Annotated in this window: 109 protein-coding genes and 1 tRNA gene (1 of these 110 running past the window's edge); 55 read left to right on the top strand and 55 right to left on the bottom strand. The window is 62.5% G+C overall.

The features are described 5' to 3' along the window. The 3 genes from ACZ9EJ_RS15140 to ACZ9EJ_RS15130 all read left to right on the top strand — a co-directional run. Positions 1 to 283, top strand: partial view of a PTS sugar transporter subunit IIA gene (locus ACZ9EJ_RS15140; protein ID WP_046640951.1) — the 3' portion only. It extends 167 nt beyond the left edge of the window; the window shows 283 of its 450 coding nt (coding positions 168–450); the start codon falls outside the window, past its left edge; its stop codon occupies positions 281 to 283. Between the two features lie 112 nt (positions 284 to 395). Then, positions 396 to 2303, top strand: a complete 1908-nt coding sequence (locus ACZ9EJ_RS15135; RefSeq protein WP_046640952.1) for a diguanylate cyclase domain-containing protein — start codon at positions 396 to 398, stop codon at positions 2301 to 2303. Between the two features lie 165 nt (positions 2304 to 2468). Next, positions 2469 to 3929 (top strand): MDR family MFS transporter, encoded by a 1461-nt coding sequence (locus tag ACZ9EJ_RS15130; protein ID WP_046640953.1) that lies wholly within the window; start codon positions 2469 to 2471, stop codon positions 3927 to 3929. An 85-nt stretch (positions 3930 to 4014) separates the two neighbouring features. Here the strand turns inward: ACZ9EJ_RS15130 and msrA are convergent, their stop codons facing one another. The 5 genes from msrA to ACZ9EJ_RS15105 form a co-directional block, all read right to left on the bottom strand. Then, positions 4015 to 4743, bottom strand: a complete 729-nt coding sequence (msrA, locus tag ACZ9EJ_RS15125; protein ID WP_046640954.1) for a peptide-methionine (S)-S-oxide reductase MsrA — start codon at positions 4741 to 4743, stop codon at positions 4015 to 4017. Positions 4744 to 4786: 43 nt separating this feature from the next. Next, a complete protein-coding gene (msrB, locus tag ACZ9EJ_RS15120; protein WP_046640993.1) occupies positions 4787 to 5278 on the bottom strand; it encodes a peptide-methionine (R)-S-oxide reductase MsrB in 492 nt (163 codons plus the stop codon). 171 nt (positions 5279 to 5449) lie between these two features. Next, positions 5450 to 7843, bottom strand: a complete 2394-nt coding sequence (locus tag ACZ9EJ_RS15115; protein ID WP_046640955.1) for a phosphoketolase family protein — start codon at positions 7841 to 7843, stop codon at positions 5450 to 5452. 73 nt (positions 7844 to 7916) lie between these two features. After that, positions 7917 to 9116 (bottom strand): acetate/propionate family kinase, encoded by a 1200-nt coding sequence (locus tag ACZ9EJ_RS15110; RefSeq protein ID WP_046640956.1) that lies wholly within the window; start codon positions 9114 to 9116, stop codon positions 7917 to 7919. Continuing rightward, a complete protein-coding gene (locus tag ACZ9EJ_RS15105) occupies positions 9113 to 10159 on the bottom strand; it encodes a bifunctional enoyl-CoA hydratase/phosphate acetyltransferase (protein WP_080955760.1) in 1047 nt (348 codons plus the stop codon). Before ACZ9EJ_RS15105 ends, ACZ9EJ_RS15110 begins: the two co-directional genes overlap by 4 nt. 46 nt (positions 10160 to 10205) lie before the next feature. Between ACZ9EJ_RS15105 and ACZ9EJ_RS15100 the strand changes: the two genes are divergently transcribed. The 3 genes from ACZ9EJ_RS15100 to ACZ9EJ_RS15090 all read left to right on the top strand — a co-directional run bounded on the left by ACZ9EJ_RS15100 (position 10206) and on the right by ACZ9EJ_RS15090 (position 13954). Continuing rightward, positions 10206 to 11720 (top strand): pyruvate kinase, encoded by a 1515-nt coding sequence (locus tag ACZ9EJ_RS15100; RefSeq protein ID WP_046640957.1) that lies wholly within the window; start codon positions 10206 to 10208, stop codon positions 11718 to 11720. A gap of 102 nt (positions 11721 to 11822) precedes the next feature. Next, positions 11823 to 13340 (top strand): bifunctional aminoglycoside phosphotransferase/ATP-binding protein, encoded by a 1518-nt coding sequence (locus ACZ9EJ_RS15095; protein WP_046640958.1) that lies wholly within the window; start codon positions 11823 to 11825, stop codon positions 13338 to 13340. Positions 13341 to 13501: 161 nt separating this feature from the next. Then, the gene (locus tag ACZ9EJ_RS15090; RefSeq protein ID WP_052764629.1) at positions 13502 to 13954 is read left to right on the top strand and encodes a hypothetical protein; all 453 of its coding nucleotides are present in this window, start codon (positions 13502 to 13504) and stop codon (positions 13952 to 13954) included. Between the two features lie 39 nt (positions 13955 to 13993). Here ACZ9EJ_RS15090 and ACZ9EJ_RS15085 read toward each other — a convergent pair whose 3' ends face one another. The 10 genes from ACZ9EJ_RS15085 to ACZ9EJ_RS15040 all read right to left on the bottom strand — a co-directional run bounded on the left by ACZ9EJ_RS15085 (position 13994) and on the right by ACZ9EJ_RS15040 (position 19757). Continuing rightward, positions 13994 to 14257 carry a DUF1488 family protein gene (locus ACZ9EJ_RS15085; RefSeq protein WP_046628372.1) on the bottom strand — a complete coding sequence of 88 codons (264 nt, stop codon included), beginning with the start codon at positions 14255 to 14257 and terminating at the stop codon, positions 13994 to 13996. A gap of 77 nt (positions 14258 to 14334) precedes the next feature. Further along, on the bottom strand, positions 14335 to 14478 hold the full coding sequence (locus ACZ9EJ_RS15080; RefSeq protein WP_251089443.1) for a hypothetical protein: 144 nt from the start codon (positions 14476 to 14478) through the stop codon (positions 14335 to 14337). A gap of 194 nt (positions 14479 to 14672) precedes the next feature. Beyond that, positions 14673 to 15020: a hypothetical protein gene (locus ACZ9EJ_RS15075; RefSeq protein ID WP_251089442.1), complete on the bottom strand. Its 348-nt coding sequence runs from the start codon at positions 15018 to 15020 to the stop codon at positions 14673 to 14675. Positions 15021 to 15100: 80 nt separating this feature from the next. Beyond that, positions 15101 to 16141 (bottom strand): fatty acid desaturase, encoded by a 1041-nt coding sequence (locus tag ACZ9EJ_RS15070; protein WP_046640959.1) that lies wholly within the window; start codon positions 16139 to 16141, stop codon positions 15101 to 15103. 86 nt (positions 16142 to 16227) lie between these two features. Continuing rightward, a complete protein-coding gene (locus tag ACZ9EJ_RS15065) occupies positions 16228 to 16608 on the bottom strand; it encodes a DUF6481 family protein (protein ID WP_046628376.1) in 381 nt (126 codons plus the stop codon). A gap of 195 nt (positions 16609 to 16803) precedes the next feature. Beyond that, positions 16804 to 17013: a cold-shock protein gene (locus ACZ9EJ_RS15060; RefSeq protein ID WP_037085395.1), complete on the bottom strand. Its 210-nt coding sequence runs from the start codon at positions 17011 to 17013 to the stop codon at positions 16804 to 16806. Between the two features lie 285 nt (positions 17014 to 17298). Beyond that, positions 17299 to 18114, bottom strand: coding sequence for a transglutaminase-like domain-containing protein (locus ACZ9EJ_RS15055; protein ID WP_046628378.1), 816 nt, complete (start codon positions 18112 to 18114; stop codon positions 17299 to 17301). A gap of 75 nt (positions 18115 to 18189) precedes the next feature. Further along, positions 18190 to 19086, bottom strand: coding sequence for a transglutaminase family protein (locus ACZ9EJ_RS15050; protein WP_046628380.1), 897 nt, complete (start codon positions 19084 to 19086; stop codon positions 18190 to 18192). A 174-nt stretch (positions 19087 to 19260) separates the two neighbouring features. Further along, positions 19261 to 19506 carry a hypothetical protein gene (locus ACZ9EJ_RS15045; RefSeq protein WP_046628382.1) on the bottom strand — a complete coding sequence of 82 codons (246 nt, stop codon included), beginning with the start codon at positions 19504 to 19506 and terminating at the stop codon, positions 19261 to 19263. 68 nt (positions 19507 to 19574) lie between these two features. After that, positions 19575 to 19757, bottom strand: a complete 183-nt coding sequence (locus ACZ9EJ_RS15040) for a hypothetical protein (protein ID WP_046628384.1) — start codon at positions 19755 to 19757, stop codon at positions 19575 to 19577. A gap of 328 nt (positions 19758 to 20085) precedes the next feature. On the opposite strand from ACZ9EJ_RS15040, the gene ACZ9EJ_RS15035 reads away from it, so the two are divergent. After that, complete coding sequence (locus ACZ9EJ_RS15035) at positions 20086 to 20313, top strand: hypothetical protein (protein WP_046640960.1); 228 nt, start codon at positions 20086 to 20088, stop codon at positions 20311 to 20313. A 138-nt stretch (positions 20314 to 20451) separates the two neighbouring features. Here the strand turns inward: ACZ9EJ_RS15035 and ACZ9EJ_RS15030 are convergent, their stop codons facing one another. Continuing rightward, entirely contained in the window at positions 20452 to 20592 is a 141-nt protein-coding gene (locus ACZ9EJ_RS15030; protein ID WP_251089441.1) for a hypothetical protein, read from the bottom strand. 112 nt (positions 20593 to 20704) lie between these two features. Next, a complete protein-coding gene (locus ACZ9EJ_RS15025) occupies positions 20705 to 20959 on the bottom strand; it encodes a hypothetical protein (RefSeq protein WP_251089440.1) in 255 nt (84 codons plus the stop codon). Between the two features lie 294 nt (positions 20960 to 21253). On the opposite strand from ACZ9EJ_RS15025, the gene ACZ9EJ_RS15020 reads away from it, so the two are divergent. Beyond that, entirely contained in the window at positions 21254 to 21463 is a 210-nt protein-coding gene (locus tag ACZ9EJ_RS15020) for a cold-shock protein (protein ID WP_046628589.1), read from the top strand. Between the two features lie 109 nt (positions 21464 to 21572). Then, positions 21573 to 21743, top strand: coding sequence for a hypothetical protein (locus tag ACZ9EJ_RS15015; protein WP_233955270.1), 171 nt, complete (start codon positions 21573 to 21575; stop codon positions 21741 to 21743). Positions 21744 to 21869: 126 nt separating this feature from the next. Here ACZ9EJ_RS15015 and ACZ9EJ_RS15010 read toward each other — a convergent pair whose 3' ends face one another. Beyond that, the gene (locus ACZ9EJ_RS15010; protein ID WP_251089439.1) at positions 21870 to 22043 is read right to left on the bottom strand and encodes a hypothetical protein; all 174 of its coding nucleotides are present in this window, start codon (positions 22041 to 22043) and stop codon (positions 21870 to 21872) included. A gap of 276 nt (positions 22044 to 22319) precedes the next feature. Between ACZ9EJ_RS15010 and ACZ9EJ_RS15005 the strand changes: the two genes are divergently transcribed. Continuing rightward, the gene (locus ACZ9EJ_RS15005) at positions 22320 to 23150 is read left to right on the top strand and encodes a universal stress protein (RefSeq protein WP_046640961.1); all 831 of its coding nucleotides are present in this window, start codon (positions 22320 to 22322) and stop codon (positions 23148 to 23150) included. A 173-nt stretch (positions 23151 to 23323) separates the two neighbouring features. On the opposite strand, the gene ACZ9EJ_RS15000 is transcribed toward ACZ9EJ_RS15005, so the two are convergent. From ACZ9EJ_RS15000 to ACZ9EJ_RS14990, 3 genes are all read right to left on the bottom strand, one after another. Beyond that, a complete protein-coding gene (locus ACZ9EJ_RS15000; protein ID WP_046640962.1) occupies positions 23324 to 23986 on the bottom strand; it encodes a CBS domain-containing protein in 663 nt (220 codons plus the stop codon). A gap of 93 nt (positions 23987 to 24079) precedes the next feature. Further along, a complete protein-coding gene (locus ACZ9EJ_RS14995) occupies positions 24080 to 26707 on the bottom strand; it encodes a cation-translocating P-type ATPase (protein ID WP_251089489.1) in 2628 nt (875 codons plus the stop codon). 262 nt (positions 26708 to 26969) lie between these two features. After that, a tRNA-Gln gene (locus ACZ9EJ_RS14990) sits at positions 26970 to 27043 on the bottom strand. 279 nt (positions 27044 to 27322) lie between these two features. Between ACZ9EJ_RS14990 and ACZ9EJ_RS14985 the strand changes: the two genes are divergently transcribed. Both ACZ9EJ_RS14985 and ACZ9EJ_RS14980 read left to right on the top strand, forming a co-directional pair. Further along, the gene (locus tag ACZ9EJ_RS14985; protein WP_251089488.1) at positions 27323 to 28912 is read left to right on the top strand and encodes a Ppx/GppA phosphatase family protein; all 1590 of its coding nucleotides are present in this window, start codon (positions 27323 to 27325) and stop codon (positions 28910 to 28912) included. Further along, the gene (locus tag ACZ9EJ_RS14980) at positions 28909 to 29703 is read left to right on the top strand and encodes an RlmE family RNA methyltransferase (protein WP_046640964.1); all 795 of its coding nucleotides are present in this window, start codon (positions 28909 to 28911) and stop codon (positions 29701 to 29703) included. The genes ACZ9EJ_RS14985 and ACZ9EJ_RS14980 overlap by 4 nt, the downstream gene beginning before the upstream one ends. On the opposite strand, the gene ACZ9EJ_RS14975 is transcribed toward ACZ9EJ_RS14980, so the two are convergent. Then, positions 29704 to 31107, bottom strand: coding sequence for a DHA2 family efflux MFS transporter permease subunit (locus tag ACZ9EJ_RS14975; RefSeq protein WP_046640965.1), 1404 nt, complete (start codon positions 31105 to 31107; stop codon positions 29704 to 29706). 194 nt (positions 31108 to 31301) lie between these two features. Between ACZ9EJ_RS14975 and ACZ9EJ_RS14970 the strand changes: the two genes are divergently transcribed. The 4 genes from ACZ9EJ_RS14970 (at position 31302) to ACZ9EJ_RS14955 (ending at position 35748) form a co-directional block, all read left to right on the top strand. Further along, positions 31302 to 32291, top strand: coding sequence for an MBL fold metallo-hydrolase (locus ACZ9EJ_RS14970; protein WP_046640966.1), 990 nt, complete (start codon positions 31302 to 31304; stop codon positions 32289 to 32291). A 180-nt stretch (positions 32292 to 32471) separates the two neighbouring features. Beyond that, positions 32472 to 33974: an IMP dehydrogenase gene (gene guaB, locus ACZ9EJ_RS14965; RefSeq protein ID WP_046628430.1), complete on the top strand. Its 1503-nt coding sequence runs from the start codon at positions 32472 to 32474 to the stop codon at positions 33972 to 33974. Positions 33975 to 34201: 227 nt separating this feature from the next. Next, on the top strand, positions 34202 to 34621 hold the full coding sequence (locus ACZ9EJ_RS14960) for an MAPEG family protein (RefSeq protein WP_046628432.1): 420 nt from the start codon (positions 34202 to 34204) through the stop codon (positions 34619 to 34621). A gap of 242 nt (positions 34622 to 34863) precedes the next feature. After that, positions 34864 to 35748: a dienelactone hydrolase family protein gene (locus ACZ9EJ_RS14955; RefSeq protein ID WP_046640967.1), complete on the top strand. Its 885-nt coding sequence runs from the start codon at positions 34864 to 34866 to the stop codon at positions 35746 to 35748. A 103-nt stretch (positions 35749 to 35851) separates the two neighbouring features. Here ACZ9EJ_RS14955 and ACZ9EJ_RS14950 read toward each other — a convergent pair whose 3' ends face one another. After that, a complete protein-coding gene (locus tag ACZ9EJ_RS14950) occupies positions 35852 to 36802 on the bottom strand; it encodes a LysR substrate-binding domain-containing protein (protein ID WP_046640968.1) in 951 nt (316 codons plus the stop codon). A 195-nt stretch (positions 36803 to 36997) separates the two neighbouring features. Here ACZ9EJ_RS14950 and ACZ9EJ_RS14945 point away from each other — a divergent pair, with 195 nt between their 5' ends. Further along, positions 36998 to 37297: a YjiS-like domain-containing protein gene (locus ACZ9EJ_RS14945; protein WP_046628441.1), complete on the top strand. Its 300-nt coding sequence runs from the start codon at positions 36998 to 37000 to the stop codon at positions 37295 to 37297. An 80-nt stretch (positions 37298 to 37377) separates the two neighbouring features. Here the strand turns inward: ACZ9EJ_RS14945 and ACZ9EJ_RS14940 are convergent, their stop codons facing one another. From ACZ9EJ_RS14940 to ACZ9EJ_RS14915, 6 genes are all read right to left on the bottom strand, one after another. Further along, entirely contained in the window at positions 37378 to 38283 is a 906-nt protein-coding gene (locus ACZ9EJ_RS14940) for a DUF937 domain-containing protein (RefSeq protein ID WP_046640969.1), read from the bottom strand. 91 nt (positions 38284 to 38374) lie between these two features. Then, a complete protein-coding gene (locus tag ACZ9EJ_RS14935; RefSeq protein WP_046640970.1) occupies positions 38375 to 39748 on the bottom strand; it encodes a glutamate--cysteine ligase in 1374 nt (457 codons plus the stop codon). Positions 39749 to 39875: 127 nt separating this feature from the next. Next, positions 39876 to 40613 carry a 16S rRNA (uracil(1498)-N(3))-methyltransferase gene (locus ACZ9EJ_RS14930; RefSeq protein WP_046628447.1) on the bottom strand — a complete coding sequence of 246 codons (738 nt, stop codon included), beginning with the start codon at positions 40611 to 40613 and terminating at the stop codon, positions 39876 to 39878. A 116-nt stretch (positions 40614 to 40729) separates the two neighbouring features. Then, positions 40730 to 42235, bottom strand: coding sequence for an inorganic phosphate transporter (locus ACZ9EJ_RS14925; RefSeq protein WP_046640971.1), 1506 nt, complete (start codon positions 42233 to 42235; stop codon positions 40730 to 40732). 144 nt (positions 42236 to 42379) lie between these two features. Next, on the bottom strand, positions 42380 to 42886 hold the full coding sequence (locus ACZ9EJ_RS14920) for an NUDIX hydrolase (protein ID WP_251089438.1): 507 nt from the start codon (positions 42884 to 42886) through the stop codon (positions 42380 to 42382). Between the two features lie 214 nt (positions 42887 to 43100). Continuing rightward, a complete protein-coding gene (locus ACZ9EJ_RS14915) occupies positions 43101 to 43874 on the bottom strand; it encodes a FadR/GntR family transcriptional regulator (protein ID WP_046628451.1) in 774 nt (257 codons plus the stop codon). A 99-nt stretch (positions 43875 to 43973) separates the two neighbouring features. On the opposite strand from ACZ9EJ_RS14915, the gene ACZ9EJ_RS14910 reads away from it, so the two are divergent. From ACZ9EJ_RS14910 to glcF, 3 genes are all read left to right on the top strand, one after another. Next, entirely contained in the window at positions 43974 to 45413 is a 1440-nt protein-coding gene (locus tag ACZ9EJ_RS14910) for an FAD-linked oxidase C-terminal domain-containing protein (protein ID WP_046628453.1), read from the top strand. Further along, positions 45410 to 46606 (top strand): FAD-binding protein, encoded by a 1197-nt coding sequence (locus ACZ9EJ_RS14905; protein ID WP_046628455.1) that lies wholly within the window; start codon positions 45410 to 45412, stop codon positions 46604 to 46606. Before ACZ9EJ_RS14910 ends, ACZ9EJ_RS14905 begins: the two co-directional genes overlap by 4 nt. A gap of 239 nt (positions 46607 to 46845) precedes the next feature. Beyond that, positions 46846 to 48150, top strand: a complete 1305-nt coding sequence (gene glcF, locus ACZ9EJ_RS14900) for a glycolate oxidase subunit GlcF (RefSeq protein ID WP_046628457.1) — start codon at positions 46846 to 46848, stop codon at positions 48148 to 48150. Positions 48151 to 48209: 59 nt separating this feature from the next. Here glcF and ACZ9EJ_RS14895 read toward each other — a convergent pair whose 3' ends face one another. From ACZ9EJ_RS14895 to ACZ9EJ_RS14885, 3 genes are all read right to left on the bottom strand, one after another. After that, positions 48210 to 48929 (bottom strand): outer membrane protein, encoded by a 720-nt coding sequence (locus ACZ9EJ_RS14895; protein WP_255735981.1) that lies wholly within the window; start codon positions 48927 to 48929, stop codon positions 48210 to 48212. 183 nt (positions 48930 to 49112) lie between these two features. Beyond that, entirely contained in the window at positions 49113 to 49805 is a 693-nt protein-coding gene (locus ACZ9EJ_RS14890; protein ID WP_046628459.1) for a L,D-transpeptidase, read from the bottom strand. A 163-nt stretch (positions 49806 to 49968) separates the two neighbouring features. After that, on the bottom strand, positions 49969 to 50739 hold the full coding sequence (locus ACZ9EJ_RS14885; RefSeq protein ID WP_255736016.1) for a L,D-transpeptidase family protein: 771 nt from the start codon (positions 50737 to 50739) through the stop codon (positions 49969 to 49971). 248 nt (positions 50740 to 50987) lie between these two features. Here ACZ9EJ_RS14885 and ACZ9EJ_RS14880 point away from each other — a divergent pair, with 248 nt between their 5' ends. Further along, on the top strand, positions 50988 to 51617 hold the full coding sequence (locus tag ACZ9EJ_RS14880) for a DNA-3-methyladenine glycosylase I (RefSeq protein ID WP_046640972.1): 630 nt from the start codon (positions 50988 to 50990) through the stop codon (positions 51615 to 51617). Here ACZ9EJ_RS14880 and ACZ9EJ_RS14875 read toward each other — a convergent pair. From ACZ9EJ_RS14875 to relB, 5 genes are all read right to left on the bottom strand, one after another. Beyond that, entirely contained in the window at positions 51604 to 52308 is a 705-nt protein-coding gene (locus ACZ9EJ_RS14875; protein WP_046628462.1) for an HAD family hydrolase, read from the bottom strand. The two genes, ACZ9EJ_RS14880 and ACZ9EJ_RS14875, sit on opposite strands and share 14 nt — an antisense overlap. 88 nt (positions 52309 to 52396) lie before the next feature. Beyond that, the gene (gene copM, locus ACZ9EJ_RS14870; RefSeq protein WP_046640973.1) at positions 52397 to 52768 is read right to left on the bottom strand and encodes a CopM family metallochaperone; all 372 of its coding nucleotides are present in this window, start codon (positions 52766 to 52768) and stop codon (positions 52397 to 52399) included. Between the two features lie 139 nt (positions 52769 to 52907). Then, positions 52908 to 53660, bottom strand: a complete 753-nt coding sequence (locus tag ACZ9EJ_RS14865; protein WP_046640974.1) for a hypothetical protein — start codon at positions 53658 to 53660, stop codon at positions 52908 to 52910. Between the two features lie 3 nt (positions 53661 to 53663). Beyond that, positions 53664 to 53933: a type II toxin-antitoxin system RelE family toxin gene (locus ACZ9EJ_RS14860; RefSeq protein WP_046628472.1), complete on the bottom strand. Its 270-nt coding sequence runs from the start codon at positions 53931 to 53933 to the stop codon at positions 53664 to 53666. Then, on the bottom strand, positions 53917 to 54147 hold the full coding sequence (gene relB / locus ACZ9EJ_RS14855) for a type II toxin-antitoxin system RelB family antitoxin (RefSeq protein WP_052754031.1): 231 nt from the start codon (positions 54145 to 54147) through the stop codon (positions 53917 to 53919). Before relB ends, ACZ9EJ_RS14860 begins: the two co-directional genes overlap by 17 nt. 144 nt (positions 54148 to 54291) lie before the next feature. Between relB and hisS the strand changes: the two genes are divergently transcribed. The 4 genes from hisS to ACZ9EJ_RS14835 all read left to right on the top strand — a co-directional run bounded on the left by hisS (position 54292) and on the right by ACZ9EJ_RS14835 (position 58278). Beyond that, positions 54292 to 55830 carry a histidine--tRNA ligase gene (gene hisS, locus ACZ9EJ_RS14850; RefSeq protein WP_046640975.1) on the top strand — a complete coding sequence of 513 codons (1539 nt, stop codon included), beginning with the start codon at positions 54292 to 54294 and terminating at the stop codon, positions 55828 to 55830. A gap of 204 nt (positions 55831 to 56034) precedes the next feature. Further along, the gene (locus ACZ9EJ_RS14845; protein ID WP_046640976.1) at positions 56035 to 57156 is read left to right on the top strand and encodes an ATP phosphoribosyltransferase regulatory subunit; all 1122 of its coding nucleotides are present in this window, start codon (positions 56035 to 56037) and stop codon (positions 57154 to 57156) included. Further along, positions 57153 to 57851 carry an ATP phosphoribosyltransferase gene (hisG, locus tag ACZ9EJ_RS14840; RefSeq protein WP_046640977.1) on the top strand — a complete coding sequence of 233 codons (699 nt, stop codon included), beginning with the start codon at positions 57153 to 57155 and terminating at the stop codon, positions 57849 to 57851. The genes ACZ9EJ_RS14845 and hisG overlap by 4 nt, the downstream gene beginning before the upstream one ends. Positions 57852 to 57873: 22 nt before the next feature. Further along, entirely contained in the window at positions 57874 to 58278 is a 405-nt protein-coding gene (locus tag ACZ9EJ_RS14835) for a GFA family protein (RefSeq protein WP_046640978.1), read from the top strand. Positions 58279 to 58343: 65 nt separating this feature from the next. Here ACZ9EJ_RS14835 and ACZ9EJ_RS14830 read toward each other — a convergent pair whose 3' ends face one another. Continuing rightward, positions 58344 to 58793 (bottom strand): DoxX family protein, encoded by a 450-nt coding sequence (locus tag ACZ9EJ_RS14830; protein WP_046640979.1) that lies wholly within the window; start codon positions 58791 to 58793, stop codon positions 58344 to 58346. 272 nt (positions 58794 to 59065) lie between these two features. On the opposite strand from ACZ9EJ_RS14830, the gene ACZ9EJ_RS14825 reads away from it, so the two are divergent. Then, a complete protein-coding gene (locus tag ACZ9EJ_RS14825; RefSeq protein WP_052764631.1) occupies positions 59066 to 59380 on the top strand; it encodes a hypothetical protein in 315 nt (104 codons plus the stop codon). Positions 59381 to 59508: 128 nt separating this feature from the next. Here the strand turns inward: ACZ9EJ_RS14825 and ACZ9EJ_RS14820 are convergent, their stop codons facing one another. Next, positions 59509 to 61101, bottom strand: a complete 1593-nt coding sequence (locus tag ACZ9EJ_RS14820) for a cation:proton antiporter (RefSeq protein WP_251089437.1) — start codon at positions 61099 to 61101, stop codon at positions 59509 to 59511. Between the two features lie 222 nt (positions 61102 to 61323). On the opposite strand from ACZ9EJ_RS14820, the gene ACZ9EJ_RS14815 reads away from it, so the two are divergent. Then, complete coding sequence (locus ACZ9EJ_RS14815) at positions 61324 to 63261, top strand: elongation factor G (RefSeq protein WP_046640980.1); 1938 nt, start codon at positions 61324 to 61326, stop codon at positions 63259 to 63261. A gap of 111 nt (positions 63262 to 63372) precedes the next feature. On the opposite strand, the gene groL is transcribed toward ACZ9EJ_RS14815, so the two are convergent. Beyond that, positions 63373 to 65016: a chaperonin GroEL gene (gene groL, locus ACZ9EJ_RS14810; protein WP_046628488.1), complete on the bottom strand. Its 1644-nt coding sequence runs from the start codon at positions 65014 to 65016 to the stop codon at positions 63373 to 63375. Positions 65017 to 65074: 58 nt separating this feature from the next. After that, on the bottom strand, positions 65075 to 65371 hold the full coding sequence (gene groES / locus ACZ9EJ_RS14805) for a co-chaperone GroES (RefSeq protein ID WP_007752582.1): 297 nt from the start codon (positions 65369 to 65371) through the stop codon (positions 65075 to 65077). A gap of 436 nt (positions 65372 to 65807) precedes the next feature. Between groES and ACZ9EJ_RS14800 the strand changes: the two genes are divergently transcribed. Together ACZ9EJ_RS14800 and ACZ9EJ_RS14795 are read left to right on the top strand one after the other, a co-directional pair. Then, positions 65808 to 66656: a TIGR01459 family HAD-type hydrolase gene (locus ACZ9EJ_RS14800; RefSeq protein ID WP_046628491.1), complete on the top strand. Its 849-nt coding sequence runs from the start codon at positions 65808 to 65810 to the stop codon at positions 66654 to 66656. 40 nt (positions 66657 to 66696) lie between these two features. Next, the gene (locus tag ACZ9EJ_RS14795; protein WP_046640981.1) at positions 66697 to 67677 is read left to right on the top strand and encodes a bifunctional riboflavin kinase/FAD synthetase; all 981 of its coding nucleotides are present in this window, start codon (positions 66697 to 66699) and stop codon (positions 67675 to 67677) included. A gap of 4 nt (positions 67678 to 67681) precedes the next feature. Here the strand turns inward: ACZ9EJ_RS14795 and ACZ9EJ_RS14790 are convergent, their stop codons facing one another. Both ACZ9EJ_RS14790 and ACZ9EJ_RS14785 read right to left on the bottom strand, forming a co-directional pair. Then, positions 67682 to 68140 (bottom strand): type II toxin-antitoxin system VapC family toxin, encoded by a 459-nt coding sequence (locus ACZ9EJ_RS14790; protein WP_046640982.1) that lies wholly within the window; start codon positions 68138 to 68140, stop codon positions 67682 to 67684. After that, the gene (locus ACZ9EJ_RS14785) at positions 68137 to 68409 is read right to left on the bottom strand and encodes a type II toxin-antitoxin system Phd/YefM family antitoxin (protein WP_046640983.1); all 273 of its coding nucleotides are present in this window, start codon (positions 68407 to 68409) and stop codon (positions 68137 to 68139) included. The genes ACZ9EJ_RS14790 and ACZ9EJ_RS14785 overlap by 4 nt, the downstream gene beginning before the upstream one ends. A 280-nt stretch (positions 68410 to 68689) precedes the next feature. Here ACZ9EJ_RS14785 and ileS point away from each other — a divergent pair, with 280 nt between their 5' ends. Next, complete coding sequence (gene ileS / locus ACZ9EJ_RS14780; RefSeq protein ID WP_046640984.1) at positions 68690 to 71605, top strand: isoleucine--tRNA ligase; 2916 nt, start codon at positions 68690 to 68692, stop codon at positions 71603 to 71605. A 134-nt stretch (positions 71606 to 71739) separates the two neighbouring features. Then, positions 71740 to 72369 carry a hypothetical protein gene (locus ACZ9EJ_RS14775; RefSeq protein ID WP_046628499.1) on the top strand — a complete coding sequence of 210 codons (630 nt, stop codon included), beginning with the start codon at positions 71740 to 71742 and terminating at the stop codon, positions 72367 to 72369. Between the two features lie 7 nt (positions 72370 to 72376). Here ACZ9EJ_RS14775 and ACZ9EJ_RS14770 read toward each other — a convergent pair whose 3' ends face one another. Beyond that, positions 72377 to 72832: a nucleoside deaminase gene (locus tag ACZ9EJ_RS14770; RefSeq protein WP_046640985.1), complete on the bottom strand. Its 456-nt coding sequence runs from the start codon at positions 72830 to 72832 to the stop codon at positions 72377 to 72379. A gap of 147 nt (positions 72833 to 72979) precedes the next feature. Here ACZ9EJ_RS14770 and ACZ9EJ_RS14765 point away from each other — a divergent pair, with 147 nt between their 5' ends. Genes ACZ9EJ_RS14765 through ACZ9EJ_RS14755 form a run of 3 tightly spaced genes read left to right on the top strand, consistent with a single transcriptional unit; the run spans position 72980 to position 76616 of the window. Further along, positions 72980 to 75154, top strand: a complete 2175-nt coding sequence (locus tag ACZ9EJ_RS14765; protein WP_255742867.1) for a pseudouridine synthase — start codon at positions 72980 to 72982, stop codon at positions 75152 to 75154. Between the two features lie 6 nt (positions 75155 to 75160). Continuing rightward, positions 75161 to 75721 carry a 16S rRNA (guanine(966)-N(2))-methyltransferase RsmD gene (gene rsmD / locus ACZ9EJ_RS14760; RefSeq protein WP_046641118.1) on the top strand — a complete coding sequence of 187 codons (561 nt, stop codon included), beginning with the start codon at positions 75161 to 75163 and terminating at the stop codon, positions 75719 to 75721. A gap of 10 nt (positions 75722 to 75731) precedes the next feature. Beyond that, on the top strand, positions 75732 to 76616 hold the full coding sequence (locus ACZ9EJ_RS14755) for a patatin-like phospholipase family protein (protein ID WP_046641117.1): 885 nt from the start codon (positions 75732 to 75734) through the stop codon (positions 76614 to 76616). Here ACZ9EJ_RS14755 and ACZ9EJ_RS14750 read toward each other — a convergent pair. Beyond that, entirely contained in the window at positions 76613 to 78424 is a 1812-nt protein-coding gene (locus ACZ9EJ_RS14750) for a monovalent cation:proton antiporter-2 (CPA2) family protein (protein WP_046641116.1), read from the bottom strand. The two genes, ACZ9EJ_RS14755 and ACZ9EJ_RS14750, sit on opposite strands and share 4 nt — an antisense overlap. A gap of 104 nt (positions 78425 to 78528) precedes the next feature. Between ACZ9EJ_RS14750 and ACZ9EJ_RS14745 the strand changes: the two genes are divergently transcribed. The 6 genes from ACZ9EJ_RS14745 (at position 78529) to lpxK (ending at position 84339) form a co-directional block, all read left to right on the top strand. Further along, a complete protein-coding gene (locus tag ACZ9EJ_RS14745; RefSeq protein WP_046632969.1) occupies positions 78529 to 79875 on the top strand; it encodes a TldD/PmbA family protein in 1347 nt (448 codons plus the stop codon). Positions 79876 to 79880: 5 nt separating this feature from the next. Beyond that, positions 79881 to 80684 carry a 3'(2'),5'-bisphosphate nucleotidase CysQ gene (locus ACZ9EJ_RS14740; RefSeq protein ID WP_046632867.1) on the top strand — a complete coding sequence of 268 codons (804 nt, stop codon included), beginning with the start codon at positions 79881 to 79883 and terminating at the stop codon, positions 80682 to 80684. 61 nt (positions 80685 to 80745) lie between these two features. Then, entirely contained in the window at positions 80746 to 80988 is a 243-nt protein-coding gene (locus tag ACZ9EJ_RS14735) for a DUF4170 domain-containing protein (RefSeq protein ID WP_046630968.1), read from the top strand. A gap of 169 nt (positions 80989 to 81157) precedes the next feature. Continuing rightward, complete coding sequence (gene waaA, locus ACZ9EJ_RS14730; protein ID WP_046632967.1) at positions 81158 to 82477, top strand: lipid IV(A) 3-deoxy-D-manno-octulosonic acid transferase; 1320 nt, start codon at positions 81158 to 81160, stop codon at positions 82475 to 82477. Next, positions 82474 to 83202, top strand: a complete 729-nt coding sequence (locus tag ACZ9EJ_RS14725) for an HAD family hydrolase (protein WP_046632866.1) — start codon at positions 82474 to 82476, stop codon at positions 83200 to 83202. Before waaA ends, ACZ9EJ_RS14725 begins: the two co-directional genes overlap by 4 nt. Positions 83203 to 83292: 90 nt before the next feature. After that, entirely contained in the window at positions 83293 to 84339 is a 1047-nt protein-coding gene (lpxK, locus tag ACZ9EJ_RS14720) for a tetraacyldisaccharide 4'-kinase (protein WP_046632864.1), read from the top strand. Here the strand turns inward: lpxK and ACZ9EJ_RS14715 are convergent. Then, entirely contained in the window at positions 84336 to 84569 is a 234-nt protein-coding gene (locus ACZ9EJ_RS14715) for a DUF2093 domain-containing protein (protein WP_046630976.1), read from the bottom strand. The two genes, lpxK and ACZ9EJ_RS14715, sit on opposite strands and share 4 nt — an antisense overlap. Positions 84570 to 84635: 66 nt before the next feature. Beyond that, complete coding sequence (gene mutL, locus ACZ9EJ_RS14710) at positions 84636 to 86450, bottom strand: DNA mismatch repair endonuclease MutL (RefSeq protein WP_046641115.1); 1815 nt, start codon at positions 86448 to 86450, stop codon at positions 84636 to 84638. Positions 86451 to 86805: 355 nt separating this feature from the next. On the opposite strand from mutL, the gene ACZ9EJ_RS14705 reads away from it, so the two are divergent. After that, positions 86806 to 88479: a response regulator gene (locus ACZ9EJ_RS14705; RefSeq protein ID WP_046641114.1), complete on the top strand. Its 1674-nt coding sequence runs from the start codon at positions 86806 to 86808 to the stop codon at positions 88477 to 88479. Positions 88480 to 88579: 100 nt separating this feature from the next. Next, positions 88580 to 89935: a putative bifunctional diguanylate cyclase/phosphodiesterase gene (locus ACZ9EJ_RS14700; RefSeq protein WP_046641113.1), complete on the top strand. Its 1356-nt coding sequence runs from the start codon at positions 88580 to 88582 to the stop codon at positions 89933 to 89935. 232 nt (positions 89936 to 90167) lie between these two features. On the opposite strand, the gene ACZ9EJ_RS14695 is transcribed toward ACZ9EJ_RS14700, so the two are convergent. Then, entirely contained in the window at positions 90168 to 90785 is a 618-nt protein-coding gene (locus ACZ9EJ_RS14695) for a PRC-barrel domain-containing protein (RefSeq protein WP_046641112.1), read from the bottom strand. A 192-nt stretch (positions 90786 to 90977) separates the two neighbouring features. Further along, the gene (locus ACZ9EJ_RS14690; RefSeq protein ID WP_046641111.1) at positions 90978 to 91859 is read right to left on the bottom strand and encodes an SMP-30/gluconolactonase/LRE family protein; all 882 of its coding nucleotides are present in this window, start codon (positions 91857 to 91859) and stop codon (positions 90978 to 90980) included. A gap of 410 nt (positions 91860 to 92269) precedes the next feature. On the opposite strand from ACZ9EJ_RS14690, the gene ACZ9EJ_RS14685 reads away from it, so the two are divergent. From ACZ9EJ_RS14685 to ACZ9EJ_RS14635, 11 genes are all read left to right on the top strand, one after another. After that, positions 92270 to 93001, top strand: a complete 732-nt coding sequence (locus ACZ9EJ_RS14685; RefSeq protein WP_046641137.1) for a helix-turn-helix transcriptional regulator — start codon at positions 92270 to 92272, stop codon at positions 92999 to 93001. A 375-nt stretch (positions 93002 to 93376) separates the two neighbouring features. Beyond that, positions 93377 to 94567 (top strand): iron-sulfur cluster carrier protein ApbC, encoded by a 1191-nt coding sequence (gene apbC / locus ACZ9EJ_RS14680; RefSeq protein ID WP_046641110.1) that lies wholly within the window; start codon positions 93377 to 93379, stop codon positions 94565 to 94567. A gap of 308 nt (positions 94568 to 94875) precedes the next feature. Then, positions 94876 to 95847, top strand: a complete 972-nt coding sequence (locus tag ACZ9EJ_RS14675; RefSeq protein ID WP_052764637.1) for a magnesium transporter CorA family protein — start codon at positions 94876 to 94878, stop codon at positions 95845 to 95847. A 14-nt stretch (positions 95848 to 95861) separates the two neighbouring features. Then, positions 95862 to 97763: a potassium transporter Kup gene (locus ACZ9EJ_RS14670; protein WP_046641109.1), complete on the top strand. Its 1902-nt coding sequence runs from the start codon at positions 95862 to 95864 to the stop codon at positions 97761 to 97763. Positions 97764 to 97913: 150 nt separating this feature from the next. Beyond that, positions 97914 to 99086, top strand: coding sequence for a cell wall hydrolase (locus ACZ9EJ_RS14665; RefSeq protein WP_251089435.1), 1173 nt, complete (start codon positions 97914 to 97916; stop codon positions 99084 to 99086). Between the two features lie 266 nt (positions 99087 to 99352). Beyond that, positions 99353 to 99715, top strand: a complete 363-nt coding sequence (locus tag ACZ9EJ_RS14660) for an AtpZ/AtpI family protein (protein ID WP_046641108.1) — start codon at positions 99353 to 99355, stop codon at positions 99713 to 99715. A 61-nt stretch (positions 99716 to 99776) separates the two neighbouring features. Beyond that, the gene (locus tag ACZ9EJ_RS14655; RefSeq protein WP_046632846.1) at positions 99777 to 100529 is read left to right on the top strand and encodes a F0F1 ATP synthase subunit A; all 753 of its coding nucleotides are present in this window, start codon (positions 99777 to 99779) and stop codon (positions 100527 to 100529) included. A gap of 66 nt (positions 100530 to 100595) precedes the next feature. Then, positions 100596 to 100823, top strand: a complete 228-nt coding sequence (locus ACZ9EJ_RS14650; protein WP_037087706.1) for a F0F1 ATP synthase subunit C — start codon at positions 100596 to 100598, stop codon at positions 100821 to 100823. Between the two features lie 82 nt (positions 100824 to 100905). Beyond that, the gene (locus tag ACZ9EJ_RS14645; protein WP_080955776.1) at positions 100906 to 101514 is read left to right on the top strand and encodes a F0F1 ATP synthase subunit B; all 609 of its coding nucleotides are present in this window, start codon (positions 100906 to 100908) and stop codon (positions 101512 to 101514) included. Positions 101515 to 101518: 4 nt separating this feature from the next. Beyond that, a complete protein-coding gene (locus ACZ9EJ_RS14640) occupies positions 101519 to 102004 on the top strand; it encodes a F0F1 ATP synthase subunit B (RefSeq protein WP_046632842.1) in 486 nt (161 codons plus the stop codon). 75 nt (positions 102005 to 102079) lie between these two features. Next, a complete protein-coding gene (locus ACZ9EJ_RS14635) occupies positions 102080 to 102829 on the top strand; it encodes a nucleotidyltransferase domain-containing protein (RefSeq protein ID WP_046641106.1) in 750 nt (249 codons plus the stop codon). Positions 102830 to 102846: 17 nt separating this feature from the next. Here ACZ9EJ_RS14635 and ACZ9EJ_RS14630 read toward each other — a convergent pair whose 3' ends face one another. Together ACZ9EJ_RS14630 and ACZ9EJ_RS14625 are read right to left on the bottom strand one after the other, a co-directional pair. Then, positions 102847 to 103515, bottom strand: coding sequence for a ribonuclease HII (locus ACZ9EJ_RS14630; RefSeq protein ID WP_046641105.1), 669 nt, complete (start codon positions 103513 to 103515; stop codon positions 102847 to 102849). A 167-nt stretch (positions 103516 to 103682) separates the two neighbouring features. Further along, the gene (locus ACZ9EJ_RS14625) at positions 103683 to 104840 is read right to left on the bottom strand and encodes a PA0069 family radical SAM protein (protein ID WP_046641104.1); all 1158 of its coding nucleotides are present in this window, start codon (positions 104838 to 104840) and stop codon (positions 103683 to 103685) included. A gap of 133 nt (positions 104841 to 104973) precedes the next feature. On the opposite strand from ACZ9EJ_RS14625, the gene ACZ9EJ_RS14620 reads away from it, so the two are divergent. Further along, positions 104974 to 105492: a glycosyltransferase family 2 protein gene (locus ACZ9EJ_RS14620; protein WP_046641134.1), complete on the top strand. Its 519-nt coding sequence runs from the start codon at positions 104974 to 104976 to the stop codon at positions 105490 to 105492. A gap of 3 nt (positions 105493 to 105495) precedes the next feature. Here the strand turns inward: ACZ9EJ_RS14620 and moaB are convergent, their stop codons facing one another. The 4 genes from moaB to ACZ9EJ_RS14600 form a co-directional block, all read right to left on the bottom strand. Then, positions 105496 to 106044, bottom strand: coding sequence for a molybdenum cofactor biosynthesis protein B (gene moaB / locus ACZ9EJ_RS14615; RefSeq protein WP_046641103.1), 549 nt, complete (start codon positions 106042 to 106044; stop codon positions 105496 to 105498). Between the two features lie 10 nt (positions 106045 to 106054). Beyond that, complete coding sequence (locus tag ACZ9EJ_RS14610; RefSeq protein ID WP_046641102.1) at positions 106055 to 106969, bottom strand: 4-(cytidine 5'-diphospho)-2-C-methyl-D-erythritol kinase; 915 nt, start codon at positions 106967 to 106969, stop codon at positions 106055 to 106057. Positions 106970 to 106974: 5 nt separating this feature from the next. Beyond that, the gene (locus tag ACZ9EJ_RS14605) at positions 106975 to 108810 is read right to left on the bottom strand and encodes a tetratricopeptide repeat protein (RefSeq protein ID WP_046641133.1); all 1836 of its coding nucleotides are present in this window, start codon (positions 108808 to 108810) and stop codon (positions 106975 to 106977) included. A 163-nt stretch (positions 108811 to 108973) separates the two neighbouring features. After that, positions 108974 to 109990 (bottom strand): polyprenyl synthetase family protein, encoded by a 1017-nt coding sequence (locus tag ACZ9EJ_RS14600; protein WP_046632831.1) that lies wholly within the window; start codon positions 109988 to 109990, stop codon positions 108974 to 108976. A 107-nt stretch (positions 109991 to 110097) separates the two neighbouring features. Here ACZ9EJ_RS14600 and ACZ9EJ_RS14595 point away from each other — a divergent pair, with 107 nt between their 5' ends. Then, on the top strand, positions 110098 to 110319 hold the full coding sequence (locus ACZ9EJ_RS14595) for a putative signal transducing protein (protein WP_037087717.1): 222 nt from the start codon (positions 110098 to 110100) through the stop codon (positions 110317 to 110319). Positions 110320 to 110409 lie beyond the last annotated feature (90 nt).

The raw sequence follows: 110409 nt of genomic DNA, 5'->3' as shown, positions 1-110409 counted from the left end.
GGGGATCGGCGCCGGCATCGCCATTCCGCATGCGAATGTGAAGGGCCTCGATCGGCATTTCTGCCTTTTCGCACGGCTGGCGAAGCCGGTCGATTTCGAGGCGGTGGACGACGAGCCGGTCGATCTCGTATTCCTGCTCCTCAATCCGGAAAACCGCCCCGACCACCTGAATATCCTGTCCTGCATCGCGCGGCGCGTGCGCGAGGAGGAAACTGCTGCAGCCATACGTCGAGTGACGACACCGCAGGATGTCTATTCGAGGCTCTGCCCCTTAAATGCATGATTAAAATACGGGTATGTTGGTTTAGGCGAACGTAAACAACTTTTCCCTAACGTCCCTCACTGGCGGATCGCGACTCCTGAGCCGCCCTGTTGTGTCGGTTTGGGAGAGAGAGATGACTGGTGCAATCAAATACCTGCCGGCGAGGACGTTCGTTGCGGTCGTATTTGCCGTTTTCGGTTTCGTCGGACTGATCGTCTGGGGGGAATATTCCAGTTGGAGATCCCAGGTCGCCGGTATCGAGACGGGACTGGTCCAGACGGCCAAGGCGCTGGTGCAACATGCCGACGACACGGTCGATATGGCGAGGTTTCCGCTGGCTGCCCTGATCACCCGAATCGAGCAGGAACGCGACGTGGCAGACATGCCGGCAAAGATCACCCAGGTGATGAAACGCCAGGTCGATACCACCCCCTGGCTCGACGCCCTCGCCGTCTTGGATGCCGATGGCAGAATGGTCGCGACATCGTCTTCGATCGACGCCAGTGGCGTGAATTTCTCGGACAGGGAATATTTTGTCTTCCACCAGTCCTCCGACATGCTGGAGCCCGTATTGGGCAGGCCGTTGAAGAACAAGTTGAACGGTCAGTGGATATTGCCGGTCACCCAGAGGATCAGCAATCCGGACGGAAGTTTCGGCGGCGTTGCGCTCGCGGCATTCATCCTCACCGAATTGACCAGTTTCTTCCAGGGCTTCAGCCTGGGCAGCGAGGGCTCGTTCCTGTTGGTTCGCCGCGATGGCGTCGTGCTGGCGCGTGCGCCATTCCTCCAGACACAGCTGGGATCGAGCATTTCTTCCTACGATCTGTTCACGGACCATCTCCGCCAACGGCATTCCGGCTCCTATCACTACATCTCTCCGATTGATGGCCTGCAGCGTATAGGCGGCTTTTATCAGAGCGAGCGCAGCGGTCTGGTCGGGCTTGCTGCCGTATCCCAGTCCGAAGCGCTGGCGACGTGGATGAGGGGCGCGCGGATACGATGGATCGCCTGCCTTGTCCTGGTGGTGATCACCGGCTTCCTGGTTTGGCGTTGGCGGCGGCAGGTGATGTTGCGGCGGGCGAGCGAAGCGCTGCTGGTGGCGCGCGAAGCGGAATTCCGCCTGCTTGCGGAAGGTTCGGCCGACCTGATCCAGCGCTTCAACGGCCATGGGATCAGGGAATATGTGTCGCCATCCGTCCGGGAGATATTCGGCGTCGACGCCGAGGCGATGCTTGGCACCCACATCCTTGAGAACCTGCACGAGGATGACCACGATGCCGTCAACGAGGTCATGAACCGGTTGCGGGAAGGGTCGACCAGGGAAAACATGGTCGTCCGGCGCAAGCGGGCCGACGGCAAGCAGATCTGGCTAGAAACCACGCTGAACAGGCTGCCGGGCGGCACTGGCGGCATCGATATCCGCATCGTTGCCGTCACTCGCGACGTCACGCGCCAGAAGAACCTCCAGGAAGAACTGGACGCTCTCGCCAACACCGACGAGCTTACCCAACTCGCCAATCGCCGCTCGTTCAACATCCATTTCGAGGAATTGGTGCTGCAGGCCGCGCAGCAGCACACGCCGCTCTCCATTCTGATGATCGACGCGGACCGCTTCAAGTTCTTCAACGATACCTACGGCCACGCCGCCGGCGATGACTGTCTGCGTGCGGTCGCGAACGTCGTGCGGAATTCGATCCGCCGGTCGAAGGATCTTGCCGCCCGTTATGGCGGCGAGGAATTCGCCGTCCTCTTGCCGGATACGAATGGTGCCGGTGCATTGAAGGCCGCGGAAAACATTCGCCAGCGTGTCGCCGCGCTTCATTTGCCGCATGAGAAGAATCTTCCCTGGGGTCATGTGACGATCAGCATCGGTACCGCGACCTTCTATCCCGCAGCGGGCGTCAAGCTGACGACCGCGGAAGTATTCGAGCGCGCCGACCATGCGCTTTACCGGGCAAAGAACGGCGGTCGCAATCAGGTCGCGGCTGGCGGGGACGAAGCGACCAGGCCAACCACACAGCCGGAAATCCACCCAGTCTGATTTGCCTGCCGCGGTCACGGCCTCGTTACCTCCTTGATAATTGCCAGATTTCGCGCTTGACGCAGGCCCGTAGGGGAATACTAAGAAATATCCCGCACGACGGCCGTTTGACCGCCGAACATCCATCCCTATCGTGTTCGCCGCGCGGCGTTCCCAGGTGAACCCATGACCCATCCAAGCTCCAACCGGGCGCTCGTCATTGCGGCCGTCATGGCAAGCATGGCGATGATCGCAATCGAGGCGACGATCGTTTCGACGGCCATGCCGCAGATCGCCGCCCAGCTCGGCCAGTTGAACCTCTATAGCTGGGTCTTTTCGTCCTTCCTTCTCGCCCAGACGGCGACGACCGTGGTGTTCGGCAAACTCTCCGATATCTACGGCCGCAAGCCGATCATTCTGCTCGGCACGGCAATCTTCCTGATCGCCTCCATTCTTGCGGGCTTTGCCTGGTCGATGCCGTCGATGATCGCCTTCCGGCTCCTGCAGGGTATCGGTGCCGGCGCGATCCAGCCGGTCATCATGACCGTCGTCGGCGATCTTTATCCGGGGGCGCAGCGTGGCAAGGTGCAGGGATATCTCGCCAGCGTCTGGGCGCTTTCCGCGGTCGTCGGCCCGCTGCTCGGCAGCATCATCGTCCACAACCTCCCCTGGGCATGGGTGTTCTGGATCAATGTTCCGATCGGCATCATGTCGGCGGTGGCCTTCATTCTTTTCCTGCATGAAGAAAAACAGACCCGCACGGCGTCGATAGACTTCCTTGGGGCGGGGCTCTTTGCCGTGGCCATTTCCGCCCTGATGATCGCGCTCACCGAAACCGAAGGCGCCACCGCCTATATGTTCGTTTCGCTGGCGATCTTCCTTGTCAGCTTCGTGCTGTTCATCTGGCAGGAGCGGCGCGCCGAGGCCCCGATGGTTTCCCTCCAGCTCTGGCTGAAGCGGCCGATCGCGTTCGCCAATACGGCGGTCTTTCTCGCCAGCATGGCGATCATGGGCCTGACGACCTTCCTGCCGATGTACGTGCAGACAGTGCTTAACCGTTCGCCGCTGGTTGCCGGCTTCACGCTGACCATGCTGCTGGTCGGATGGCCGAGCGGCGGGACCTTCGCCTCGCGGATGTTCCCGCGCTTCGGACTGCGGCCTTTGATGATCGCCGGCAGCGTCTTCGTTCCTGTGGGGGCGTTTCTCCTGGTCCTGCTGACGCCGGAAAGCTCACCCGTTCAGGCAAGCGCCGGCTCGCTGCTGATGGGCTTCGGCATGGGCCTGCTCAATATTTCGGGCCTTGTGATCATCCAGGACAATGTCGGCTGGTCCGAACGCGGCAGTGCGACGGCCTCCAACGTCTTTTCCCGCAATCTCGGCAGCACGCTCGGCGCAGCGCTTCTGGGCGCCGTGCTGAGCTACGGCCTGGCCAATTCCGTCTCGGGACCGATTACCTCCGATGAATTGCGCGATCTCTTGCAGGGGGTCGGAGGTGGGCTTGCAGCCGACTCGCCGATCCGGTTTGCGCTTCAGCATGCGCTGCACATGACCTTCATCGCCATGTTCCTGATCACAGCCCTGATCGTCGTCGCCTGCCTCTGCGTGCCGAGCGTCGCGCGGCGCACCGAGGCCGTGCAGGAAAGCTGAGGCTCTCGATACGGCCGATATCGCCAGGCGGCGATATCGTTTGGCGGTGCCGCATGCCCCGACTGCGGAATTCTGCCCTCAAGTCTCAGTTGCCGATGCCGGCCTGCGCGACCAGGACCGGTTTGTCGCGGTAGTCGCTCGGGAACAGCTTCTTGAGGTTCTCGATCTTCGGCAGGTCGTTATAGACGATATAGGGGTAGGTCGGGTTCTGCGTCAGGAAGTCCTGATGGTAGGCTTCCGCCGGATAGAAGGCCTTGCCGGGCTCGATGGTGGTGGCAATCGCCGCATGGAAGACCTTGGCCTTGTTGAGCTGGTCGATATAGGCCTTGGCGACGCGGGCCTGGTCCTCGCTGGTCGGGAAGATCGTCGAGCGGTATTGCGTGCCGGTATCCGGTCCCTGGCGGTTGAGCTGGGTCGGGTCATGGGCGACCGAGAAATAGATCTGCAGCAGGTGACCGTAGGTGACCTTCTTGGGATCGAAGGTTACACGAACCGCTTCCGCATGGCCGGTCTTGCCGTAACCCACCGTCTCGTAGACGGCGGTTTCCTTGGCGCCGCCGGCATAACCGGAGACGGCGTTCTTGACGCCCTCGACGTGCTGGAACACGCCCTGGACACCCCAGAAGCAGCCGCCGGCAAAGATGGCGGTTTCGGTCGCGGCCGTGCTCGCCGCCTGATCGACTGTGGGGGCGGGGATGGCAATTCCCTCCTGGGCGGTGGCGCTCGTCGTCGCGCCGAACGTCAGGCCGGCCAGGACCAGCGCCGCACCGGCAAACACGGAGAGGCTATAGGATAGCTTTGTCTTGTTTTTCATGGCGGTCTCCTCAACCGAAGTGAATGAAGGAATGGGTGGCGGATCAGGCCGATACGGCACGGAATTTCATGACCGCGCCGTTCATGCAGTAGCGCAGGCCGGTAGGCTTCGGTCCGTCGTCGAAGACATGGCCGAGATGGCCGCCGCAGCGGGCGCAATTGACGGCGATGCGGACCATGCCGAGCGTCGTGTCGCGCACCGTATCGACGGCGTTGTCGAGCGGCGCCCAGAAACTCGGCCAGCCCGTGCCGCTCTCGAACTTGGTCTCCGAGGAGAAAAGCGCCTGATCACAGCCGACACAGGAGAATGTGCCCTTGCGGTGCTCGTTGAGGAGCGCGCTGCTGCCGGGATATTCGGTGCCTTCCTCGCGCAGGATATTGTACTGCTCCGGCGTCAGCAGCTTGCGCCATTCGCTTTCGGTATGGCTGACGGGGAAAGTGCCGGCGGTCGCAAGCGCCGGGCGAATGCCTGCTGCAAACTGGGCTGTCACGAGCGCCAGCGCGCTGCCGGCCAGGAATATGCGTCTGTTCATCATGGCGGAACCTCCCGGGTCCATAATCTGCTTCCTGCATGATTACGGAAGAGGCGTGGGATCGGTTACACACATCGACGCGAAACACCGAAACGTGATCTCGCGTCGACGCCAAGTTTCCTGAACGCGGTGAGGGCCCTGGCCCGGAAGCCCAGGACCTTCATGGATGCGATGTCAGCGTGCCGGCCATTTCCAGTCGCGGATTTCAGGCATGTCCTCGCCATGTTCGCGGACATAGCGGGTGTGTTCCGCAAGCTTTGCGTTGAGCATGTCGATCACACCAGCCGATTTTTGCTTCAGTCCGGGCACGCGCGCGATCGCTTCGATAGCAAGATGGAAACGGTCGAGTTCGTTCAGCACCGTCATATCGAAGGGCGTCGTCGTCGTGCCCTCCTCGATGAAGCCGCGCACGTGGATATTCTGGTGGTTGGTGCGTTTGTAGGTCAGCCGGTGGATGAGGTATGGATAACCGTGATAGGCGAAGATCACCGGCCGGTCGGTGGTGAACAGCCGGTCGAATTCCTCGTCGGGCAGGCCATGCGGATGCTGGTCGCGAGACTGCAGCGCGAGCAGGTCGACGACGTTGACGACCCGGATGCTGAGCTCCGGGATCGCCTCGCGCAGCAGGGAGACCGCTGCCAACGTTTCCAGGGTCGGCACGTCACCGGCGCAGGCCATCACCACGTCGGGTTCGACCGCACCGCTCTCGTTGCTTGCCCACTCCCAGATCCCGATACCGGCCTCGCAATGCTTGATCGCCTCGTCCATTGTCAGCCATTGCGGCTCCGGCTGCTTGCCGGCGACGATCACGTTGACGCGGTTCCAGGTCTTCAGGCAATGGTCGCCGATCCAGAGCAGCGTATTGGCATCCGGCGGCAGGTAGATGCGCACGATATCCGCCTTCTTGTTGGCGACGAGATCGACGAAGCCGGGGTCCTGGTGGGAGAAACCGTTATGGTCCTGCCGCCAGACATGCGAGGTGAGCAGGTAGTTGAGCGAGGAAACGGGCTTCCGCCACGGCAGCTCGCGCGACACTTTCAGCCACTTGGCGTGCTGGTTGAACATCGAATCGATGATGTGGATGAAGGCCTCGTAGCACGAGAAGAAGCCGTGCCGGCCGGTGAGCAGATAGCCTTCCAGCCAGCCTTGGCAAAGATGTTCGGAGAGCACCTCCATCACCCGCCCGTCGCGCGACAGATGCACGTCGTAGGGCTCGATCCTTTCCATCCAGACACGGTCGGTCACCTCGAAGACATTGCCGAGCCGGTTGGACTCGGTCTCGTCCGGACCGAAAATGCGGAAGTTGGAATTTTCATCGTTGAGCTTCAGCACGTCGCGCAGATATCTGCCGAGGATTTCCGTCGTCTGGACCATGTCGGCACCCCGTGTCTTCACGGGCACCGCATAGTCGCGGATGCTGGGCACGATGAGTTCCTTGCGCAGCAGGCCGCCATTGGCATGCGGGTTGGCACCCATGCGGCGCTCGCCACCCGGCGAAAGCGCCCGCAACTCCTCCTTCAGACGTCCGTTGGCGTCGAAGAGATCGTCCGGATTGTAGCTCCGCATCCAGTCCTCGAGGATCCTGCGGTGGCCGTCGTTCTCGCGGCAGCCGGAGACCGGCACCTGATGGGCGCGCCAGAAGTCCTCGACCTTCTTGCCATCGACTTCCTTTGGTCCGGTCCAGCCTTTCGGGCTGCGCAGCACGATCATCGGCCAGCGCGGGCACCCTTCGGGTGCCTTGCCCTCGCGAGCCTGGCCCTGGATCGCCCGGATGCGATCGAAAACCTTCTCAAAGGTCGCGGCCATCTGCCGGTGCATATCGGCCGGCTCATGGCCTTCCACGAAGAACGGCTCATAACCGTAACCGCGGAAAAGATGGTCGATATCCTCATCGGGCATGCGGCCGAGAACAGTCGGGCCGGCGATCTTGTAGCCGTTGAGATGCAGGATCGGCAGCACGGCGCCGTCGCGGGCGGGGTTCAGGAACTTGTTCGAGTGCCAGCTTGCGGCGAGCGGCCCGGTCTCGGCCTCGCCGTCACCGACGACGCAGGCGACGACGAGGTCGGGGTTGTCGAAGGCCGCTCCATAGGCATGCACCAGCGCATAGCCGAGTTCGCCGCCTTCGTGGACGGAGCCGGGTGTTTCCGGCGCCGCGTGGCTGGGAATGCCGCCCGGGAACGAAAACTGCCGGAACAGTTTCCGCATGCCGGCCGCGTCTTCGCTGATCTCCGGATAGATCTCGCTATAAGTGCCTTCGAGATAGGTGCTGGCAACCATGCCAGGACCGCCATGCCCCGGCCCACAGACATAGATCATGCTGAGATCGCGGTTGCGGATAATCCGGTTGAGATGCGCGTAGATGAAGTTGAGGCCGGGCGTGGTGCCCCAATGGCCGAGCAGCCGTGACTTGATATGCTCCGGCTTCAGCGGCTCCTTGAGCAGCGGATTGTCGAGCAGATAGATCTGCCCCACCGAAAGATAGTTCGCTGCCCGCCAGTATCGGTCGATGAGTGCCAGTTCCTCCGAACTGATCTCGGGCATAACGGGCATGGCTAAGTTTGACTGCATCTTCTTGCTCCTTCGGGAGGGCGAGTTGATCGGAAAAATCTGTCGTGAACTGAGAGTGTGTCCCCAGCGCTGATCACGAAGCGGCGGAGTGATCCTTCGCGTGCAGGACGGAAAGGCATTCCTCCGCAATCATTTGTTCTTCATCCGTGGGGATGACGTGGACGGCAATGCGGCTTGCGGCGGTACTGATCGTGAGCGCGCTCTCTTCATTGGCGGTCTCGTCCAGCTCTACGCCCAGCCAGCGAAGTTGTTCCGTGACACTTTTGCGTATCTGCGGTTGGTTCTCGCCAATGCCGGCGGTGAAGACCAAAGCATCGAGCCCGCCGAGCGTGGATGCAAGCCTCCCGACCTCCCCGGCGATCCTGAGCGTGAAGAGGTCGATCGCTTCCCGAGCTTGCCTGCCGTCGTCCTCGATGAGCTCGCGGGTATCGCCGCTGAGGCCCGAGACGCCGAGAAGACCGGATTTATGATAGAGCATGTCTTCCAGTTCCTCGACCGATTTCCCCAGCGGGCCGAGGAAATGCAGGAGAACGCCGGGATCGAGCCATCCCGGCCTCGTCGCCATGGGAATGCCGTCGAGCGTCGAGAAGCCCATGCTGGAATCCCGGCTGACACCGTTTTCAATGGCGCAGAGACTGGCGCCGCTGCCGAGATGGGCGATGACGACCTTGCCGCCAGCGACGTCCGGCGCCTTGGTGGCCAGTGCCCCGGCCACATATCGATAGGAAAGTCCGTGGAAGCCGTACCGTTTGATGCCCGCGTCGTGATAGGCGCGCGGAATGGCGAGACGCCGTACGAGATCGGATTGCGTCGCATGGAAAGTGGTGTCGAAGGAGCCGGTCTGGAAGAGATGCGGCCGCAGGTGCCTCACTGCCCTGATCATCCTCAGCGCCTGGGGCTGGTGGAGCGGCGCCAGGTCCGTCAGCGACCGGACCTTCGCGATCGTCTCGGTCGTCAGTTCCGCCGGACCGTCGAAGACGTCGCCGCCATGGACGATCCGATGGCCGGCGCAGGTGACGGCATCCAGATCGAAATGCGTGCCGAGTTCCCGGAACACTTCGTCCATCAGTTCGGCGAGATCGTCGCCGGCCTCACCCTTCAGCGGCAGCTCGAACTGCTCCGGGCCTTCCTTCAGATGCAAAGTCAGCGGATAGGTTCCGAAGTCGACGACTGCCTTGCCGATCCGCTCCGGCCTGCCGCCGTTCACCTTGAACATGCCGATCTTCACGGTCGAGGAACCGGCATTGAACGTCAGGAGAAGGTTGTCCGTCATAGAGGCATCCTTGCTTCAAGTCGTTTTGCAGCCGTCAGCCGGGCGAGGGCGGCGGATGCCGTTCGAACTTTGTCCGGGTCCGAGCGGCTTGTCAGTATGATAGGGACGCGGGCGCCAAGAACCAGCCCGGCGGCGTCCGCACCGGCGAAATAAATAAGTTGCTTGGCCAGCATGTTGCCGGCTTCGAGATCGGGAACCAGCAGGATATCCGCCTGGCCGGCGACCGGGGAGGCGATGCATTTCGCCTGCGCGGCCTCGATGCTGATCGCATTGTCGAAGGCGAGGGGACCGTCGACGATGGCGCCCTCGATCTGTCCGCGCGCCGCCATGACGGTCAAGGCCGCCGCGTCCAGCGTCGAGGGCATCTTGCTGTTGACGGTCTCGACGGCGGCGAGCACCGCCACGAGCGGCATTTTGATACCAAGAAGATGCATCAGGTCGACGGCATTCTGGCAGATATCGCGTTTCTGGTCGAGATCCGGCTGGATGTTGATCGCCGCGTCGGTGACGATCAGCAGCTTGTCATAGGCAGGGATGTCCATGACATAGACGTGGCTCATGCGCCGCGCGGTCTTCAGTCTCGATCCCGGCGCGATCACCGCCGAAAGCAGTTCGTCGCTGTGCAGGCTGCCTTTCATCAGGGCGGCAACCCTTCCGGTGGAGGCAAGTTCGACGCTACGCTCGGCGGCCGCATGGCTGTGTTCGACCGGTTCGATGTCGATATCGGCAAGCGACAGTTCGGCGGCGTCCGCGATCGCCCTGATCTTGTGTTCGGGCCCGACAAGGAGCGGATCGAGCAGGCCCTGTTCCTTGAGTTCCACGGCGGAACGCAGGGTTTCCGTCGAGCACGGATGGACGACCGCCGTTCGCATGGCGGGCAGCGAAATCGCCTGGCGGATGATGGCCTCGTAACGGCCGTGATGTCTGAGTGTCATCTCCACGGAATGCCTTTCCTCGTCGTGCCGGGTTGGCATCGCTTTTGGACCACAGCCGAAGGTGTCGCCTTGACACAACGCAATGCCCTGCAGGTCGTCATCAAGCATTCGTCTTTAGGGGAGAGGTTGAGGAAACGGCACATGGAGACACACGATGCTGAAGTCAGCCGAGAACGCCACCGAGATCGATACCGGATTGGCCGAGCTTTTCGAAGCGCTGCTTGCCTTGCGGCGAGAGATCGCCGCGCAGGCGGAGCCAAACCTCCACGCATTGACCGGCGGCGCTCTTCTGGCGGACGAACATCGGACTGCGCTTGAAAACCTCTGCCATTATCTCTCGCTCAGGCAGCGCGACCTCAGGCCATTGCAGCGCCGGCTGATGTGGCGAGGGCTCTCGTCGCTTGGGAGGCTCGAAAGCCGAGTCTTGCCGACGATCGATGCTGTTTTGGCGTCGCTGGCCATCACTCAGGGAATCGCGCCGCCGTTTGCGCCGCCGTCGGAGGACGAATTTTTCCGGGGGGAGGCGATGCTCACGACATCGACGGACGATCTTTTCGGCTCGCCGCCGGCCCATCGCCGCGGCCGTATCATGGTGACCTTGCCGGGCGAGGCGGCGGACCAGCCGGATTTCATACTCGATCTTGCCAGGCGCGGCATGGATATCGCCCGCATCAACTGCGCCCATGACGACGACAAGGCCTGGGCGGCGATGGCGAGGCATGTGCGGGCCGCCGGCGAAACCCTCGGGCGGCGGCTGACGGTGCTGATGGACATAGCCGGGCCGAAGATCCGCACCGAGAAGACGGCCGGTGACAAGAAGGCGAAACTGCAGACAGGCGATCGCCTGCGTCTCGTCGCCTCGGGCGAGCCCTATCTGACAGATGACGTGCCGTTCTGCTCCGCCGTTTCGTTGCCCGAGATCGTCACCCGGATCGCCGTCGGCAACCGCATCCGTTACGACGACGGCAAGCTGGAAGGCGTGATCGAGAGCGTCTCCGAAGGCGAGGCGATCGTGCGCGTCACCCACACCAAGACCGGCGGCGCCAAGCTGAAACCGGAGAAGGGCTTGAACCTGCCCGATACCGCCCTTGGTCTTTCGCCGCTGACGGCCAAGGACCATTCCGATCTCGCGACGATCATCGTCAATGCCGATATGCTCGGATATTCCTTCGTCAGCCTGCCGGACGATATCGACCTTCTCGAAGATGCACTCGCCGCTTTTCCGCCGCGCAAGCATCCGCTCGGCCTGATTGCCAAGATCGAGCAGCCGCAGGCCGTCACCAACCTGCCGGCGCTGATCGCGCGGGCGCGCTGCCGCAACCGGCCGTTCGGCGTGATGATCGCCCGCGGCGACCTTGCCGCCGAGATCGGTTTCGAACGCGTCGCGGAAATGCAGGAGGAGATTCTGTGGATCTGCGAGGCGGCGGCCGTGCCGACCGTCTGGGCGACGCAGGTTCTCGAAGACCTGGTCAAGGATGGGCTGCCGTCCCGCGGCGAGATGACCGACGCGGCGATGGCGGCGCGGGCGGAATGCGTGATGCTGAACAAGGGCCCGGCGGTCGGCGAGGCCGTGACGCTGCTCGACAGCCTGCTTGCGCGGATGGACGGCCATATCTTCAAGAAAACGCCGACGCTCCGGGCACTGAAATCGTGGCCGGGCGCAGCCTAAGGCGCAACCGGCTTCGTGCTCGCCCGTTGACCGATATCAAGGTCCGGGAGGCCGGCGAATGGCCTCTTGGTCGAAAGAGGCGGCCGAGCAGGGAGACGGGACATGGTGACTGAGGATCAAGGCGGTACGATCGCCTTCCTGGCGAGCCCGGCATCTTACGGGCTCGCCGGTCCGGTCGAACGGATGGAGACGCATATCTCCATGATCTTCCTCGTCGGCGACCGGGTCTACAAGCTCAAGAAGGCGCTGAAACTGCCCTATGTCGATTTCTCGACGGCCGCGATCCGAGAGGATGCCTGCCGCAAGGAGGTCGCGCTGAACAGCGAGACCGCCCCCGGCCTCTATGTCGGCGTGCGGCGGATCACCCGCTCCGACACCGGCACCCCGGAATTCGACGGCGACGGACCGCTCGTCGATGCCGTCGTCGAGATGAGCCGGTTCGAGCAGGGCCAGCTCTTTGATCGCATGGCGGCCGCGGGTCGGTTGACGCCGGACCTGATGACGCAGACTGCCCGCATGATCGCATTTTATCATCGCCGGGCGCCGGTGGTCTCCAAGGGAGGCGGGGCGGCCAATATCGCGTCCGTCCTCGACATCAACGACGCCGGATTTGCGACCAGCCATGTCTTCGGCGCGGCGGAGTTGGCCAAGCTCAGCGAGGCCTTCCGGTCCCGGTTGACGCGACACAGCGAACTTCTCGACCGGCGGGCGCTGGCGGGCAGGGTCCGCCGTTGCCATGGCGATCTTCATTTGCGCAACATCTGCCTGCTGGGCGGCAAGCCATGCCTGTTCGACTGCATCGAGTTCAATCTCGGGATCGCCACCGTCGATGTCCTCTACGACCTCGCTTTCCTGCTGATGGATCTCTGGCATCGCGGTTTTCCCGGCCTCGCCAATCTGGTAATGAACCGGTATTTCGATGAAACCGACGACGAGGACGGGTTCTGCCTCCTGCCGTTCCTGATGGCGATCAGGGCAGCGGTCCGCGCCCATGTGACGGCGACGCAGGCCGAAGAGCCCGGTCAGGACGCCGTCAGGCTGGCGCAGGAGGCAAGGTCCTATTTCGATCTCGCCCATGCTCTCTTGAGGGAGGTGCCGCCGCGCCTCATCGCGATCGGCGGCCTCAGCGGTTCCGGCAAGACGACGGTCGCGGACCATCTGGCGGCGGAGGTCGGTGCGCCTCCGGGCGCCAGGATCGTCGAGAGCGACCGAATCCGCAAAGCCCTGCATGGTGTTTCGGCCGAGACGAGGCTTCCGGTGTCCGCCTATCAGCCCGACGTCTCGGAAAAGGTCTATCGCGAAATGGCGAGGCATGCGGAGCTGATCCTTGCCCAGGGCGGATCGGTCGTCGCTGATGCCGTCTTCGACGGCCCGGTCAACCGGCGCCTTATCGAGGATGCTGCCGCGAGGGCCGGGGCAGGCTTCCGGGGCATCTGGCTCGAGGCTGATCCTCAACTGCTCTGGCAGCGGGTTCGCGAGCGGGCGCCAGGCCCCTCTGATGCCACCACCGACGTGCTCTCCGGCCAACTGGCCGCCCGCAAACCCGCCGATATAACCTGGCGGAAAATCGATGCATCGAAGACGCCCGATATGATTGCCGCCGCCATCCTGCGGGACTGAGAACCCGATGGCCTTCCTTGACCCGTTGCAAGCGACGACAGATGGGCTCGGCCCGCGCCCGTTGACGCGCGTCAATGTCACAGGCGGTGACTGCGCTAAAACGTGAGGTCTTAGGGAGCCGGCCCGATGTGACTTGACGGGCCTAGTGGCGGAGAGAAGATATGGAGATGGAGGATTACGACGTGGGTGTCTTGAACGCGGCGGATGTCTACCGCGCGTTCGCGGTCGTGCAGCTCGTGATGTCAGGCCTGGATCTGCAGACATGGAGACGGCTGACCGCCTCGGCCTCGCTGCGTCGCGACTGGCTGGCCGTTACCGACGCGAAAGGGTACATCCACGGCCTTTGCCACGTCTTTGCACGCGAACATCCGGTTTACGGGCGTCAGCTCGAAATACCGGTTTTTGCATCCATTGGCCTCGTCGATGACCAAGGTGTTGCGAAACGTCTTTTCGAATTCGCCAAACTGCGCGCAAAACTGGACGGGTGCGAAAAGGTCCATTTCTGGTCCTCCGCATCGCAGGATTGTTATAGTCTTGATATGCTCCGGGAAGCAGGCCCCTGGGACGATGGATTGATCTACGACCTGGGCACCGACCGCGGTACCGTTCACTGACGGGGAAGGGTGCCATAGGCGCCTTCGGCCCAACTCCGATCAGCCGAGGTCGGCCGCCGTCAGCGTGTAGGTAGTGCCCCGATTGGGACGATAGGCCTTCATTGCCGCGTCCTGGATGCTGGATCTGGCCGCATCGAAAGCCCTCAAGTAATCGGCCTCGGACATGCCCGTCGCAGTGTTTTGGGCGAGTGCCTTGGCTTCCACGAAAAACCTGACCTCGAACATGCCGTCATAGCCCAGGAAACGAACGACCTTGCGCGCTTCGTCGAAACTGCGGCTTCTATTCGGAAATATCAGGGTCATGATTGTTTCAGTTCAAGATGGAAGGCAATTTCCTTTGGAAACGGCATTCCGGGTTTCTGTTGATGCGTTTTCTGGTGTCAGAACAGATCGCGAAGCAGGATGTACAGAATGAATGCCATGGATATCCCTGGCACGGCCATGCGCAACAGGCCGCCGTAGCCTGCCCGATGTAATTGCGGGCCTGTTTGGGAAGAAGGTTGCATTCGCCTGACGGAAGACATGTCGTCCTCCTCGTTGGGGCCAGGGCTCCCGCCCTTGATCGCAGCGCCCGTTCTGAATCTGCTACCTACCCCAAATATGGGTCGAACGCGGATAAATACAAGGGGAAGTCTCTCCGCTCCTCACGAGTTGAGAGATCCGGCGCAGCCGTATTTCAAGTGATCCGGCTGCCCGCTATCGGGTGGCGTAGCGTGGGCTACTTGTTCTTCAGAAGCCACATCTTGCCGGCCATGGTGATCCCATGTGCGGATTCTTCCGCCGGGACGTCCTCGTTGAGGATGCGCAGAAGGCCGTATTCCCGCAGTTCATTCAAGGTCGTGGTCGTCAGGAACTTGATCTTCTGGGGCCGTTCCTTGAACCGGTCGTTCCGCGCATAGGTCACGGCCGCATTCAGATGGGTCCATTTCTTGGCTTCCTGCGGAAACAGGTCACCGTCCTTGGCGAGCTTCAGGCCCCTGATCTGGGTCGGCGTCAGCTCGACGGTCAACGCGTGCGCAGCAGGCGTCGGGGTGGCGGCTGTTTTGGTGTTCTCGGTCGTGGTCAATGTTCGGTCCTTGATGGGTACGGAGGTAGTCTTGTGCATTCGGTGGCAGGCGGCGGTCCCGGCCTGTCAGGTTGCATCGGTTAAGAAGGCCTTGTCGCCTTGGCAGCATCGCGAAACGACAGGAGCCTTTGGCTCTTTTCGTCCCAGAGTACGAGTTTGACGCATTGGATGCTTTGCCAAAGCGTTATGCGGCCGATGCCGGCAAGCTCGGGATGATCGCGCAGCACTTCGGGCAGCCGGTAATAGGGGATACGGCTCGACAGGTGATGGACGTGGTGGATGCCGATATTGCCGGTCAGCCAGCGCAGCGCCAGCGGCAGATCGTAGTGGGACGCGCCGTGAAGGGCGGCCTCCGGAAACTGCCATTCCTCGGTCTTCGACCAATGGGTTTCCTCGAACTGATGCTGGACATAGAAGAGCCACACGCCGGCGGCCCCTGCGATCAGCACGATCGGCAGATGGACAAGCAGGAAGGGCACGAGCCCGATCGCCCATATCATCAGGGCGGCCAGAACGGCGACCGCGAGATTGGTCGCCATCGTCGAAATCCAGGGCAGGGAGCCCGATTTCATCATTCCGAACGGCAGGCGCTGCTTGAAGAGGAAAAGCCAGGCGGGTCCGATGCCGAACATCACCAGCGGGTGGCGGTAAAGCCGGTAGGCGAGCCGGCGCGACCAGGGCAGGGACTGGTATTCGTCGATCGTCAGCGTCGTGATGTCTCCGATGCCGCGCTCGTCGAGATTGCCGGCCGAGGCGTGATGGGCGGCATGCGCCCGGCGCCAGTAGTCATAGGGCGTCAAGGTCAGCACCCCGAGCACTCGTCCGGTCCAATTGTCGAGGCGTCGGCGCGCGAAGAACGAGCCGTGGCCGCAGTCGTGCTGGATCATGAACAGCCGCAGCAGGAAGGCCGCGGCCGGAAGGACGAGGATCAGCCCGATCGGGTAACCCAGGAAAACGGAAACATAGGCTGCGGCCCAGAAGGCTGCAAACGGCAGCACCGTCACCAGCAGCTCGAAAGTGCTGCGCCCGAAACGCGGCTGCCGGTATTTCGAAAGTATCTTGAGCCAGGCGCCGATATCGTCTTCGGCAACGGGCGCAATCGCATGGGCTGTGGCGTTCATGGAAATCGATCCACCTTTTTTGCCTCGGCATGCGGCGCGCCCGAAGCGGGATGTGCCTGCACGTCCTCAGGCACATGCCTCAAATATCAGCCCTGACGGGCCTTGCGTGCAGCGTAACGACGATCGCGCTCCGCCTTGCGGGCGGCCTCATCGGCGATGACCCGGGCAACCCGGTCGTTGGTTTCCGCTTGCCGGGCCTCAGCCTCGGCCTTTTCGTCGGCTTCCGCAGCGGCGGCCAATGCGGCCGCTTCCTGGAGCTGGCGCTCGTTCTCGGCAGCCTTCTGGGCCTCGCGCTCGGCGCGGCGGGCTTCCCTCGCGGCCGCAATGGCCTCGCGCTCGGCGCGACGTTCCTGCATGGCGGGATCTGTCGGTTTAGGGGCGGTCGCAAACTTTGCCAAAAGCTCGCGCTTAGCATCCGCTGCGGTTTTGCGGCGCTCGGCAAAGCTGTTGTCGTTCGGGTGTCTCAATGTATCGTCCTTGTCAGATTTGAACTTGTCGGATTTGAAATCTTGCGGTCGAGGCGAATATCGCGCCGACCGGGAGGTCATGCAGATATTCGCGTCAGCCCGATGCCTCAACGGAAAAAGGCCAGACATACGCCTGGCCTTCACATACCTTTTGCCGCCATGCCAGTACGTCCGTGGTCATGGGAGGCTAAAGTTTTAGGCAGCCTGGAGCTGGCCTGCGGACATCTTGCCCGACTTGCGGTCACGCTCGAGTTCAAAGCCAAGCTTCTGGCCTTCAACGATCGAGCTCATGCCAGCGCGTTCGACGGCAGAGATGTGAACGAAGACGTCGGCGCTGCCGTCGTCAGGCTGAATGAAGCCGAAGCCCTTGGTGGCATTGAACCATTTAACTGTGCCAGTGGCCATAACGAACCCTTTCATAGCAACATTGATAAACCGCCGGGCGGCGCACGGCGGGTGTTTCGACTTTTGAGAGGGAAAGTTCGTCAAGAAGCGCAAAGCGCAGCAAAAACAAAGATCGGCAAACAAAGTATCGAGGCTCTTTACCTATCGTATCAGGATTGAAGTGTCAACTTCTTGTTTTGAAATTTGCGAAATACGCAACCAGGAGTAGATTTTCTGGCGGGCAAACGAATATCAGCGGTACCCGCATCAAGGTCTCTCATCTCGGCGGGCCGGCAGCCTGAAGATCTAGGTGGAGGCCGGTATTTCTTCGGTCGTCACTTCGAAAGAAGACAGGATTGCCGGGCCGAAGGCGGTCGAAAGCGCCACGTCCGTGGCATCCCGCCCCGTTGCCATCAGGATCCGCCCGATACGCGGTTTGTTGTGGCGGGCATCGACCGTATTCCAGCGACCGCCAAGATAGACCTGGAACCAGGCGCTGAAATCCATCGGATTGACATCCACCGGGACGCCGATATCGCCGAGATAGCCGGTGCAGTAACGCGCCGGGATGTTCATGCAGCGGCAAAGCGCGATGGCGAGATGCGCGAAGTCGCGGCAGACGCCGGTGCGATCGGTAAATCCTCCGAAAGCGGTCCGAAGCGGATCCGCGTTCTGATAGTTGAAGGCGATGTGGTTGTGGGTGAAGTCGAGGATTGCCTGCACCCGCGGCCAGCCGAGCGGGGTCGAGGAGAATGTCTTCCAGGCAAAATCCGCCAGGCGGTCGGTGTCGCAGTAGCGGCTGCCGAGCAGGAAGACCAGCACGTCGTCCGGCAGGTCCTTGATGTCGTGCTGGAAGGCATCCTGCGGTACCGGGTCGGGCATCCCGTCGTCGTAGATCTCGAATTCGGTCGAGATCGTGGTCAGTCCCGGCGGTGCCACGATCCGGCTGCAGGCGTTTCCGAAGCTGTCGAGATAGCTCCAGGCCTCGATCGGCCGGTCGAAGCTCAGCACCTGGTCGCTCAAAAGGTCCGCCCGACGCGAGGGATGGATATTGAGCACCAGCAGCATCGCCGTATCGTGCTGGCATTCATACCCTATACGAAACCCTGCGCGTATCTTCATGATCTTATCCCTATGGAAAAACTCTCGCCGGAATGGCGTTTCAGCGGCAACGCCCAAGCATCCCGGCTGTTCCGGTCACCCATGCAGTTTCACGCTATGGTCGTCGGTCGTCACGTTAACCTGCACGGACATGCTGTCGAAATCGGTCTCGTCGCCATCGTAGCTTCCCGATAGCGGGACGGCCTGCCGCGGGTCCCGGGCGACGCCCACGCGTATCAGGTCGCGATTGCCGACGATGCCGTTGGTGGGATCGAATTCCACCCAACCGGCGCCAGGAAGATAGACCTGGCACCAGGCATGGGTCGACCCGCCGCCGAGCGTTATCGATCCGTCGCGGTCGGGCACGTAGATGTAGCCGGTGACGAAACGTGCCGCCAGGCCGAGCGCGCGCGCCGCCTCCATCATCAGCAGCGCGAAATCGCGGCAGGTGCCGCGGCGAAGCTGCAGGGTTTCGAGCGGCGGTTGCGTCCCGTGTTCCGAGCGCCGGGCGTAGATGAAACCCTCGTGGAGCGCAAAACACATGGTCATCAGCAGGTGGCCGGTTTCCGTGGGGTGCCCGACCTTGATGAACTGCCGTGCCCATTTGCCGACCCGGTCCTCTGGATCGGGATAGTGGCGCTGGATCGTCCGCTCCAGATCAAAGATTTCTTCGGGATCGTATGCGAAAGGATAGGTGAGGGCCTCTTCGTCGATCTGGAAGTCAATCGCCGCCTGAGGGGTGTGATCGAGGCGGATGATCGTTTCGAACCGCAGTTCGGATGAGGGTTTGGATATCCCGACGAGCGCGACGCAATTGCCGAAGACATCGTGGATCCACCGGACGTAGTCGGGCTTTGGAAAAACGTTGAGCTGGGAACTCAGCAAGGTCTGGTCAAAACTGTCCCGCGGCCTGAACATAAGCCTGTGTTCGCCGAACTCCACCGGCCTCGTATACCGATAGGAGGTGACATGCCGGACGGAAAATATCGTCATCCAATCACCGCTAAAGCATTGAGGGCGGCACGCGCTGGCGCGGGGCGCCTTATCGAACCATGCATGGATCACCGCTATAGCAGGCGCCATGCGACGGCGACAGGAAAAACCGGCTGCAGCCGGTAAAATACGACAACCCCGAACGCGGCGTCGGAACGCCGGATTGGCGCCGTCTCACTGGTCCCGGCGCTGCAGAGGGTAATCGCCGGCGTCGTAGAGTCTCTGTATCTGCGTGCTGTCGAACCGGGCTTCTTCGACCTCGAGAATGGATCCGCGCAAAAGTGATGCAGGCATCACCTCGATTGCGAAGCGCAGGGCCTCGGCCACGGTTTCGAACCTCTTGTAGCCAAGCCTGCTCGTTCTCTTCCAGTTCTTGCACGGGTAGAGCCCCGCGCCGGCATTGTAGTTGAAGTCGGCCATGGTCGTGTCCTTGTGGTCGAGGATATGCGCGAGGGGAGGTCCGAACGGGCCGCCCCGTCGGAACCGTGTCAGGCCGGCTGCAATTGCGACGCGCGCCTCTGGAGACGTTCCTGCTTCTGGGCGAGCTTGATCTCGCGGCTTCTCAGGGCCTGCCTCTGACGGAATTCCTGTAGCTTGGCGGCATTGGAGCCCTCTTCTGCATCGGGTTTGCGAAACAGATTCTGGGCAGCATTGCGGACAGTATCGATCATTGATGTAACCTTAAAGGGTAGACTGCGGGACGTGACAACGGCCAACGCAAGAGTTCTCCAGCCAACAGGGCGGAGTTCGACGTTCGCAAAATCAAGGGTGTCGCCAAGCAACCGGCAGGGCCGGCAGGATCAGGTAGCCGAAAAGGCTGAAAACGTGAATCATATATGGCGATATAATGCGTCACTTTCAAGACTTGTCTCAAATATGGATAGGCGGCGCTTGCCATCGGCGGGAATGAGGCCCATCGTGGCTGGTCGGCTGCAACTGGTAAGGGCGCAGCCGCCTGAGGGACTCGAGCCCTAGCCCCGACGAAAAAGGAGGGGCGCGATGTCTTCACGATCCTCGCATCCGAATTTCCAGCTTTATTTCCAGACCATGCTGACCGACAGCCAGCCGGAGGCGGAGCAACCCGCAGAACCCTGTCCGGACCGCCCGGTCCTGCATGCCGTCTTCCGGGACATGCTGATCCGGGGGCTACCGCTGACGGGTTCGGAAATTTGGCTTGGCGGCATCCGTGCCGCGCGCGCTCCGAAAAAGCGCTCCGGCTCCAACTAGAACGGCTTCGCTCCTCATTGGAAAGACAGCCCTGCATGCGTCGCCGCGAGAATGCAGGCGATGCGGATCTTCCGCAAGGATAAGGACAAAGACTGATCAGGAGGCGCCGCGCTACGGTGCCTCCTGCGCGACGAAGCACTACTTCGGCTTCTTGCCCAAGGTGAGGCCGCTGCCGGCGAGCTTGACCTGTGCGCCTGCGGGCGCGACCGTCACTGCTGCGGTCTTGTCTTTCTTCGGTTTGCGAGTTTCGCGATTACTTCGTACCTGGCCTTTAGCCATTTTGTCCTCCTTGGGCGGCGATGGATCGTGGAAAGTGAAATCATGTTCGGCTGACAGGCATGCAACGCGTGAAATGACGGATTTGCAAAACCTGCCTTTGCCAGCCGAAGCATCAAAGCTGCGGTAGTACGGTATCTCTGTGTTTGCTCAACGAAGCTGATATTGCGGCTCCGAAGCTCTTCTCGGGACGGTCCCCAAAACGGGCAAGCATGATGGCTGCTCCCGTTGTGCCGGCCCGGCCGCTGACAAGCGTTCCGCTTGGCTGCGTAGGTTCACGGAATGCATGACGTTCGATATTTTCCCGGTATCCGGGGCCGCTGACGCGGACCAGGTTGCGGGAGATGGTCTGAGAGAATTCGGAAGACATGGCGTCCTCCTTTCATTGGGGCCAGGGCGTGAGAATCCTGAAGCAGCAGCGCCCTTTATATGGCTGCTGAAGTCGCCATCATGCGCCGGACTTGCGCCAAACGCAATGTGCGGGTTGTGAGAAATGCCTTGCTCAAGACATAGTTGACCGGTAGGGGTAGCCATCGAAATTGGTTGTCGAGCTTCGTTTTCACGCCTTTTGCGTTCGAGCTGATCTTTCCCTTCAAAATCGATCTCTTTTGTCGCCGGCATTTTGCCGGACGGCGACCTGTGCTCGATCGGAAGGATCATCTCCATGAACAGCGGAATCGTAAAATTTTTCAACACCGCCAAGGGCTTCGGCTTCATCCAGCCCGCTGACGGGTCGACGGACGTGTTCGTCCATATCTCGGCCGTCGAGCGTTCGGGAATGACCTATCTGGCTGAAGGCCAGAAGGTGAGCTTCGATGTCGTGCGGGACAACCGCACTGGCAAGAATGCAGCTGAAAATCTGCAGATCGCCTAAAGCCAAAACCAACTTCGGCCCTGACCACGGATGTACTGGCACGGACCGCAAGCGGTCGGGAGGTACAGTTCCTCTCGGGCTTTTGTTATTCAATAATGAAAGAATTTCCATGAAAAAGACGGATGCAGAACAGCAAGTGAAAAGGGCCCAGCGCCAGGTCGCCAATACCAGCGGTGGCGGCCATCTCGGCGGCACCAATCACGGCCAGGGCTATGACGCCAAGACCTCCTCCGCCAAGGGCAAGGCCGACAAGGGCCGCAAGACCGGCGGCAAGAGCTAACTAATCCGATGATGCGGGCCGAGGGGCACTTCGGCCCGTTCCCCCGGATCGGACTTTCCTTTCCGAGTAAGCCTGGCTCTTCCAGTTCCATGACAGCGACCTCGCCATGGGCGCACGGAAACTGGATCACTTGCGCTTGGGAACAGGCGGCCTTTTCTCCGGTTTCTGGGGATGACCCGGCGCGATGGGATCGCTTGCCGGAAATGTTTCTTCGAGCGACTCCTCCAGGTAGTCGTCCTGCTCCTTGGCAATGTCTTTGGCGGACTTTCCGGGTGACGGCGCCTCTTTTCTCGTTCCCATTCTCGATCTCCCTGATTGGTCGAAGCCGACAATCCTACTCTCGTTTCTGCGAATGCAGAAGGCACGATGGCCTTCTCATGGTTGCCGCGTTTCGGCATGACAAAAGCCTTCCCCATGACAACGGACGGCAGTTTCGATTTGGGCTGGTCGGCGCAGCGGCGCGCTGCAGTTTCGAATTATACGCCTGGGTTGACGAAGATCATGGCTCGGGCAGGTGCCGGTCCTAGACTTTCCTCCATCGGGCCCGATCAGGGCCTTGTGCAGAGGAGACAGACAATGTCGTTCAAGACAGTGCTCGCAATGATCGGGAATATGGAACCCGCCGCTGATCTCGCCCGTGCCATGGAGATCGCGACCGAACTCGAAGCACATCTTTCCGTGGTGGTCGCCGGCCTCGCGGTTCCGGCAACCATGGGAGATTTTCCGGCCGGTACCGTATGGCTCGACCAGCGTGACGAGGACCTGAGATTGCTCGATGGCATCCAGAAACAGGCAGCCGGCGCCTGCGAGGCGAACGGCCTCTCGTTCGATGTCGACGTCCTCTATGCGGATAGCGGTTTCGTCAGCGAGGAAATTCATCGCCGCGCGCTTTATGCCGATGTGCTGGTGATCGGAGACGGCGTGCGCAGCGACAGCGCGCTGACCCGGCGGATCGTCGATGGCGGTGTGTTCGACGCGCGCCGACCCCTCCTTCTGATGCCGAAGGATCGCAGCACGACCCTGAAACCGCGTCGGATACTGCTTGCCTGGAATTCCCGCGCCGAGGCCGCCCAGGCCGCGCGCGAGGCTCTTGAGATGATGACCTGGGCGGAAGAGGTGCATGTCGTGCTCGTGGATCCGGACACCTCCTATTGGGTCAGCGGCGGCGAACCCGGCGCCGACGTCGCGGCCTATCTCGCCCGCCACGGGATCAACGTCGTCGTCGAGCAGTTGCTAAGCGGCGGCCGGCTTGTGGAGGACGTGCTCGAAAGACATGCGCTGGAAATCAACGCCGAGCTCGTCGTCATGGGCGCCTATGGACATTCGCGGCTGCGCGAGCGGGTTTTTGGCGGTGTGACGGCCTCGATGCTCGTGGAAAGCAAGTTCCCGGTCCTGATCGCCCGGTAAAATCGGGAGGCGATTGTACCCTGTTTCCCGTCAGCTGGCGGGAGACAGGGTTTTTCGTGCCCGCATCTTCGGCAATCGGGAAGAGACCGGACCGGTCCGCCCCGCAGGCCGGCACAAAATCCGCCCCAGGGGAGTGGACCCGGAGGGCGGATCGGAAACGGTCTGATTACATGTTATTGAGCGGGCTGCTGCGAGGGCTTTTGCGTGACGACGCCGCCGACGCCGGCAATGCTGGCCGTCAGGATGCGGATCGCCTCCTGCTCCACATCGGACCCGATCTCGCCGATGATCTCCACCACCGAGTCCCGCACCTTGACCTCGACCCTGTCCTTCCCCAGCCCGAGTTCCGTGAGCAGCCGGGTCGCAACGGCAAGCCGCAGCGCTTCGTCACCGCGGGCAACCACGTCCGGCGTGGCGATCTCGATCTTGAGGATATCGCGACGGCTGACGATCCCCGCGAGCACGCCATTGTCGAGCACGGGAATGCGCTTGACGGCGTGGAGGCGCATCAGCGCGACGATCTCGGCGACACTGGCTCCGGGCGCCACACTGACGACCTTGCGGCTCATGCAGTCCTCGACCTTCAACCCGTGCGCCTTGACGTAGTTTTCGAAGAAGGCCGGATCATGGGTGTCGGGAGCAGCTTTTGGCGCGAGGTTGAATTCATGCCGTTTCAGAATGTCTCCCTCGGTGATCATCCCGCACAGCGCCCTCTGATCGTCGATCACGGGCAGGCCGCTGATGTCGTTGTCGATCAGCATCCGGATCGCGTGTTTGAGGCTGGCCCCGGGGCTGACGTGAACCACCCTGGTGGTCATCAAATCTTTGGCAAGCATCCGCTGCTCCTGTGGTTCGCGATCATCCGTCGCTGGCCCCAAGCTTCCCGCATCGCGTCCACGCCGGCCTTGACCTAGCGCAACCGCGGGCCGTCAGGCCGAGGGCGTTCGACGGACACGCCATTTGTCCAGTTCGGTGACGACCAGGAGCGAGGAGGCCGTAAGCAGCATGAGAGCCCATTCGGCAAACGAGATCGGCGCGAGGTCCAGGGTCTCGCGAAACCAGGGGATATACATCGCCGAGATATGGATGGCCTGCGCCGCAATGACGGTGAGGATCAGCAGCGGGTTGCCGAAGAAGTTCAGCGAAAAGATCGATCGGCGCTCGGAGCGGCTGGTGAAGGTCTGGACGTTTTCGAACAGCACGAAGAGCAGCAGCAGCATGTTGCGCGCCTGCGAGATCTCGTAGCCCTGAAACAGCAGATAGGAAAAGATCGCGAAGCCGCCGCCGCCGATGACGAGCGTCGACTGGACGATCCGCCGGATCATCAACCGGTCGAAGATCGGCTCCTTCGGACGGCGCGGCGGCCGCGCGAGTTCGTCTCCCTCCGGCTTTTCACTCGCCAGCGCGACATCCTGGATGCCGTTGGTAACCAGATTGAGCCAGAGAAGCTGCACCGGCAGCAGCGGCATCGGCAGCCCGAGCGGGATGGCCAGCAGGAACAGCAGCATTTCGGCCGCACCCGTTGCGGTGAGCATCAGGATAACCTTGCGGATATTGGAATAGGCGGTGCGGCCCTCGCGGATGCCGCTGACGATCGACGCGAAATTGTCGTCGGTGACGACGATGTCGGCGCTCTCCTTGGCGACTTCCGTCCCCTTGCGGCCCATGGCCACGCCCACATGGGCGTGTTTGAGCGCCGGAGCGTCGTTGATCCCGTCGCCGGTCACGGCCACGAAATGGCCGTTTCGGGCGAGCGACAGCACGATCGCGAGTTTCTGCGCCGGCGCCACCCGGGCGTAGATCCTGGCCCGTCCGGTCAGTTCGTCAAGCCTGTCCGTCCCAGCCTTCTCCGCTTCGCTGACCTCATCTCCGGTTACGACCTGGTCGGGTTGGAACTTCAGCCCCGCCTGCGCGGCGATGGCGGCAGCCGTCTTCGGGTCGTCTCCGGTCACCATGACCACGGTTACACCGGCCGCGTAACAATCGCGGATGGCCTGCGGAACTTCCGGCCGGATCGGATCCTTCATGCCGGCAAGGCCGAGGAAAACCAGATCGACCAGATGATGGTATCCGAAGCTCTCGTCCGAACCGCCGCGAATTTCGCCTTCCGCGAATGCGAGCACCCTGAGGCCGCGCTCGGCCATTTCCTCCTTCTGCCGGAGAAGCGCCTCGCGATCGATCGCCACGACGCCATTGCCGGCATCCATACGGTCCGCCATGTCGATCAGCGTTTCCGCCGATCCCTTGACGAAGATGCGTACTCGCTCGCCCCGACGGTGGAAGGACGCGGCATATTTCAGGTCCGGTTCATAAGGTATGCGCGCGATCAGCGGATAGTCGTCCCTCATCGCCTCCTGTTCGAGGCCGCCCTTGCGGGCCGCCGCCAGCAGCGCGATGTCGACGGTATCGCCGACGCCTTTCCATCCGTCCGAATGCCGCGTGAGCGAACCCTCGTTGGGCAGCACGGCCGCCTTCAGCAGCTTCTCCGCACGATCGCGCGCATCCGTCTGGCTGAGGTTCGACCCCCGGATTTCGCAGGTATCGAGATCCAAGCCGGCATCCAGCACCAGTTCGCTGCCGTCGGGCAGGCGGATATCGGTGACCGTCAGCTCGTTGAGGGTCAGTGTCCCGGTCTTGTCGGTGGCGATCATCGTGCAGGAGCCGAGCGACTCGACCGCCGGCATGCGGCGGACGATGACATTGCGGCTGGCCATGCGGCGCATGCTGATCGCCAGCGCGATCGAGATGGCGATCGGCAGGCCTTCCGGAATGGCGCTGACCGCCAGCCCGACGGACATCATGAACAGGTCGTTCCAGGCAAGCCCGCGAACCAGGCCGACGGCGATGAGGATGATTGAGGCGATCCCGACGCTCCAGGCGATCATGTTCGAAAAATGCTTCAGCCGGATCATCAGCGGCGGCTGGGTGACCGAGGCTTTGTCGATCTCGGCGGCGATCCTGCCGATCTCGGTCGAAAGGCCGGTCGCAACCACCAGACCCGTGCCACGGCCGCGTGTGACAAGGCTGCCCGCAAACGCAAGGCCGGATTTCCGGTTCTCGGGCGGCGCCCCGACGGCAGTGACGGTCTTGCGTGCCGGCGCGGATTCACCCGTCAGCAACGATTCGTCGCAGAGCAGGTCATTGGTCTCGAACAGTTCGAGGTCGGCCGGGATGCGGCCGCCGGCCTCGATCCGCACGAGGTCGCCCGGAACCAGCAGGCGCGCCTCGATTTCCTGTACGATCCCGTCGCGGACGACGGTCGCGAACGGCTGTTCGAGACTGCGCAAGGCAGCCGCAGCGCGGCCGGCCGAATATTCCTGAAAGCCGCCGATCACGCCGTTCAACACCAGCACGATGCCGATGAAAACCGCATCCTCGGCCTCGCTGACCAGAACCGAGACCGCAGCCGCAATCAGCAGGATATAGATCAGCGGACTGCGGAATTGCCCGAGGAAGATCAGGAATAGGGAGGGCGCCTTGGGTTCGGGAAGGCGGTTCTCCCCGAATTGCGCCAGCCGCGCGGCGGCTTCGATGCCGCTCAGCCCCTCGCGGACCATATCGTTCTGCTCGGGTTTACGACGGACGGAGACTGAATTGGCAGGCATCGGCGCTCCAGATCAAACTGCACCGCCATCATCCGGGAAACGGGGCGGGGTTCGATCCTAGAGGATAGCCTTTAAAGTTGCCCGGCAATTGATATCTGTCAACGTGGGGGTGTGTGGTGGTTGCTGCGTGGTTGCGGATGGGGCGCCGTCTGCCTCGATAGACACCATCGGCGCCGAGGCGCTTGAATAATTTCTCAGGAAATTTCGAAGAAATTGGCTGGGGAACCTGGATTCGAACCAAGATTAACGGAGTCAGAGTCCGTCGTTCTACCGTTGAACTATTCCCCAGCAGGGCGCGCCGGGGAATGCCCGGGCCGGTGTGCGGCGCTTATAAACAAAAGCGGGCGGATTGCAAATACCGATTTCGAAAAAAATCGACGCTGCGGAAGCTTTCTCGTTATCGGCGCGGAAAAGCTCAAAACCCGGCTGATGACAGGGCAATGACAGGGTTCGGCAAAAAGCCGTTGGCGAAATCGCTACCGCCTGTTATCTTCGCGCCAACGAAACAATCAGACGCCAGCGGCATACCTTCAAGAGGCCTTGCGCGGCGAGATGGACTTAACAGTGATGGACCCCGATAGCGGCGCAAAGCCGCCGGAAGGCGGGGCGTCGGCGGTACCGCGCGGAGAGGGTAAATCCTCGAGGCGTCGGAAGGCGAAGCGGAACGGCAAACGTCGTGACGCGGCGCCTGTAACCAATTCGGAAGCGGTCGATTCGGCCGCCTCTGCCGGACGTCCCAATGGCCAGGAAGCCCACCCGTCGGCGCGCAAGCGCAAGCGGCGCCGCGCGAAATCCGCGAGCGCCCAGCAGCCGGCACAGGGGTCGAACGCCACACCCGCGACACAGCAGGTTCCGGTGCGTCCCGAGGGCGGGCAGCAGCCGCATTCGGCCAAGTCGTCCCGCAATAGGCGCAAGAAGAACAGGGGCGGTCGCGGCCTTCAGGGCCGGCCGCTGACGCCTGCAAAGTCTGCGCCCGGGGTGGCGAAGGCTCCAGCGCCTGCCGGTTCGGGCCAGGTTTCTTCCAAGGATGTCCGCAGCAGGTCCGGAGCTGAAAGCCTGGGCGCGGAGCCGCGCGGCGAAAAATTCTCCTATGTCAACGATCTCTATGCGGCGCTCGACCTCGGCACCAACAATTGCCGGCTGCTGATTGCCCAGCCGACAAGGCCGGGTCAGTTCCGCGTCGTCGACGCGTTTTCGCGAATCGTCCGTCTCGGCGAAGGGCTCGGCACCAGCCGCCGGCTGTCGCAGGATGCCATGGACCGCGCCGTCGAAGCCCTGCGCATCTGCGCCACAAAGCTCTCCAACCGGCCGATCCGCCGCATGCGGCTGATCGCAACCGAGGCCTGCCGGGCCGCCGAGAACGGCGAGGAGTTTTTGGCGCGCGTCATCTCGGAAACCGGCTTGGAGCTGGAAATCATCGACCGCGAGACCGAGGCGCGGCTTGCGGTCTCAGGCTGCTCGTCCTTGGTTGGCCGTGAGGCGCGGTCCGTCGTTCTCTTCGATATCGGCGGCGGTTCGTCGGAAATCGCCGTCATCCGCATCGATGACAGCCGCTCGAGCCGGCTTGCCAACCACATCACCCATTGGACCTCGCTTCCGGTCGGCGTCGTGACGTTGTCGGAACGGCATGGCGGGCGCGACGTGACGCCCGAGGTTTTCAGCGCCATGGTGACGGAAGTCGAAGGCATGCTGGCCGGGTTCGATTGCCCGCCGCTTGCCGCCTTCCGCCGCTCCGGCGCCGAGGATTTCCATCTGATCGGCACGTCGGGCACGGTCACCACGCTTGCCGGCGTGCATCTCGACCTGCCGCGCTACGACCGCCGCAAGGTGGACGGGCTGTGGCTGTCGGACGCGGAAGTCTCCGCCATGCAGGCAAAACTGCTCTCCTGGGATTTTGCCGGCCGTGCGGCTAACCCCTGCATCGGTCCGGACCGGGCCGATCTGGTGCTGGCCGGCTGCGCCATTCTGGAGGCAATCCGTCGCCGCTGGCCGAGCCAGCGCATGCGGGTTGCGGATCGTGGCCTGCGCGAGGGCCTGTTGACGGACATGATGGCTGATGACGGCGTGTGGCGCCGGGTACGGCCGCGCCGCCCAGGGGGCAATCAAGGGGGCACTCAAGGTGCGGGCGGACAGGATGAGGCGGGAGCCAGGCGATGACGAAACCACCTTCCAAATCCCCGGGCAGCGGCAATCGTACCGGCCGCAAGCTGGGCCAGAAGGTCAAGAAGGGCAAGCTCAAGGCGTCGTCGCGGCGCTGGCTCGAGCGCCATATCAACGACCCCTATGTCCAGCGCGCCAAGCTCGAGGGATATCGCGCCCGCGCGGCGTTCAAGCTTCTGGAGATCGACGAGAAACATCAGATCCTCAAGGGCGCCCGCCGGATCATCGATCTGGGCGCCGCGCCGGGAAGCTGGTCGCAGATCGCCGCCAATGTCACCGGTTCGACCGACGATGATATCCGCGTGGCAGCGATCGATTTCCTGGAAATGGCACCGCTTGCCGGCGTCAAGATCCTGCAGCTCGACTTCCTCGATCCGGAAGCACCGCGCCTGTTGATGGAAGCGATCGGCGGCACGCCGGACGTGGTCATTTCGGACATGGCGGCGCCGACCACCGGCCACCAGAAGACCGATCACCTGCGCACCATGCATCTATGCGAGGTGGCGGCGCATTTCGCGGTCGAGGTGCTGGGCGAGGGCGGCCATTTCCTGGCCAAGACCTTCCAGGGCGGCACCGAACGCGACCTGCTCAACATGTTGAAGCAGAATTTCAAGCAGGTCATCCACGTCAAGCCGGGCGCCTCGCGCCAGGAATCGGTCGAGATGTTCCTGCTTGCCAAGCATTTCAAGGGCCGCAGGGCCGGCGAGACTGCCCCGGACTCCGAGATGGAGGAAGCGGAAGTGGAATACGCCGAGGCTGACGACGTCGAATCGGAAGACCGGGCCTGATTACTCGCCGGCTTCCGGTTGGACCTTGGCCGCTCCATGGCCGGAAACGGCAGCACCCGTCATCGGGTCCAGCCTCAGCAGGGGCACGACCGCCAGAAGCGAAAGGGCGGCCACCAGGAAGAAAGCCAGGTGGAAGTCAAAGAGCTGCAGGTGGGTACCGGTGACCGCCGCCGACGCCTCCAGGATGAAGGCCGCAAAGGCGACGCCGAGCGCCATGCTGATCTGCTGCAGGACGGAGGCGATCGAGGTCGCCTGGCTCGCCTGGTCGTCGCGGATCTCGGAATAGCTGAGCGCATTCGAACCAGTGAAGAAGAAGGAACGGCAGACGCCCGACATCAGCAGGAAGGCGATGATCAGCGCATGGGAGGTTTCCGGCGTGAAGAAGCCGTTTGCCGCGGTGGTCGCCGCACCGAGCACGCCCGCGACGATCAGCGTCATCTTGAACCCGGTCATCGCAAAGACGCGGCGGGCGGCGAACTTCACGATCAGCGCGCCGAGCGCGCCGGCAAACGTGATGAGGCCGGACTGGAAAGGGTTGAGACCGAAACCGAGCTGCAGCATCAGCGGCATCAGGAATGGAATGGCCCCTGTCGAGATGCGGAACAGCGTACCGCTGCTGCTGGCGGCCCGGAATGCATCGTCCCTGAAGAGCCTCAGATTGAGGATCGGCGCGGGGTGGCTGCGCGCATGGACGACATAGGCGACGCCGGCCGCGAGCCCCAGAGCCGTCGCCGTGATGCCGATGGCCGGCGGTAGCGCCGGAAGGCCGACGACCGAAAGTCCGAACACCGTGCCGGCGGCGGTGACCGAGGTCAAGAAGAACCCCCACCAGTCGATCGAGGGAGGATTGGTGGTCTCGATCTCCGGCAGGAAGATCGTCGCGAGATAGATGCCGAGCAGGCCCACCGGCACGTTGATCAGGAAGATCCAGTGCCAGGTGAAATAGGTGGTGATGAAACCGCCGATCGGCGGGCCGGTGAGGGGGCCGACCAATGCCGGAATGGTGAGCAGCGCCATGGCCGAGACGAGTTCGCTGCGTTTGGTGGTGCGCAGGAGAACCAGGCGCGCTACCGGCGTCATCATCGCGCCGCCCATGCCCTGCAGGAAGCGTGACAGCACGAACTGGAGGAGGTCGGAGGAGAACGCGCAGCAGATCGAGCCGATGACAAAGACGAAGATCGCGACGCGAAAGATCTTCTTGGCGCCGAAGCGGTCCGCCATCCAGCCGCTGATCGGGATGAACATGGCGAGCGCCACCATATAGGAGGTCAGCGCCAGTTTGAGCGTGATCGGCCCTACATTGAGGTCGGCGGCGATCGCCGGAAGTGCCGTCGCAATGACGGTGGAGTCCATCTGCTCCATGAAAAGGGCGACGGCGAGAATGAGTGGAACGATGCGGTTCATGGAGTGCCTGCAATGGCGGGAATTCGTCCGTCCTTAGACCTCTTGGCCCCGTCTGCCAATTGCGGAATCTCACCATTTCCGATTTTGGGTCACGTCTGCGTGAGGTCGGATTTCCTCGGCAGGGAGCGCGGTTATGTTCCACCGGATCGGACCCATCTTGACGGTTCGGCATAACTCCAGGAGGCAGCGACATCATGACGAATTCAGGTATCGGACGGCGCACCCTTATCGGCACGGCCGGTTTGGGCATTCTCGCTGCGCCGGCGATCATCAATGCCGGGGCTTTTGCCCAGGAGACGCGGAAATTGGCTATCGACCAGGTGACCCCGCCGGATATCCACAAATTCAAGCTCGGCGGTTTCCAGGTTCTGGCGGTGAAGGACGGTGCCCGCCCCTCCGGTGCTCCCGGCGAGACCTTCGGACTCAACCAGCCGCCCGAAACGCTGGCAGCGCTGCTGACCCAGAACTTTCTGCCGACGGACCAGTTCGTCAACAGTTTCTCTCCGACGCTGGTCGATACCGGCAGCAACGTGATCCTTTTCGATACCGGCCTCGGCAAGCAGGGCCGCGCCCAGGGCGTCGGACGCCTGATCGAAGGATTGGCGGCCGCTGGCTACATGCCGGAGGATATCTCGATCGTCGTCATCACCCACATGCATGGCGACCATATCGGCGGCCTCATGGAAGACGGCAAGCCGGCCTTCCCGAAAGCGCGTTACATCACGGGCCAGGTGGAATACGACTTCTGGACCGATGCCGCCCGCGCCGGCACGCCGGCAGAGGGTAACCAGAAGAGCGTGCTCGCCAATGTGAAGCCGCTTGCCGAAAAGATGACCTTCCTGAAGGATGGCGGCGAAGTCGTCTCCGGCATCACCGCGATGTTGGCGCCTGGCCACACGCCCGGCATGTTGAACTTCAACATCGAATCGCAAGGCAAGCGCCTGATCCTGGCCGCCGATACGGTCAACCACTACGTCCTGTCGCTTCAGCGGCCGGAATGGGAGGTGCGATTCGACATGGACAAGGCGCAAGGGGCGGCCACCCGCAAGAAGGTCCTCGACATGATCGCCACGGACAAGGTCGCCTTCCTCGGCTATCACATGCCCTTCCCGGCGGTCGGTTTCGTCGAAAAGCAGGGCACCGGCTACCGGTTCGTGCCGAAGAGCTACCAGTTCGACATCTGATTGTTGTTGAAAAGCAATCGAAACCCGGGAGAAGCCTCTCTCGGGTTTTTGCTATTCCCTTCTTGTCATGAACGTGTTACCAGCCCTCGCCAACTTCCAAGCAATTGTTGCCGGAGCGTCGGGACGTATCGAGTCGTTCCTGAGCGCATCCCGCATTTTCTAGATCGAAGGAATTTGGCAATGGCACGCATCATTGAAACCGCAACCGGCGCAGATGCGCTTACCTTCGACGACGTGCTCCTGCAGCCCGGCCATTCCGAAGTCATGCCGGGCCAGACGAATATCGCCACGAGCATCGCCCAGGATATCGAACTCAATCTGCCGATCATCTCCTCGGCCATGGACACGGTGACGGAAAGCCGGCTTGCCATCGCCATGGCGCAGGCAGGCGGCATCGGCGTCATCCACCGCAACCTGACCCCGATCGAACAGGCCGAGCAGGTCCGCCAGGTCAAGAAATTCGAAAGCGGCATGGTCGTCAACCCGGTGACGATCGGTCCGGACGCGACGCTCGCCGAGGCGCTGTCGCTGATGAAGTCCTACAGCATTTCCGGCATCCCGGTCGTCGAAAACGGCGGCGGTCACGTTCCGGGCCGGCTGGTCGGCATTCTCACCAACCGTGACGTCCGTTTTGCTTCCGATCCGGCTCAGAAGATCTACGAGCTGATGACCCGCGAGAACCTCATCACCGTCAAGGAAAGCAGCGTCGACCAGACGGAAGCCAAGCGCCTGCTGCACAAGCACCGCATCGAGAAGCTGCTGGTGGTGGATGGCGAAGGTCGCTGCGTCGGCCTGATCACGGTCAAGGACATCGAGAAGTCGCAGCTCAATCCCAACGCCTCGAAGGACGCTCAAGGGCGCCTGCGCGCCGCGGCCGCAATCAGCGTCGGGGACGATGGTTTCGAGCGCGCCGAACGTCTCATCGAGGCCGGCGTCGACCTGCTGGTCGTCGATACGGCCCACGGCCATTCGCAGCGCGTGCTCGACGCCGTCACCCGCGTCAAGCGCATCTCCAATCATGTGCGAGTCATGGCCGGCAATGTCGCCACCTCCGACGGCACCAAGGCGCTGATCGATGCCGGCGCGGATGCGGTCAAGGTCGGCATTGGCCCGGGCTCGATCTGCACCACCCGTATCGTCGCCGGTGTCGGCGTGCCGCAGCTCGCGGCGATCATGTCGGCCGTCGAAGCCGCGCGCGCCCAGAACATCCCGGTCATCGCCGACGGCGGCATCAAGTTCTCGGGCGATCTGGCCAAGGCGATCGCCGCCGGCGCATCCGCCGTGATGATCGGCTCGCTGCTGGCCGGCACCGACGAAAGCCCGGGCGAAGTCTATCTCTACCAGGGCCGCTCGTTCAAAGCCTATCGCGGCATGGGCTCGGTAGGCGCCATGGCCCGCGGTTCCGCCGATCGTTATTTCCAGGCGGAGGTGCGTGATACGCTGAAGCTGGTTCCCGAAGGCATCGAGGGTCAGGTCCCTTACAAGGGTCCGGTCTCGGGCGTGCTGCATCAGCTCGGCGGCGGCCTGAAGGCGGCCATGGGTTATGTCGGCGGCGCCAATCTCAAGGAATTCCAGGAGCGCGCCACCTTCGTGCGGATCTCCGGCGCGGGCCTGCGCGAAAGCCATGCGCATGACGTGACGATCACGCGCGAGAGCCCCAACTACCCGGGCGCCGGCGTCTGATGTTCTTGATGGGAGGAGGTTATTGCCTCCTCCTCCTCAAGTCTCGGAAATAGCTGGTTGGATGCCTGCCGCCCTTGCCTGATCGCGAAGTCGGGTGGCCTGCAGGCAGCGGTGAGACTATATGGCGCCGCTCGGACGGCGCCATGCGTTGGAGACATGTCCCTCGGCACGCCATTGTGCATCGTAGAACCCGTGTTATTGGTTCCTCTGAGGATTGAGGAGAACCGATGCTTTCCACCGACGCGACGCTCTGGCCGATGATAGCGCATGCCGCGCTGGTCTTCTTTCTCTACTGGCTCCTGTCGAAGAAACGGTACATGGCTGTGAAGTCCGGCAGCGCCGAGGCCGGGCAGTTTCGTGAAAACCGAGAGGAGCCGCGCGAAAGCCTGATTGTCCACAACAATCTCAAGAACCAGTTTGAGCTACCGGTCCTGTTCCATGCCGCTTGCCTCGTCCTTTATGTGTCGACTGCAGACAATTGGGGGACGGTTGCTCTTGCCTGGATATTCGTACTCTCCCGCTATGCGCATTCCTACGTGCATCTCACCAGCAACCGCCTCCGTTATCGCCGGCCGATCTTCATCGTCGGCTTTTTTGCGGTGATGGCTATGTGGGTCTGGCTCGCGGCCTGGCTGGTTCTGAACTAACATGGCCAGCGCCAGGATGGTCCGAAGGCCGGGCCCGCTGCGACCTTAGCAGCGGTGCCGGGTGGCGTGACGAAATACAGCGGCCCTTGCGGCATCCACCACGATCCTGGCGGAGCGGCCGATCGACCGGGCTCACGAACAAGTGTAATATCGGGCACTTGGATCACTCAGTGTTTCATCTGCAAGCGACAGGTCCTCGGTATAGATTTCTCCGTCACACGGTCTGCTACGGAGGAATAGCCATGGACAACGAGACACCAAAGATTACCCAGGCGATGATCGACGCCTATGATGAATACACCCATCTGACTTTGGACCGCCGCCGGTTCATGGAGAAGCTGACCCAGCTTGCGGGCTCCGGTGCGGCTGCCGCGGCAATCGCGCCCCTGATCGGCGCCAGTTCCGCCATGGCGGATGTCATTCCTGCCAATGACGAACGGCTGACGACGGAGGACGTTACCTATCCGGGCGCCAACGGCGTGACGATGAAGGGTTATCTCGTAAAACCCAAGAATGCCTCCGGCACCCGCGGCGGCGTCCTCGTCATTCATGAGAACCGCGGCCTCAACGCCCATATCAAGGACGTCGCCCGCCGCATGGCGCTCGAGGGCTTCAATGCGCTCGCCGTCGATTTCCTGGCGCCCCAGGGCGGCACGCCCGCGGATGAGGAGCAGGCCCGGCAGATGTTCTCTTCGCTGAAGCCCGAAGAAGTGTCGGCCAATGGCGAAGCAAGCCGCGCCTATCTCGCCGGCATCAGCGGCGCCAACGGCAAGGTCGGTGCGGTCGGCTTCTGCTGGGGCGGCGGCACGGTCAACAATCTTGCTGTGAAGTCACCCGGCCTCAACGCCGGCGTCGCCTATTACGGAGCCCAGCCGAAGGCCGAGGACGTGCCGGCCATCAAGGCGCCGCTGATGCTGCATTACGGCGGTCTCGACGAGCGCATCAATGCCGGCATTCCGGCCTTCAAGGCGGCGCTCGAAAAAGGCGGCAAGACCTTCGAGATCTTCGTCTACGACGGCGCCAACCACGCCTTCAACAACGATACCTCCTCGGCCCGCTACGACAAGGCAGCCGCCGATCTCGCCTGGAGCCGCTCGGTGGCGTTTTTCAAGAAGAACCTGGCGTAAACCACCGCCTGACCTCCATCACGAAGGTAGAAAAGCCGGGTCCAGCCCGACGTCAACGCTCAAAAGCATTCCTGATAGCCGCCAAGGGCCTGGCGGCTATCCCTTACCACCCCGGCATCACGTGTGCCGCCCGCGCCCGCGGCATGCGCTGGAATGCTTTGACCTCGCCGTCGAGATCGTCGGGCATCACCGCCGGCGAGATGTTGTCGAGGCAGGCGGTGATGTGGTCGGTGATGGCGTTCATCAGCGACGGCGAAAGCCCGGGCCGCTTCATCAGGCCGATCTGCACCGGCGGCAGCGGCGGAAAGCCGTCGGCGGACGACAGCACCTTCATGCCGGTGCGCAGCGCCGATTCCGGCAGTACCGAAACGGCCATGCCGGCAAGCACGGCGGCGGCGACGACGGTCGAGGACCAGCTCGTGAACAGGACCTGGTATTCGCGCCCGTCCGCATCGAGCGCCGAGCAGGCGAGTTGCCGCCACAGGCAGTCGCGCCGGCCGACCGCGAGCGGCACCGGCGCGTTGTCCTTCAGCGGATGGTTGGCCGAGCCGACCCAGCAGAGCGGCTCGGTACGCACGACGTCGGAAATCCGCTGGCGCGGGTTATGGGTGACGAGCGCGATATCCAGCTCGCCGCGCGCCATCTTTTCCGCAAGGCTGGCCGACGGCTCGCAGACGATATAGAGCTCGACATTCGGATGGGTCTTGGCGAAACGGCCGATGATCTCGGGCATGTACCGGTCGGCATAGTCGTCCGGCGTGCCGATCCTCAGCGTGCCCTCGAGACGATTGTCGTCGAAGGCGGCGATCGCCTCGTTGTTCAGGCGGATGATGCGCCGCGCATAGTTCAGCAGCTTCTCGCCCTCGGCCGTCAGCCGGTTGCCGCGGCCGTCCTTGGCGAACAGCTGCTTGCCGATCCGTTCCTCGAGACGGCGCATCTGCATCGACACCGCGGACTGGGTCTTGAAAACCCGGTCCGCCGCCTTGGTGAAGCTGCCGGTGTCCACGATTGAAATGAAAGTATGCAACTGATCGATATCGAGCGGTGCGGACATGAGAATGATCCATCAGAGAGGTTGATGCTAATCATTAGAAACATTCGTTGGACTGATCAATAGGTTTTACGCGATAAGGGGATCGCAAATCAAAATCGAAGGGTGCTTCTTCCCTGAGCGCCCAATCCGGGCAGCCTTTCCGTCGGACCTCCGCGGAAGGGATGGCCTTTCTCGTGCCTGCGAAAGGATAGACCAATGAGCACGACCGACTGCGGAACTGAACTCGACCTCGTTCACGAAGGGCGCGGTACGTATGGCCGCTTTGGCCTCGTAGTGCTGCGAACGAAATCCGTATGGCGTGCCTTTCGCAATCGTATGGCGAGCAATCGCCTCCATGATCTCGACGACCGCCAGCTCAACGATATCGGCATCACACGGCATGATGTGGTGATGGCGCTCGATCGGTCCGGCGTGCTGGATGATCCGTCGCTGCTTCTGTCTCGCTCCGCTCGCGAGCGTGCGCGGCACCGTTTTGCAAGGCCGGCCAATCGCTGATCTTGCCTGACCTTTTCCCCGCAGGGTGATAGCCAATAGCCCTGCTGCTTGCCCGGCCGGTCGATCCGTGCCGGGCTTTTTTATTTGGAAGGCTTGGGAGCGGCAGGCGTGGCCTCCGCTTCGGCATGGCCGCCTGCTCCATTGCGCAGATAGGTGTCGAAGATCGCTTCCATGTTCTTCTGGTAGTTTTTCTGCACTTCAAGACCACTGTCGAACATGTTGTTCAGCACGTCGCGATAGGGATTGGGTTCGTCCGCCGGCGCTTCCTTGGGTTTCTCGGGCGTCGGGGCCGCGGCCGGGCTGGGGCTCGTGAAGGCGCCGCCCATCATGTCCTGGAATGCCTTGGCGAAGGGATTGTCCGCGAACGGGTTGCCGCCCGAAGGCTGCGGCTGTTCCGGCTTGTCGAGCCCCCACATGGAACGCATCGCCTGGGCGAAGGGATTGTCGAAGGGATTGGCAGCGGCCTGCGGCTTCGCCTTGGGCTGCAGGCCCATGCTTTCCAGCCATTGCTGCTGCATCTGACCCATCGGGGAGGCGGCAAACGCGTCGTTGGCGCCGGTCATCTGGCCGCTCATCTGCTTGAACAGCCCGCCCATCAATGTGTCAGCCATGGCCGGCATCATCTTCTTGAAGACTTCCTGGCCGATCCCTGTGAGTTGTTCCGCCTGGGCCGCGATCGCGCGGGAGACTTCCTTCGAGCCGAACAGCTTTTCGAGCACCGCGTTACCGTCCGTCGTACCCTGCGGCGTGAAGGCCTTGGTCAGGTCTTCGAAATATTTGGCATATGCTCCAGACACCATGGTGCTCATCAGCGAGGTGAGATCATAGGGGTTGGCGCTGGTGCGCTTGAACCCGGAGGAAAAGGCGGGCATCAGCGCCGCCATGGCCTGGGTGGCCTGCTCCTGCGCCAGGTTGAACTGCTTGGCGATCGCCTCCATGCCTGCGCCGTTCTGAGCTCTGAGCATCATGTCGAACAGTGGCAGCATGGAGAGAATCCTTTCCGGTTCGGGTGATGCACCACTATATCCGGAAAGTGCTGAACGGAAACCGGTTTTTAGAACCGATCTCAATCTAGGGTCAGTATTGGTATTCCTCGAACACCGGGTCGACCGAACCGTTCCAGCGGCCATGGTAGAGCGACAGCATGTCATCCGCCATGGTCGTCTTCTTGGCGAGCACTTCGTCGAGCGGTTGCAGGAAGATGCTCTCGTCCTGGCCTTCGCCGTTCAGCCGCGCCCGGGCCTTCAAACCTGCCTTGGAGATCGCCACCGCCTCGCGGGCGATATCGAGCACCGGCTTGCCCTTGATCTCGGCCTTCAAACCCTTTGCCGGCACGGCATCGCGCATCGCAATGACATCCTCGACCGTCCAGTCGGCCGTCAGCGTTTCCGCATCGGCAAGCGCCGTGTCGTCATAAAGCAGGCCGACCCAGAAGGCCGGCAGCGCGCAGATCCGCCGCCACGGGCCGCCATCGGCGCCGCGCATTTCGAGGAAGCGCTTCAGGCGAACGTCTGGGAAGAGGGTGGAAAGGTGGTTGGTCCAGTCCCCCATCGTCGGTTCCCAGTCCTTGACCTCGCCTTTCAGCGCGCCGTTCATGAACTGGCGGAAGGTGACATGCGTGCAGTCGTGATACTTGCCGTCGCGGACGATGAAATACATCGGCACGTCCAGCGCCCATTCCACGTAGTCCGCGAACCCGAAGTCTTGTCTGAAGACGAAGGGCAATACGCCGGAGCGCTGGTTGTCGGTATCGCGCCAGATGTCGCCGCGCCAGGAGACGAGCCCGTTCGGCTTGCCCTCGGTGAACGGGGAGGACGCAAACAGCGCAGTTGCGATCGACTGCAGCTTCATCGACACGCGCATCTTGGCGGCCATGTCCGCTTCCGAGGAGAAGTCGAGGTTCACCTGGATCGTGCAGGTGCGGTACATCATGTCGAGGCCCTTCGCACCGACCTTCGGCATGTAGCGCGTCATGATCTCGTAGCGGGATTTCGGCATGCGCGGGGTTTCCGCGAGCGTCCATTTCGGGCTGCCGCCGATGCCGAGGAAACGGATGCCCATCGGTTCGGCGATCTCGCGCAGAACAGCGAGATGCTTGTTCGATTCCCGACAGGTCTCGTGAATGGTCTCGAGCGGCGCACCGGAAAGCTCGAACTGCCCACCTGGCTCGATCGAGATCGCGCCCATTCCAGACTGCTCGCCGAGCCCGATGATGTTTTCGCCGTCGAGGATCGGCTCCCAGCCGAGCTTCTTTTCCATGCCCTTGAGCAGGGCGGAAATGCTGGCGTCGCCGAAATAGGGGACAGGGCTGTTGTCCGCGCGGAAAAAGGCGAATTTTTCATGCTCCGTGCCGATCCGGAAATCTTCCTTGGGCCGCGGTCCCTTCGCCAGGTAGGCGGAAAGCTCGGACACCGAGGTAAGCGGTGTCTGGTCGGTCGTATCGCGGGCCATGAAAATTACCTTGCTCGGAATGCCTGATATGGACGGATAGCCGGCTGATTGGACCGGATTGATGTGCGCTGCAAGTGAATTTCTTTCAAGATAGATTCAGAATTTCAAGACCGTCATGTCAAGCGGGTTACCGCCAGTCGCCGACCGCAGCCTGAATGACAGCAAGCGCTGCGACCGCGGCCGTATCCGCCCTTAATATCCGAGGCCCGAGCGGTATCGCGGTGACGAAGGAAAGCGACCGCAGCCTTTCCCTTTCCTCTTCCGAAAATCCGCCTTCCGGGCCGACCAGCAGCGCCAGCTTGCTTTCCTTGACCGCCGAAAGGATTGGCAGCGGATTCTGGCCCTCATCTCCTTCGTCGCAGAAGATGATGCGCCGATCGTGGGGCCAGGTGTCGAGCAGGTCGCCGAGCTTTTTCGGCGGCGCGACTTCCGGCACCGACAAAATGCCGCACTGCTCGGCGGCCTCGACCACATTCGCCTGAAGCCGGTCCATGCTGGTGATCTTGCCCTGCACATGCTGGGTCATCACCGGTTGAATGAACCCCGCACCCATCTCGACCGCCTTCTGCACCAGATAGTCGAGACGACCGACCTTCAGGGGCGCGAAGAGATAATGCAGGTCGGAGGCCGGCGGCTGTGGCCGGGTTTCCTCGATCGCCTCCAGCACGATCTTCTTGCGGGTCGGATAGGTGATCTTCGCCTTCCATTCGCCGTCGCGGCCGTTGAAAAGCAGAATTGCCGACCCTTCCTCCATCCTCAGCACGTTGGCGAGATAGTTGAACTGCTCCGACGAGACCTCATGGCGGGCACCGGTGCCAAGCGGCGCCTCGATGAACAGCCTCTGCATCCGGAAATTGGCGCGCATGGAAACCTCGAAGCCCAGAGCATGTCGCGCAAAAGTGTGCAGTGGTTTTGCGACGACGACATGCGAAAAAACAAGGATCTAAAGCGTCACTGGCGGATCTGAAAGATCCCGACGCTTTAGACGAACAGCGCGAACATAGCCGTGGCGATCAGCGCCGCAAGGGTTGCGGCAGCCGGAAGGGTGATCATCCACGCTGCGATGATGCTGAGGAAATGCGAACGCCGCACCAGGTAACGCCTTTTCAGTTCGTCGTCATTGCGTTCGAAGGGCTCGGTGGTATCGAGATCCTTGCCGGCCCGCACCCGCATGTATTCGAAGCGGCGGCGGGAATGGCGGGTATACCATTCGCGGAAGAAGCCGACACCGAACACCGCGCCGACGGCAATATGGGTCGAGGAGACCGGCAACCCGATCCAGGAGGCAACGATCACCGTCAGCGCCGTCGACAGCGAGACGCAATAGGCGCGCATCGGATTGAGTTTGGTGATCTCGGCGCCGACCAGCCGGACCAGCTTCGGGCCATAGAGCAGCAGGCCGAGCGAGATCCCGAGACCGCCGATGATCAGTTCCCAGAGCGGAATACGCACGCCGGTCGAAATACCCCGTTGCGCGGCAGAAACGATCGCCGCAAGCGGACCGATGGCGTTGGAAACGTCATTGGCGCCATGCGCGAACGAGAGCAGCGCGGCGGAAAGGATGAGCGGAATACGGAAGAGCGTGCGAAGCGACTGATTGCGGTTCTCGAGCCCCTCTGCCTGCCGGGCGATTACCGGGATCAGCAGGCGCCAGGCAGCGAGGCCGGTCAGGAGGGCGATCAGCGTCGCAACCGGCGCCGACACGTCCACCAGTTCCCCCAGCCCGAGCAGCGCCAGATAGCCTGCAAAGGCGCCGGTCATCACGCCGATCAGCACCGGCACCCATTTTTTAGCCGCGGCGACCTTGTCCTCGCGGTAGATGATGGTTTCCTTGACGAAGAATAGGAAGGCGGCGGCGATGACGGCGCCGAAGATCGGCGAAAAGACCCAGCTTGCCGTGATGCCCGCGATCGTGCCCCAGTTCACCGCGGAAAGTCCGGCGGCCGCGATCCCGGCGCCCATGACCCCGCCGACGATCGAATGGGTGGTGGAAATCGGAGCGCCGAGCCAGGTCGCGACATTGATCAGCACCGCGGCCGACAGGAGTGCCGCCATCATCGCCCATATCAGCACGTCGGGGCTACTGATCATGCCGCCCTGCATGATGCCGTTGGCGATCGTATTGGCGACGCCCCGACCGGCGAGTACGGCACCCGCCACTTCGAAGACTGCCGCGAGCCCGAGGCCGAAGGTCATGGTCATGGCGCGGGCGCCGACTGCCGCGCCGATATTGTTGGTGACGTCATTGGCGCCGATGTTCATCGCCATGTAGGCGGCGAGGCCGGACGCAGCGATGACGACAACGGCACCGGGCTTTCCGGTCACATAGGATGCGGCAAAGATGGCGACGAGGATGATGAACAGCAGTGCCGTGCCCGGTGCGGCAAGCCCGCGCGACATCTGCCGCGCGGCTTCCTCCACAGAGGAGAATTTCTCCAGATCCTTGTCGAGCGTCGGCTTCGCCAGGCGCGGCCGTCTTTGGCCCATATCTCCGTCCTTGGGTGAAAAGGGAGGCGCGAGACCGGAACTGCGGCCGTCTCCGCCTCAGGGAAGAAAGATTACGGCCTACCGCTTAATAGCGCGCGCGTGCGAAGGCAATGTTGCAGAATTGTGAAGATGCTTCGAAGCGCCTTAGCTTGCGGCTTTGACTGCAAGCTGCGGAACGCGCGGCTGCATCCGTTCGGCGAACTGCAGGAAGAGAATCTTCAGTTCCGGCTCATTGACGCGCATCGCGGCCTCTTCACAGGAAACCCATTCGAGTGTTCGAGAGCCTTTTTCCGGATAGCTTTTCAGGCATTCGTCCACTTCGAGCGCATGGACCTGCACCCGCACGGGGATCTTCAGGCCGTTATCGAGCGTCTTGCGGTAGTGATAGAAACCGAGCGGTTCCTTTTCCACCTTGCCCTTGACGCCGACTTCTTCGAACGCCTCGCGTTCGGCGACCTGGTGAGCTTTCTTGTCGGTCATCGGCCAGCCCTTGGGCACGACCCAGCGGCCGGTATCGCGGCTGGTCGCAACGAGAACCTCGAGTTGAGCCGGCTTCTTTTTTATCCGGTAGCAAAGCGCAGCATATTGCTGCCGCGGAGGCCGCTCCAGCATCAACCGTAGATTGCTCGTAACCCGATCCATAAAGCCCAATTTCTGTTTAGTCCTCCAGCAAATGGTAATTTACTAATATAATACTTGCGCGAGGATTAACGACCCTCAGCGACCTGTTTTCAGAAGAATCACGGTGGATAACCACCACGGAAGCGATAACTATTGTGAGGCCAATGGGTTTCACGTCAATAGAAATTTGCACAGGTGTTCAATTGTAATTGTGCATGACGTCCGGCCATCCGCAGAAATGGCCTCAGATCTTGGTCTGGATCATCCTGAGTTGTGCGATTCTGCTCCATTCTCCCGTGCGTTCAGCCTCGTTGGTGACCTTGGAGATGAAGTCGATATGGTCTTCCGCAGCCTGTCTGGCCTTGGAGGGGTTGCCGTCCAGTATCGCCCGCCCGATCGCCTCGTGTTGGGTCATCACGGCATCATGGGCGCCGCCGATATTGAAGATGATGCGGCGGTTGTAAAAGATCCCGTCGCTGAGGAGCCGGTAGCAGGCGCGCAGCGTGTGCATGAGAATGATGTTGTGCGCCGCATCGCCGATGGCATTGTGGAATTCGACGTCGGTTGTCAGCTCGTCCTCGAAACGCCCGTCCCGATGCGCACTGCGCATCGTCTCCAGAATGCGCTCGATGAGTTGCTTGTCGGTGTCGGTCGCTCGTTCGGCGGCAAGCTCCGCCGTCATGCCTTCGAGTTGGCGACGATATTCCAGATAGTCGTGAACCGCCCGCTGGTGCCGGCGGATCAGGGAGACCAGCGGCGGCGAGAAGATCTGGCCGACGATATCGGCCACGTAAGTGCCGCCGCCATGCTGGCTCACCAGCAGCCCGCGTGCTTCCAGCTCTTTCAGCGCCTCCCGCAGGATCGGCCGGGAAACATCGAACCGCTGCGCCAGCTCGCGCTCGCCGGGCAGGCGATCGCCGTCGCGCAGCACGCCGTTGAGGATCAGGCTCTCGATCTGCAGGATGACCTCGTCCGCAGTTCGACCATGCGGCACCGGCGCGAAAAGCTCATGCGTCAACTTTGCCGTCTCCAAATCGGGTGATGCCAGCCGGGCGTTCGGGCTTCTTGTAACACTGGTAAAAAAAGTATACCAGTTGAATGTCTTTAGGAGGAGCCGGTGGCCGATACGATCAGTTTTCTGAAGCCTCGCGAGTCGGTGCTGTCGCGCCGGGCGGCGATCATCGCCGACCTGACCGAGCTTCTGCCGCCCGAATGCCTGGTGCACGAGGCGCGCGAGCTGGTGCCGTTCGAGACGGACGCGTTCGTCTCCTACCGCCGCCTGCCGCTTGCTGTCGCCCTGCCGAAGACCACGGCGCAGGTGGCCGCGGTGATGAAATACTGCAATCGCTACGGCATTCCGGTCGTGCCGCGCGGGGCCGGCACCTCGCTTTCCGGCGGCGCCATCCCGCAGGAGGATGCGGTCGTGCTCGGCTTGTCCAAGATGTCGCGCATCCTCGAAGTCGATTATGCCAACCGCACCGCCACCGTGCAGGCCGGCGTCACCAACCTCAACATTTCCGAAGCAGTCGGCATCGACGGCTTTTTCTATGCGCCGGATCCGAGCTCGCAGCTCGCCTGCACGATCGGCGGCAATATCGGGATGAATTCGGGCGGCGCCCACTGTCTGAAATACGGTGTCACCACCAATAACCTGCTCGGCGTGAAGATGGTTCTGGTCGACGGCACGGTGATCGAGCTCGGCGGCAAGCACCTGGATGCGGCAGGTTACGATCTGCTCGGCCTCGTCTGCGGCTCCGAGGGCCAGCTCGGCATCGTCACCGAGGCCGTGGTGCGGCTGATCGCCAAGCCTGAAGGTGCCCGCCCGGTCCTGTTCGGCTTTGACACGTCCGAACATGCGGGTGCCTGCGTCGCCGACATCATCGGCTCAGGCATCATCCCGGTCGCCATCGAATTCATGGACAAGCCGGCGATCGAAATCTGCGAGGCATTCGCCCATGCGGGTTATCCGCTCGATGTGGAAGCGCTGCTGATCGTCGAAGTCGAGGGTTCCGAGGCCGAAATGGACGCGATGCTGAAGGCGATCGTCGAGATCGCCGGCCGCCATGGCGTCAAGACCGTGCGCGAAAGCCAGTCGGCGACCGAAGCGGCGCTGATCTGGAAAGGCCGCAAATCCGCCTTCGGCGCCACGGGCCGCATCGCCGATTACATCTGCATGGATGGCACCGTGCCGCTCGGCAAGCTCTCCTATGTGCTCAACAAGACTTCCGAGATCATCGACCGTTTCGGGCTCCGGGTTGCCAACGTTTTCCACGCCGGCGACGGCAACATGCATCCGCTGATCCTCTTCAACGCCAACGATCCCGAGGATGCGGCCAGGGCCGAGGAGGCGGGCAACGAGATCCTGAAACTGTGCGTGGATGCCGGTGGCTGCCTGACCGGCGAGCACGGCGTCGGCATCGAGAAACGCGACCTGATGCGCCACCAGTATTCCGAGGCCGACCTCAACCAGCAGATGGCGGTGCGCTACGCTTTCGATGAAGACTGGATACTCAACCCGTCCAAGGTCTTTCCGCTGGATGGACGGCCTGCCGCATGACGCTGATACCGAATTCCGAGGCGGATGCCGCCTATATCATCCGTAACGCCGCGAACGACGGCAAGAAGCTCGCGCTATGCGGCGGCAATACCCGCGCCGGTTTCGGCAACTCTGCAGAGCCAGCCGAAATGATGAACTCGACCGGCCTTTCCGGCATCGTCGACTACGAGCCGGCGGAAATGGTGATGACGGTCAAAGCCGGTACGCCGGTCGCCGAGATCGAGGCGACGCTTGCCGCCAACCGGCAGATCATGGCTTTCGAGCCGATGGACCATCGCGGCGTCATGGGCACGCTCGGCGAACCGACGATCGGCGGCGTGTTTGCCGCCAATGTCTCCGGCCCGCGCCGTTTCGTCTCCGGCGCCGCCCGCGACAGCCTGCTGGGCATCCGGTTCATCAATGGCCGGGGCGAAGCGATCCGCGCCGGCGGACGGGTGATGAAGAACGTCACCGGCCTTGATCTGGTCAAGCTGCTCGCCGGCTCGCAAGGCACGCTCGGTTTCCTGACCGAAGTGACCTTCCGGGTGTTGCCTGTGCCGCAGACCGCGGAGACCATCGTCATTTCCGGGCTCGACGACGCGGCGGCCGCCAAGGCGATGGCGGCGGCGATGGCGCTGCCCGTCGAGGTATCGGGCGCCGCCCACCTGCCGCAGACCGTCCGGTTCCGTTTCCTCGGTGGTGCCTTGCCGAGCGGGGAGGCGACCGTCCTGCGCCTTGAAGGCCTTGCCGCCTCGGTTTCCGTGCGCGCCGAAAAGCTCGCGGCCGTCATGGAGGCATTCGGTCCGGTCTCCCGGTTAGGCTTGGAGGAAAGCCAAACGCTCTGGCGCCAGATCCGCGATGTCTATCCCTATTCCGATGGGACGCTGAAACCCGTCTGGCGCGTCTCGATCGCCCCATCCGCGGGCCACCAGCTCGTCGCCGCCCTCCGGCTCGAAACCGGTGTCGACGCCTTCTACGACTGGCAGGGCGGATTGGTCTGGATGCGCATGGAGGCCGACCCGGAAGCGGATTTGCTGCGCCGCTATATCCGCGCTCTCGGCGGCGGCCACGCAACGCTTCTGCGGGCATCGGATGCGGTGCGCGCCCAAACCCAGGCTTTCGAGCCGGCTCCGGATGCGGTGGCGGCACTCTCGGCGCGCGTCAAACAGAAGCTCGACCCGGCCGGCATTTTTTGCCCGGGCAAGATGGGGTGAATACGGCAATGGTAGTGTTCCCGGCATACCCCCCTCTGTCCTGCCGGACATCTCCCCCTCAAGGGGGGAGATCGAATCGGAGCCACGTTTCGCCCATCTCGACGGGACTGACGGAAATGACGTCCGTGCTTCCTGCCGATCTCCCCCCTCGAGGGGGAGATGTCCGGCAGGACAGAGGGGGGCTGGCGAAACGCAGAGCCGTCGGTGAAGATGCAATGTCCGCGAGGGATACCCAATAAATGCAAACCAACTTCACCCTCGCCCAGCTCGCCGACCCGCATGTGGCCGAATCCGAGCAGATCCTCCGCCGTTGCGTCCATTGCGGCTTCTGCACCGCCACCTGTCCCACCTACGTCACCCTCGGCAATGAACTCGACAGCCCGCGCGGCCGCATCTATCTGATCAAGGACATGCTGGAAAACGGCCGCCCGGCGGATGAGGAAGTGGTCACCCATATCGACCGCTGTCTCTCCTGCCTTGCCTGCGTCACCACCTGTCCCTCCGGCGTCGACTACATGCATCTGGTCGACCATGCCCGCATCCATATCGAGAATACCTACCGGCGCCCGCTGATCGACCGCCTGATCCGCAACCTGCTTGCCGCCGTTCTGCCTTATCCCGCTCGTTTCCGCGCGGCACTCGCTCTCGCAAAGCTCGGCCGTCCCTTCGCACCGCTGCTGAAGCGTGTGCAAGTGCTGAAGCCGCTGGGGGCAATGCTGGATCTCGCGCCGAAATCCGTCGCCGGGGTTTCAGGCTCGGCGCCGCCTGGCACGCATGCTCCGGAGATCGAGAAGCGCGGCCGCGTCGCCATCCTGTCGGGCTGCGCCCAGCCGGTGCTCGATCCGGGCATCAACGAAGCCACGCTCCGGCTTCTCGCCCGGTTCGGTATCGAAGTCGTGGTGCCGGAGGGCGAGGGCTGCTGTGGCGCGCTCGTGCACCACATGGGTCGCGAGGAACAGGCGCTCGATTTTGCCCGCCGCAATGTCGATGTCTGGATGCGCGAGATCGATAACGGGGGGCTCGATGCGATCATCATCACCGCGTCGGGCTGCGGCACGACGATCAAGGATTACGGCCACATGCTGAGGCTCGACCCGGCTTATGCGGAAAAGGCGGCCAAGGTATCGAGCCTCGCCAGGGACATTACCGAATATCTGTCGTCGCTCGACCTGCCGAGGCTCGAGCCGAAACGGCTCAACGTCGCCTATCACTCCGCCTGTTCGATGCAGCACGGCCAGAAGATCACCATGGCGCCGAAGAACCTGCTGAAGGCGGCGGGCTTCACCGTCCGCGATCCGGGCGAGGGGCATCTGTGCTGCGGGTCGGCCGGCACCTACAATATCCTGCAGCCGGAGATCTCGGAGCAGTTGAAGGCCCGCAAGGTGAAGAATATCGAGGCCACCAAGGCGGACGTGATCGCCACCGGCAATATCGGCTGCATCACCCAGATCGCCTCCGGGACGGCGATCCCGATCCTGCACACGGTGGAGCTTCTGGACTGGGCTTATGGAGGCCCGAAGCCGGAAAAGGTTCCGGCCAGATAAAGATGCCCAATAAAAAAGCCGGCGAAATCGCCGGCTTTTTTCGTCAAAGGCCTGAAGCCTCAGAACTTGTAGGAGACGCCGAGGTTGATGGCGTGCGTCAGGATGTTGGTCTTCAGCGAAGCGCCGCTGTCGATATCCACATCCACGAACGAGTAGTTGCCCTTGTATTCGGCGAACATCGACCACTTTTCGGTGAGCTGGTACTTCACGCCGGCCTGGGCCTGGATCGTCGCGCCGCCGAACTGATATTCGAAGGTGCGGCCGGAAGCGCGGGTCACTTCGACATGCGGCACGTTGATACCGACACCGGCGCCGACATAAGGCGTCCACTTGCTGCCTTCGATCGGGAACTTGTAGAGCGCGTTGACCGTCAGCAGGTTCAGGCCGTCGGTGAATTCGAAGACGCTCCAGCCACCGGCCTTGGCCATGCTTTCGTCGTCTGCATAAACCTTGGCGTGGGTGTAATCGAGCGAGATACCCCAGTTCGTCAGGGCGCCGCCATCGAACCAGTAGGTGCCGCGGACGCCCCAGTAGGGCGGCATCGCGAAGGGCTTGGTATCCCAGCCGGCAGCGAAATCAGGTCCGTCCGAGACGTCGACGTCGGAGTGCGGCGCGAACTGGTAACCCCCGTAACCGGAGATTTCAAATCCGCCGGTGTGAACCGGAGCCACATAGGCGGGGCTCGCTGGTGTCATGTCAGCCGCTTGAGCCGGGGCAATATAAGCAAGACCAGCGGTGAGAAGCGTGGAAGCGAAGGCGAAAGAAAGAATTTTGCGCATGAATCAGCCTGCAGGGAGGAACGTTGGCTTTTTTGATGACTCAATGTTTAGCGGCGGATGCATCGGCGGTCTGTGCTTTTTCTGCATCAGTCGCCGACGAAGCTAGGCGATTTATGGTTAACGAATTCTAAACCACTGAAAAGGGCAGCTTTTGCTGCCCTTTTTGACATGTGGCCAGATGTCTCAGCCGCCGAAAATCGTGCCGAAAATATCGATGCCGCGATCCTTGAAGTCGACGTTCCCCTGCCGGTTGCCGGGGCCGATGACGATCACCTTCGTGCCGATGTCGGCGCGCGAATAAAGATGCTCGACATCCTTGTTCATCATGCGGATGCAGCCTGACGACATGTTGAGGCCGATCGTCCAGGGTTGGTTGGTGCCGTGGATACGGAAGATCGTGTCGCGGCCGCCCTTGTAGAGATACATGGCGCGGGCGCCGAGCGGGTTGTCGATGCCGCCTTCCTGCACGGCCGGCAGAATCCGGCCGGCGCGGCGTTCGCGAACGCGCATCTCGGCCGGCGGCGTCCAGGAGGGCCACTCGGCCTTGCGGCCCACATTGACCACGCCCGACCAGCCGAACCCTTCGCGCCCGACGCCGATGCCGTAGCGGGTCGCCCGGTTGGGGCCTTCGATATAATAGAGGAACTTGTTGTTGGTATCGACGATGATCGTGCCGGGTTTCTCGGTCGTCGAGAAGCGCACCACACGGCGCTTGAACTGTTCGGGAACTTCCCGTGGCATCGCGACAAGTGTCACGTCGCCCGCAGGGCGTTCGATAGGCGCTGCCGCCGGGCTGATTGCGCTTGCATGTCCGGCCGTAAAGAAGATCGCGCCAGCCATTCCCACGGCCATCGCGAGGGTCTTGCCTGCCCTCATTCCCCCTGTCCTCATTCCCAAATCCTCTCCGCTCTGTTGAACGGCGAAGGCTAACCGACTCGGACATCAAAGCAAGACGGGATAGATGCAATAAAGAAGATGTGATGGCAAAAAGGCGGCGCTACTGTGTCTTCGCCGCCTCACCTTTTGGCAATTGCCGTCGTTACATGACGACGACTTTGGTGCCGATGTTCACCCGCTCGTAGAGATCGGTGACATCTTCGTTGCGCATGCGAATGCAGCCGGAAGAGACGGCGCTGCCGATCGACCATGGGGCGTTGGTGCCGTGGATGCGGTAGAGCGTCGAGCCGAGATACATGGCGCGGGCGCCGAGCGGGTTTTCCGGTCCGCCTTCCATGCGGGCCGGCAGGTAGTGCCCCTTGGCGGCTTCGCGCTGGATCATTTCGGAAGGCGGCGTCCAGTCCGGCCACTCGGCCTTGCGGGTCACCCGGTGCTCGCCTGCCCATTCGAAGCCCGGCTTGCCGACGCCGACGCCGTAACGCCGCGCCTGGCCATTGCCCGCCACCAGATAGAGAAAGCGGTTATTGGTATCGATGATGATCGTGCCGGCCTTTTCCTTGGTTTCGTAGGCGACCGTCTGCGGCAGGAACTGCGGTTCGATCTGGCTGCGGATCGGCTGCGGCCGCATGGCGACCGGCTGCGCAGGCGAACGGTCGAAGATGCCGCGGCGAACCACCGGCTGCTGCTCGCGCTGCTGATAGATGGAACGCTGCTGGGCGGCCTGACGCGGATAGACGACCGGGCGGCCGTTCGGCCCGGCGAGCTGCATCACCCACGGGGCGGCAAGATCGGGGCTGACGACCACGGGCGGGCGCTCGCGATAGCGGTCCTGGGCAAGCGCGGCACCGGGGAGGGCAGTATTCGATAGGGCAGCCGCAAGGCCGAAGGCCAGGAAAAGGTTTTTTTTCATGATCGGATCCACACGTTACAAATCACCGACCGGACGCCCCTCAAACACTTGGATAATTTGGCGTCGGTGTTGACGAACATGGTGACCGCGAGGTGAAAGCGAATGGTAAACGGGTGGAACATTCAAAGCCGGCCGGCCTATAAACCTTTTGGCAGGGTTACCGCCCGGTTTTGAAACATGGTTGACCAGTGATAAACCCGGCGCAAAGGCCGTTAACAAGCGGGCTTGGCCCAAGGGCAAAGGGACAGGGAATGGACCAGGCGGGCATCATCGTCGGCGAAGACGGCAAGGGGCGTTGCGCCTGGCATGGCGGCCTGGAGGACTACCGGCGTTATCACGACGAGGAATGGGGCCGGCCGGTGACCGACGACATCCGCCTGTTCGAGAAGATCTGCCTCGAAGGTTTCCAGTCCGGCCTGTCCTGGCTGACGATCCTGAGGAAGCGCGAGAATTTCCGGGCCGCCTTTGCCGGTTTCGATTTCGTTGAGGTCGCGCAGTTCGGCGAGGAGGATATCGCCCGCTGCCTCGCCGACGCGGGCATCATCCGCCATCGCGGCAAGATCGTCTCGACCATCAACAACGCCGCCCGCGCCATCGAACTCAAGCGCGAGTTTGGTTCGCTCGCAAAGTTCTTCTGGAGTTTCGAGCCGGGATCACACGAGCGTCCGGAGGTCATGGATCTTGCGACCCTCAGGGCCAACCCCACCACGCCGGTGTCGGTGACGTTGTCGAAAGCCCTGAAAAAACGCGGCTGGACCTTTGTCGGGCCAACCACCGTCTACGCTTTCATGCAGGCGATGGGCATGGTCAACGACCATCTCGACGGATGCTTTTGCCGGCGCGAAGTCGATGAACTCAGGCTGAGGTTCACGCGCCCGTAATTTCCGACAGCACAGATCCCAACTCGCCCAGATGTTCGATCTGGCGGAAGCGTGGCGCGTCGGTCGGCGCGTCCACATGTTCCAGAACCCAGGTCAGCGCGTGCGGCACGAATACGCCGTAGCTTCCGGCCGCGATCGCCGGCACGATGTCGGATTTCAGCGAATTGCCGACCATCATCGCCCGTTCAGGCCCGTCCGCGACCTTCGAGAAGATGCGGCGATAGGTGGTGGCGTTCTTCTCGCTGACGATCTCGACCGCATCGAAGAAATCGCCGAGCCCCGATTGGGCGAGCTTGCGCTCCTGGTCGAAAAGGTCGCCCTTGGTGATCAGCACCAGCAGATATTCGCCGTTCAAGGCCTCCAGCGTCTCTTCCACATGCGGCAGGGTTTCGACCGGATGGCGCAGCAGGTCGCGGCCGATATCGAGGATCTCGCTGATCGTCCTGGTCGGCACCTTGCCGTCGGTGATTTCGATCGCCGTTTCGATCATCGACAGGGTGAACCCTTTGATGCCGAAACCGTAATGGGAAAGATTGCGCTTTTCCGCTTCCAGCAGTCGCTCGGCAACATGCGTGCCTTCGGCGAACCCGCCGAGCAGCTTGGTGAAGTGTTCCTCCGTCAGCCGGTAATACTGTTCGTTCTGCCAGAGCGTATCGTCGGCATCGAAGCCGATGGCGGTAATCGGGCGCATGGATCTGCCTCCATCCGCTGATATGGCGAAAAAGGGTGCGCCAGGCAAGATGAAAGCCTGCCCGGCCGATATCGATTCCGGAGACTTTTTACTTGCCGTGCGCCTTCAGCCAGGCCTGCATTTCGGCGATTTCAGCCTCCTGCGCCTTGATGACGGCTTCGGCGAGCTTGCGGATTTCCGGGTTCTTGCCATGGGCAAGCTCGATCTTGGCCATGTCGATTCCGCCCTGATGATGCGGGATCATGCTGCGGACGAAGTCCACATCCGCATCGCCCGAGTACTGGATCGCCATGTCCTTGTGCATCCTGGCATTCGCATCTTCGAAAGCCCTGGTGGACGGACTGCCGCCCATCGGCATTCCCATCTTGGAGTGATCCATTCCCTTCATCTCCTGCGCGGCGAGCGGGCCGAGCATGAGAACAGAGAGGGCGGCGGTCATGAGAGCGATTTTTGCAGGCATAGGTTTTCCTTTTCCGTGACCGACAGAACTTGCATGCCGACGGCCGGCATGGCCCCGTAAAGGACCCAGGCAAAGACGATCGGGATGGCGGCAGGGCGTGAATCTACGGTCGCCCTTGCGGAAATCAACCGCGGCGACATCACAAGGCGATGACGTCATGCACCGCCTGGTACTCCTTGCTGAGTTCGCCATAAGGCGCGACCGGCCAAGTCCAGGCCCGTTTCGCCGCCGGTGCGGGCGCACCGCAAAGCAGGTCGGCCTCCTCCAGGACCTGGCCCTCTCGATCGGTGACGCGATAGGCGGTGTCGGTGATCAGGGCCGTCTTGCAGGGCAGGGCGGCGAGGCCGTCGAGATGCGCCCGGACCAGTCGCTGCAGGATCTCGCCTCGTGCGGGATTATCCTCGGCCTCCAGCCTGCGTTTCGATCCCACCCCGATCTGTGACAGGATATTGGCCGAGACGACGAGATCGAGATACGGCACCTGCCGCAGGAACGACAGCGGCTCCGGATTTTTGGCTGCGACCGCATCGTCGAAGCCGGAGAGGTCGCGCGAAATCAGCCGGACATTCGCGAACCGTTTCGCGTTCAGCCGCATCCGCACGCTCGCCAGATGCACGAGGTCGACCAGCACCACCGTATCGAATTTCGCCGAGAGGTCGTCGATCGGCACGTCCCGCAGCAGGCCCGAGCCGAGCACGACGCAGGTCCGCCGCTGCTTCATGCCGGCGACCGTCTCGCGAATGAAGGTCTTGCAGTTCTCCTCATGCGCTGCCCAATCCTTCGCGCACCGCCCGGCCCGCGACCAGAGGCTGACGGACGAGCGGACGAAGGGGCGGAATTTCTTCGGCGTGACCAGCGAGGTCGCGGCATATTGGAGAGCTTCGGTGAGCATGAATTAGCGATAGACCTCGCGGCGGTGGCCGATTTCGATCACCAGCACGACAAGCTTGTGGTCCTGAATGTCGCAGATGATGCGGTAGTCGCCGACGCGGTAGCGCCAGAAGTGATCAAAGCGGGGGCCTTCTAAGGCCGCTCCGAACTGGCGCGGATTTTCGAGCGGCTTGATCCGTGTGTGCAGGAAATCGCGTATGCGAGCGGACTCGCTACGTCCCATCTTCTTGAGTTGCTTGATTGCGCCGGCCTGAAACTCAATCTTCCAGACCAAGCTCGCGCTCCATCTCCTCCCAGGTATAGACCCGCTCGCCATTGCGAATGCGCTCCATGGCGGCTTCCGCGAGAGCGATGTCATGCAGGTCTTCCAGATGCTGTTCCAGGACTTCCTTCACATAGGCGTCCGGCTCGGCGCCGGCTTGCGCCGCATATTCGGCAATCAGCCTGTGCATCTCTTCCGGCATTTCGATCGTGACGCGCTTGTTCATGGCCTTTGCCCTTTCGCCGTGGCAATATATAGCATCGTGCCCGCCTCTTCACCAGCCGCCGCCCTTGCCGCTCCGGCCTCTATCCTCTAAGAAACCGCACACAAATCCGGCCTCTCCGGGGCCTTTGGCAATGGAATTCCGATCATGAGCGACAAGCAGAAGAAACCTCAGAAACTGAAAGCCCGCCTGCCGCGCGGCTTCGTCGATCGTTCCGCCGCCGATATCCATGCCACCAACGAGATGACCGCGAAAATCCGCGAGGTCTACGAGCGCTACGGTTTCGATCCGGTCGAGACGCCGCTGTTCGAATATACCGATGCGCTCGGAAAATTCCTGCCCGACAGCGACCGCCCGAACGAGGGCGTGTTTTCGCTGCAGGACGACGACGACCAGTGGATGAGCCTGCGCTACGACCTGACCGCGCCGCTCGCCCGCCATGTCGCGGAGAATTTCAACGAGATCCAGCTGCCGTTCCGCACCTACCGCGCCGGTTACGTCTTCCGCAACGAGAAGCCGGGCCCGGGCCGTTTCCGCCAGTTCATGCAGTTCGACGCCGATACGGTCGGCGCGCCGGGCGTCCAGGCGGATGCCGAAATGTGCATGATGATGGCCGATACGATGGAAGCCCTCGGCATCACGCGCGGCGATTATGTGATCCGGGTGAACAACCGCAAGGTTCTGGACGGCGTCATGGAGGCGATCGGGCTTGGCGGCGACGACAAGGCCGGCCAGCGGCTGAACGTGTTACGGGCGATTGATAAGCTCGACAAGTTCGGTCCGAAGGGCGTTGCTTTGCTGCTAGGACCTGGCCGCAGGGATGAATCCGGCGACGTCACCAAAGGGGTCGGATTGGACGATGAAACTATCGAGTTTGTAATCGCGGTCGTTACCAACCAACCCTTTGTGCTGGGACTAGGTTCGAAACCCAAAATTGACGAAATAAATGTCCGCCTTCACGCAAGTACTGCCGCCACGGAAGGCTTTGCCGAACTCAAGTTGATAGAGTCGCTTATCACAGACGCTGGCTATAATGACGGCCGGATCAAGATTGACCCGTCTTGCGTCCGCGGCCTCGAATATTACACTGGCCCGGTCTTCGAAGCCGAACTCACCTTCGACGTCACCAATGAAAAGGGTGAAAAAGTCGTGTTCGGCTCGGTCGGCGGCGGCGGTCGGTACGATGGCCTCGTCTCCCGCTTCATGGGTCAACCGGTCCCGGCAACGGGCTTTTCCATCGGTGTCTCGCGCCTGATGACCGCGCTGAAGAACCTCGGCAAGCTCGGCCAGGACGAGGTGATCGCTCCGGTCCTGGTCACCGTCATGGATGGCGATGTCGAGAGCATGGGCCGTTACCAGCGCTTCACCCAGGCGCTGCGCAACGAAGGCATCCGCGCCGAAATGTACCAGGGCAACTGGAAGAAATTCGGCAACCAGCTGAAATATGCCGACCGCCGCGGCTGCCCGATCGCCATCATCCAGGGCGGCGACGAGCGGGCGCAGGGCGTCGTGCAGCTGAAGGACCTGATCGAGGGCAAGCGCCTTTCCGGCGAGATCGAGGACAATGCGAGCTGGCGCGAGGCGCGCGTGGCGCAGGATACCGTTCCCGAGGCGGATCTGGTCGCCAAGGTGAAGGAGATCCTGGCGGCTCAGGCGGAGGATCGGAAAAGGGCGGGCGATGCGTGAGGCTTACCCCCCTCTGTCCTGCCGGACATCTCCCCCTCAAGGGGGGAGATTGGCTGGCGGCTCGCACCTCGTTTCCTCTTTGATGTCCCACTTTCCGCTGCGCCGCTTTGGAAATGGCGGTCATGCCGCTTGTGATCTCCCCACCCGAGGGGGAGATGCCCGGCAGGGCAGAGGGGGGCTTCGTGGCACGGTGGGAGCGATCCCATGCCCCTGATCGACATGCCCGACTTCTCCGCCGACCTGCTCGCCGAATTTGCCGCCCGCCGCACCGAGCGGGTCAACACACCGGTCATCCAGCCGGCCGAGCCCTTCCTCGACATGGCCGGCGAGGATCTGCGCCGTCGCATTTTCCTCACCGAGAGCGAGACCGGCGCCAATCTCTGCCTGCGGCCGGAATTCACCATTCCCGTCTGTCTGCGCCACATCGAAACGGCGACCGGCACCCCTAAACGTTATTCGTATCTCGGCGAGGTTTTCCGTCAACGCCGCGAGGGTTCGCACGAATTCTACCAGGCCGGCATCGAGGATCTCGGCGACAAGGACATCGCCAGTTCCGACGCCCGCGCCATGGGTGACGCGACCGGCATCCTGAAAGCGCTGCTGCCCGGCCGCAAGCTCGCGCTCACGCTCGGCGACCAGGCGGTGTTCGAGGCGGTGGTCAACGCGCTCGGCCTGCCGTTCGGCTGGCAGCGGCGGCTGATCCATGCGTTCGGCGACATGGCCCATCTCGAAGCGCTCTTGGAACGGCTCGCCAAGCCGCAGCCGGTCACCGGTCTCGATCCGGAGATCGCCGAACTGATCGCTTCGGACAACGAGGCTGACCTCGTGGCCCGCATCGACCGCACCATGCAGGAAACCGGTTATTCCACCAATGCCAGCCGTTCGCCGACCGAGATCGCGAGAAGGCTCAAGGAAAAGCTCGAATTGGCCGAAACCCGGCTCGACGGGACTGCTCTGCTTCTGCTGCGCGAGTTCCTGACGCTGCAATTGCCGCTCGCCGAAGCGCCCGCCGCCTTGGCCGGCTTTGCCGATGCCGCCGGCCTGAAGCTCGGCCCCGCCGTGTCCCGCTTCGATGCCCGGCTGGCGGCACTCGCCAATGCCGGTGCCGATCTTTCGGCCATGACCTACCGCGCCGCCTTCGGCCGTCCGCTCGATTATTATACTGGTCTCGTTTTCGAAGTGACCGAAGCCGGGTCGTCGGCAGTGCTTGCCGGCGGCGGCCGCTTCGACCGGCTGCTGACCCTGCTCGGCGCAAAGGAGCACATCCCGGCTGTCGGTTTCTCGCTCTGGCTCGACCGGATTGAAGCCGCGAGGGCATCCAGATGAGCACGATCACCATCGCTTTGCCCTCCAAGGGCCGTATCAAGGAAGATACCGCCGCGGTCTTCGAACGCGCCGGGCTTGCCATTTCCGCAGTCGGCAACGACCGCTCCTATCGCGGCCGCATCGAGGGCATGGAAGGCGTCGAGATCGCCTATCTCTCGGCCTCCGAGATCGCCCGTGAATTGGCCAGCGGCGCCGTCGATTTCGGCGTCACTGGCGAGGACCTGGTACGCGAAGGCATGGCCGGCGCCGACGGACGGGTGGAATTCTGCGCCCGTCTTGGCTTCGGCCAGGCGGATGTGGTCGTCGCGGTGCCGGAAATCTGGCTCGACGTCGAAACCATGGCCGACCTCGGTGACGTGGCGGCGGATTTTCGCGCCCGTCATGGCCGCCGGCTGGCCATCGCCACCAAATACTGGCGGCTGACGCAGCAGTTCTTTTCGAGCCAGCACGGCATCCAGCTCTACCGCATCGTCGAAAGCCTCGGCGCCACGGAAGGCGCGCCGGCCGCCGGCCAGGCGGATATCATCGTCGATATCACCTCGACGGGATCGACGCTCAGGGCCAACCACCTGAAGATCCTCTCGGATGGAGTGATCCTGAAATCCGAGGCCTGCCTGGTCAGGGCCCGCAAGCCGGGCCACGAGCAGGATCCGCGGATCGCCAGGATCGTTGAGGCAGTCCGCGCCGCGCTCTGAGTTCTGAAGAGGAGGAAGGACGATGCATGTAACCGGTCGATGCCATTGCGGCCATGTGACCTATGAGGCCGAACTCGACCCGAAGCGGGTCAGCATCTGCCACTGCACCGATTGCCAGACGCTGAGCGGTTCGCCGTTTCGTGTCACCGCCGTCGTCCCGGAAAGCGATCTGAAGCTCACCGGGCATGAGCCAAAGCTTTACCGCAAGGTGGCCGAGAGCGGTCGTGTCCGCCAGCAGTATTTCTGCCCCGAATGCGGCTCGCCGCTTTTCGTCAATGGCGTAGGTGAGGCGGCCAGGATCTGGGGCATCCGCTGGGGCAGCATCGACCAGCGGGCGGAGTTGAAGCCGCAGCGCCAGATCTGGTGCCGCTCGGCCGTTTCCTGGCTGCCCGAAATGGCGGACCTGCCGACAGTCCAGACCGATTGAGATCAAAAAAATACCCGCCGGACTTCTCATCCGGCGGGCAGTCTTGGGCAGGGAATTTCGAAAGCTTAGGCAGCGATTGCGACAGAACCGCGGCGGGCATCGACAGAAAATGCACCGGCGCCGACGGCGGCGAGAGCCAGGAAACCACCGGCAATCGTCAGGTTCTTCATCATCATCAAGCTGTTAAAGAGCGTCAGCAGGCCATTGGCGGCCTCCGGGAAGCTCGGGACGTTGATGGCGCCCGAATGGAAGACGAAGGCGGTGAAAGCCGAGAAGGCAGCCAGCAACAGCGCTGCGATGCGCGTCTGGAAGCCGGTCAGGACGGCAAGGCCGGTGACCAGTTCGAACAGGCCTGCGACATAGGCGAGCAGCGTGGCGGCGGGAAGGCCGGCGCCGGTGATCATGCCGGCGGTGCCGGCGGGATCGATGAGCTTCTGGAAACCGGACATGACGAACATGCCGGACAGGAGGATGCGGGCGACGAGAAGCAGGGAATTGGTAGTGGTGGTGGACATTTTAGATCTCCGGATCAGTGTCTCTGGTTGGACACGCAGGTTGAATTCTCTGGGACCGTATGTGCCCCATTTCGCCCGTATCCGGAAGATGAACAATGATTGACGGTTTGTTCGATAAAAGGAGACAATCATTGGTGCGCCAGGGCGGTGCCGTCTCCCCGCTCTGAACGGCGGAGATCTTCGAGGATGCTCCTCTTGCTGAACGCAACCTTCAGCAAAGGTTCATCGTTTCTCCTTCACCATGCGGTCACTGCCGATGAAAGGAACCCCTCATGAAGAAGATCATCATCACCGCGCTCGCCCTCCTGGTCGCATCCGCCGTTCCGAGCCTTGCTCAGACCTACCGCAGCGAGGCGCGAGAAAACCGCCAGGAATACCGCATCTATCGCGGCATGGCCCGGGGTGAACTGACGCCGCGCGAACTGCGCAACCTTGCCCGCCAGCAGCATCGCATCGACCGGGCGCAGTCCCGTGCCGGCCGTGACGGCTACATCTCCTACCGGGAGCGGCAGCGGATCGAGCGCATGCAGGACCGTGCTTCGCGCAACATCTACCGCAAGAGCAATAACGGCCGCGATATCTATTGATTACGGCTATAGAGCCTGGGTCACGGGGCGGCTTTCGGGCCGCCCTTCGCATGTAACGGAGAAAGACCTGAAACGCCGATTGCATCGGCATTTCCGCTGCTCGCCACAAATCCTGACTGGAGGGCGGATCAGCTCTCCTCGATCCTGCGCGCGTCTTCCGGCAAGACCGAAAGTTCGCGCCAGTCGATCTCCTCAAGCAGCAGATTGTATTCGTCGACGTTGACCTTGTGCACCGAGCGAAGTTTTTCGAGCTCTTCCCGCTGCGCGGCAATCGCCGTCAAGGCGAGCCGCCGGTAGGTATCGAGCGAGTTGGCGTCCTCGATGCGGGAAGCGGCCAGCTGCTCGATGCGGAACTTGGAGCGCAGCAGTTCCGCCTCCGTCTCGGTCGCGCCGTCGAGCCTCGAAAGGCCGGCGAGGGCGATCTTGCCGCGCAGGACGGCGAGTTCGCCATGCCCCTCGGCACGGCGGTCGAGGCCGAGCCAGCGGATGATGGGCGTGAGCGTCAGTCCCTGGACGACGAGGGTCGCAAGAACCACCGAAAATGCAGTCAGCACCACCACGTCGCGTTGCGGAAAGTCCATCGGCAGGGCAAAGGCGGTCGCAAGCGTCACCAGGCCGCGCATGCCGCACCAGCCCGCCAGCAACGCCTGCGTCATCGTTGCGGTTTCGGGTCTGCCGCGGCTGCGCTCGTGCCAGGCGTTGAGGCGATTGTAGCCGATGCAGACGATAAAACGGACCGCGACGACGATCACGATGGTCATTAGCGAAAACTGCGCGGCATCCCAAAGATGGTCCGCCGGCATTCCGCCGACGATGTCGCGAACCTGCATGCCCATCAGCAGGAAGGCCATGACGTTGAGCACGAAGACGACAGCGGTCCAGACAGCATAGGACTGTACCCGCATGCGGGCCGAGGAGCGCGCTTCGCTGCTTCTCGCAAGCGTCATCGCGAAGGCGACGATGGCGAGCACCGCCGAGAGGCCGAGACGTTCTGCGACGATCCAGAGAAGGAACGTCTGTACGAACTGCAGGAGGATGCCGCCGAGCGTGCCGGCAACGAACCGCATCAGGTGCCGGACCACCCGGGCGGCGAGGATGCCGAGCAGGATGCCGCCGGGGACTGCGAGGGAAAGATGCAGCGCCACACCGGTATCGAGACTGCCGGCCGATTGTACCGAAAGCGCCGCGTCGAAGATCAGCAGCGCTGCCGCATCGTTGAACAGGCTCTCGCCGCGCAGCACGGTATCGGTGGTGCGCGGGATCGACATCGACGACAGCACGGCAGTCGCAGCCGCCGCATCGGGCGGAGCGACGATCGCACCGAGCACGAGGGCTGCGGCAATCGGCAATCCCGCAAACGCCCATCCGGCAAAGGCGACGGCAGCCGCGGTTGCGCATACGCCGCCGATCGCAAAGACCAGCAGCGGCACCCAGAACCGGCGGGCGATCCCGATCGGAAAATCAAAGGCGGCGTCGAGCAGCGCCGGCGCGATGAACAGCGCAAGCGCGGTGTGCGGATCGAGCGAGATATAGGGCATGCCCGGCACCAGCGCGACCGCCGCACCCGCCAGCGCCAGCATCGACGGATAGGGCACGGAAAGCCGGCGCGAGATCTGCAGAAGCACAATCGCGACAAGCAACAGGACGAGCAGGCTCTCGAAGAAACTCATGGCGCAAGTGTAATTGCCGATAACGCCCTTGTCAGCTGTGGGTTTGCGCAATTTGCTCTCAGCATACGCACGCCGCATGCCTCGTATTGCGCCCGGATCGACCATACGGCCGCGCTTGACATATCCTCGGAGATTTCCGTACAGCTCGACATGCGCCTCCTCGGAAACCGAGAGGTTTTGCATCAAGCCATGGCCATCAGCTCATAGAGGTCCCAATGCGCCGAGTCCCTTCTCACGAAAATCACGTTCGAAATTCTGAGAAGTTGAGGGTTCATGCGCACTTTGAATCTGGGCATCCTCGCCCATGTGGACGCAGGCAAGACTAGCCTTACGGAAAGACTCCTTTTTAATGCCGGTGTGATCGACAGGCTGGGCAGCGTCGATACCGGCGATACGCAAACCGATAGCCTCGAGATCGAGCGCCAGCGCGGAATCACCATTCGCGCTGCGGTCGTGTCCTTTACGATTGGCGACACGGCCATCAACCTCGTCGATACGCCCGGCCATCCCGATTTCATTGCCGAGGTCGAGCGGATACTTGGATTGCTGGACGCTGCGGTCGTCGTCGTTTCGGCGGTCGAGGGCGTGCAGGCGCAGACCCGCGTATTGGTGCGGGCGTTGCAGCGCCTCGCCGTGCCGTTCGTCTTCTTCATCAACAAGGTCGATCGCTTAGGCGCGCAATATGACCGAGTGCTGGAGGACATCGCCCGCCAGCTGCCGGTTCGGCCGATCGCGATGTCGACCGTCATCGACCCCGGCAGCAAGCTTGTACGGGTAGAGACACTCGACCTGCGCACCGAACCGTCCTTCACAGTGCTGAGTGAAACGCTGGCGGAAAACGACGACGCATTGCTCGGCGACTATCTCATGGCCCCGGATCGTCTGACCGCCGGAAGGCTCGGACACTCTCTGGCCGATCAGGTCTCCAGGGGCCTGGTGCACCCCGCATTCGCAGGAGCCGCGATGACCGGCGTCGGCCTGCCAGCGCTGACATCGGCCATCACGACGCTGCTGCCCAGCCGCGGGCGCGACCCGGGCGGTCCGATCGCCGGGAGGATATTCAAGATCGAGCGCGGGTGGGGCGGCGAAAAACTTTCTTACATATATCTCGCATCCGGCACGATCCAGCTCCGGCAATACCTGGATCTGCCCCGGGGCCCGGCAAGGGTGACCGGAATCCACGTCTTCGAGGCTGGCGGGGTTCATCCCGTCGCCAGTTTCCACGCCGGGCAGGTCGCTCGCGTCAGTGGCCTCGCCAGCGCCCGGATTGGGGATGCGGTGGGAGACGATCTGCTTTCCGGTGGCCGGTCCCACTTTGCTCCGCCCACCCTTGAAACCCGTGTGCTGGCCAGGCGCCCTTCCGACAATGCGGCCCTCTGGCTGGCGTTGAACCAGTTGGCCGAACAGGATCCGCTGATCAACCTGCGCCGCAACGACGACGCCAACGAAGTCTTCGTGTCGCTCTATGGCGAGGTGCAGAAGGAGGTCATCCAATCGACCTTGCTAACGGATTTCGGTATCGAGGCGGTGTTCGAGGAGAGCACGGTTATCTGTGTGGAAAGGCTTGTCGGAACCGGTGCAGGCCTCGAGATCCTCTTCAAGGAACCCAATCCCTACATGGCGACAGTCGGGCTGCGCGTCGAGCCACGACCGGAAGGGGCCGGCAACAGCTTCGCGTTGGAAGTGGACGTGGGCCAGATGCCCGCAAGCTTCTATCGGGCGGTCGAGGACACCGTGTCCGAAACGCTGAAGCAGGGCCCTTTCGGCTGGCAGATCATCGATTGCCACGTCGCCATGACCGCGGCCCGGCACAGTTCACCGGTGAGCACTGCCGCCGATTTCCGGCAGTTGACGCCGCTGGTACTGGCAGCGGCTCTGTCGGCAGCGCAGACCGTCGTCTGCGAGCCGATCGACCGCTTTTACCTCGAGGTGCCTGTCACGGCTTTAAGCGGTCTGCACACCCTGCTTGCGAAATCCGGTGCGATAACCAGGGATTCCGTGATTGCAAACGGGGTGGCCCGGCTGGAAGGCACGATAGCATCCACGATGACTCAAGGCGTTCTGCAACAATTGCCGGGGCTGACAAGCGGCATGGGGACGATGGAATATTCCTTTGATCACTATGCCCGGATGGCTGGTCCGCCTCGTTCGCGCCAACGTTCGGGCGCCGATCCGTTCAATGCCGCCGAATATCTGCTGCGCTTGCGCTGAAACCGGTTCATCGATCGGGTAGCCCGCAAGCCATCGACAAACAAAAAGGGCGACCCGAGGGCCGCCCTTTCCGAACTGAACCGGCTGGCTCAGATGCGAGACCCGGAGGTCTTACATCATGTCCATGCCGCCCATTCCGCCCATGCCGCCAGGCATGCCGCCGCCGGCAGCTTCCTTCTTCGGAAGTTCGGCGATCATGGCTTCGGTGGTGATCAGCAGCGAAGCAACCGAAGCTGCGTTCTGCAGGGCGGTACGAACGACCTTGAGCGGGTCGACGATACCCATGGTGATCATGTCGCCATATTCAGACGTCTGGGCGTTGTAGCCGTAGTTGTCTTCGTTCTTTTCGAGGATCTTGCCGACCACGATGGAGGCTTCGTCACCAGCGTTTTCAGCGATCTGGCGAACCAGCGACTGCAGAGCGCGGCGAACGATGTTGATGCCGGCTTCCTGGTCGTCGTTGGCACCCTTTGCGGCGATCTTCGTGGAAGAACGCAGCAGGGCAACGCCGCCGCCCGGTACGATGCCTTCCTGAACGGCAGCGCGCGTCGCGTTGAGGGCGTCGTCGATGCGGTCCTTCTTTTCCTTGACTTCGACTTCCGTCGAGCCGCCGACGCGGATCACGGCAACGCCGCCAGCGAGCTTGGCAAGACGTTCCTGCAGCTTTTCGCGGTCGTAGTCGGAAGTGGTTTCCTCGATCTGGGCCTTGATCTGACCAACGCGGCCTTCGATGTCGGCCTTGGAGCCGGCGCCGTCGACGATCGTGGTGTTTTCCTTGGAGATCGAGACCTTCTTGGTGCGGCCGAGCATGTCGAGCGTGACATTTTCGAGCTTGATGCCGAGGTCTTCGGAGATGACAGTGCCGCCCGTCAGGATGGCGATGTCTTCGAGCATGGCCTTGCGGCGGTCGCCGAAGCCCGGAGCCTTGACGGCAGCGATCTTGAGGCCGCCACGCAGCTTGTTGACGACGAGCGTTGCAAGAGCTTCGCCTTCGACGTCTTCAGCGATGATGAGGAGCGGCTTGCCGGTCTGAACGACGGCTTCGAGAACCGGGAGCATCGCCTGCAGGTTCGAGAGCTTCTTCTCGTGGAGGAGAATGAAAGCGTCGTCGAGGTCGGCGACCATCTTTTCCGGGTTGGTGACGAAGTAGGGCGACAGGTAGCCGCGGTCGAACTGCATGCCTTCGACGACTTCGAGTTCGGTTTCGGCGGTCTTGGCTTCTTCAACCGTGATGACGCCTTCATTGCCGACCTTCTGCATGGCTTCAGCAATGTCGAGACCGACCTGCTTGTCGCCGTTTGCGGAGATCGTGCCGACCTGTGCGACTTCTTCCGAGGTCGAGATCTTCTTGGCCTTGGCCTGGAGATCCTTGACGACGTCAGCAACGGCGAGATCGATACCGCGCTTCAGGTCCATCGGGTTCATGCCGGCTGCAACGGCCTTGTTGCCTTCGCGAACGATCGCCTGGGCAAGAACGGTAGCAGTCGTGGTGCCGTCGCCGGCGATGTCGTTGGTCTTCGAAGCAACTTCGCGGACCATCTGGGCGCCCATGTTCTCGAACTTGTCGTCAAGTTCGATTTCCTTGGCGACCGATACGCCGTCCTTGGTGATGCGCGGCGCGCCGAACGACTTGTCGATGATGACGTTGCGGCCCTTCGGGCCGAGCGTTACCTTGACTGCGTCAGCGAGAATGTCGACGCCGCGCAGCATCTTTTCGCGCGCGGTGCGGCCGAACTTGATTTCTTTAGCTGCCATTTTGATAACTCCTGAAAAGGGGTGTCAGCGATATTTCAGTGAAAGCAACCGACTGAGATCAGCCGATGATGCCCATGATGTCGGATTCCTTCATGATCAGAAGGTCTTCGCCATCGAGCTTGACTTCGGTGCCCGACCACTTGCCGAACAGGACGCGGTCGCCTGCCTTGACGTCGAGAGCGGTGATGTTGCCCTTGTCGTCGCGGGTGCCGGTGCCGACGGCGACGATTTCGCCTTCCTGCGGCTTTTCCTTGGCGGTATCAGGAATGATGATGCCGCCCTTGGTCTTGGCTTCGGATTCGACGCGACGAACAACGACGCGGTCGTGAAGGGGGCGGAAATTGGTGCTTGCCATTGTCTAATCCCTCGATCAAATGACATGGACGGGTTGAAACCCGTATCTCGGTGCTGTTAGCACTCCCGCTTGGAGAGTGCCAGCCGCGTCGAGATAAGGTCGGCCGGCGAATGAGTCAAGAACGGCCGTAAAATTTTCGAGCCGGCTCGGAACCTCATGTGAAATACGCTTAACGATACGGATGCTGGGCCGCGCCTGCGTCTGGCGGAACTGACGGCCGCTTGCCGGCCACATCGGGTTTTCGGTTTAGGCCACCTCTCCGTGGCAGGTCGGCATGTTGCACCGGACTTTGGTGGAAGAAAGGCGCCGGGGCGTTGGAGGGCAGTATGCGGTTGCGGACGCCGACGACGCCGTTGCGGCTTTTCTCCCGAATATCTCTTGTAATCCTGAACCGGGTTTGTCATGTGACCCGGGACTTGCGAGATGGGAAGGTTACATGGCAAAGCGCATCGGCAATCTGAGCGAAGTGATCGGCGACTACGACGTGGTTCTTTCGGACGTCTGGGGTGTGGTTCACAACGGTGTCGAGGCTTTCCAGCATTCCTGCAAGGCGCTCGCCGCGGCCCGCGAAGCCGGCGCCACGGTGGTGCTGATCACCAATTCGCCGCGCACGGCACCCGGCGTCATCGAGCAGATGCGCACGCTCGGCGTTCCCGACGGCACCTATGACCGGATCGTCACATCCGGCGACGTCACCCAGCACCTGATCGTCGACGGCCCGAAAAAGGTCTTCCTGATCGGTCCCGAACGCGACCTCAACCTGTTCGACGGGCTCGGCGTCGAGGTGGTCTCCGCCGACGAAGCCGAATGCATCGTCTGCACCGGCTTTTTCGACGACGAGAAGGAAGTACCGGAAGATTATACCGACATGCTGGCGGCGTTTGCCAAGCGCGACGTGCCGTTCATCTGTGCCAACCCGGATCTCGTCGTCGAGCGCGGCCACAAGATCATCCCCTGCGCCGGCGCGGTGGCGGCCTATTACGAAGAGTTCGGCGGCAAGACCCGCGTCGCCGGCAAGCCGCACCGCCCGATCTACGAGGCGACGATCGAAGCGGCCCGCGAAGTGCGCGGCGATTTCCCGATGAACCGGGTACTGGCGATCGGCGACGGCATGCCGACCGACGTGCGCGGCGCGCTCGCATACGGCCTCGACCTCCTTTATATCAGCGCGGGCATCCATGTCGCGGAATACACCGTCAACGGCCAGACCGACGAGGCGATCCTCAACGCCTGGCTGAAGCGGGAAAATGCCGCGCCGAAATACTGGATGCCGCGCCTCGCATAGCCCCTGGGGCCTCAATCGCGCCTGAACCGGAACCCGCTGCATGACTGTCTTCCACCGCAACGAGAAGAAGGAACCGCTGCCCGAGGAACTGAAGGGCGGCGTCATCGCCATCGGCAATTTCGATGGCGTGCACCGCGGCCATCGCAGCGTGCTGGAGCGCGCGCTGGCTCTTGCCGAACAGCGCGGGGTGCCCGCCCTTGTGCTGACCTTCGAGCCGCATCCGCGCACGGTTTTCCGCTCGGAAGAACCGGTCTTCCGCCTGACGCCGGCGCCGCTCAAGGCTCGCCTGCTCGAGGCCATGGGCTTCCGCTCGGTAATCGAATATCCCTTTACCCCCGAGTTCGCGACCCGCTCGGCGGAAGAGTTCATCCAGACCATTCTCGTGGATTGGCTGGCAGCGAGCGCCGTCGTCACCGGCTTCGACTTTCATTTCGGCAAGGGCAGGGAGGGCGGACCGGCCTTCCTGATGGCATCGGGCGCCAAGCACGGTTTCAACGTGCAGCTGGTCGATGCCTTCCGTGACGAAAATGCCGACGTGATCTCCTCCAGCCGTATCCGCGATCTGCTGGCGGAGGGCGATGTCTCCGCCGCGGCCGGCCTGCTCGGTTATCGCTATACGGTCGAGGCGGAAGTGATCGACGGCGAAAAGCTCGGCCGCCAGCTCGGCTTCCCGACCGCCAACATGCAGCTTCCCCCCGAAGCCGAATTGAAGTCCGGCATCTATGCCGTACGCTTCCGCCGCCCCGACGGCACGCTTTTCGACGGTGTCGCCAGCTACGGCCGCCGCCCGACGGTCACCGAAAACGGCGCGCCGTTGCTGGAAACCTACCTCTTCGATTTCTCCGGCAGCCTTTACGGCGAAACCTGTTCCGTTTCCTTCTTCGGCCACCTGCGCGACGAACTGAAATTCGACGGCCTGGATGCGCTGGTCGTGCAGATCAAGCGGGATGAGGAAGAGGCACGGGCGCTGCTGTCCGGTGTGAGGCCGCTGGGCGAAGTGGACGCCAAGATCGCGTTTTGAGGGGTTAGCGGCGGCTCAGCGGAAACCGCTCGGGATCGTCCTGCCACGGATCGAAGATTGCAGCGCCCGAAGGGCGGATGTCTTTCACGTTTCGCGTGGCGAGATAGAGATTATGCTCGATCCCCGTCGCGGCAAACAGCGTATCGATCACCGGCGGCGCGTGGCCGGTTGCCTGCTTCACCCTTCCGGATATCGCGCCCCACCGCCTGACGATCGCGTCGCTGACGGAAAGGGTCCGGCCGGCAAATCTGTTTTCGAGCGCATCACGGGCTGCCGCATAACGATAGCGGTTTTCGTCATCCGGCGGCAGGTTTTCGATACCCTTGTCATATTCCGCCAAGGTCAGGATGCTGATGAAGAAACGGTCCTCATCTTGTCCGGCGGCCCAGCGTTTGACCGAAGGCGCACCGTTCGGATTGATCAGGGCTGCGATGACATTGGTATCCAGCAGCCAGCCGATCACAACTCGATATCCCGGCCGCGATCCGCTTCCCGCTCGAGGTCCAGCGTGTCCAGCCCCAGGCCTTCCATGAACTCGACGAAGGGTTTTTTAGGCGCGGCTCTGGTCAACCTCTCCAGTTCGTCAGTGCTGATGACCACGACGCTGTCACGCCCCCGCACGGTCACACGCTGAGGTCCGTCGCTATGCGCGCGTCTCACCACCTCGCTGAAGCGTGCCTTGGCATCCTCCAGCTTCCAGCTATTGTCGTGAGCGGTGGGTTTGCCCGGCATGAAAACCTCCGACTAGTCAGCTAGTCAGATATACTCTCCGGGAGTTTGAAAGTCTAGGACGACATCTTGGTTTTGCCCCTTCCTTTCCGCCGCAAAAACCCTTAAGAACCGCCACCATGAAAAAATTCCGGCTGGCCCAGATCATTCGAATTATAGGCCCGGCCTTCCGCGCGCTGTAAGAGCGGCCGGAGGGTCCGGGTTTTTGGCGCTTGATGAGCGCCTTCCGCCAGCGAATTTTCATCGAGATGCGCCCCGTCGCGGCGCCAGGACGATTGATCCCATGACCGATACCGCCGAAAAACTCGACTATTCGAAGACCCTCTATCTGCCCGAAACCGATTTCCCGATGCGCGCAGGCCTGCCGCAGAAGGAGCCGGAACTGGTCGCCCGCTGGCAGCAGATGGACCTCTACAAGCAGCTCCGCGCCTCCGCCGCCGGCCGCGAAAAGTTCGTGCTGCATGACGGCCCGCCCTATGCCAACGGCAATATCCATATCGGCCACGCGCTGAACAAGATCCTGAAGGACGTCATCACCCGCTCGTTCCAGATGCGCGGTTATGACTCCAACTATGTTCCGGGCTGGGATTGCCACGGTCTTCCGATCGAATGGAAGATCGAGGAAAAATATCGCGAGAAGGGTAAGAACAAGGACGAGATTCCGGTCAACGAATTCCGCCAGGAATGCCGCGAATTCGCCGCCGGCTGGATTAAGGTCCAGGCGGAAGAATTCAAGCGCCTCGGCATCGTCGGCGATTTTGAAAACCCGTACCTGACGATGAATTTTCACGCCGAGAGCCGCATCGCCGGCGAACTGCTGAAGATCGCCCAGAGCGGCCAGCTTTATCGCGGCTCCAAGCCGATCATGTGGTCGGTCGTCGAGCGCACCGCGCTGGCTGAGGCCGAGGTCGAGTATCACGACTACGAGAGTGACACGATCTGGGTGAAGTTCCCGGTTCGGATGGTCTTCCGGCAAAATGAACAAGCGAACATGGACTTGCTTTCTGCCAGTGTTGTCATCTGGACGACAACGCCCTGGACCATCCCCGGCAACCGGGCAATCTCCTATTCGCCAAAGATCGCCTATGGCCTTTACGAGGTTACGGTTGCCGAGAACGACTTTGGCCCGCGTCCTGGTGAGAAGCTGATCTTTGCCGATGCATTGGCGGAGGATTCCTTCAAGAAGGCCAAGCTTGAATACAAGCGCCTGCGTGACGTCACATCCGAACAGTTGGCTGGAATCTCCTGCGATCACCCACTTCATGGGCTCGGTGGCGGCTACGACTTCATCGTCCCCCTCCTCGCCGGCGATCACGTCACCGATGATGCCGGCACCGGTTTTGTCCACACCGCCCCCTCCCACGGTCGCGAGGACTTCGAGGCCTGGACGCATCACGCCCGTGAGCTGGAAGCGCGCGGCATCGAGACGAAAATCCCGTTCCCGGTCGACGACGCCGGTGCCTACACGGCCGATGCCCCCGGTTTCGAGGGCGCCCGCGTCATGGACGACAACGGCAAGAAGGGCGATGCCAACGACCGCGTCATCAAGGCGCTGATCGAGCGAAACGCGCTGTTTGCCCGCGGCCGCCTCAAGCATCAGTATCCGCATTCCTGGCGGTCGAAGAAGCCGATCATCTTCCGCAACACGCCGCAGTGGTTCGTCTACATGGACAAGACGCTGGCCGACGGCACCACGCTGCGCTCGCGGGCGCTCAACGCGATCGACGACACGCGTTTCGTGCCATCAGCCGGCCAGAACCGCCTGCGCGCCATGATCGAGCAGCGCCCGGACTGGGTGCTGTCCCGTCAGCGCGCCTGGGGCGTGCCGATCTGCGTCTTCGTGGACGAAGAGGGCGAGATCCTTCAGGACGAAGCGGTCAACAAGCGCATCCTCGAAGCCTTCGATCTCGAAGGTGCCGATGCCTGGTTCGCCGAGGGTGCGCGCGAGCGCTTCCTCGGCTCCCGCGCCAATGAAGGCTGGACGCAGGTGATGGACATCCTCGATGTCTGGTTCGACTCGGGCTCGACCCACACCTTCACGCTCGAAGACCGGCCGGACCTTAAATGGCCGGCCGACGTCTATCTGGAAGGCTCCGACCAGCATCGCGGCTGGTTCCATTCCTCGCTTCTGGAATCCGCCGCCACCCGCGGCCGGGCGCCCTATGACACGGTCGTCACCCATGGCTTCACCATGGATGAGAAGGGCCAGAAGATGTCGAAGTCGCTCGGCAATGTCGTGGCTCCGCAGGACGTCATGAAGGATGCCGGCGCCGATATCCTCCGCCTCTGGGTGATGACGACCGACTATTGGGAAGACCAGCGCCTCGGCAAGACGATCATCCAGACCAATGTCGATGCGTATCGCAAGCTGCGCAACACGATCCGCTGGATGCTCGGCACGCTCGCCCATGACGAGGGCGAGGAGATCGCCTATGCCGATCTGCCGGAACTCGAAAAGCTGATGCTGCACCGTCTCGCCGAGCTCGATAAGCTCGTGCGCGAGGGTTATGACGCCTTCGAGTTCAAGAAGATCGCCCGGGCGCTGATCGACTTCTCCAATATCGAGTTGTCGGCCTTCTATTTCGACATCCGCAAGGATGCGCTTTATTGCGACGCGCCGTCGTCGCTGCGCCGCCGTGCCGCTCTCGCCGTCATCCGCAAGATCTTCGACTGCACGGTGACCTGGCTTGCGCCCATGCTGCCGTTCACCACCGAGGAATCCTGGCTGTCGCGCAACCCGAACGCCGTCTCGGTGCATCTGGAGCAGTTCCCGACGGTTCCGGCCGAGTGGAAAAACGAGGCGGTCGCCGAGAAATGGGCGCAGATCCGCAAGGTGCGCTCGGTTGTCACAGGCGCGCTCGAAATCGAGCGCAAGGACAAGCGGATCGGCTCTTCGCTGGAGGCCGCTCCGGTCGTGTATGTCAACGATCCGGAGTTGATGAGGGCGCTGGAAGGTCAGGAATTCGAAGAGACCTGCATCACCTCGGGTATCGCGATTGTTGCGGGAGAGGCGCCTGAGAGCGCCTTCCGACTGCCGGAAGTGCAGGGCGTCGCCGTCGATCCGAAGCTCGCCGAAGGCACCAAATGTGCCCGCTCGTGGCGGGTGACGACCGATGTCGGCTCGGATGCGGCCTATCCGGACGTATCTGCGCGTGACGCTGCCGCATTGCGCGAACTGGCGGCTCTCGGCCGGCTCTGATGGTTGAAAGTCACCGGATGATTGCGCTTTAAGCAATCATCCGGTAAAACCGCCTGAAATTGGCCGGATTTTCCGGCCATCAGGCGTTTGAGTGTGTCTGAGGCGTCAGGACGGGCGCCGCTGGAAGGGTTTTGATGAAAGCGACATATGCGTTTCGTGTCGGCATGGGCGTGGCCGGCGTCCTCGCCTCGACATTGACCCTTTCGGGCTGCATCGGCGGCCCGACCTACGGCACTGACAAGACGGCCATGGAGCAGCTGACAGACGACCTCGGTCAGTCCGTCTCGCTGGGTGGCAAGAGCGCCGAAGCGAAAGCTGGCCTGAAATACAACCCGCGTCCTTCGCTGGTTGTCGCCAAGGGTCAGGACCAGACGCTGCCGACACCCCAGCAATCGCTGGCGAACCGCGAAAGCAACCCCAACTGGGTCGAATCTCCGGAAGAAACCCGCAAGCGTCTGCGTGACGAAGCGGCGGCTCACGAGAACGATCCCAACTATCGCTCACCGCTACTCGCGGGCAGCGGCCAGGCCGGTCAGATGACCGAAACGGAAAAGTGGGAAGCCTTCCGCAAGGCCAAGGAAAACGCCGAGACCGTCAGCGTCACCGGGCGCCGTCGTTCGCTCGCCGAGCCGCCGGCGGAGTTCCGTTCGGCGGATGCGGCTGCCCTGTCGGATGTCGGCGAGCCCGAAAGCCAGAAGGAAAAGCGCCGCAAGGCGCAAGCCGCGGAAGCCAAGAAGGGCAGCGACTGGTGGAAGCTCTTCTAAGCTTGGCTTAGTTCTCTCTTTTCGATCTGAAAAAGCCGGTGAGCAGAATCGCGGCCTCGCTTTCGCCGAGGCCGGAATAGACTTCCGGCGCATGATGGCAGGTCGGCTGGGCAAAGAAGCGCACGCCGTTGTCCACCGCTCCGCCCTTAGGGTCCTCCGCGCCGTAATAGAGCCGCCGGATGCGCGCAAACGAGATCGCCGCCGCGCACATGGTGCAGGGTTCGAGCGTCACGTAAAGGTCTGCACCTGACAGCCGCTCCTGTCTAAGGGCGGCCGCGGCATCCCGGATGACGGCGATTTCGGCATGGGCGGTAACGTCGTTTTCGGCGCGGGTCCGGTTTCCGGAGCGGGCGACGATAACGCCGTCGATGACCAGAACGGCGCCGATCGGAACCTCGCCGCGGGCGGCCGCGTCTTTGGCTTCCGCAAGCGCTGCGTCCATGAACCCATCGGTGTTAGGCATTTCGGCGATTTCCTCTTAACCCGGATCGCGCGAACTGGTAGGAAGCATCCAACTGGACGCCCGGCTGCGGGCACGAATCCATCTCAGTCAACACGAACAAGAATGTCCGGATCGCTCCGTAGACATCACGCTTCAGGCAAACAACAAATGAATTCCAAAGACAAGCCGAAGCGCGGCGAAGGCAAGACTTTCGTTCGCGAAACCAAACCGAGAGCCGCTCCGAAGGCCGGCGCTGGCGGCAAGGCGGGCTTTTCCGCCAAGGAGGGCCTAGCGCCCCGGAAGAGTTCCGCAGCCAAGAGTGGCGCTGAAAAGGCGGCAAAGCCCGTCCGCAAGCTGCCGCCGGCCCCGGAAACCATGGAGGCCGAAGGCAAGCCCGAGCGCATCTCCAAGATCCTCGCACGCGTCGGCGTCGCGTCGCGCCGCGATATCGAGCGGATGATCATGGAAGGCCGGGTCAGCCTGAACGGCAAGGTCCTCGATACCCCGGTCGTCAACGTGACGCTGGCCGACAAGATCGAAGTCGACGGCATGCCGATCCGCGGCATCGAGCGCACCCGCCTCTGGCTCTACCACAAGCCGGCCGGCCTGGTGACCACCAATTCCGATCCGGAAGGCCGCGCGACCGTCTTCGACAACCTGCCCGAAGGCCTGCCGCGGGTGCTCTCCATCGGCCGCCTCGACATCAATACCGAAGGCCTGCTGCTGCTGACCAACGATGGCGGCCTGTCGCGCGTGCTGGAACTGCCGACCACCGGCTGGCTGCGCCGTTACCGCGTGCGCGCCCATGGCGAAATCAAGCAGGAGGAACTGGATAAGCTGAAGGAGGGCATCGCTGTCGAAGGCGTGCTCTACGGCTCGATCGACGCGACGCTCGACCGCACCCAGGGCAGCAACGTCTGGATCACCATGGGTCTTCGCGAAGGCAAGAACCGCGAGATCAAGAACGTGCTCGGCGCGCTCGGCCTCGAGGTCAACCGCCTGATCCGCATTTCCTACGGACCGTTCCAGCTCGGGGACCTGCCGGAAGGCGAGGTGGTGGAAGTGCGGGGCCGCATGCTGCGCGACCAGCTCGGGCCGCGCCTGATCGAGGAATCCAAGGCGAATTTCGACGCGCCGATCTATACCGAGACCGCCGCTGACGAGGAAGAGAAACCCGTCCGCTCGGCTCGTGCCGAGAACTCGGAATGGGCGGCAAGACCGGAGCGGAGCGAACGCCCGCGCGCCGGCAAGCCGGAGGACCGGCGCGAAAAGGCGCCCGGCCGTTTGGATACCAAGCGCGACGACCGTAAGTTCGCCGACAAGCCGCGTGGCGCAAAACCGTTCGCCAGTCGCGCTGAGGACGAGGACGACCGGCCGAAGAAGCGCCCGCCGATCGGCACCAGCCGTACAGCGAATGTCTGGATGGCGCCGGGCGCCCGCCCGACGACGGAAAACAAGACCCGCAAATCCTCCGCCCGTGCCGAGGCCGAACAGCTTTTCAAGAAGCCCACGCCGCAGAACGACCGGCCGGTCATCGTCAACCGCGCCGAAGAGGACCGCGACTGGATCCGCGCCGACGGCCCCGACAAACCGGAAAAGGGCGATTTCGGCCGCAAGAAATCCTTCAGCGATCGCCCGGATCGTGGCGACCGTCCCTTTGGCGACAAGCCCAGAGGTGACCGCAAACCGCGCGAAGACGGCGACCGCCCCCGGACGAAATCCTTCTCCGGCGACGCTCGCTCGGAACGTCCGCGTGGCGAGCGTTCCTTCGGCGACAAACCCCGCGGCGACCGCCCGTTCGGCGACAAGCCGAGAGGCGACCGCCCGTTTGCTGACCGCAAGCCACGCGCCGATGGTGACCGCCCTGCACGCTCCTTCGGCGAAGGCCGTTCCGAGCGTCCTTCCGGTGACCGTCCGCCCCGTGGCGACCGTCCGTTCGGCGACAAGCCGAGGGGCGAACGCTCTTTCGGTGACAGGCCCAGAGGCGAACGTCCGTTCGGCGACCGCAAGCCGCGCGAGGATGGCGAGCGTCCCGCACGGTCCTTCTCCGCAGGCGAGGGCCGCTCCGAGCGTCCGCGCAGCGACCGGCCGTTCACGGATCGGCCTCCGCGTGGTGATCGTCCCGCAGGTGACCGCCCCGCCGGCGACAGGCCGCGCGGTGGAAAACCTGGCGGCAAGCCCTTCGGCGCAAAGCCGGGCGGCGGCAAGAGCTTTGGCGGAAAGCCTTCCGGAGGCCGTGGGAAACCGGCGGGCGCCGGTGGCAAGCCCGGGGGCAAGCCTGGTGGCCGGCCCGCCTCGGGCGGACGCCCGGCCGGCGGCAAGCCGCGCACGCCGAGAGGGTAACGCGCAGTGCGGATCGTCGGTGGTGAATTTCGCGGCCGGCCTCTGGCCACGCCCAAAACAAGCGACATCCGGCCGACCATCGACCGGACGCGCGAAAGCCTGTTCAACATCATCGGCCACGTCTATCCGCAGGCATTGGATGGTGGCCGGGTGATCGACCTTTTCGCCGGCACCGGCGCGGTCGGGCTGGAGGCGTTGTCGCGCGGCTGCAAGAGTGCGCTCTTCGTCGAGAACGGCGTCGAGGGCAGGGGCTTGCTCTGGGAGAATATCGACAGCCTCGGCCTGCATGGCCGGGCGCGCATCCTCCGCCGCGATGCCACCAAGCTCGGCACGGCCAACAACATCGAGCCGTTTCATTTCCTGTTCGCCGATCCGCCCTATGGCCAGGGGCTCGGCGAGGGCGCCATGCTTTCGGCCCATGCCGGCGGCTGGCTCGCACCCGGAGCCCTTGCCATTCTGGAGGAGCGGGCCGACATCAGTCCGGCCGTGGATGCCGTCTTCAAGTTTTTGGAAAGCCGGACGTTCGGCGATACCCGCATGGATTTTTTCCGCTACCAGCCGGCCTGAGGTCAGAGGAATGAATACGAGGCTTGCAGTTCCCGATCTCGAAGCCGTCAGAGCCAAGGGCGGGCTGACGTTTGCGGTCGCTCTCGGCGGCGGCGGCGCGCGCGGCCTCTCGCATATCCAGGTCATCGAGGCGCTCGACGAGCTCGGCATACGGCCGGTGGCGATTTCCGGCTCGTCGATCGGTGCGATCATCGGCGCCGGCATGGCCTCGGGCATGACCGGATGCGAGATCCGCGAATACGCGCTGGAGACGGTCGGCCATCGCGGCACCCTCTTGAACAAGCTCTGGGGTCTCGGCCCCGCGACGATGCGCGACAAGCTCGGCGGTTTCCGCTTCGGCCAGTTCAACCTCGAGCACATCCTCGATGCCTTCCTGCCGCCGCAGGTGCCGGAGGATTTCGCCGATCTCGAAATCCCGATGAAGATTTCCGCCACCGATTATTACGGTCAGGCGGAAGTGATCCTGGAACAGGGTGAGTTGCGCACCGCGATCGCGGCGTCTGCCGCCATTCCTGGCCTGTTCATGCCGGTCTGGGTCAACGGGCGAGTGATGATCGACGGCGGCGTTTTCAATCCCGTCCCCTACGAGCAGTTGATGGACGTGGCCGACGTGGTGATCGGCGTCGACGTGGTCGGTGCGCCGGAAGGCGACGGCACCCATGCGCCCAATCGCATCGACAGTCTGTTCGGCGCCAGCCAACTGACCATGCAGGCAAGCATCGCGCTCAAGCTGAAGCTCAATCCACCCCAGATATTCCTTCGGCCGTCGGTCAACCGTTTCCGGGTGCTGGACTTCCTGAAGGCCCGCGACATCCTCGACGAATCCGAGCACGTCAAGGATGAGCTGAAGCGCGCCATCGACGCGCTGCATGCGGCGGCAGAAGCGAATTCCTAACCATTCTCGGCCGTCGCCGGCTCGGGGCCAAGCTCGTCATCAACGACCATCGACCGCTTCGGCTTGATCAGCGGTTCCGGCCGGACCGGGCTGTTGAACAGCATCTCGCGCCCGGCGCCGAGCCCCTGGACCGCCTGGATCTGCAGCCTTTCCTCGTCGCGCCGGCGGATGTCGTCGCCGATCTCCTCGGCCTCGTTTTCGCTCATCCCCAGCGCTTCCAGTGACTTCCTGCCGAACAGCAGGCCGGATTCCAGGGTTTCGCGCAGCTCGTATTCGACGTTCCGATCCCGCAGCGACAGGGAATGAATGCGGTCGTAGGAGCGCACATAGAGGCGCACGTCCGGGAATTGCGATCGGATGAGATCGACGATCTGGTCGGTGGTTTCGCGCTTCTGGGTGGTAACGGCGACGATCTTCGCCTTTTCGATGCCCGACGCGATCAGCACGTCCCGACGCGTCCCGTCGCCGAAATAGATACGGAAACCGAAGGAGGCGGCCTGGCGGATGCGGTCGGCGGAATCGTCGATGACGGTCACCTCGCGACCGCCGGCGAGCAGGATCTGAGCGGCGATCTGGCCGAAACGCGAAAACCCGATCATCAGCACGTCGGCGCCGGCACCGTCGAAATCCTCCTCCAGTTCCTCGCGGCTCTCGCCGTTGAGGAGCCGCTTGGAAAGTGCCGCGCCGAACGGCGTGAGCGCCATCGACAGAGTGACGCCGGCGATCAGCAGCGAGGCGGTGGCCGACGAGAACAGGCCGCTCGCCGTTGCCGTGGTGAACAGCACGAAGCCGAATTCCCCGCCCTGCGGCAGCAGGAACGCGATGCGCACCGCATCATTGTGCGGCGAACCCCAGAGCCGGGAGAGCCCGTAGACGATCAGCGCCTTGAGCGCCATGAAGATCGGCACCGCGGGAAGGATGAAGAAGATGTTGTCGAGGATGACATGGACTTCCAGCGACAGGCCGACGGCCATGAAGAACAGCGCCAGAAGCAGGCCGCGGAAGGGTTCGATATCCGCTTCGAGCTCGTGCCGGTAGGAAGATTCGGCCAGCATCACGCCGGACAGGAAGGCGCCCATGGCCATCGACAGGCCGACCGCCTGCATGGCCGCCGCCGATCCCAGCACCACCAGCAGGGCTGCGGCGATCATCACCTCCCGCGCACCCGTGCGGGCGATGATCTGGAACATCGGCGTCAGGAGATATCGGCCGGCAATCACCATGGCGCCGACCGCACCGACCGCGATTGCAAAATCGAGAAGCGGCGAAGCTTCCGTCTCCGTGGTCCCGGGCGCCAGGATGGTGATCAGCGCCAGCAGCGGCACGATGGCGAGATCCTGGAACAGCAGCACCGAAAACGAGCGTTGGCCGTAATGGCTGTTCATGTCGCCGTCGTCATTGAGGATCTGCAACGCAAACGCCGTCGAGGACAATGCAAGACCGAAACCGACGATCAGGCTGCCGCGCCAGTCTGCCATGTTGGTCAGATTTGCCAGTCCGCTCAACGCCAGTCCCGAAATCACCACCTGCGCCGGGCCGAGGCCGAACACGTCGCCGCGCATCTGCCAGAGACGGGAAGGCTTCAGTTCGAGCCCGATGATGAACAGCAGGAAAACGATGCCGAACTCCGCGAAATGCAGTACTTCCTCCGTCTCGACGATCTGCTGCATGATCGGCCCGATGACCACGCCTGCAGCGAGATAACCAAGGACCGTGCCGAGCCCCAGCTTTCTGAACACCGGGGCGGCGATCACCGCACCGGCAAGCAGGAGCAGCATTTGGGAAAATAGCGAGCCGGTAGCGGTCATGCGGGATACTTTCAGTCTAAGATGTGAAATCAAGAATCGGCGAGCCGCCCTTGATGCTTCTGACAGTGCACAATAAATGGGACGAGAATGAAAGGCTTGCAATCATGACCTCTGAAATCGATTCCGCCGAACTGCTTTCCCGCGCCAGCCAACTGATCGATCTAGCCAAGGCCGCGGGAGCGGATCAGGCGGATGCGGTCGTGGTTCGCTCCCGGTCCCGTTCCGTCAGCGTCCGCCTCGGCAAGGTCGAGGGTACCGAAGCGTCCGAGGCCGACGATTTCTCGCTTCGCGTCTTCGTCGGCCGGCAGGTGGCCAGCGTCTCGGCCAATCCCGGCTTCGACATGAAGGTGCTTGCCGAGCGCGCCGTCGCCATGGCCAAGGTCTCCCCCGAAGATCCTTTCGCCTGCCTTGCGGACGAAGCCGATCTCGCCAGATCCTATCCGGATCTTGAACTCTACGACCCGACCGATGTGCCGACCGATGCATTGCGGGAAGCGGCGCTCGAAATGGAACAGGCAGCTCTGTCCGTCCAGGGCGTCACCAATTCCTCCGGCGCCGGCGCATCGTCCGGCATGGGCGGCCTCGTGCTCGTCACCTCCCACGGCTTTTCCGGCAGCTACATGGCATCCCGTTTCGGCCGCTCCGTCAGCGTCATTGCCGGCGAGGGCACGAAGATGGAGCGCGACTACGATTTCGATAGCCGCCTTTATGCCGCTGACCTCGACGATCCGAAGCTGATCGGCCTCCGCGCCGGCGAGCGCGCCGTCAAGCGCGTCAATCCGCGCCAGGTCGATACTGGCAGCAACGTCACCGTCGTCTTCGATCCGCGCATTGCCCGCGGTTTCGTCGGTCACATTGCCGGCGCCATCAACGGCGCGTCCGTCGCCCGCAAGACCAGCTTCCTGCGCGACAAGATGGGCCAGCAGGTGCTGAAGGCCGGGCTCAGCATCACCGACGACCCGCTGATCGTGCGTGGTTCCTCTTCGCGCCCTTTCGACGGTGAGGGTGTGTCCGGCGAACGCATGGTGATGATCGAGGACGGCGTCCTGAACCACTGGTTCCTGTCGACCTCGACCGCGCGAGAACTGGGGCTTGCCACCAACGGGCGCGGCGTGCGCGGCGGCACGGCCGTCTCGCCCGCCTCCACCAATCTGGCGCTGGAGCCGGGCGACATCTCGCCCGAGGACCTGATCAAGTCGATCGGCAACGGTTTCTACATCACCGAACTGATCGGCCAGGGCGTCAACATGATCACCGGCGAATACTCGCGCGGCGCGACCGGCTTCTGGATCGAGAATGGCGAACTCGCCTATCCCGTTTCGGAAGTGACGATCGCCTCCAATCTCAAGGACATGTTCATGCGCCTGACGCCGGCCAACGACATCGACCGGAAGTTCGGCGTCGCCTCCCCGACCATCGCCATCGAGGGCATGACGCTGGCGGGACGCTGATCCCGATGGCGGTTACGGAAGCCTGGAGGCAGGATCTCGAACTCATTCTCGACGCGGCGCGCCAGGCCGGCGAGATCGCCCATGGCTTTTTCGGCCGCTCGCCGGAAGTCTGGTGGAAGAACGAGGGGAGGTCCCCTGTCAGCGCCGCCGACTTCGCCGCCAACGACCGGCTGCAGAGCCTGCTCCTGACGGCCCGGCCGGATTACGGCTGGCTCTCCGAGGAGACCGACGACGACGTGGCCCGGCTTGGCCGCGAAACGCTCTTCGTCGTCGATCCGATCGACGGTACCCGCGCCTTCATCAACGGCGAGAAGACCTGGTGCGTCTCGGTCGCCGTCGTGCATCGCGGCCAGCCGGTGGCCGGTGTTCTTGTGGCGCCGGCGCTCGACGAGGAGTTTTGCGCGGTGAAGGATGGACCGGCGCTGAAGAACGGCCGGCCGATTTCGGTCACCGCCGGCCGCAGCAATGGCGAACTGGTCATCGCGGCGGACGAGAACCTCGTCAAGAAATTCGAGCCGGGTTTTCGCGATGAAGTCCGCCGGGTGCGTCACGTCCCGTCGCTTGCCTACCGGCTTGCCATGATCGCCGACGGCAGCATCGACGGCACGGTCGTCAAGCGCGCCTCCCACGACTGGGATCTTGCCGCCGCCGACCTCATTCTCGAACGGGCAGGCGGGCGCCTCACCGATCTTGCCGGCAACCGGCTTGTCTACAATCGCGAGACCGTCAGCCACGAAATGCTGGCCGCCGGCGCCGAACACGCGCTCCGCAGCCTTTTGCCCCAGCTTACCGGGCTCGCTCCGGGTTGACCTTTCCTTTGGAATGCAGCACAGGAAGAGCCGGGGGAGCTGGAACGGACGGATACGGACAATGACGGAAACGGGCGAAAAAAAACAACTTCTGCACCTGGTCTTCGGCGGCGAACTGCAGAGCTTGGAAGGCCTTCAATTCAAGGATCTTTCGGCGCTTGATATCGTCGGCATCTATCCGGACTATGCGAGTGCGCTGATCGCCTGGCGGGGCAAGGCGCAACAGACGGTCGACAACGCCCATATGCGGTATTTCATCGTCCACATGCACCGTCTGCTCGATCCTGATACTAAGTCGGCTTGAGATAAGCCTCGCGTTTTACAATGTGCTCGCAATGCCGGTCCCTCGCCTGGTATCGATCCCGGGGACCCTTTTTTGACGCATTTGTAAAACACAAAAAACTGGGTTACGGATGAGCAATCGGAGGGTCTATTATATTGATGGCGGCCATCACGCATCGGGGGCGGACGCGGTGAGCAAGATTTCTGCGCGCCTGGCCCTTGCTTGTTATCGGGTGGCCGGTGTTTCCCTTTATCCGCTGGTCGGCCCTTACCTTGCCTATCGCGCCATGAAGGGCAAGGAAGACAGGACCCGCAAGCTGGAAAGGCTTGGTTATGCAAGCCTTGCCCGCCCCCGGGGGCCGCTGATCTGGGTGCACGCGGCAAGCGTCGGGGAAACCATCGCCATCATGCCGATGATCCGCGAACTGCGGCGCCGCGAGATCCACATCCTTCTGACGACGGGCACCGTCACCTCCGCAAATCTCGTCCGGTCGCGGCTAGCCGACGAGGTGATCCACCAATACGTGCCGCTCGACCTGAAATTTCCGATCAAGCGCTTCATCGCCTACTGGAAGCCGGATGCCTGCATCACGGCGGAATCCGAGATCTGGCCGACCACCATCGCCGAACTCGCCCGCCGCCGCATTCCGCAGATCCGCGTCAATGCCCGCATCTCCGACCGCTCCTTCGATCGCTGGCGCAACCGCAGTTCGATTGCCGAAGCCATCTTCGGCAAGATGGCTCTGGTGATCGCCCAGTCGGATCTGGATGCAGAGCGCTTCCGCGATCTCGGGGCCTGGCCTGTCATCGCATCCGGCAACCTGAAGAGCGATACCGATCCGCCGCCCTGCGACGAGGCGGTGCTCGCAAGTTATCGCAAGCAGATCGGCAGCCGCCAGACCTGGGCGGCGATCTCGACTTTCGACGGCGAGGAAAAGGCGGCGGCCACCGTCCACAAGGCGCTGAAACCGAAGAACGGACAGTTGACCATTCTCGTGCCGCGCCACCCCGATCGCGCCGACGCGGTCGAGGAGATGCTGAAGGAAATGGGCCTGACCGTCGCGCGCCGCTCGCGCAACGACGTTGTGACGCCGGAGACCGACGTCTTCCTCGGCGATTCCATCGGCGAAATGGGGCTTTACCTGCGTTTGACCGAAATCGCCTTCGTCGGCAGGTCGCTGACGAACGAGGGCGGACAGAACCCGCTGGAGCCGGCCATGCTCGGTTGCGCCGTGCTTTCAGGCCCGCATGTCCAGAATTTCCGCGACGCCTACCAGCATCTGGTGCGCAAGGGCGGCGCTCGCATCGTCAAGGATGTGGAGATGCTGGCAAAGGCGGTCCATTACCTGATGATCAACGATCTCGCCCGTGTGAAGATGATCGATTCCGGCCATGGCGCGATGGACGAGATGCGCGGTGCGCTGGCGAAGACGATCAAGGCGCTGGAACCCTATGTCAACCCGCTGACGGTGAGCGCCAGGCTGCAGCCGAAAGCCGCCGCCGCTCGATGACCCCGGAAAAGCTCGCACACATCGCCGGCATCCTGTTCGACAAGGACGGCACGTTGTTGCTCTATGACGAGAGCTGGGGACCGGTGAACCGGGAGGCCGCCCGCATCGCCTCCGCCGGTGACGCCGAACTCGAACCGCAGCTTCTGTTTTCCGGTGGGATGGACCCGGTATCCGGCCACACCCGGCCGGACAGTCTGCTGGCCGCCGGCAACGCCGCCGAGATCGCCGCGGGCTTTGTTGCCGCCGGTTCGCCGATCGAGGTGGGTGAGCTCACCCGGCTGCTCGACGACCTTTTCATCCGTTCGGCTGAGTTTTCCGTGGCCGTCACCGATCTGGCGGCGCTGTTCGGCAAGCTCAAGGCGCGGGGCTTCAAGCTCGGCATCGCCTCCAGCGACAACGAGCAGGCGATCCGGCAGACCGCCATCCGCTTCGGCATCATCGATCATGTCGATTTCATCGCCGGCTACGACAGCGGTCATGGCGTGAAGCCGGAACCCGGCATGGTGCTCGGCTTCTGCCGCGCCACCGGCCTCGATCCCGCCGAGGTCGCCATGGTCGGCGACAACAATCACGACATGCATATGGGTGCGAGCGCTGGCGTCGGCCTGAAGGTCGCAGTGCTGACCGGCACCGGCTCCCGCGAAACGCTGTCGGCATCGGCGGATATCTGCCTTGCCGATATCACCGCGCTGGTGGACCTTTTGCCGGAAAAGCTTCACGCCTGAACCGGGCTTTGGTTTCAACGACTTGCCTTTTTTCCAAAACTGCCATTTTGTTCGCGGGCTGTTTCAGGACGGATCAGCCGGAGTTTGGGTATGGTATCGGAAGCACCGCCATTCTGGTGGACGAAAGCGGATTGGCGTGCCTGGGGCCTTGCCCCCGTTTCGTTTCTTTATGGCCGGATCGCCGGCCGCCGCATGGCCAAGGCCAGGCGCGCCAGCATTCCCGTGCCGGTCATCTGCGTCGGCAATTTCACGGTCGGCGGCGCCGGCAAGACGCCGACCGCGATCACGCTTGCCCGCGCCGCCAGGGAAAAGGGCCTGAAGCCGGGTTTCCTCAGCCGCGGTTACGGCGGCTCGCTTGACGTCACGACCGTGGTCGATCCCGAACACCATCGGGCCGAGGCGGTGGGCGACGAGGCACTCTTGCTCTGCCGCGAGACGCTGACGGTCATTTCCCGCACCCGCGTCGAGGGGGCTCATCGACTGGTGGCCGAGGGCGCCGACCTGATCATCATGGACGACGGTTTCCAGAGCGCCCGGCTGGCGCTGGATTTCGCCCTCGTCGTCATCGACACGGTGCGCGGCATCGGCAACGGCCATCTCGTGCCGGGCGGGCCGGTGAGGGCGCCGATATCCGAGCAGATGCGGCAGCTCTCGGCGATCCTCAAGGTCGGCAGCGGCGAGGCGGCCGACAAGCTGGTGCGCCAGGCTGCCCGCGCCGGCAAGCAGGTCTATGTGGCGGCGCTGAAGCCGCGCGAAAATCGCGACATCGCCGGCAAGGCGTTGTTCGCCTTCGCCGGCATCGCCGATCCGGAAAAATTCTATCGCACCGTCAAGCAGGTAGGCGGCTTGGTGATGGAAAAACGCGACTTCCCCGACCATCACTATTTCACCGAGGACGAGATCTCGGACCTGCTGGACGATGCCGCCAAGGACAGACTGACGCTCGTCACCACCGCCAAGGATGCGGTGCGGCTGCAGGGACATCACGGGCGCATGGAGGAACTGGCGGAGAAGGTAAGCGTGGTCGAGGTCGACATGGCGTTCGACGATCCGCAGGCGCCCGGCAAGATCATCGACACGGCAATCGCCAATTTCCGGGAGCGGCGGATCAGGGAAGGAAACGCCGCGAAGGTTTAGCCGCGGCTCTGGTTGGGCAGAATGCCGGCGCGCTTGTCGGCTTCCAGCGAGGAGGCGCAATCGACATAGGGCTCCTGCCGGGCGACGCTCCAGTACCGCAATTCGTCGATCGGAATCTGCGCTCCCGTCATGGCGCATATCACATAGGAGCCGGCGGTCAGGATCTGGTAGTCGCCATCGAGATACCGGATCTTCGCTTCGCGGAACCCGCTTCCCTCGAACCGGTTCATCTGTCGTCTCCTGCGGAAAAACATGGCGCCTGCTCTAACCCGATTGAACCTGAATTGCCAGCTTTTTCAGCTCCTGCCGAAGAGCCGCTCGATGTCGGAAAGCTTGAGTTCTATATAGGTCGGCCGTCCGTGATTGCAGGTGCCGGAGCCGGGCGTGGCTTCCATTTCCCGCAAAAGCGCGTTCATTTCCTCCGGCCGCAACCGTCGGCCGGAACGCACCGAGCCATGGCAGGCCATGGTGGCGGCGACATATTCGAGCTTGCCGCGCAAGCCCCCGGCGGTGTTCCATTCGGCGATCTCGTCGGCCAGATCGCGAACCATCGAGGCCGCATCGACTTCGCCCAGCATGGCGGGCGTCTCGCGCACGGCGACAGCGCCGGGACCGAACCGTTCGATCGCCAGCCCCAGCCGGTCGAGCTCTTCCGCATTCGCCATCAGCCGGTCGCAATCCTCTTCCGGAAGGTCGATGATTTCCGGGATCAGGAGCACCTGGCTCGCCAGCCGCTTGTTGTCGAGCGCCTTGCGCATCGCCTCGAACACCAGCCGTTCATGGGCGGCGTGCTGATCGACGATGACCAGCCCGTCTTCGGTCTGCGCCACGATATAGTTCTCGTGAACCTGCGCGCGCGCGGCACCCAGACGATAGCGCGGCGCATCTTCACCGGCGGTCCTCGGAGCGGGTTCCGCGATGACCGCGTCGGCGCGGGCGGCCGGCATGGTCAGCACGTCGAAACCGGATTGCACTTGCTCGGCAAAATCGTTCGCGGGCTGCGGATAGAGCGGCCGGAAAGGCGAGGCCGCTGCCGCCCAAGGGGTGCGCGGGGCGGCATGAGCCGGTTGGAAGCCGGGGCGGAAGGCGCGCATCATGCCCGAGGTTCCGGTCGTGGCCGCCCGGTCGCCCTCGCGGTGCAGCGCCTCGCGGATCGAACCGACGATGAGGCCTCGCACCAGGCCGGGATCGCGGAAGCGCACGTCCGACTTGGCCGGATGGACGTTGACGTCCACCAGCGCCGGATCGATCTTGATCGACAGGACCGCCACGGGATAGCGGCCGGAAGGTACGCTTTCCGCATAGGCGCCGCGCAGGGCCGAGAGGATCAGCTTGTCCTGCACCGGCCGCCCGTTCACGAAGGCATATTGATGCGCCGAGTTCCCACGGTGAAAGGTCGGCACGCCGACGAAGCCGGAAAGTCCGACCTCTTCCCGCATCGCGTCGATCTCGATCGCATTGTCACGAAAATCGGCGCCGAGAATCTGCGCCATGCGGGCGAGATGGTCGTCGCCGGTCGCCGGGAATTCCAGCGTCGTGCGGTCGGAGCCAGACAGCACGAAACGGATCTGCGGGAAGGCGATCGCCATGCGCTTGACCACTTCGGTGATCGCGCCGGCCTCGGCCTTCTCGGTCTTTAAAAATTTCAGCCGCGCCGGCGTCGCAAAGAAGATGTCGCGCACCTCGACGACCGTGCCAGTATTGGCCGGCGCCGGCTTCACGCCGGACATCTTGCCGCCGATCACCGCCACCTGCGATCCTTCCGAATGGCCGTTGCGGCGGCTGGTGATGGTGAGCTTCGCCACCGAACCGATCGAGGGCAGGGCCTCGCCGCGGAACCCGAGCGTGCGGATATCGTCGAGCGTCTCGGATATTTTCGATGTGCAGTGGCGCCGCACCGCAAGATCGAGATCGGCCGCATCCATGCCGGAACCGTTGTCGGTAATGCGGATAAGGCTTTTGCCACCGCCGGCGGTGGCGATCTCGATGCGGGTCGCGCCAGCATCGATGGCATTTTCGATCAGTTCCTTCGCGGCGCTGGCAGGTCTTTCGATGACTTCGCCGGCGGCGATCTGGTTGATCAGGGTCTCGGGCAGCTGTTTGACGGACATGCGCCATTTTCCCGGATTCGGAACCGGAAGGAAAGCCCGGATCGCACCTTTCCTAACCGATTGAAATGAAGGTTGATGCACGGCCGTTCATTAATCCGACTTTAAGATAAAGGCGATAATTTGTTCCCTATTAGACTTGGATGAAACCGGGGAGGCGCCAGCTTCCCGCGAGTGACCGGGATGGCGGCCAGCTGGGCACCGCCATGCGAGCCCTGATCACCCGTTGAGGACTTGGAGCCAGCATGTTCCCACGCCGACAAGACGAAAACTAGAAGGAATAACGCCGAGAGGCGAATATCGGCATTACGGTCCGGCCCTTATCCGGTCCGAAAAAGCATACGGGGAGTTCCATCCTATGAATGATTTGGCGTCGGCGGACGCAAACATTCAAGCTGTCATGCTCGAAGTGATTTCCGAGGGCATTTCGGGCGGCGTATTTGTCTATGACAAGAACGACCTGATCGTCTTTGCGAGCCAGCAATTACTGACCCTCCTGCCGGTTCCGAAGAGCTTTCTGGCGCCCGGCACACGCCTTCGGGATTTTCTCGGGGCCGTCTACGATGGCGGCGGACGCTTCTTGACCGATGTTTCCGGTCCGCGCCGGATGCTGAGCCGCGAGGACTGGGTTGCCGAACAGATCGCCACACTCTGGAAGGAACGGGCCGAGTCGCAGGAGCGCCGCGGCACCGACCGCTGGCTGAGCTTCACCAAGCGCCGCCTTTCCTCCGGTTACGGTGTCTGCGTCGTCAGGGATATCTCGGATCACAAGAAACGCGAGGAACAGTGGCGCGCCGACATGGAACGGGTGCAGATCACCGAAGAGGTGCTCGACAACCTGCCGTTCCCGATTACCGTCAAGGACAGCAGCCTGACCTTCGTCGCCGTCAACAAGATGGCCGCGAACTTCCTTGATCTGCCGCCGGAAGCGATCCTCGGTCACAAGGGATCCGACATTCATCCGCCGCAGGTGGAGCAGCGCTTGGACCGCATCAATCGCGGGGTCCTCGATCTTGGCGAGCCCCAGCAGATGTCCGAACTGGTGACGCGGCCGGACGGCTCGCAGGTCGTCATCATCGCCAACAAATACCGTATCGGAAAGCCGGGCCGCTATTACCTGGTGACCGCCATGGAGGACATTACCGGCCTGGTCGCGACCGATGAAGACGGCGAGCAGATCAAGCCGCGCATGAGCCGGGGCGGTTTGATCACCACTTCGCTGGCCCGGCAGGAGCACAACGTCCCGGCGACGGTGACGGTTGCGTCCGATACGACCCCTCTCTCCAACCGCAAGGTTCTTGTCGCCTCCTCCGATCCGAGGACGAGTGCCGAGGCGCTGGAAATTCTCGATGATCTGGGGTTCGACACCTCTTCGGTCTCAGATGGTGAGGAACTGGAGCTCTTCCTGCAGCTGGCAAAGGAAGCCAGCATCGCAATCGATCTCGTCGTCGTGGACACACTGGCGGACAAGGCCTGCCTCGAAATCGTCCAGCGACACCGCATTCCCGCCCTGGCGATTAACGGGGTCCGGGTGAAGCGGGAACTGGCCGCCGGCGTCACTCGCCAGTTCAGCCAGCCCGCCACCCACGAAACTGCAGGCGACGAAGACACCCGGATTGTCTCGCAAACCGGCGAAAGCGATGGCATCGACATTCTGGTCGCCGAAGACAACGAGGTGAACCAGATCGTTTTCTCGCAGATCCTCGAGGGTTTGGGTTATCGTTATGTGATCGCCGCCGATGGCGAAGAAGCGGTCCGGCTCTGGCAGGAACGATCGCCGCGTCTGATCCTGATGGATATCACCCTTCCAAAGCTCAGTGGCTTCGATGCGAGCGTGCGCATCCGGAACCTAGAGACGATCGACAATTCGATCCCGATCATCGGCGTCCTGCCTCAGGCCTTCGAGCGCGACCGCGACCAATGTTTCGCCTCCGGCATGAACGAAGTGATCCTCAAGCCGATTAGCCCCGAAGCGCTGGAAGCCGTCTTCCAGACGTTCCTCGGCATATCCGCAAAGAGGTCGTATGCTTAACCGATTAATCAATCTGTTCATGTAAGTTAAGCGCGGGCCATTATTTTTTAATCTTTTTCCCGCATCCTGCGCCGGTCTGTGAAGCGCAACGGGATTATTCATGAAGTCGGCGGGAAACCCATTGCCGCAGGTCAGCCAGAATGAACTGCAGGCAATGGCCTACAGTGACGCCCTGACTGGTCTGGGAAATCGATACCGCCTGCGTGACAAGGTGCGCCTGCTGGCTGCCGAGCGGGCCCAGGACCCTGCACCCTTTACCATCTGCATTGCCAATCTCGACGGTTTCAAGCCGATCAACGATCTGTTCGGCGCCGAGGCGGGGGACGAAATCCTCTGCCAGGTCGCTCATCGTCTGAAAGCCTGCATTCCGGACGGCGCGACCGTTACCCGACATGATGGCGACGAATTTGCCTTCATCCTGCCTCTGGTCTTCGAGCGCATCGGCGCCGAACGTATCGGGCAGATGATCAAGGACGTCCTGTCCGCCCCCTATGATCTTGGCGACCGCAACGTCCGCCTGTCCGCCTCCTTCGGCTTTGCGATCTATCCCTTCGCCGGCGAGGATTTCGAGGAACTGCTGAAAAGCGCCGAAACCGCACTCTACCGTTCCAAACGCCGCGGCCGCGGGCAGATCACCGTCTATTCTCGCGAGATCGCCCAGGAGATGAAGCGGGCGACGCAGCTGGAACAGGCACTTCGCAACGCCATCATCGCCGATGCCGTGGATGTCCACTTTCAGCCGATCGTGCGCATCAGCGATGGCGCAGTGGTCGGTTTCGAGGCATTGGCGCGCTGGAACGATGCCGATCTCGGCTTCGTCTCGCCCGCGGTTTTTGTGCCCCTTGCCGAAGAGCGCGGTTTTATTGACGCGCTTTCTGAAACGTTACTGCAAAAGGCTGCGGAGGCTGCACTCTCCTGGCCGCGCGAGCTTTTCCTTTCCTTCAACCTGTCTTCAGCGCAGCTGATGGACCCCGGCACGACCGAGACTATCCTCGCGACCCTCGCACGCGTCGGCCTCGATCCTCATCGCCTGGAGCTAGAAATCACCGAAACGGCGGTGATGACCTCGGCCGATACGGCACAGCGTATCATCACCGACCTGCGCCAGCAGGGCGTGCGCATCTCGCTCGACGATTTCGGCACGGGCCAGTCGAGCCTCGGACGGCTGCGTGACTTCACCTTCGACAAGGTGAAAATCGACCGTGCGTTCGTCTCGCGCATCACCACGGACCGCGCATCGGAACACATCGTCAAGGCGATCATCGCCATGTGCGACGGCCTCAATCTGGCCGTTGTCGCGGAAGGCATCGAGGAAAAGGTCGATGCGGACAAGCTCGACGAACTCGGCTGCGCGATGGGGCAGGGCTATTATTACGGCAGACCGGCCGACAGCGCTGCCACCTTGCGCTACCTCCAGGAACACTACCGCGACTTCATGACCATCGAACGGGCCTGACGCGATCACCCCTCCTGGAATGGCATGTTGAACGCCTCGCTCCCGTAGTGTGCATTACTGGTCACGGCACAACCGCGTGTAAAGCCTTCATCGCTCCTGGCGAGGCGGGGTTATTCGGCCTTAGAGGATATACCTGCTTCTTTACACAAAAAAAGAGGCGGTACCCTGGAGTACTGCCCCTTTTTGTGGTGACGACGTGTCACCCGTTCCGGACTGTTGACTGATCGAGCCCTTATTTGCTCGGGGCAGCCGGTGTCGTCGACGGGTTAGTGGCGCCGCCTGCAGGCATCGAGGTGCCGGTGGAGGACGTGGTCGTCCGGTCGGTTTCTGCCTGCTTGTCTGCCAGCGTCTTGAATTCCGGAGCCGCCTGAAGGGCTTCTGCCGTTTCCGTGGTGGTCAGACGGACTTCGTTGTTGTTGTCCGCATCGCGGGTCATGGTGATCTTGTCCATCGGCAGGGCGATTTCCTTCTCACCAATGCCGAGGAAGCCGCCGACGCCGACCACAGCGGCAACGATACCGCCGTTTTCTTCAAGGATCAGGTCGTTGACGTCGCCGATGCTCTTGTCTTCTGCGTTGTAGACCGACTTGCCGATATAGTCGTTGGCGCTGATCTGGTTTTCAGCCTGCTCGGTGAGGTAGCTGCCGGAAGCGGCGGCCGTGTCGGTGCCGGTCTTCGGAGCCGGCATTGCGGCGCTGTCAGCCGGTTTTGCAGCCGGATCTGTCGGAGCGGCAGGGGTTGCGGCGGGAGCCGGGGAGGCCGGCGTCGGCTGGGTCTGGGCAAATGCCGGTGCCATGGCGGTGGACGCCAAAAGAACAACGGCTGCCATCGTGCTAAGGGTCTTCTTCATAACGAACCTACCTTCCTGTGCTCAACATTATCTCTGAACACGCGGCCCTCCGTCATGGAGCTGTCCGACCGCGCTGGTTCGAGAGGAAAATGTTATGAGGAAGGATTGGTTCCGGCTAATATTGCTGAAATTTTAGGCGATTTCACTGGAACCTTTTCGCGTTTTGCTTGTTTGGAGCGCCTTTTGCATCCTTCATAGGCGATAGGCGGGCTCCGGATCGCAGTGAATGGAAACGGCGATTTCGAACAGCGAGCCGGCCAGCGGGTCGGCAGCACGAGCGGCCTCGTCCAGTCCCTCCCGGGCCGACGTCACGGCCAACCGGTCCTTGCCGATGAAGGCGGGGCAGGTGGTGCGTTTTGCCGGCACCAGGTGACGCGACAGATGCCGGCCGTCAGCCGAATAACGATCGACGGCACCCTCGCCCCAGCGTGCGTTCCAGATCGTTCCGTCGCTGGCGCAGATCGACCCGTCTATGCCGCCCGGCCTGCCGTTCTCATCAACCAGAAGCTCGGCTTCGCCGTTTGGCAGGCCTGTCGCCGGGTCGAGGGATACCCGCATCAGCCGGTTAATGCGGGTGTCGGTATAATAACCGATCGCCCCGTCCGGCGAAAAGCAGATGGAGTTGGGGATGCTGATGCGGTCGAAAAGCTTCGTCACCTCGCCCTGACGGACATGATAGATGGCGCCGGCGCCGTCCTCGGCTTTTCGTCCCATCGTTCCGATCCAGAGGCTGCCGGAGGGATGTACCCTGCCGTCGTTCGAACGGTTGCCCGGCTTTTCCGGCTCCAGTTCGAGATAGGGGGATAGCGCGCCGGTCGCGCGATCACGGATGAACATCCCCTTGTCGCTGGCGATCATCTGCCGGGCGGCGTCGATCGAGGCGAGCGCGCTGCCCATCACCGGCAAGGCATGAACGATCTCCCGCCCGGTCGGCAGATGCAATTCGTGCAATCCTTTGCCAAGGATATCGAACCACCAGAGCGTCTCCGTCTCCGTTTCGAAGGAGGGGCCTTCTCCGAGTTCGCACAGGGAAGAAGAAAGGACACGGCCTTCGAAAGCGTGTGTGGTCGCCATATGAAATCTCCAATTGCATACCGAGGTGATCGATTAGTATCATCGACGGGAGAGAGTCGGCAAACTGCAGGCATAGGCGATTTGATCCCCAACAATTATCTCCTGACAAACAGCCGGAGGCATGCAAAGGTTTGCAAATCCGAGTAGATGTCATCATTGTCGAACTTGATAATTGATGTCGTATTATTCGGAATTGATACTAGCCACAAATTTAGCATCTAATTAAAATCTGAAATAGCAGCCTCCACCACGCAGGCACGTTGGGCGGGAGCTATCCGGGCAAATCCGGAGAGCCGCTTTCCGCCCCAGGCGTCGAAGGCGGGGAGGTGAATATAAAGGACCGGATTGGGCGGATGTATGGGAAATAGCAGGAATCGCTCGACGCCACCCGGCGGACAGAGAAGCAGATGATGGCCAATACCGAGAAAGCAGAAGAAGCTCGTGTCTTTGGCGGAAGTGTCGGAGAAATCGCTGATCTCAAGACACAGTTCGACGTGTTCCGGTTCATGAAGCGGGTAACCGAGCATTACGGCTGCCGCACGTTCATGGTTCTCAACCTGCCCCACGCCACGTCCCTCGAACTCTCCAACAACACGGTCATCACCAACTGGCCCGCGGAGCTGATGTCTCTTTTCGACCGCGAAGGCATGATGCAGACCAGCCCCGTACTTCGGCGGCTACGCGTCTCGACGATCCCGTTCACCTTCGATCTTGAGACCGTGCCGCCGGAGCGGCAAGGGCCGGCCATCCGCGGCATGTTCGGGAGGTTCGGCCTCGTCCGTGGTGCTTATTTCCCCGTCCATGACATGTCCGGCAGTCGCGGTGCTGTTTCTTTCTCAGGCGACGGTCCGCCCTTCACGCACCAGCAGATGATGGAGCTGATGTACATCTCCATCCACGTCTTCGAGCGTCTGGCGGAAATCCGCAACCTCGATGTGCGCACTACGGACGTGCTGACCGACCGCGAGATCGATTGCCTCAACTGGACGGCCGCCGGCAAGACCAGCGCAGAGATCGCAGAAATCCTTGGCCTCTCCGAACATACGGTCAATCACTATTTGAACCGTGCGGCCAAGAAGCTGGATACGGTCAACCGCACCCAGGCAGTCGCCAAGGCGCTCAGGATCGGTTTGATCAAGTAGCCAAATCGAATGCTGCGGCGCACAAAATTTAGCCACCGCTCAAGCCTTGAGCGCTCACAAAATGCCGCTTCCATCAGGGGATGCTGCGCCGCAATAGCGGCTTCGCCCGGAAGTGTTTGAAAAAGCTCATCAATAAGAAGTATCTTCCCGTCTGGCATGTTTCGTGCTTCTGTAGGGGCAGGTCCAGAGGGGACTGCAAGCGCCCCAAGAGGCGTGACAAGAAAAGCCACCGTTCGATCAGTGCGCCACACGGCTGCCGATCGAACGGCGGTTTATCTTGCTTGCCCCCGGCAATGCCGAACTCCTATATATCTGCGAACGCGGCATCCCCTTGAGGGATCGGTATCGCATCAGGCATTCGGGAGTTTTGAAATCATGGCCGACGTGACGAAAGAAGAAGTTCTGGCGGTTCTCGCGAAGGTGCGCGGGCCGGACCTCGAAGGCGATATCGTCTCGCGCGGCATGGTCTCGGACGTCTTCATCTCCGACAACAAGGTCTATTTCTCGATTACGGTGCCGGCAGCGCGGGCGACCGAACTGGAGCCATTGCGCGTGGCGGCGGAACGCACCGTCAAGGCAATGCCAGGCGTCAAAGGCGCGCTGGTGACGCTGACGGCGGACCGCAAGGCCGGTTCCGCTCCCCCGCCGCGGCCGCAGCCTGCCGCTCCGGCTGCCCATTCGCATTCGCACGGGCACGCCCACGATCACGGCCACAGCCATGCGCCCCGGGAACAGCAGCCAGCCCAGCCCCAGCAGCGGGAAAAGCCCGGCGTGCCGGGTGTCGGCGCCATCATCGCTGTGGCATCCGGCAAGGGCGGTGTCGGCAAGTCGACGACGGCGGTCAATCTCGCGCTCGGGCTGCAGGCGAACGGCCTGCGGGTCGGCATTCTCGATGCCGATATCTACGGGCCGTCGGTGCCGCGTCTCCTGAAGATCACCGGCCGCCCGCAGCAGATCGAAAACCGCATCATCAAGCCGATGGAGAATTATGGCCTGAAGGCCATGTCGATGGGGTTCCTCGTCGATGAGGAGACCGCGATGATCTGGCGTGGGCCGATGGTCCAGTCAGCGCTTTTGCAGATGCTGCGCGAAGTCGCCTGGGGCGATCTCGATGTGCTCGTCGTCGACATGCCGCCGGGTACCGGCGATGTGCAGCTTACCATGGCCCAGCAAGTGCCGCTGGCCGGCGCGGTGATCGTTTCGACGCCGCAGGATCTGGCGCTTCTCGATGCCCGCAAGGGTATCGCCATGTTCCGCAAAGTCGAAGTGCCGCTGCTCGGCATCGTCGAGAACATGAGCTATTTCCTCGCTCCCGATACCGGCAAGCGTTACGACATCTTCGGCCATGGCGGCGCGCGGGCCGAGGCGGAGCGGATCGGCGTGCCGTTCCTCGGCGAGGTTCCGCTGACGATCGACATTCGCGAACGGTCCGATGCGGGCACTCCCGTCGTCGCCTCCGATCCCGGAGGGGCGTCGGCGAAGATCTACCGTGAGATTGCCGCCAGGGTCTGGGCCGAGCTTGGCGGCCTTACTCCGCGACCGGCGCCTGCAATCGTTTTCGAATAAGAATTCGCATATATGTTCCCGACATTTTGGAATACCTCCCTCGCGTCGATGGACACTCATTTTAAAGGCGGTTTCCGGTCAAGGCTTTGATGTAGGACACGAATCGTCCTGTTATCGAAGCCCCCTTGAACATATTAGGCGCGGGAGTCATGTTGCGGCGCCCCCCAGGAGGTTTATACGGCTCTTGATTTTGACTATGGCTGTCTCTATAGGCCCGTCCCGCTGGTGGCCGGCTGGCGGTCCCGCAACCAGGGGCCGGCAAGCCCGCTTCTCGTTCAGTGCCGACGACTTTCGGCCGGAGACCACGATTGATCAATGCCTATAGCGCCACTGGCTCGATGAAGACGCTTGCGCCGGCCGAGGCGCTGCGTCAGCTTCCAGACGACATGGTCTGGCTCGATCTGGTCGAACCCACCCCGCAGGAGGACGCCTATGTCGAGGGTCTCCTCGGAATTCAGGTTCCGACCAGAGAGGACCTGAAGGACATCGAACCTTCGAGCCGGCTTTATGTAGAGAAGGACTCGGTGTTCATGACCGCGTCGCTTGTATGGCGCGCCGATGGCAAGGATCCGCAGCTCACCGACGTCGCCTTCATCCTGTCCGGCAGCCGACTGATCACCGTGCGTTACGCCGAGCCGAAAAGCTTCCAGCTGTTCATCGCCAGCTTGAGCCGTCTGCCGGAACCGGGGCGCGATGGTGCCACTTTGCTGGCAAGACTTCTGGAAACCATCGCCGATCGCACAGCCGAAATTCTTGAGCAGACGGTCGATCACGTCGATGCGCTGTCGACCGACATCTTCCGCGACCGCGGCAAGCGCCGCCCGCCGCAGTTCCTGGAACGTAAGCTGGCCGATATCGCCGCATACCATCGGCTGATCAGCAAGGTGCGCGATAGCCTGGGTTCACTCGCCCGGCTGTTGACCTTTCTCATGAACGTGCCATTGATCAGCCAGGACAAGAGCGACGACAACCTCTGCCGAACCATCGCGCGGGATGTCGATTCGCTTTCGGAACATGCCTCTTACATCGCCGGCAATATCGCCTTCCTGCTGGATGCCTCCCTCGGATTGATCAATGTCGAGCAGAACTCCATCATCAAGATATTCTCCATCGCGTCGGTCGTGTTCTTGCCTCCGACACTCGTTGCCTCGATTTACGGCATGAACTTTCAGTTCATGCCGGAACTCGAGTGGCATATCGGATATCCTCTCGCTATCTTCGCGATGCTGCTGTCCGCCATCATCCCCTTTTTCTTCTTTCGCTGGAAAGGCTGGCTTTAAGCCGGACATCCCCCATGGGTCACCCCGCTGAACATCACGACGCCGAGAAAACGAAGGTCCAAGGCCTTTTTGCGCTCGCACTCGGCTCCGTCGGCGTCGTCTACGGCGACATCGGTACGAGCCCGCTTTATGCCTTTCGCGAGGCTCTGAAGCCGATCGCCCACGACGGCGTCACGGAACTCGAGATCATCGGTCTCATTTCGCTGATGATCTGGACGCTGACGATCATCGTCACGTTCAAATACGTGCTTTTCCTGCTGCGCGCCGACAACGACGGCGAAGGCGGCACGCTCTCGCTCCTTGCCCTTCTGACCAAGTCCGCCAACGGCCACAGGGCGCTGTTGATGCTGCTCGGTCTCATCGGCGCAGCACTTTTCCTCGGCGATGCGATGATCACTCCGGCACTGTCGGTCCTGTCCGCGGTCGAGGGCCTGAAGCTGGTGGCGCCGTCGATGAGCAGCGCCGTGGTACCGATCTCGGTCGGCATCCTGATTGGCCTTTTCGCCATCCAGTCGAAGGGAACCGGCCTTGTATCGCGCTTCTTCGGGCCGATCACAGCCGTCTGGTTCATCGTCATGGGCGCGGGCGGCATCGCCCATATCTCGGACGACTACAGCATTCTGGCGTCCTTCAATCCGGTCTATGCGGTCGAATTCATGCTGAACGAGAGCTTCGTCGGCATTATCGTCCTCGGCGCCGTTTTCCTGACAGTCACTGGTGCCGAAGCGCTTTATGCGGACCTTGGCCATTTCGGCCGACGCCCGATCCAGTGGGCCTGGTTCACGCTCGTCTTTCCGGCGCTGACATTGAACTACCTGGGGCAGGGCGCTCTGGTGCTGAAGCATCCGGAAGCGATGTCGGATCCGTTCTACCTGATGTTCCCGCAATGGGCGCTGCTGCCGGTGGTCATTCTCGCGACCGCAGCCACCATCATCGCCAGCCAGGCTGTCATCACCGGTGCTTTCTCGCTGGTCCGCCAGGGGATCCATCTCGGCTACCTGCCCCGTATGCAGATCCAGTTCACCTCGGAAACCAATACCGGGCAGATCTTCCTGCCGTCGGTCAACACCCTGCTTCTGGTCGGCGTCATCGCGCTGGTTCTGGGTTTCGAAAGCTCGGAATCGCTCGCAACCGCCTATGGTATCTCGGTGACCGGCGCCATGGTCGTTACCACGCTGATGGCGTTCGAGTTCGTGCGCGTGAAGTGGAAATGGCCGCAGACGTTCGCGATCTGCGTTCTGGCCCCGCTGCTTGCGCTGGAACTGGTCTTCCTCGGCGCCAACCTCCTGAAGGTCCACGACGGCGGCTGGGTCCCTGTCTCGATGGCGATCATCTTCACCATCGTCATGTGGACCTGGAAGCGCGGTACCGCGATCCTCTTCGAAAAGACCCGCCGGATCGACGTGCCGCTCGAAACCTTCATTCCGATGGTCGAGAAGAAGAGCGATCATGCCCCGGTCTCCGTGCCCGGCGTCGCGATCTTCCTGACCAGCGATCCGGAAACCGCGCCCGCAGCGCTGCTGCACAACATCAAGCACAACCACGTCCTGCACGAAAAGAACGTGATACTGACCATCATCACGGTCAACAAGCCGCGCGTGTCGCTCGAGGAGCGGTTCAAGATCGAGAAGGTCTCGGAGCGTTTCACGCTGATCGAACTGCGCTTCGGCTTCATGCAGTCGCACAATGTCTCGCAGGCGCTCGCCTATCTGCGCAAGACGGGCTTCAAGTTCGACATCATGTCGACCTCCTTCTATCTGGGCCGCCGCAAGCTGGTGCCGGATGCCGCCTCCGGCATGCCCATGTGGCAGGACCGCCTGTTCATCGCCATGGCCAACACTGCGACCGACCCGTCAGACTATTTCCATCTGCCGGCCAACCGCGTCGTCGAGCTCGGCTCGCATGTCATCATTTGAGATGTCCGATTGGGATTCCCTTCGCTGACATTGATGTGAATGTGCTAATTCAAGCCGGCTGCCGGGCGTTTCGGCGGCCGGCGTTAACCGCTCATCAAGGTTAATGATTGATCTTCATCGGGTTCTTGTTGCCCTGTGGAGTTTCCGGTTTTGCGTTCGAATAGTGTTTTGCGTCGCAAGTCCTCATCCGGACTGAGTGGATGGACTTCCCCGGCCGTTTTCGGCCTTGCATGCTGGCTGGTCTTTCCGTCCGCCCCGGCTCATGGCGATCTCGCCGATCTTCTGACCGGCTTCGACGGCACCGAACAATGGCGCATGGTGCTGACCGATTCGCCGGCCGGCTCGATCCATCAGGCCTCGCTCGCTTTTCCCGGCCTCAACAAGGCGGTTTCCGGCAATGCCGGTCTCGAACTCCCGGACGGCCGCAAGATCGCGCTTGTCGGCGAGAACAGGTCCTCGGATCCGCGCCCCGATGAAGACCGCGTCAATCGCGCCGCCAAAAAGGGCCGCATCGTCACCGTCGAACCCATGTTGCCGCCGAAGGCGTTCTCCGCCGGCTCCGTGCTGCAGCGTTCGAGTGCGCTCACTTCGCCCGTCGAAGAGAAAGATGCGATGACAGCCTTCTTGAAGGCCGGCAAGAATGACGCTCCGGTAGAGCTCGCGTCCTTCTATTTCCGCAAGGATGAACCGAAGCGGGCAGAGGACGACCTCATGCCGATGATCGCCAGCCTCATCAACAATCCGACTGCCGATGTGCTGGCGGCCGCCTATGCGCCGTCGGAACCCGATTTCGCCAAACAGTCGCCGTTCGACGCTATTCTGACGGAAAAGAAGAAGCCCGGCCGGTTCATCCCGCCGATCAGTGCCGATGACCACGCCTGGGCCGCAACCCCGCTGCCGCCCGATTCCTTCTCGGCCAAGCAGCAGCAATGCCTCGCATCCGGTATCTACTTCGAGTCGCGCGGCGAATCCGCCCGCGGCCAGGCCGCCGTCGCTCAGGTCATCCTCAACCGGGTGCGCAATCCGGCCTATCCGAAGACGATCTGCGACGTCGTCTACCAGAATGAAGATTGGCGCAATCGCTGCCAGTTCTCGTTTGCCTGCGACAACGTCAAGGACCGAATCCGCTCCGAATACCACTGGAAGATGGCCCGCGAAGTGGCGTTGGCCGTGGCCGCGGGCAAGATCTGGCTTCCGGAAGTCGGCTCCGCCACGCATTATCATGCCGTCTATGTTCGTCCCGACTGGGCGCGCACGATGAAGAAGGTCGGCCGCATCGGCCTGCACGTCTTCTATCGCACCTATGGCGGCGGCTGGAGCTGAGCCGGTTCCGCCGCCTCAACAGGCGGCGATTCCCGCGACAGTTTTACCCGACTCCGGTTGTATCGCTTTTAACCGATTGAATTTACTCGGTTAATTTACCTCAATCGAAGAACCTCGGACGCCTTGACTATGGGGGCGGGCAAAACTATGTTGCGCGCGACTTGAAAACGGGCCGGACGGCGCGAAATCCCTCGCTAATCGCACTTTTTTGCGGTTGGAAAGCATAAAACCGGTTGTGCCGGGAGCAGAAATAGGGGAGGACGCACATGACGGATCACCGCGACGATGGTCTGGAAGAGCGCCGGCGGCGTCTTTCCGCAAAACTTGCGGAAAGGAAGGCCGACGACGACGCAGAGGCGAGGCGGGACGCGCAATCTGAAGAAAGCCGAAAGGGCATGGCCCTCGGCTTCAAGATTTCCTCCGAGTTCATCTCCGCGATCGCAGTGGGTGCGATTCTGGGCTATGCGCTCGATTATTATGTCGGCACGACGCCGTGGGGGATGATCGTTCTTCTCCTCCTCGGCTTCTGTGCCGGTGTCTTGAACGTGCTTCGCTCGGTGGGAAAGGTGGCTCAGCCGCCTGCCCTGCAGAAGCGCAGCGACGGGGACGGAAAGGAAGGCGGCCTTTAAGAAGGGCGCTTCCGGCGAAGTGAAGGGAGCCGCTCAAGGCGGCGAATGAAAGAGGTAGACGGTGGCAAACGATCCGATCCATCAGTTCCAGATCAACAAGATCGTTCCGATCGAGATCGGCGGCATCGACTTCTCCTTTACCAATGCATCCCTGTTCATGGTTGCGACCGTGGCTTGCGCCGCAGGTTTCCTCTATTTCTCCACGTCGCAGCGCTCGGTCGTCCCGGGCCGCGCGCAGTCGGTTGCGGAAATGTCCTATGAGTTCATCGCCAACATGCTGCGCGAAGGCGCCGGCAGCCATGGCATGAAGTTCTTCCCGCTGGTCTTTTCGCTGTTCATGTTCGTGCTGACCGCAAACCTGCTCGGCATGTTCCCCTATTTCTTCACCGTCACCAGCCAGATCATCGTCACCTTTGCGCTGGCGATTCTCGTGGTCGGCACGGTCATCGTCTACGGTTTCTACAAGCACGGCCTGCATTTCCTCAAGCTCTTCGTGCCGAGCGGCGTCCCGGGGGCACTTCTGCCGCTGGTCGTGGCGATCGAAGTGATCTCGTTCCTCTCGCGTCCGATTTCGCTCTCCGTTCGTCTGTTCGCCAACATGCTGGCCGGCCATATCACGCTGAAAGTGTTCGCGGGCTTCGTCGGTTCGCTCGGAGCGCTCGGCGCACTCGGCATCGGTGGTGCCATCCTGCCCCTCATCATGACCGTCGCCCTGACCGGTCTCGAATTCCTCGTCGCCTTCCTCCAGGCCTACGTCTTTGCGGTGCTCACTTGCATGTACCTCAACGACGCGGTCCATCCCGGCGGGCACTAAGGATAAAGACATTGGCGTCATAGGCGTCAGTCTACAGCCGCAACAACCATTTCGAAGGAGTTTCTCATGGAAGCGGAAGCAGCAAAGTTCATCGGTGCAGGCCTGGCTTGCTTTGGTATGGCCGGTACGGCTCTTGGCCTCGGCAACATCTTCGGCAGCTACTTGTCGGGCGCACTGCGCAACCCGTCTGCCGCTGACAGCCAGTTCGGCCGTCTGGTATTCGGCTTCGCCGTTACGGAAGCTCTGGGCATCTTCTCGCTGCTCGTCGCTCTCCTTCTCCTGTTCGTGGTCTGATATCCAGGCCAGGAATTCGATCGCGGCCGCCTGAACAGGGCGGCCGTGGTCTTTCGCATTTGGAATTCACCTGGAGGTGATGATGTTCGTGACCTCGGCATATGCGCAGACCGCGCCGGCCGCTCCAAATACGCCTGCCGCGCCCGCTGGCGAAGTGCATACCGAAACCGGCGTTGCCCACGGCGGCGAACACAAGGGTGCGTTCCCGCCCCTGGATTCCACCTATTTCGCTTCGCAGCTTCTGTGGCTGATCATCAGCTTTGGCCTTTTCTACCTGCTGATGAAGAAGGTCATCGTTCCGCGCGTGGGCGGCATTCTCGAACACCGCCACGACCGGATCGCCCAGGACCTCGACGAGGCCGCCCGCCTGAAGGCGGAAGCGGACGCCGCCGTCGAGACCTATGAAAAGGAACTGGCAGCCGCCCGTTCCAAGGGCCACAAGATCGCCGAAACCGCTCGCGAGGCCGCCAAGACCAAGGCTGTCGCCGACCGCGCCGCGATCGAGGCCGAACTGACCGAGAAGCTGGCCGCTGCCGAGATCCGCATCGGCGAGATCAAGGCAAAGGCTTTCGCGGAAGTCGGCCAGATCGCTGAAGAGACCGCCACCGCCATCGTCGATCAGCTGATCGGCGCCAAGGCAAGCGGCGACGACATCAAGGCTGCAGTTGCAGCCGCGAAGACGGAGGCCTGATCCAATGACATTGGATGCAACATTTTTCGCACTCGTCGCACTCGTCATCTTCCTGGCCCTGATCGTTTACCTGAAAGTGCCGGGCATGATGGCGAAGTCGCTCGACGAGCGCGCCGCCAACATCAGCAAGGAACTCGACGAAGCCAAGCGTCTGCGCGAGGAAGCGCAGACCCTGCTCGCCGAATACCAGCGCAAGCGCAAGGAAGCCGAAGCGGAAGCCGCCCAGATCGTGGCCGTCGCCGAGCGTGAAGCTGCGGCCCTGACCGAGGAAGCTCGCCAGAAGACCGACGAATTCGTCACCCGCCGCAACGCGCTTTCCGAGCAGAAGATCAAACAGGCGGAAGCCGAAGCGATCGGCGCCGTGCGCGCCGCCGCCGTCGACCTCGCCATCGCCGCCGCCCAGAGCGTCATCGCCCGCAAGGCCGATGCCTCCACCCAGGACACGCTCTTCCAGGACGCCGTCGGCAAGGTGCAGTCGAGACTGAACTGATTTCAGTCACATAAGACTTCTGAAAGGCCGGGCGAAAACCCGGCCTTTTTTGTTTTGGGCGAATGGAGGATCGTGATGGATCTGACTGTGGCAAATCTCTCGAGGGAACAAGCGCTCTCCCTGACCGAACGGTTTCTGAGCGCGCGCTTTGCCGATGCGGACTTCGCCTTCGTGGCCGGCTCCATCATGCGCGGCACGGGAACTCCGTCCTCCGATATCGATCTCGTCGTTCTGCATTCGACCCTGCCGCATGCCCATCGCGAGTCGGAGGTCTTCGAGGGGGTGCCGTTCGAAGCCCTGGTCCATGACGATGGGACCTTACGCTGGTTCCTTGAGGCGGATGTAGAAGCGGGTCGTCCCGTGTTGATCCGGATGGTTACAGAAGGCGTTCCTATCGGCCCGCGCCCTCAGCGGGCGGATGCGCTTCGCCGCGAGGCCGAGGCTCTCCTGATCAAAGGTCCGCCTCAGCTGGACCGAGAGGCGCTCGACCGAATGCGTTATGTCATTTCGAGCATGCTGATCGATCTCGCGGACGAACGGCCCGAGTTCGAGCGGGTGGCGATCGGCGCGGCGCTTTATCAGGCGCTCGGCGATTTCATCCTGCGCAATAACGGGCAATGGTCCGGCGCCAGCAAATGGCTGCCGCGGCAGGTGAGGGCATTCGATCCGGTGCTGGGCGATGCATTCATTGCAGCCTTTGATGCGCTGTTTCGCGAAGGAGAGACCAGGCCGATCCTGGATTGCACGGAACAAGTCTTCGTCCCACATGGCGGACTGCTGTTTGATGGCTATCGTGCCGACGCACTGGCCAAATGGCGCAAGTGAATGGAGAGGACTACCGGTCAGCTCTCCGGCAGGTCATCCTTGCGCAGCGGCCTAAAACTCATCCGGTGCAGGGAACAGGGCCCATGCGCCTCGATGCCGGCGCGGTGCTGGGCCGTCCCGTAACCGACGTGATTGGCAAAACCGTAAGCGGGGAAGACCAGATGCGCGCGGGTCATCATCCGGTCGCGGGTTACCTTGGCGATAATGGAGGCGGCGGCGATCGAGACCGAGCGGGCGTCACCCTTGATGACGGCCTTGCCGGGGCAGCAGAGTCCCTGCGGCACGTCGCGGCCGTCGGCGAGTACATAGGCCGGTGTGACGGCCAGCCCCGCCACGGCTCGGCGCATGGCGTCGAGGCTGGCGCGCAGGATGTTGCGTTCGTCGATATGGCGCGGACCGGAGGCCGCGATCGAGACTTCCGCCGTCGCCATGATCGCCTCGAACAGAACTTCCCGCTGGGCAAGGGTCAGCTGCTTGGAATCGTTGAGGCCGTCGGGGATGTTGTTCGGGTCGAGAATGACCGCTGCCGCCACCACCGGGCCTGCCAGGGGCCCGCGCCCGGCCTCGTCGGTGCCCGCGACCGGCCAGTGTCCGGCCTTTCGTGCCACCAGTTCCAGGCTGAAATCCGGAACCAGCGGAACGTCTTCGAAAAGCATCGGAGAATCGGGAGACGTGCGAGGTAACATGGCGGCAACCTCGCACGTCGTCCCGACCTCCTGCAACCCCCGGCGGGCGATTGCGGCGTCGCTATCCACCGAGGGGCGGCGGTGGAACCGGGGTATTTTCCGACGCGGGGGACAGGGCGGGTCGCGTCGGAAATGGGAATTCGCTGTTAAGCTCGCATAAGGTCCGGTCAGAGCAGCGAAAGTTGGATGCCACCGCCGTCGGGGCGGAGGAAAATGTCGTCGCGCAGCGGCAGGCCGCGCCGCACCATGCCGAGTCGCTTGGTCGCCATCTCGAAACGCCGGCCGATCTGCCAGGCATAGGGACCGGCACCCTTCATCCGCTTGCCCCATTCGGCGTCGTAATCCTTGCCGCCGCGCATCGAGCGGACGAGCGACATCACATGCCGGTAGCGGTCCGGATAGTTCTGCAGCAGCCAGTCGCGGAAGAGGGGGCTCACCTCCAGCGGCAGGCGCAGCAGCACGTAGCTCGCTTCCGTCGCCCCCGCCGCGTGACCGGCGTCGAGGATACGCTCGATCTCGTGGTCGTTCAGCGCCGGAATGACGGGTGCCACCATGACCGCGGTCGGAATGCCGGCATCGGTCAACGCCTTGATGGCAGTGAGGCGCTTGGGAGGGGTCGAGGCGCGCGGCTCCATTGTGCGGGCAAGCTTGCGGTCGAGCGTGGTGACCGAAATCCCGACTTTCGCGAGCCCCTTGGACGCCATGTCTGCAAGGATGTCGATGTCGCGGGTGATCAGCGCCGACTTGGTGACGATCGCGACGGGGTGGTTGGCCTTCTGCAGCACCTCGAGGATCTGTCGCATGATCCGCCATTCCCGCTCGATCGGCTGATAGGGGTCGGTATTGGTGCCGATCGCGATCGCCCGCACCTTGTAGTCGGGGCGGCTCAGCTCCCGTTCGAGCAGCTTCGGCACGTCAGGCTTGGCGAACAGCTTCGACTCGAAATCGAGGCCCGGCGAAAGCCCCATGAAACTATGGGTCGGCCGGGCGAAACAATAGATGCAGCCATGTTCGCAGCCGCGATAGGGATTGATCGATCGGTCGAACGAAAGATCCGGCGATTCGTTGCGGGTGATGGCGGTGCGCGGCTTTTCCACCTGCACCTCGGTCCGGAACGGTTCGAGCTCCTCCAGCGTCTGCCAACCATCATCGAATGCCTCGCGGCGCTCTTCCTCGAAACGGCCGCTCGGATTGAGCCCCGCGCCGCGCCCGCGACGCCGGTCGATTTCCACCCGAAGACCGGAGGATTTGACCAACGCATCGGCAATATCGGCCGTATGGGCAGGCGCGAAAGCGTCCTGCCGCAATTGATGCAGCTCGTTCATGGGTTAGCTCCTGAAGGGGAAATTCCCCGTTCCTGATGACTAAATTCCTAGCGCTGATATGAGAACATTGCAAGAACAAAATTCGACGCCCGCGTTTCTGGCGTTCCGTGTTGCAATGCGTTACATGTCAGGGATGCTGACTGTCATCATGGAATGCCGCGATCAGGAATCCGAGTTGGCGCAGACGCTCTCGGTGCTCGTTTCCGCTGCGGTGGAGGGACTCGTGAGCGATGTCGTGGTGCTCGATCACGGTTCGCGGGACGGTTCCTCCCGCGTCGCCGATGCGGCCGGCTGCCGTTTTTACGGCCATTGGGACATCAAGGATATTTTGCGCGGCGCCCGAGGAGAATGGCTGCTGCTCATCGAGCCCGGCGCCCGGCTGCAGGCCGGCTGGATCGACGAGGTGATGGAATATATTGCGCTGAACAAGCAGCCGGCCCGTTTCGCGCCGGCGCGCAACTACCGGCGGCCGTTCTTCAGGCGCATCGGCCGAAGCGTGCCGCCGCTGGAATACGGCATGCTGCTGCCGAAGCGGCAGGCGATCGCGCTTGCAAAATCGGGAATGGACCTGGAAACCCTGGCGCGCGGCCAGAAGGTGTCGAAGCTCGCCAGCGAGATCATCCCGGCCTGGGTGGCCGCGGCAGTCAGGTAGCGGCTATTTGCCGCCGCGCTTCAGGTGCTCGTCGAGCCGCGGCATGATCTCGATGAAATTGCAGGGCATGTGACGGTAGTCGAGCTGCGCCTTCAGAATGCCGTCCCAGGCATCCTTGCAGGCGCCGGGCGAACCCGGCAGCACGAAGATGAAGGTGGCGTTCGCCACCCCGCCCGTCGCCCGCGACTGGATCGTCGAGGTCCCTATCTTGTCGTAGGAAATGCGGTGGAACACCTCCGAAAATCCGTCCATGCGCTTTTCGAACAGCGGCTCCAGCGCCTCGGGCGTCACGTCGCGGCCGGTAAAACCCGTGCCACCCGTGGTAATCACCACGTCGATATCGGGATCGAGCGTCCATTCCCGCACCTGGCCGACAATGCGGTCCCTGTCGTCGGGCACGATAGCCCGCGCTTTCAGCTCATGCCCGGCTTCCGCGATCCGCGCCACCAGCGTGTCGCCGGACTTGTCGTCGGCAGGCGTGCGCGTGTCGGAAACGGTCAGCACGGCGATGCCGACGGGTATGAAGGAGCGGGTTTCGTCGATCCGGTTCATTGGGTTTTCTCTAGCCCTGGCCAACGGTTCTCACCGCCTGAAAATACCATTCCGGCTTCTGGCCGTTAAGGTTTTCCACCGCTCTTTCCGCCGCTTCGAAGGAAGGAAATATCCCGAAACAGGTGGCGCCCGAACCGGACATGCGCGTCAGCATCGTGCCTTCCGCGCCGATCAGGCTGGAGATCTGATCGATTTCCCGCACCAGCGAGCGCGCCGGCGGTTCGAGATCGTTGCGCAGCGTCCTCAGAAAGCCGATCCAGTCGCTGTCGTACGCGCCGATCGGCGGATTGTCCTTCTGCATCAGGCGGCGGAAGATGTCGGGCGTCGAAACCCCGACCAGCGGGTTGCCGAGCACCAGTGCCAGCGAGGGCAGGCCGGGAAGTGCTGTCAGCTCCTCGCCGATCCCCTTGGCCAGCAGCGGCTCGCCCCTGAGGCACATCGGCACGTCGGCGCCGAGCGAAAGACAGAGCGCTGCCAGTTCGGCGTCCGGCAGGCTGGCATTCCAGAAACGCATCAGGCCGCGAAGGGCCGCTGCCGCATCCGCCGAGCCGCCGCCGATGCCCGCTGCGACCGGCAGGTTCTTTTCGAGGTGGATGGCAACCGGCGGCGTTGAAACGCCCTTATCCTCCAGCGCCTTGCGCAGCATGTCGCGGGCTTTCAGCACGAGGTTGCCGTGCCTGCCTTCGCCAGAGGTCGGCAGCAGCGAAGCGAAACGGCCGGACACAAAAAAATCGTCGGCATCCACATCGCAGAAAGCCAGCCGGTCGCCGGTGTCGGCAAAGGTCACGATGCTCTCGAGCAGGTGATACCCGTCGGCCCGCTGGCCGGTCACATGCAGGGCGAGGTTGATCTTGGCGGGCGCCAGTTCGAAAAGGCCCGCCTTGTCGGCGAGCCAGTTGTCGGATGACGGATTGTCCAGAAACATGCGCGTCAGGATTTCTTGTCGGGATTGGCCGGCGCCGGCGGGGCGGGTGCCACCGGTTCCGTCGGGCTGCGGTCGGCCGTCGTGGCGTTCGGATCGAGCGGCGCCAGGCCCTTCTCGATCTTCTCCTTGATCTGCTCGCGGTTGATGTCCTCGCCTTCCGAGATCAGAGCCCGGTTCCACTGGTAGACGGCCTCGAGCTTGCGCCCGACACGCCAGTAGGAATCGCCGAGATGGTCGTTGATCGTCGAATCGCCGGCGCGCAGCTGCACCGCGCGTTCCAGTTCGGTCACGGCCTCGTCGAACTTGCCCATGCGGAAATAGGCCCAGCCGAGCGAGTCGACGATATAACCGTCATCCGGCCGCGCATCGACGGCCCGCTTGATCATGTCGAGACCTTCGTCGAGGTTCTTGTTCATGTCGACCAGGGAATAGCCGAGATAGTTGAGGACCTGCGGCTGTTCCGGATTGAGTTCGAGCGCCTTGCGGAAGTTCGGCTCGGCCTTCGCCCAGTTCTTGAGCCGCTCGTAGGCGATGCCGCGCTGGAAGAAGATCGTCCAGTCGCCGGGCTTCGGCACGGGCCCGATGACCTCGGCGGCCTTGTCGTAGGTCTCCGCCATGGTCTTGTAGTCCTTGGCGTCGGAAAGCACGCTGCCATAGGCGATGTAGCTGCGGATGTCGGAGGGATCGGAATCGATCAGCGACTTCAGGTGCTGCTTGGCTTCGTCGACCTTGCCCGTGTCGGAAAGCGTCACGCCGAGCTGCAGCTCGGAAATGCGGCGCATCGGCGAATCGGCCGGAACGCTGGCATAGAACTTGATGGCCCGCTCCGGCTGCTTGAGCTTCTCAGCGATGCCGCCGAGCAGGATCAGCGTGTCGGCGCTCTTGGGGTCGAGCGCGTGGGAAATCTGCAGGTAGAGCGAGACCATGTCCTCGGCGCCCTGGCGGTTCAGCGCGCCGCCGATCGAAAACAGGACGCCGGCCGCGCCTTCTGCGGCATTGCTCACCTGCTGTTCGGGCTTCTGGCCTTTCTCGATGCTCTGGCGCAGGGCCTTCAGCGGCGCATAGTTGGAGACCATGCCGTCACCGACGGAGATCGCGTCCAGCGCCTTCTGCTTGTTGCCGGCCGCCGCTTCGAGACGTGCCAACGCCATCACCGCGCGCATAAAAGTGTCCGGCGCGGTGGCGACGGCTTCCTTGTTGGTGACGGCGGTATTGAGGTGCTGTCGCGCCGTGCCGATATCGCCGGTCACCAGCGCCATGGCGCCGAGATGGTAATCGGTGAACACCTTGTACCAGGCCGGTCCCTTGAGGTTGTTGATGCCGGCCATCGCCTGCTTGCCCTTTCCGGCCCCGACATCCGCCCAGGCGGAAAGAAGCTGGTGGGTCAGCCGATCGAGGTCGTTCGGGCCTTCGTAGGCAAGAACCTTCTTGGCCGTATCGAACTTCTTGGCGCGCAGGGCATCGAGGCCGCGGACGATCTTGGTGATCCGCTCGACGGCGTTGTCGTCCTTGAGCGCGTTGGCTTCAGCGAGGCCCTGGTCGAAATCGCCGTTGAGCAACAGCGAGATCATCAGCCGTTCGCGGATTTCCAGGTTGGCGGCATCGAAAGCCAGCGCCTTGCGGTAGAGCGCGATCGCGGTGTCGTAATCATGGTCGACGTCGGCTGTCCGGGCGGCCAGAAATGCGCCGGAAAACGTCTTCACGTTGCCAGGGCTGAACGTCACCGTGTCTTTCACCGCTGGCTTCGCTTCCGCCGTCGCCGCATTGGCCACCGTTCCGAACAGGAGAACGGTTGCAAGCGCCGCGCTGGAGAGCAGAAGAAGGCTGGATTTCTGCCGCATAAACATGCCTTTCGTAAGAGCATGGCGATTCGATGAGATACCGCCGCCAATTGTGCCCTATTGATTCATGATAGAATGGCTTTTTTGAAGCACGTCCGCAAGGAAATCCCCAGCGCCGCATGGGGGCGGCGCCGGTCACACCTTCGTCAACGGACGCCGGGCGTCAGTTGACGCGCTGGATCGAAAAGTCGATGACTTCGAGAAGGGCTGCCTTGAGCGGCGAGGCTGGAAGCGGTGCCAGCGCATCGCGGGCGATCGTCCCGTAATGCAGCGCGCGGCCGATCGTGTCGTTCAGGGCGCCGTATTTGTTGATCAGGCCGAGCGCCCTTTCCAGGTTTTCGTCGCTGCTCTCGCCCTTCTCGATCGCCTGACGCCAGAATGCGCGCTCGGCCTCGGTGCCGCGGCGATAGGAGAGGATGACCGGCAGCGTGATCTTGCCCTCGCGGAAATCGTCGCCGACATTCTTGCCGAGATCGGCAGCCTTGCCGCCGTAATCCAGCGCGTCGTCGACGAGCTGGAACGCAAGACCGAGGTTCATGCCGTAGGATTTCAGCGCGCCCCGGCCGGCCTTGTCGGCATTGGCGATGATCGGCCCGACTTCGGCGGCGGCTGCAAACAGCGCAGCCGTCTTGGCGCGGATGACCGAAAGATAGTCGTCCTCGGTCGTTTCCATGTTCTTGGCGACGGAAAGCTGCAGCACCTCGCCTTCGGCGATGACGGACGCTGCGGCAGACAGCACGTCGAGCGCTTCGAGCGACCCGACATCGACCATCATCCGAAAAGCCTGGCCGAGCAGGAAATCGCCAACCAGAACGCTTGCCTGGTTGCCCCAGATCATCCGTGCGGTGGAGCGCCCGCGGCGCAGGTCGCTTTCGTCCACCACATCGTCGTGGAGAAGCGTTGCCGTGTGCATGAACTCCACGCTGGTCGCAAGCTTCACATGGGCCTCGCCCTGGTATCCGAACAGGGCGGCGGACGCGAGCGTCAGCATCGGCCGCAGCCGCTTTCCGCCCGACGAGATCAGGTGGTTGGCGACTTCCGGGATCATCTGCACGTCGGAGCCGGCCTTGGAAAGGATCAGCTGGTTGACCCGATCCATGTCCGCCTTGGTCAGATCCACCAGCGGTTTGACGGATGCCAGTTTGTTTTTGCCTTCTTCAAGCGGTATGACGACGCCCAATGTCAGGCCTCCCTATCGAAATCTTTCAAACGACAATAGAAAGAGGCTGATAGTGCGGCAAGCGCAAATCGCATCCCTCCGGATTATAATGGGGTAACAAAGACATCATGCTGGAGATCATCCGCACCAATGACATCGTGATCCTGTCGCTGGCACAGAGCCTGATGAAGGATGCGGGCATATACTGCATGGTCGCCGACCAGTCGATGAGCGTGCTCGAAGGCTCGCTCGGCCTGCTGCAGCGCCGGCTGATGGTCGATGGCGAGCGGGCGGACGAGGCGCGGCGGATCTTGAAGGATGCGGGGCTGGAAGCGGAGCTGCGGCCTTGATGTCGAGGGAGCTTGGGTCTTGAGTTTTTCCGGAACTTCAACCTTGAGCCTTTGTGCGGATCTCCCCCCTCTGTCCTGCCGGACATCTCC

The organism is Neorhizobium sp. USDA 3394, assembly GCF_056280385.1.
This window is presented reverse-complemented; position numbering and strand designations above follow the sequence as displayed.

What these genes read in the sequence shown, in the direction of transcription:
- ACZ9EJ_RS15135 (WP_046640952.1), top strand. Translation starts at nt 396, where the DNA reads ATGACTGGTGCAATCAAATACCTGCCGGCGAGGACGTTCGTTGCGGTC.
- ACZ9EJ_RS15130 (WP_046640953.1), top strand. Translation starts at nt 2,469, where the DNA reads ATGACCCATCCAAGCTCCAACCGGGCGCTCGTCATTGCGGCCGTCATG.
- msrA (WP_046640954.1), bottom strand. Translation starts at nt 4,743, where the DNA reads ATGAAAAACAAGACAAAGCTATCCTATAGCCTCTCCGTGTTTGCCGGT.
- msrB (WP_046640993.1), bottom strand. Translation starts at nt 5,278, where the DNA reads ATGATGAACAGACGCATATTCCTGGCCGGCAGCGCGCTGGCGCTCGTG.
- ACZ9EJ_RS15115 (WP_046640955.1), bottom strand. Translation starts at nt 7,843, where the DNA reads ATGCAGTCAAACTTAGCCATGCCCGTTATGCCCGAGATCAGTTCGGAG.
- ACZ9EJ_RS15110 (WP_046640956.1), bottom strand. Translation starts at nt 9,116, where the DNA reads ATGACGGACAACCTTCTCCTGACGTTCAATGCCGGTTCCTCGACCGTG.
- ACZ9EJ_RS15105 (WP_080955760.1), bottom strand. Translation starts at nt 10,159, where the DNA reads ATGCTTGATGACGACCTGCAGGGCATTGCGTTGTGTCAAGGCGACACC.
- ACZ9EJ_RS15100 (WP_046640957.1), top strand. Translation starts at nt 10,206, where the DNA reads ATGCTGAAGTCAGCCGAGAACGCCACCGAGATCGATACCGGATTGGCC.
- ACZ9EJ_RS15095 (WP_046640958.1), top strand. Translation starts at nt 11,823, where the DNA reads ATGGTGACTGAGGATCAAGGCGGTACGATCGCCTTCCTGGCGAGCCCG.
- ACZ9EJ_RS15090 (WP_052764629.1), top strand. Translation starts at nt 13,502, where the DNA reads ATGGAGATGGAGGATTACGACGTGGGTGTCTTGAACGCGGCGGATGTC.
- ACZ9EJ_RS15085 (WP_046628372.1), bottom strand. Translation starts at nt 14,257, where the DNA reads ATGACCCTGATATTTCCGAATAGAAGCCGCAGTTTCGACGAAGCGCGC.
- ACZ9EJ_RS15080 (WP_251089443.1), bottom strand. Translation starts at nt 14,478, where the DNA reads ATGTCTTCCGTCAGGCGAATGCAACCTTCTTCCCAAACAGGCCCGCAA.
- ACZ9EJ_RS15070 (WP_046640959.1), bottom strand. Translation starts at nt 16,141, where the DNA reads ATGAACGCCACAGCCCATGCGATTGCGCCCGTTGCCGAAGACGATATC.
- ACZ9EJ_RS15060 (WP_037085395.1), bottom strand. Translation starts at nt 17,013, where the DNA reads ATGGCCACTGGCACAGTTAAATGGTTCAATGCCACCAAGGGCTTCGGC.
- ACZ9EJ_RS15055 (WP_046628378.1), bottom strand. Translation starts at nt 18,114, where the DNA reads ATGAAGATACGCGCAGGGTTTCGTATAGGGTATGAATGCCAGCACGAT.
- ACZ9EJ_RS15050 (WP_046628380.1), bottom strand. Translation starts at nt 19,086, where the DNA reads ATGACGATATTTTCCGTCCGGCATGTCACCTCCTATCGGTATACGAGG.
- ACZ9EJ_RS15045 (WP_046628382.1), bottom strand. Translation starts at nt 19,506, where the DNA reads ATGGCCGACTTCAACTACAATGCCGGCGCGGGGCTCTACCCGTGCAAG.
- ACZ9EJ_RS15040 (WP_046628384.1), bottom strand. Translation starts at nt 19,757, where the DNA reads ATGATCGATACTGTCCGCAATGCTGCCCAGAATCTGTTTCGCAAACCC.
- ACZ9EJ_RS15035 (WP_046640960.1), top strand. Translation starts at nt 20,086, where the DNA reads ATGTCTTCACGATCCTCGCATCCGAATTTCCAGCTTTATTTCCAGACC.
- ACZ9EJ_RS15030 (WP_251089441.1), bottom strand. Translation starts at nt 20,592, where the DNA reads ATGGCTAAAGGCCAGGTACGAAGTAATCGCGAAACTCGCAAACCGAAG.
- ACZ9EJ_RS15025 (WP_251089440.1), bottom strand. Translation starts at nt 20,959, where the DNA reads ATGTCTTCCGAATTCTCTCAGACCATCTCCCGCAACCTGGTCCGCGTC.
- ACZ9EJ_RS15020 (WP_046628589.1), top strand. Translation starts at nt 21,254, where the DNA reads ATGAACAGCGGAATCGTAAAATTTTTCAACACCGCCAAGGGCTTCGGC.
- ACZ9EJ_RS15015 (WP_233955270.1), top strand. Translation starts at nt 21,573, where the DNA reads ATGAAAAAGACGGATGCAGAACAGCAAGTGAAAAGGGCCCAGCGCCAG.
- ACZ9EJ_RS15010 (WP_251089439.1), bottom strand. Translation starts at nt 22,043, where the DNA reads ATGGGAACGAGAAAAGAGGCGCCGTCACCCGGAAAGTCCGCCAAAGAC.
- ACZ9EJ_RS15005 (WP_046640961.1), top strand. Translation starts at nt 22,320, where the DNA reads ATGTCGTTCAAGACAGTGCTCGCAATGATCGGGAATATGGAACCCGCC.
- ACZ9EJ_RS15000 (WP_046640962.1), bottom strand. Translation starts at nt 23,986, where the DNA reads ATGCTTGCCAAAGATTTGATGACCACCAGGGTGGTTCACGTCAGCCCC.
- ACZ9EJ_RS14995 (WP_251089489.1), bottom strand. Translation starts at nt 26,707, where the DNA reads ATGGTCCGCGAGGGGCTGAGCGGCATCGAAGCCGCCGCGCGGCTGGCG.
- ACZ9EJ_RS14985 (WP_251089488.1), top strand. Translation starts at nt 27,323, where the DNA reads ATGGACCCCGATAGCGGCGCAAAGCCGCCGGAAGGCGGGGCGTCGGCG.
- ACZ9EJ_RS14980 (WP_046640964.1), top strand. Translation starts at nt 28,909, where the DNA reads ATGACGAAACCACCTTCCAAATCCCCGGGCAGCGGCAATCGTACCGGC.
- ACZ9EJ_RS14975 (WP_046640965.1), bottom strand. Translation starts at nt 31,107, where the DNA reads ATGAACCGCATCGTTCCACTCATTCTCGCCGTCGCCCTTTTCATGGAG.
- ACZ9EJ_RS14970 (WP_046640966.1), top strand. Translation starts at nt 31,302, where the DNA reads ATGACGAATTCAGGTATCGGACGGCGCACCCTTATCGGCACGGCCGGT.
- guaB (WP_046628430.1), top strand. Translation starts at nt 32,472, where the DNA reads ATGGCACGCATCATTGAAACCGCAACCGGCGCAGATGCGCTTACCTTC.
- ACZ9EJ_RS14960 (WP_046628432.1), top strand. Translation starts at nt 34,202, where the DNA reads ATGCTTTCCACCGACGCGACGCTCTGGCCGATGATAGCGCATGCCGCG.
- ACZ9EJ_RS14955 (WP_046640967.1), top strand. Translation starts at nt 34,864, where the DNA reads ATGGACAACGAGACACCAAAGATTACCCAGGCGATGATCGACGCCTAT.
- ACZ9EJ_RS14950 (WP_046640968.1), bottom strand. Translation starts at nt 36,802, where the DNA reads ATGTCCGCACCGCTCGATATCGATCAGTTGCATACTTTCATTTCAATC.
- ACZ9EJ_RS14945 (WP_046628441.1), top strand. Translation starts at nt 36,998, where the DNA reads ATGAGCACGACCGACTGCGGAACTGAACTCGACCTCGTTCACGAAGGG.
- ACZ9EJ_RS14940 (WP_046640969.1), bottom strand. Translation starts at nt 38,283, where the DNA reads ATGCTGCCACTGTTCGACATGATGCTCAGAGCTCAGAACGGCGCAGGC.
- ACZ9EJ_RS14935 (WP_046640970.1), bottom strand. Translation starts at nt 39,748, where the DNA reads ATGGCCCGCGATACGACCGACCAGACACCGCTTACCTCGGTGTCCGAG.
- ACZ9EJ_RS14930 (WP_046628447.1), bottom strand. Translation starts at nt 40,613, where the DNA reads ATGCGCGCCAATTTCCGGATGCAGAGGCTGTTCATCGAGGCGCCGCTT.
- ACZ9EJ_RS14925 (WP_046640971.1), bottom strand. Translation starts at nt 42,235, where the DNA reads ATGGGCCAAAGACGGCCGCGCCTGGCGAAGCCGACGCTCGACAAGGAT.
- ACZ9EJ_RS14905 (WP_046628455.1), top strand. Translation starts at nt 45,410, where the DNA reads ATGACGCTGATACCGAATTCCGAGGCGGATGCCGCCTATATCATCCGT.
- glcF (WP_046628457.1), top strand. Translation starts at nt 46,846, where the DNA reads ATGCAAACCAACTTCACCCTCGCCCAGCTCGCCGACCCGCATGTGGCC.
- ACZ9EJ_RS14895 (WP_255735981.1), bottom strand. Translation starts at nt 48,929, where the DNA reads ATGCGCAAAATTCTTTCTTTCGCCTTCGCTTCCACGCTTCTCACCGCT.
- ACZ9EJ_RS14890 (WP_046628459.1), bottom strand. Translation starts at nt 49,805, where the DNA reads ATGAGGGCAGGCAAGACCCTCGCGATGGCCGTGGGAATGGCTGGCGCG.
- ACZ9EJ_RS14880 (WP_046640972.1), top strand. Translation starts at nt 50,988, where the DNA reads ATGGACCAGGCGGGCATCATCGTCGGCGAAGACGGCAAGGGGCGTTGC.
- ACZ9EJ_RS14875 (WP_046628462.1), bottom strand. Translation starts at nt 52,308, where the DNA reads ATGCGCCCGATTACCGCCATCGGCTTCGATGCCGACGATACGCTCTGG.
- copM (WP_046640973.1), bottom strand. Translation starts at nt 52,768, where the DNA reads ATGCCTGCAAAAATCGCTCTCATGACCGCCGCCCTCTCTGTTCTCATG.
- ACZ9EJ_RS14865 (WP_046640974.1), bottom strand. Translation starts at nt 53,660, where the DNA reads ATGCTCACCGAAGCTCTCCAATATGCCGCGACCTCGCTGGTCACGCCG.
- relB (WP_052754031.1), bottom strand. Translation starts at nt 54,147, where the DNA reads ATGAACAAGCGCGTCACGATCGAAATGCCGGAAGAGATGCACAGGCTG.
- hisS (WP_046640975.1), top strand. Translation starts at nt 54,292, where the DNA reads ATGAGCGACAAGCAGAAGAAACCTCAGAAACTGAAAGCCCGCCTGCCG.
- ACZ9EJ_RS14845 (WP_046640976.1), top strand. Translation starts at nt 56,035, where the DNA reads ATGCCCCTGATCGACATGCCCGACTTCTCCGCCGACCTGCTCGCCGAA.
- hisG (WP_046640977.1), top strand. Translation starts at nt 57,153, where the DNA reads ATGAGCACGATCACCATCGCTTTGCCCTCCAAGGGCCGTATCAAGGAA.
- ACZ9EJ_RS14835 (WP_046640978.1), top strand. Translation starts at nt 57,874, where the DNA reads ATGCATGTAACCGGTCGATGCCATTGCGGCCATGTGACCTATGAGGCC.
- ACZ9EJ_RS14830 (WP_046640979.1), bottom strand. Translation starts at nt 58,793, where the DNA reads ATGTCCACCACCACTACCAATTCCCTGCTTCTCGTCGCCCGCATCCTC.
- ACZ9EJ_RS14825 (WP_052764631.1), top strand. Translation starts at nt 59,066, where the DNA reads ATGAAGAAGATCATCATCACCGCGCTCGCCCTCCTGGTCGCATCCGCC.
- ACZ9EJ_RS14815 (WP_046640980.1), top strand. Translation starts at nt 61,324, where the DNA reads ATGCGCACTTTGAATCTGGGCATCCTCGCCCATGTGGACGCAGGCAAG.
- groL (WP_046628488.1), bottom strand. Translation starts at nt 65,016, where the DNA reads ATGGCAGCTAAAGAAATCAAGTTCGGCCGCACCGCGCGCGAAAAGATG.
- groES (WP_007752582.1), bottom strand. Translation starts at nt 65,371, where the DNA reads ATGGCAAGCACCAATTTCCGCCCCCTTCACGACCGCGTCGTTGTTCGT.
- ACZ9EJ_RS14800 (WP_046628491.1), top strand. Translation starts at nt 65,808, where the DNA reads ATGGCAAAGCGCATCGGCAATCTGAGCGAAGTGATCGGCGACTACGAC.
- ACZ9EJ_RS14795 (WP_046640981.1), top strand. Translation starts at nt 66,697, where the DNA reads ATGACTGTCTTCCACCGCAACGAGAAGAAGGAACCGCTGCCCGAGGAA.
- ACZ9EJ_RS14785 (WP_046640983.1), bottom strand. Translation starts at nt 68,409, where the DNA reads ATGCCGGGCAAACCCACCGCTCACGACAATAGCTGGAAGCTGGAGGAT.
- ileS (WP_046640984.1), top strand. Translation starts at nt 68,690, where the DNA reads ATGACCGATACCGCCGAAAAACTCGACTATTCGAAGACCCTCTATCTG.
- ACZ9EJ_RS14775 (WP_046628499.1), top strand. Translation starts at nt 71,740, where the DNA reads ATGAAAGCGACATATGCGTTTCGTGTCGGCATGGGCGTGGCCGGCGTC.
- ACZ9EJ_RS14770 (WP_046640985.1), bottom strand. Translation starts at nt 72,832, where the DNA reads ATGCCTAACACCGATGGGTTCATGGACGCAGCGCTTGCGGAAGCCAAA.
- ACZ9EJ_RS14765 (WP_255742867.1), top strand. Translation starts at nt 72,980, where the DNA reads ATGAATTCCAAAGACAAGCCGAAGCGCGGCGAAGGCAAGACTTTCGTT.
- ACZ9EJ_RS14755 (WP_046641117.1), top strand. Translation starts at nt 75,732, where the DNA reads ATGAATACGAGGCTTGCAGTTCCCGATCTCGAAGCCGTCAGAGCCAAG.
- ACZ9EJ_RS14750 (WP_046641116.1), bottom strand. Translation starts at nt 78,424, where the DNA reads ATGACCGCTACCGGCTCGCTATTTTCCCAAATGCTGCTCCTGCTTGCC.
- ACZ9EJ_RS14745 (WP_046632969.1), top strand. Translation starts at nt 78,529, where the DNA reads ATGACCTCTGAAATCGATTCCGCCGAACTGCTTTCCCGCGCCAGCCAA.
- ACZ9EJ_RS14740 (WP_046632867.1), top strand. Translation starts at nt 79,881, where the DNA reads ATGGCGGTTACGGAAGCCTGGAGGCAGGATCTCGAACTCATTCTCGAC.
- ACZ9EJ_RS14735 (WP_046630968.1), top strand. Translation starts at nt 80,746, where the DNA reads ATGACGGAAACGGGCGAAAAAAAACAACTTCTGCACCTGGTCTTCGGC.
- ACZ9EJ_RS14725 (WP_046632866.1), top strand. Translation starts at nt 82,474, where the DNA reads ATGACCCCGGAAAAGCTCGCACACATCGCCGGCATCCTGTTCGACAAG.
- lpxK (WP_046632864.1), top strand. Translation starts at nt 83,293, where the DNA reads ATGGTATCGGAAGCACCGCCATTCTGGTGGACGAAAGCGGATTGGCGT.
- ACZ9EJ_RS14715 (WP_046630976.1), bottom strand. Translation starts at nt 84,569, where the DNA reads ATGAACCGGTTCGAGGGAAGCGGGTTCCGCGAAGCGAAGATCCGGTAT.
- mutL (WP_046641115.1), bottom strand. Translation starts at nt 86,450, where the DNA reads ATGTCCGTCAAACAGCTGCCCGAGACCCTGATCAACCAGATCGCCGCC.
- ACZ9EJ_RS14705 (WP_046641114.1), top strand. Translation starts at nt 86,806, where the DNA reads ATGAATGATTTGGCGTCGGCGGACGCAAACATTCAAGCTGTCATGCTC.
- ACZ9EJ_RS14700 (WP_046641113.1), top strand. Translation starts at nt 88,580, where the DNA reads ATGAAGTCGGCGGGAAACCCATTGCCGCAGGTCAGCCAGAATGAACTG.
- ACZ9EJ_RS14695 (WP_046641112.1), bottom strand. Translation starts at nt 90,785, where the DNA reads ATGAAGAAGACCCTTAGCACGATGGCAGCCGTTGTTCTTTTGGCGTCC.
- ACZ9EJ_RS14690 (WP_046641111.1), bottom strand. Translation starts at nt 91,859, where the DNA reads ATGGCGACCACACACGCTTTCGAAGGCCGTGTCCTTTCTTCTTCCCTG.
- ACZ9EJ_RS14685 (WP_046641137.1), top strand. Translation starts at nt 92,270, where the DNA reads ATGGCCAATACCGAGAAAGCAGAAGAAGCTCGTGTCTTTGGCGGAAGT.
- apbC (WP_046641110.1), top strand. Translation starts at nt 93,377, where the DNA reads ATGGCCGACGTGACGAAAGAAGAAGTTCTGGCGGTTCTCGCGAAGGTG.
- ACZ9EJ_RS14670 (WP_046641109.1), top strand. Translation starts at nt 95,862, where the DNA reads ATGGGTCACCCCGCTGAACATCACGACGCCGAGAAAACGAAGGTCCAA.
- ACZ9EJ_RS14660 (WP_046641108.1), top strand. Translation starts at nt 99,353, where the DNA reads ATGACGGATCACCGCGACGATGGTCTGGAAGAGCGCCGGCGGCGTCTT.
- ACZ9EJ_RS14650 (WP_037087706.1), top strand. Translation starts at nt 100,596, where the DNA reads ATGGAAGCGGAAGCAGCAAAGTTCATCGGTGCAGGCCTGGCTTGCTTT.
- ACZ9EJ_RS14645 (WP_080955776.1), top strand. Translation starts at nt 100,906, where the DNA reads ATGTTCGTGACCTCGGCATATGCGCAGACCGCGCCGGCCGCTCCAAAT.
- ACZ9EJ_RS14640 (WP_046632842.1), top strand. Translation starts at nt 101,519, where the DNA reads ATGACATTGGATGCAACATTTTTCGCACTCGTCGCACTCGTCATCTTC.
- ACZ9EJ_RS14635 (WP_046641106.1), top strand. Translation starts at nt 102,080, where the DNA reads ATGGATCTGACTGTGGCAAATCTCTCGAGGGAACAAGCGCTCTCCCTG.
- ACZ9EJ_RS14630 (WP_046641105.1), bottom strand. Translation starts at nt 103,515, where the DNA reads ATGTTACCTCGCACGTCTCCCGATTCTCCGATGCTTTTCGAAGACGTT.
- ACZ9EJ_RS14625 (WP_046641104.1), bottom strand. Translation starts at nt 104,840, where the DNA reads ATGAACGAGCTGCATCAATTGCGGCAGGACGCTTTCGCGCCTGCCCAT.
- ACZ9EJ_RS14620 (WP_046641134.1), top strand. Translation starts at nt 104,974, where the DNA reads ATGCTGACTGTCATCATGGAATGCCGCGATCAGGAATCCGAGTTGGCG.
- moaB (WP_046641103.1), bottom strand. Translation starts at nt 106,044, where the DNA reads ATGAACCGGATCGACGAAACCCGCTCCTTCATACCCGTCGGCATCGCC.
- ACZ9EJ_RS14610 (WP_046641102.1), bottom strand. Translation starts at nt 106,969, where the DNA reads ATGTTTCTGGACAATCCGTCATCCGACAACTGGCTCGCCGACAAGGCG.
- ACZ9EJ_RS14605 (WP_046641133.1), bottom strand. Translation starts at nt 108,810, where the DNA reads ATGCGGCAGAAATCCAGCCTTCTTCTGCTCTCCAGCGCGGCGCTTGCA.
- ACZ9EJ_RS14595 (WP_037087717.1), top strand. Translation starts at nt 110,098, where the DNA reads ATGCTGGAGATCATCCGCACCAATGACATCGTGATCCTGTCGCTGGCA.